Annotated in this window: 100 protein-coding genes and 1 pseudogene; 57 read left to right on the top strand and 44 right to left on the bottom strand. The window is 65.0% G+C overall.

All coding sequences use genetic code 11. From position 1 onward, the window contains the following. Positions 1-67 precede the first annotated feature (67 nt). Positions 68-244 (bottom strand): hypothetical protein, encoded by a 177-nt coding sequence (locus ROP_RS43375; RefSeq protein ID WP_158306543.1) that lies wholly within the window; start codon positions 242-244, stop codon positions 68-70. Between the two features lie 150 nt (positions 245-394). Next, the gene (locus tag ROP_RS43370) at positions 395-544 is read right to left on the bottom strand and encodes a hypothetical protein (protein ID WP_158306542.1); all 150 of its coding nucleotides are present in this window, start codon (positions 542-544) and stop codon (positions 395-397) included. Between the two features lie 284 nt (positions 545-828). Here ROP_RS43370 and ROP_RS40260 point away from each other — a divergent pair, with 284 nt between their 5' ends. From ROP_RS40260 to ROP_RS40205, 13 genes and pseudogenes are all read left to right on the top strand, one after another. Continuing rightward, the gene (locus ROP_RS40260; protein ID WP_043827574.1) at positions 829-2,325 is read left to right on the top strand and encodes a hypothetical protein; all 1,497 of its coding nucleotides are present in this window, start codon (positions 829-831) and stop codon (positions 2,323-2,325) included. A gap of 110 nt (positions 2,326-2,435) precedes the next feature. Continuing rightward, positions 2,436-3,008: an adenylyltransferase/cytidyltransferase family protein gene (locus tag ROP_RS40255; RefSeq protein ID WP_012691917.1), complete on the top strand. Its 573-nt coding sequence runs from the start codon at positions 2,436-2,438 to the stop codon at positions 3,006-3,008. A gap of 229 nt (positions 3,009-3,237) precedes the next feature. Then, positions 3,238-4,818 (top strand): PEP/pyruvate-binding domain-containing protein, encoded by a 1,581-nt coding sequence (locus tag ROP_RS40250; RefSeq protein ID WP_419789320.1) that lies wholly within the window; start codon positions 3,238-3,240, stop codon positions 4,816-4,818. Positions 4,819-4,852: 34 nt separating this feature from the next. Further along, a complete protein-coding gene (locus ROP_RS40245; protein WP_158306541.1) occupies positions 4,853-5,737 on the top strand; it encodes a radical SAM protein in 885 nt (294 codons plus the stop codon). A gap of 114 nt (positions 5,738-5,851) precedes the next feature. Then, the gene (locus tag ROP_RS43365; protein WP_012691914.1) at positions 5,852-6,274 is read left to right on the top strand and encodes a hypothetical protein; all 423 of its coding nucleotides are present in this window, start codon (positions 5,852-5,854) and stop codon (positions 6,272-6,274) included. A gap of 5 nt (positions 6,275-6,279) precedes the next feature. Then, complete coding sequence (locus tag ROP_RS40235; protein WP_012691913.1) at positions 6,280-7,869, top strand: hypothetical protein; 1,590 nt, start codon at positions 6,280-6,282, stop codon at positions 7,867-7,869. 175 nt (positions 7,870-8,044) lie between these two features. Continuing rightward, complete coding sequence (locus ROP_RS40230; RefSeq protein WP_012691912.1) at positions 8,045-10,027, top strand: ABC transporter ATP-binding protein; 1,983 nt, start codon at positions 8,045-8,047, stop codon at positions 10,025-10,027. A 550-nt stretch (positions 10,028-10,577) separates the two neighbouring features. Continuing rightward, a complete protein-coding gene (locus tag ROP_RS40225; protein WP_012691911.1) occupies positions 10,578-11,753 on the top strand; it encodes a site-specific integrase in 1,176 nt (391 codons plus the stop codon). Positions 11,754-11,755: 2 nt separating this feature from the next. Then, on the top strand, positions 11,756-12,772 hold the full coding sequence (locus ROP_RS40220; RefSeq protein WP_012691910.1) for a hypothetical protein: 1,017 nt from the start codon (positions 11,756-11,758) through the stop codon (positions 12,770-12,772). Positions 12,773-13,204: 432 nt separating this feature from the next. After that, on the top strand, positions 13,205-13,480 hold the full coding sequence (locus ROP_RS40215) for a response regulator transcription factor (protein ID WP_012691909.1): 276 nt from the start codon (positions 13,205-13,207) through the stop codon (positions 13,478-13,480). A 488-nt stretch (positions 13,481-13,968) separates the two neighbouring features. Then, a pseudogene (locus ROP_RS43100) lies at positions 13,969-14,126 on the top strand (IS3 family transposase); the annotation flags it as partial. Between the two features lie 217 nt (positions 14,127-14,343). After that, positions 14,344-16,452 carry an acyltransferase family protein gene (locus tag ROP_RS40210; RefSeq protein WP_148222713.1) on the top strand — a complete coding sequence of 703 codons (2,109 nt, stop codon included), beginning with the start codon at positions 14,344-14,346 and terminating at the stop codon, positions 16,450-16,452. Between the two features lie 113 nt (positions 16,453-16,565). Beyond that, the gene (locus ROP_RS40205; protein ID WP_012691906.1) at positions 16,566-17,084 is read left to right on the top strand and encodes a DapH/DapD/GlmU-related protein; all 519 of its coding nucleotides are present in this window, start codon (positions 16,566-16,568) and stop codon (positions 17,082-17,084) included. On the opposite strand, the gene ROP_RS40200 is transcribed toward ROP_RS40205, so the two are convergent. Then, positions 17,079-18,533, bottom strand: a complete 1,455-nt coding sequence (locus ROP_RS40200; RefSeq protein WP_043827563.1) for an O-antigen ligase family protein — start codon at positions 18,531-18,533, stop codon at positions 17,079-17,081. The two genes, ROP_RS40205 and ROP_RS40200, sit on opposite strands and share 6 nt — an antisense overlap. 306 nt (positions 18,534-18,839) lie before the next feature. On the opposite strand from ROP_RS40200, the gene ROP_RS40195 reads away from it, so the two are divergent. From ROP_RS40195 to ROP_RS40170, 6 genes are all read left to right on the top strand, one after another. Then, complete coding sequence (locus ROP_RS40195; RefSeq protein WP_012691904.1) at positions 18,840-20,360, top strand: sugar transferase; 1,521 nt, start codon at positions 18,840-18,842, stop codon at positions 20,358-20,360. A 100-nt stretch (positions 20,361-20,460) separates the two neighbouring features. Next, on the top strand, positions 20,461-21,423 hold the full coding sequence (locus ROP_RS40190; RefSeq protein ID WP_012691903.1) for an NAD-dependent epimerase/dehydratase family protein: 963 nt from the start codon (positions 20,461-20,463) through the stop codon (positions 21,421-21,423). Next, the gene (locus tag ROP_RS40185) at positions 21,420-22,622 is read left to right on the top strand and encodes a glycosyltransferase family 4 protein (RefSeq protein WP_012691902.1); all 1,203 of its coding nucleotides are present in this window, start codon (positions 21,420-21,422) and stop codon (positions 22,620-22,622) included. Before ROP_RS40190 ends, ROP_RS40185 begins: the two co-directional genes overlap by 4 nt. Then, the gene (locus tag ROP_RS42385) at positions 22,579-23,769 is read left to right on the top strand and encodes a glycosyltransferase family 4 protein (protein WP_148222702.1); all 1,191 of its coding nucleotides are present in this window, start codon (positions 22,579-22,581) and stop codon (positions 23,767-23,769) included. The genes ROP_RS40185 and ROP_RS42385 overlap by 44 nt, the downstream gene beginning before the upstream one ends. After that, positions 23,766-24,560 (top strand): glycosyltransferase family 2 protein, encoded by a 795-nt coding sequence (locus tag ROP_RS40680; protein WP_012691900.1) that lies wholly within the window; start codon positions 23,766-23,768, stop codon positions 24,558-24,560. Before ROP_RS42385 ends, ROP_RS40680 begins: the two co-directional genes overlap by 4 nt. A gap of 116 nt (positions 24,561-24,676) precedes the next feature. Further along, positions 24,677-25,933: a hypothetical protein gene (locus tag ROP_RS40170; protein WP_043827558.1), complete on the top strand. Its 1,257-nt coding sequence runs from the start codon at positions 24,677-24,679 to the stop codon at positions 25,931-25,933. Here ROP_RS40170 and ROP_RS40165 read toward each other — a convergent pair. Then, positions 25,930-26,724, bottom strand: coding sequence for a WecB/TagA/CpsF family glycosyltransferase (locus ROP_RS40165; protein WP_012691898.1), 795 nt, complete (start codon positions 26,722-26,724; stop codon positions 25,930-25,932). The two genes, ROP_RS40170 and ROP_RS40165, sit on opposite strands and share 4 nt — an antisense overlap. A 386-nt stretch (positions 26,725-27,110) precedes the next feature. On the opposite strand from ROP_RS40165, the gene gmd reads away from it, so the two are divergent. The 4 genes from gmd (at position 27,111) to ROP_RS42380 (ending at position 31,130) form a co-directional block, all read left to right on the top strand. Next, a complete protein-coding gene (gmd, locus tag ROP_RS40160) occupies positions 27,111-28,139 on the top strand; it encodes a GDP-mannose 4,6-dehydratase (RefSeq protein WP_012691897.1) in 1,029 nt (342 codons plus the stop codon). Then, positions 28,136-29,107 (top strand): GDP-L-fucose synthase family protein, encoded by a 972-nt coding sequence (locus ROP_RS40155; protein WP_012691896.1) that lies wholly within the window; start codon positions 28,136-28,138, stop codon positions 29,105-29,107. The genes gmd and ROP_RS40155 overlap by 4 nt, the downstream gene beginning before the upstream one ends. Positions 29,108-29,157: 50 nt before the next feature. After that, positions 29,158-30,483: a UDP-glucose dehydrogenase family protein gene (locus ROP_RS40150; protein ID WP_012691895.1), complete on the top strand. Its 1,326-nt coding sequence runs from the start codon at positions 29,158-29,160 to the stop codon at positions 30,481-30,483. 95 nt (positions 30,484-30,578) lie between these two features. Further along, positions 30,579-31,130 carry a YdcF family protein gene (locus tag ROP_RS42380; RefSeq protein WP_148222712.1) on the top strand — a complete coding sequence of 184 codons (552 nt, stop codon included), beginning with the start codon at positions 30,579-30,581 and terminating at the stop codon, positions 31,128-31,130. A gap of 286 nt (positions 31,131-31,416) precedes the next feature. Here ROP_RS42380 and ROP_RS40145 read toward each other — a convergent pair whose 3' ends face one another. From ROP_RS40145 to ROP_RS40130, 4 genes are all read right to left on the bottom strand, one after another. Beyond that, positions 31,417-32,199 carry a recombinase family protein gene (locus tag ROP_RS40145; protein WP_193384912.1) on the bottom strand — a complete coding sequence of 261 codons (783 nt, stop codon included), beginning with the start codon at positions 32,197-32,199 and terminating at the stop codon, positions 31,417-31,419. Positions 32,200-32,834: 635 nt separating this feature from the next. Then, positions 32,835-33,911: a S1 family peptidase gene (locus ROP_RS42375; protein ID WP_148222701.1), complete on the bottom strand. Its 1,077-nt coding sequence runs from the start codon at positions 33,909-33,911 to the stop codon at positions 32,835-32,837. Positions 33,912-34,152: 241 nt separating this feature from the next. Further along, positions 34,153-34,959 carry a hypothetical protein gene (locus tag ROP_RS40135; RefSeq protein WP_043827554.1) on the bottom strand — a complete coding sequence of 269 codons (807 nt, stop codon included), beginning with the start codon at positions 34,957-34,959 and terminating at the stop codon, positions 34,153-34,155. A 298-nt stretch (positions 34,960-35,257) separates the two neighbouring features. Beyond that, positions 35,258-36,664: a zinc-ribbon domain-containing protein gene (locus ROP_RS40130; RefSeq protein ID WP_012691890.1), complete on the bottom strand. Its 1,407-nt coding sequence runs from the start codon at positions 36,662-36,664 to the stop codon at positions 35,258-35,260. Positions 36,665-37,282: 618 nt separating this feature from the next. Between ROP_RS40130 and ROP_RS40125 the strand changes: the two genes are divergently transcribed. Next, the gene (locus ROP_RS40125) at positions 37,283-37,630 is read left to right on the top strand and encodes a histone-like nucleoid-structuring protein Lsr2 (protein WP_012691888.1); all 348 of its coding nucleotides are present in this window, start codon (positions 37,283-37,285) and stop codon (positions 37,628-37,630) included. A gap of 744 nt (positions 37,631-38,374) precedes the next feature. Here the strand turns inward: ROP_RS40125 and ROP_RS40120 are convergent. The 6 genes from ROP_RS40120 to ROP_RS40095 form a co-directional block, all read right to left on the bottom strand. After that, positions 38,375-38,890 (bottom strand): hypothetical protein, encoded by a 516-nt coding sequence (locus ROP_RS40120; RefSeq protein ID WP_012691886.1) that lies wholly within the window; start codon positions 38,888-38,890, stop codon positions 38,375-38,377. A 209-nt stretch (positions 38,891-39,099) separates the two neighbouring features. After that, positions 39,100-40,044 (bottom strand): recombinase family protein, encoded by a 945-nt coding sequence (locus ROP_RS40115; RefSeq protein ID WP_012691885.1) that lies wholly within the window; start codon positions 40,042-40,044, stop codon positions 39,100-39,102. A gap of 239 nt (positions 40,045-40,283) precedes the next feature. Next, complete coding sequence (phoU, locus tag ROP_RS40110) at positions 40,284-40,931, bottom strand: phosphate signaling complex protein PhoU (protein WP_012691884.1); 648 nt, start codon at positions 40,929-40,931, stop codon at positions 40,284-40,286. Between the two features lie 354 nt (positions 40,932-41,285). Next, complete coding sequence (locus ROP_RS40670) at positions 41,286-41,534, bottom strand: DnaJ domain-containing protein (protein WP_012691883.1); 249 nt, start codon at positions 41,532-41,534, stop codon at positions 41,286-41,288. A gap of 400 nt (positions 41,535-41,934) precedes the next feature. Then, entirely contained in the window at positions 41,935-42,243 is a 309-nt protein-coding gene (locus ROP_RS40100) for a hypothetical protein (RefSeq protein WP_012691882.1), read from the bottom strand. Between the two features lie 67 nt (positions 42,244-42,310). Continuing rightward, on the bottom strand, positions 42,311-42,736 hold the full coding sequence (locus ROP_RS40095; protein ID WP_012691881.1) for an Hsp20/alpha crystallin family protein: 426 nt from the start codon (positions 42,734-42,736) through the stop codon (positions 42,311-42,313). A 132-nt stretch (positions 42,737-42,868) separates the two neighbouring features. On the opposite strand from ROP_RS40095, the gene ROP_RS40090 reads away from it, so the two are divergent. Next, positions 42,869-43,357 (top strand): MerR family transcriptional regulator, encoded by a 489-nt coding sequence (locus ROP_RS40090; RefSeq protein ID WP_012691880.1) that lies wholly within the window; start codon positions 42,869-42,871, stop codon positions 43,355-43,357. 423 nt (positions 43,358-43,780) lie between these two features. On the opposite strand, the gene ROP_RS40085 is transcribed toward ROP_RS40090, so the two are convergent. Further along, the gene (locus ROP_RS40085; RefSeq protein WP_012691879.1) at positions 43,781-44,194 is read right to left on the bottom strand and encodes a DUF6292 family protein; all 414 of its coding nucleotides are present in this window, start codon (positions 44,192-44,194) and stop codon (positions 43,781-43,783) included. 418 nt (positions 44,195-44,612) lie between these two features. Further along, on the bottom strand, positions 44,613-45,551 hold the full coding sequence (locus tag ROP_RS40080) for a barstar family protein (protein ID WP_012691878.1): 939 nt from the start codon (positions 45,549-45,551) through the stop codon (positions 44,613-44,615). A 73-nt stretch (positions 45,552-45,624) separates the two neighbouring features. Here ROP_RS40080 and ROP_RS40075 point away from each other — a divergent pair, with 73 nt between their 5' ends. The 22 genes from ROP_RS40075 (at position 45,625) to ROP_RS39970 (ending at position 70,915) form a co-directional block, all read left to right on the top strand. After that, positions 45,625-45,816 (top strand): hypothetical protein, encoded by a 192-nt coding sequence (locus tag ROP_RS40075; RefSeq protein WP_012691877.1) that lies wholly within the window; start codon positions 45,625-45,627, stop codon positions 45,814-45,816. A 389-nt stretch (positions 45,817-46,205) separates the two neighbouring features. Continuing rightward, complete coding sequence (locus ROP_RS40070) at positions 46,206-46,682, top strand: hypothetical protein (RefSeq protein ID WP_012691876.1); 477 nt, start codon at positions 46,206-46,208, stop codon at positions 46,680-46,682. A 44-nt stretch (positions 46,683-46,726) separates the two neighbouring features. After that, positions 46,727-47,158 (top strand): hypothetical protein, encoded by a 432-nt coding sequence (locus tag ROP_RS40065; protein ID WP_012691875.1) that lies wholly within the window; start codon positions 46,727-46,729, stop codon positions 47,156-47,158. A 914-nt stretch (positions 47,159-48,072) separates the two neighbouring features. Next, positions 48,073-48,300 (top strand): glutaredoxin-like protein NrdH, encoded by a 228-nt coding sequence (nrdH, locus tag ROP_RS40055; RefSeq protein WP_012691873.1) that lies wholly within the window; start codon positions 48,073-48,075, stop codon positions 48,298-48,300. Positions 48,301-48,324: 24 nt separating this feature from the next. After that, positions 48,325-48,588: a hypothetical protein gene (locus ROP_RS40050; RefSeq protein WP_012691872.1), complete on the top strand. Its 264-nt coding sequence runs from the start codon at positions 48,325-48,327 to the stop codon at positions 48,586-48,588. A gap of 56 nt (positions 48,589-48,644) precedes the next feature. Beyond that, complete coding sequence (locus ROP_RS40045; protein ID WP_012691871.1) at positions 48,645-49,196, top strand: DnaB-like helicase N-terminal domain-containing protein; 552 nt, start codon at positions 48,645-48,647, stop codon at positions 49,194-49,196. Further along, positions 49,193-49,384 (top strand): hypothetical protein, encoded by a 192-nt coding sequence (locus tag ROP_RS40040; RefSeq protein WP_012691870.1) that lies wholly within the window; start codon positions 49,193-49,195, stop codon positions 49,382-49,384. The genes ROP_RS40045 and ROP_RS40040 overlap by 4 nt, the downstream gene beginning before the upstream one ends. A gap of 70 nt (positions 49,385-49,454) precedes the next feature. After that, positions 49,455-49,628, top strand: a complete 174-nt coding sequence (locus ROP_RS43360) for a hypothetical protein (RefSeq protein WP_012691869.1) — start codon at positions 49,455-49,457, stop codon at positions 49,626-49,628. An 87-nt stretch (positions 49,629-49,715) separates the two neighbouring features. Further along, positions 49,716-50,339, top strand: coding sequence for an HNH endonuclease (locus ROP_RS40035; RefSeq protein WP_012691868.1), 624 nt, complete (start codon positions 49,716-49,718; stop codon positions 50,337-50,339). Positions 50,340-50,727: 388 nt separating this feature from the next. Beyond that, positions 50,728-51,090, top strand: coding sequence for a type II toxin-antitoxin system HicB family antitoxin (locus tag ROP_RS40030; protein ID WP_012691867.1), 363 nt, complete (start codon positions 50,728-50,730; stop codon positions 51,088-51,090). A gap of 197 nt (positions 51,091-51,287) precedes the next feature. Beyond that, positions 51,288-51,914 (top strand): hypothetical protein, encoded by a 627-nt coding sequence (locus tag ROP_RS45165; protein WP_012691866.1) that lies wholly within the window; start codon positions 51,288-51,290, stop codon positions 51,912-51,914. A gap of 170 nt (positions 51,915-52,084) precedes the next feature. Continuing rightward, entirely contained in the window at positions 52,085-60,754 is an 8,670-nt protein-coding gene (locus tag ROP_RS40665; protein WP_012691865.1) for a helicase-related protein, read from the top strand. Between the two features lie 134 nt (positions 60,755-60,888). Continuing rightward, positions 60,889-62,160, top strand: coding sequence for a hypothetical protein (locus ROP_RS40015; protein ID WP_012691864.1), 1,272 nt, complete (start codon positions 60,889-60,891; stop codon positions 62,158-62,160). 864 nt (positions 62,161-63,024) lie between these two features. Further along, positions 63,025-63,843 (top strand): CopG family transcriptional regulator, encoded by an 819-nt coding sequence (locus tag ROP_RS40010; RefSeq protein WP_043827551.1) that lies wholly within the window; start codon positions 63,025-63,027, stop codon positions 63,841-63,843. Positions 63,844-64,468: 625 nt separating this feature from the next. Next, the gene (locus tag ROP_RS40005) at positions 64,469-64,684 is read left to right on the top strand and encodes a hypothetical protein (RefSeq protein WP_012691862.1); all 216 of its coding nucleotides are present in this window, start codon (positions 64,469-64,471) and stop codon (positions 64,682-64,684) included. A 28-nt stretch (positions 64,685-64,712) separates the two neighbouring features. Next, entirely contained in the window at positions 64,713-65,117 is a 405-nt protein-coding gene (locus ROP_RS40000; RefSeq protein WP_012691861.1) for a hypothetical protein, read from the top strand. Positions 65,118-65,248: 131 nt separating this feature from the next. Then, positions 65,249-65,596, top strand: a complete 348-nt coding sequence (locus ROP_RS39995) for a hypothetical protein (RefSeq protein WP_012691860.1) — start codon at positions 65,249-65,251, stop codon at positions 65,594-65,596. 16 nt (positions 65,597-65,612) lie between these two features. Then, positions 65,613-65,816, top strand: coding sequence for a hypothetical protein (locus ROP_RS39990; RefSeq protein ID WP_012691859.1), 204 nt, complete (start codon positions 65,613-65,615; stop codon positions 65,814-65,816). Positions 65,817-65,989: 173 nt separating this feature from the next. Beyond that, on the top strand, positions 65,990-66,631 hold the full coding sequence (locus tag ROP_RS39985; protein WP_012691858.1) for a hypothetical protein: 642 nt from the start codon (positions 65,990-65,992) through the stop codon (positions 66,629-66,631). A gap of 68 nt (positions 66,632-66,699) precedes the next feature. After that, positions 66,700-68,181: a DDE-type integrase/transposase/recombinase gene (locus ROP_RS39980; RefSeq protein WP_012691857.1), complete on the top strand. Its 1,482-nt coding sequence runs from the start codon at positions 66,700-66,702 to the stop codon at positions 68,179-68,181. After that, positions 68,178-68,993: an ExeA family protein gene (locus ROP_RS39975; RefSeq protein WP_012691856.1), complete on the top strand. Its 816-nt coding sequence runs from the start codon at positions 68,178-68,180 to the stop codon at positions 68,991-68,993. The genes ROP_RS39980 and ROP_RS39975 overlap by 4 nt, the downstream gene beginning before the upstream one ends. 302 nt (positions 68,994-69,295) lie before the next feature. Further along, the gene (locus ROP_RS39970) at positions 69,296-70,915 is read left to right on the top strand and encodes a ParB/RepB/Spo0J family partition protein (protein ID WP_012691855.1); all 1,620 of its coding nucleotides are present in this window, start codon (positions 69,296-69,298) and stop codon (positions 70,913-70,915) included. A 143-nt stretch (positions 70,916-71,058) separates the two neighbouring features. Here the strand turns inward: ROP_RS39970 and ROP_RS39965 are convergent, their stop codons facing one another. The 3 genes from ROP_RS39965 to ROP_RS39955 form a co-directional block, all read right to left on the bottom strand. Further along, complete coding sequence (locus tag ROP_RS39965; protein ID WP_050785298.1) at positions 71,059-71,646, bottom strand: HNH endonuclease; 588 nt, start codon at positions 71,644-71,646, stop codon at positions 71,059-71,061. Positions 71,647-71,825: 179 nt separating this feature from the next. Further along, entirely contained in the window at positions 71,826-72,317 is a 492-nt protein-coding gene (locus ROP_RS43355) for a CPBP family intramembrane glutamic endopeptidase (RefSeq protein WP_158306539.1), read from the bottom strand. Between the two features lie 362 nt (positions 72,318-72,679). Then, positions 72,680-73,057: a hypothetical protein gene (locus ROP_RS39955; RefSeq protein ID WP_043827591.1), complete on the bottom strand. Its 378-nt coding sequence runs from the start codon at positions 73,055-73,057 to the stop codon at positions 72,680-72,682. A 600-nt stretch (positions 73,058-73,657) separates the two neighbouring features. On the opposite strand from ROP_RS39955, the gene ROP_RS39950 reads away from it, so the two are divergent. Genes ROP_RS39950 through ROP_RS40660 form a run of 3 tightly spaced genes read left to right on the top strand, consistent with a single transcriptional unit; the run spans position 73,658 to position 77,831 of the window. After that, positions 73,658-74,056 carry a plasmid mobilization relaxosome protein MobC gene (locus ROP_RS39950; protein WP_012691851.1) on the top strand — a complete coding sequence of 133 codons (399 nt, stop codon included), beginning with the start codon at positions 73,658-73,660 and terminating at the stop codon, positions 74,054-74,056. Next, positions 74,053-75,771, top strand: coding sequence for a relaxase/mobilization nuclease domain-containing protein (locus ROP_RS39945; RefSeq protein ID WP_012691850.1), 1,719 nt, complete (start codon positions 74,053-74,055; stop codon positions 75,769-75,771). Before ROP_RS39950 ends, ROP_RS39945 begins: the two co-directional genes overlap by 4 nt. Before the next feature lie 44 nt (positions 75,772-75,815). Next, on the top strand, positions 75,816-77,831 hold the full coding sequence (locus tag ROP_RS40660) for a TIR domain-containing protein (RefSeq protein ID WP_012691849.1): 2,016 nt from the start codon (positions 75,816-75,818) through the stop codon (positions 77,829-77,831). Between the two features lie 66 nt (positions 77,832-77,897). Here ROP_RS40660 and ROP_RS39935 read toward each other — a convergent pair whose 3' ends face one another. The 21 genes from ROP_RS39935 to ROP_RS39840 form a co-directional block, all read right to left on the bottom strand. Next, positions 77,898-78,722: a hypothetical protein gene (locus ROP_RS39935; protein WP_012691848.1), complete on the bottom strand. Its 825-nt coding sequence runs from the start codon at positions 78,720-78,722 to the stop codon at positions 77,898-77,900. A 39-nt stretch (positions 78,723-78,761) separates the two neighbouring features. After that, positions 78,762-79,655, bottom strand: a complete 894-nt coding sequence (locus tag ROP_RS39930) for a hypothetical protein (protein WP_012691847.1) — start codon at positions 79,653-79,655, stop codon at positions 78,762-78,764. 21 nt (positions 79,656-79,676) lie between these two features. Continuing rightward, positions 79,677-80,408, bottom strand: a complete 732-nt coding sequence (locus tag ROP_RS43785; RefSeq protein WP_012691846.1) for a DUF4913 domain-containing protein — start codon at positions 80,406-80,408, stop codon at positions 79,677-79,679. Beyond that, positions 80,405-82,192: a type IV secretory system conjugative DNA transfer family protein gene (locus ROP_RS39920; RefSeq protein ID WP_012691845.1), complete on the bottom strand. Its 1,788-nt coding sequence runs from the start codon at positions 82,190-82,192 to the stop codon at positions 80,405-80,407. The genes ROP_RS43785 and ROP_RS39920 overlap by 4 nt, the downstream gene beginning before the upstream one ends. A 103-nt stretch (positions 82,193-82,295) precedes the next feature. Next, positions 82,296-82,892, bottom strand: coding sequence for a hypothetical protein (locus tag ROP_RS39915; RefSeq protein ID WP_012691844.1), 597 nt, complete (start codon positions 82,890-82,892; stop codon positions 82,296-82,298). Between the two features lie 4 nt (positions 82,893-82,896). After that, positions 82,897-83,895: a hypothetical protein gene (locus ROP_RS39910; RefSeq protein ID WP_012691843.1), complete on the bottom strand. Its 999-nt coding sequence runs from the start codon at positions 83,893-83,895 to the stop codon at positions 82,897-82,899. Further along, positions 83,892-85,580 carry a peptidoglycan DD-metalloendopeptidase family protein gene (locus tag ROP_RS39905; RefSeq protein WP_012691842.1) on the bottom strand — a complete coding sequence of 563 codons (1,689 nt, stop codon included), beginning with the start codon at positions 85,578-85,580 and terminating at the stop codon, positions 83,892-83,894. The genes ROP_RS39910 and ROP_RS39905 overlap by 4 nt, the downstream gene beginning before the upstream one ends. An 8-nt stretch (positions 85,581-85,588) precedes the next feature. Continuing rightward, entirely contained in the window at positions 85,589-85,891 is a 303-nt protein-coding gene (locus ROP_RS39900; RefSeq protein WP_012691841.1) for a transposase, read from the bottom strand. Continuing rightward, positions 85,888-87,558, bottom strand: coding sequence for a hypothetical protein (locus tag ROP_RS39895; protein ID WP_012691840.1), 1,671 nt, complete (start codon positions 87,556-87,558; stop codon positions 85,888-85,890). Before ROP_RS39895 ends, ROP_RS39900 begins: the two co-directional genes overlap by 4 nt. Before the next feature lie 18 nt (positions 87,559-87,576). Continuing rightward, entirely contained in the window at positions 87,577-89,073 is a 1,497-nt protein-coding gene (locus tag ROP_RS39890) for an SCO6880 family protein (protein ID WP_012691839.1), read from the bottom strand. Beyond that, positions 89,070-89,240 carry a hypothetical protein gene (locus ROP_RS43350; RefSeq protein WP_012691838.1) on the bottom strand — a complete coding sequence of 57 codons (171 nt, stop codon included), beginning with the start codon at positions 89,238-89,240 and terminating at the stop codon, positions 89,070-89,072. Before ROP_RS43350 ends, ROP_RS39890 begins: the two co-directional genes overlap by 4 nt. Positions 89,241-89,253: 13 nt before the next feature. Next, positions 89,254-90,813: a hypothetical protein gene (locus ROP_RS39885; protein ID WP_012691837.1), complete on the bottom strand. Its 1,560-nt coding sequence runs from the start codon at positions 90,811-90,813 to the stop codon at positions 89,254-89,256. Further along, positions 90,798-91,706, bottom strand: coding sequence for a hypothetical protein (locus ROP_RS39880; RefSeq protein WP_012691836.1), 909 nt, complete (start codon positions 91,704-91,706; stop codon positions 90,798-90,800). Before ROP_RS39880 ends, ROP_RS39885 begins: the two co-directional genes overlap by 16 nt. After that, the gene (locus ROP_RS39875; protein ID WP_012691835.1) at positions 91,703-92,395 is read right to left on the bottom strand and encodes a hypothetical protein; all 693 of its coding nucleotides are present in this window, start codon (positions 92,393-92,395) and stop codon (positions 91,703-91,705) included. Before ROP_RS39875 ends, ROP_RS39880 begins: the two co-directional genes overlap by 4 nt. 17 nt (positions 92,396-92,412) lie before the next feature. Continuing rightward, on the bottom strand, positions 92,413-92,664 hold the full coding sequence (locus ROP_RS39870) for a hypothetical protein (RefSeq protein ID WP_012691834.1): 252 nt from the start codon (positions 92,662-92,664) through the stop codon (positions 92,413-92,415). Further along, positions 92,661-92,945: a hypothetical protein gene (locus ROP_RS39865; protein ID WP_005561382.1), complete on the bottom strand. Its 285-nt coding sequence runs from the start codon at positions 92,943-92,945 to the stop codon at positions 92,661-92,663. Before ROP_RS39865 ends, ROP_RS39870 begins: the two co-directional genes overlap by 4 nt. Positions 92,946-92,984: 39 nt before the next feature. Then, positions 92,985-93,626, bottom strand: a complete 642-nt coding sequence (locus ROP_RS39860; protein ID WP_050785294.1) for a DUF6668 family protein — start codon at positions 93,624-93,626, stop codon at positions 92,985-92,987. After that, positions 93,626-94,564 (bottom strand): MinD/ParA family ATP-binding protein, encoded by a 939-nt coding sequence (locus ROP_RS39855; protein WP_012691831.1) that lies wholly within the window; start codon positions 94,562-94,564, stop codon positions 93,626-93,628. The genes ROP_RS39860 and ROP_RS39855 overlap by 1 nt, the downstream gene beginning before the upstream one ends. After that, positions 94,561-95,313, bottom strand: coding sequence for a hypothetical protein (locus ROP_RS42350; protein ID WP_012691830.1), 753 nt, complete (start codon positions 95,311-95,313; stop codon positions 94,561-94,563). Before ROP_RS42350 ends, ROP_RS39855 begins: the two co-directional genes overlap by 4 nt. Positions 95,314-95,376: 63 nt before the next feature. Continuing rightward, positions 95,377-96,933 (bottom strand): cutinase family protein, encoded by a 1,557-nt coding sequence (locus tag ROP_RS39845; RefSeq protein ID WP_012691829.1) that lies wholly within the window; start codon positions 96,931-96,933, stop codon positions 95,377-95,379. Positions 96,934-96,946: 13 nt separating this feature from the next. Further along, on the bottom strand, positions 96,947-98,251 hold the full coding sequence (locus ROP_RS39840) for a hypothetical protein (protein WP_231869165.1): 1,305 nt from the start codon (positions 98,249-98,251) through the stop codon (positions 96,947-96,949). Positions 98,252-99,463: 1,212 nt separating this feature from the next. On the opposite strand from ROP_RS39840, the gene ROP_RS42345 reads away from it, so the two are divergent. Together ROP_RS42345 and ROP_RS43345 are read left to right on the top strand one after the other, a co-directional pair. Continuing rightward, complete coding sequence (locus tag ROP_RS42345) at positions 99,464-99,958, top strand: helix-turn-helix domain-containing protein (RefSeq protein ID WP_012691827.1); 495 nt, start codon at positions 99,464-99,466, stop codon at positions 99,956-99,958. A gap of 199 nt (positions 99,959-100,157) precedes the next feature. Beyond that, positions 100,158-100,301 (top strand): hypothetical protein, encoded by a 144-nt coding sequence (locus ROP_RS43345; RefSeq protein ID WP_155755974.1) that lies wholly within the window; start codon positions 100,158-100,160, stop codon positions 100,299-100,301. A 409-nt stretch (positions 100,302-100,710) separates the two neighbouring features. On the opposite strand, the gene ROP_RS43340 is transcribed toward ROP_RS43345, so the two are convergent. Further along, complete coding sequence (locus ROP_RS43340; protein WP_158306537.1) at positions 100,711-101,133, bottom strand: hypothetical protein; 423 nt, start codon at positions 101,131-101,133, stop codon at positions 100,711-100,713. 1,367 nt (positions 101,134-102,500) lie between these two features. Here ROP_RS43340 and ROP_RS40655 point away from each other — a divergent pair. Continuing rightward, positions 102,501-103,034 carry a hypothetical protein gene (locus ROP_RS40655; RefSeq protein WP_012691825.1) on the top strand — a complete coding sequence of 178 codons (534 nt, stop codon included), beginning with the start codon at positions 102,501-102,503 and terminating at the stop codon, positions 103,032-103,034. Between the two features lie 81 nt (positions 103,035-103,115). Here the strand turns inward: ROP_RS40655 and ROP_RS39815 are convergent, their stop codons facing one another. The 3 genes from ROP_RS39815 to ROP_RS39805 form a co-directional block, all read right to left on the bottom strand. After that, positions 103,116-104,876 (bottom strand): IS1634 family transposase, encoded by a 1,761-nt coding sequence (locus tag ROP_RS39815; protein ID WP_043827578.1) that lies wholly within the window; start codon positions 104,874-104,876, stop codon positions 103,116-103,118. A gap of 320 nt (positions 104,877-105,196) precedes the next feature. Continuing rightward, a complete protein-coding gene (locus tag ROP_RS39810) occupies positions 105,197-106,201 on the bottom strand; it encodes a GAF domain-containing protein (RefSeq protein ID WP_012691823.1) in 1,005 nt (334 codons plus the stop codon). A 76-nt stretch (positions 106,202-106,277) separates the two neighbouring features. After that, entirely contained in the window at positions 106,278-107,096 is an 819-nt protein-coding gene (locus ROP_RS39805; protein WP_012691822.1) for an SDR family NAD(P)-dependent oxidoreductase, read from the bottom strand. Positions 107,097-107,982: 886 nt separating this feature from the next. On the opposite strand from ROP_RS39805, the gene ROP_RS39800 reads away from it, so the two are divergent. The 4 genes from ROP_RS39800 (at position 107,983) to ROP_RS39785 (ending at position 111,160) form a co-directional block, all read left to right on the top strand. Beyond that, positions 107,983-108,933, top strand: a complete 951-nt coding sequence (locus ROP_RS39800; protein WP_012691821.1) for a ParA family protein — start codon at positions 107,983-107,985, stop codon at positions 108,931-108,933. Further along, positions 108,930-109,322 (top strand): hypothetical protein, encoded by a 393-nt coding sequence (locus ROP_RS39795; RefSeq protein WP_012691820.1) that lies wholly within the window; start codon positions 108,930-108,932, stop codon positions 109,320-109,322. Before ROP_RS39800 ends, ROP_RS39795 begins: the two co-directional genes overlap by 4 nt. A 77-nt stretch (positions 109,323-109,399) precedes the next feature. Further along, positions 109,400-110,572: a DUF2637 domain-containing protein gene (locus ROP_RS39790; RefSeq protein ID WP_012691819.1), complete on the top strand. Its 1,173-nt coding sequence runs from the start codon at positions 109,400-109,402 to the stop codon at positions 110,570-110,572. Between the two features lie 144 nt (positions 110,573-110,716). Then, entirely contained in the window at positions 110,717-111,160 is a 444-nt protein-coding gene (locus ROP_RS39785) for a hypothetical protein (protein ID WP_012691818.1), read from the top strand.

The raw sequence follows: 111,160 nt of genomic DNA, 5'->3' as shown, positions 1-111,160 counted from the left end.
TCGAGTCTCCTCATCTCGGACTGATTGCTTCGGAGGGGCCGAGCTTCACAGTCGGCCCCTCCGAATTTCACTCTGGCAGTTCATCCTCCGCCAACTCGGGCTGCGGTGATGCGCCTGCACGTTTATTGCGTGCGAGCTTGAGGTTTGAGGTCTGATTCGAACTCGGCATCGCCAGAAACCCGATGAACATCTTGCCCATCGGGTCTGCCGGGTGATACTTCGTGCCATCGATGTTCAGAGCCACGTTGCACTCTACGAGTCCGTCGACGATCTCGTGGAGGACGCCACTTGGTCGAGTTGCTCGGGCCGGCCTGGTGATCGGCGTGCCGTCCACGTTCCGCAGGGCGTACGGCTGGCCGGTCCGCATGCAGGCGGCGATCGCTGCGGCGGCTGGTCAAGCAGCGCTCCACCCAGATTGCTTCGCTTCGGCGAGCAGCTTCCGCAGGTCTCGCTTGCCGTAATCGTCGGACCAGCCGTTGTTGCCTGCGAAGTCGGTGGCCTCAAGAAGCTTCTCCTGCTCAGGGGGTCGATCGACAGCGTGCACCTTGCCAGCGTCGAGCAGGTTGATCGCGCCGGCCTCGTCCGTCCATGCGGCACACGAGTTGAGCTGGTCCTCGACGACGACCGGGGCGCCGTTCGCATTGCGGGGCCCAGAGCTCCAGCTCTTTGAGTGCCAGGCGACACGTGCAATGGCCCACCGCGCAGCTCAGCTCAGCTCAGCTCCGCTCAGCGGCGCGGCGCGGCGCGGCGCGGCGCGGAGCTGCGGCGCGGCCATCCTGGTCGAGCGCTAGTCTCTCAGACGTAATCGGAGGTGAATGGAGGAGACGCTTGTTCGTCAGATTGTGTGACACTCGCGTTACCGTGCAATCTGGAGACGCCGATCCCTTACCGCTGACCGGCCAGGCCGCGCTCTTCCTGCGGTTGCTGCTCCTCTGGGATGATGGTCTCGTCACCGCTGACCTGGCCGCACACGTGCTCGATGTGAGGTCGAGCCACATAGGAACCTATGTAGGGAACCTGCGGGATGCGCTTGGTGACCGCGAGGCCAAGGCGCGTTTAGAGACAATCGCCGGCAATAGTCGGTCTATCCCTCGTCAGCCAACTACCTACAAGGTCAGTCTTACAGCTGACTTCCCTGAGTTCCGGACGCTTACCGATCAAGCGCTGGAGATCGCCGGTGAGATGTGGACCGATCACCGCGACTTGACGGACAGCGCCGTGGCCGCCGCGGTGCCGCTGTTAGATAAGGCCCTTGGAATGTGGCGCGGATCCCCCGCTACGGGGCTCGACCACGCGGGAAGCAGAAACTGCAATCCGAAGAAGCTCAAAGTCGCGGACCTCAGGGATCTCGACGGACACCGTGAGCGATTGGTCGACATATTCGACGAATGGAAGAAGAGGCACGCTGATGCGGTACTACTTCGAGCTGACTGCACGCTGTTTTCGGATGACGGCAAAGCAGCCTCTAACGAGGTTCTGGAGCGGGTAAGTCGGCTCGCCAAAATCGCGCCCCCGGATGATCGCATCTGGTATCGCCTACTCTTTGCAGCGGATCGCGCAGGCGACAGGAAACGACACGAAGACTTCTGGGCACGAGCTGAAAAGCACTTCGCAAAAGACGGGGAGGAGATGCCTCCCGAGGTTGAGCAGCTAAAGCCGCACAGAGGACGGCAGAACTTGGATCGAGGCAAGGCGGCGACACAGCCCGGCACCCCCGAGAGTCGAAGCGGAATCGATGCGTTGGTCCCAATCGTCGAGGCGCTGGGCATCGGGGCCCCGTCCGCCCATGCACTTGGTGAAGTCAGTCTCAGCCCGATCGAATGTACGAAGCGCGCCGAGAACGCTCTCGACTTTGCTGGGGTGCTTGCCGGGAAATGGGTTGGCACTCGCGAAGTTCACGACAGCTTCGTGGCGATGCTTCAGAAATTCCAGCGTCGGAATCCGAGGGGACGTGCCCGCTTCTTGGTCATCGACCCGAGTTCGGAGGCATACGACCGCCTGGTTCAGATTCGCGGAGGAGAGGTGTCGCCTAGCTCCGTAGAGGTGCTGCTTCGACTCCGGGAAAAGTACCCGTGTCTTGAAGTCCGCGGGACGAAACATCTGCCGGCCTTCCGTGTCCTCGTAATTGATGACGACATCGTCTCAGTCTCGCCTTACGACCTCGAAAATCAGAGTGCGCAGTCGAGTCGTCTCGGCTGGCAGGCGCCGCACATGCTGCTCGACCCATTGGCGCCGTTTCCGCTAGCGCCCGCCTTCCGGCTCTACTTTGACAGTGAGTGGGACGCGGCAAATCCCCTTCCAACTCGGTCCCGAACCTCCGGGTGACGCGGGACGTCCCGGCAGGCTGGGGTGCGCGGCAGTTTTACTCGACCTTCACCGCTTCCGCGTACGCTCTGAGCAACATTTAAGTCGGGGAGACGTCGAGAGGAGCTTTGGTGAGCGAGCCGAAGAACGGCTTGGTGCTTGGGCGCTTCCAGCCCTTTCATCTCGGTCACCTTGAGTACGTAGAGGCGGCTCGTTCGCACTGTCGCCGGTTGTTTGTCGGGATCACGAACCCGGACCCGGAGTCACGGGTTCCAAGTGGCGCCGACCCGAAGAGGTCCCTGGCGGAGAACAACCCGTTCACGTTCGCCGAGCGACGCACGATGATTGAGGAGAGCTTGTGGGACTTGGGCTGGACCGGCCGAGACTTCGCAATCGTCCCAGCACCCATCCTGCAAGCGGACCGGCTGCTTCACTACCTCCCTAGACCCGCTGAGACGACGGTCTACATGACGATCTACGACGCCTGGGGCGAGCAGAAAGTCGAGTTCATGAGCAAGCTTGGCTATCAGGTCGAGGTCCTGTGGCGCCGCGACGATGACTCTCGCGTCGCCTCGGGTACCCAGATTCGAACACTGTTGACATCGGGTGACGACTGGCGGGTGACATCGGGTGACGACTGGCGGGCCCTCGTTCCCGGTGCAGTGGCTCGGCTTCTCGGAGAGAGCAACTTCCTTGCCTCGTGAACTCACCTCCGCTGTTGAACCCGCCGTCTTCGGGTGGAAGGCGCACTATCTAGGTCGCCTGTCCGGACTTGGCTACAAGACACCGAGGGGTGTGGCATACCGCACCGATGAAACCATCACTCCTCCAGTCCTCCTGAAGGAGGCTGAGTCCTTGGCTGTGCGAAGCTCAGGCTTGTCCGAGGACTCTGTCACCTTATCGAGCGCAGGTTCGTTTCTGACGGAGCTGGGCGTGAAGTTCGACGCGGTCGAAGCCGCCGCCGCGCGGGTCCGCGCAAGTGCACGAGGCAAGCCGATGGGGGTGGTGATACAAGAGCTAGTCCCCGCAGCCGTCTCAGGCGTGGCATTCTCCGTCGATCCGACGAGTTACTCACTCGACTCGTGGGCCGTGTCCTGGGTCGAAGGCTTGGGTGACGGACTTGTCTCTGGGCGAAGCACAGGAAACGACGTCCTGGTCGCCTGGTCGAATGGGATTCCTCGCTACGGAACATGGCCCCTACGCGAGGACCTGCTGGAGCAAATCGGCACTGCACTCAAAGACCTTGCGAGAGAACTCGCCGGGCCCGTCGACGTAGAGTGGTGCGTAGATTCCGCTGGGGAACTGATTGTTCTCCAGGTCCGTCCGATCGTCCTACCCGATCCTGGCGTTCAGAACCTCGATTCCGCTGCGGCCTTCCTCGATCTGCCGTCGGTGGTCTCGGGACACCCCAAGATTTCGCTTCGCCGGAGAGCGGCGGAGCTGGGGGTCGAAATGACTCCGAGTCGGGCTACGGTCGCGACATCTCGGGAGCACCTACCCCAGCCTCCGATGACGCGGAGTCCTGCGATCGCAGGGAGCAGTGTTGTTCTATTGCACCCGTTCACCGTAGGCAGTCGAGTCATCCGTGAGTTCGCGAAGATCGACCGGTCGGATGTTGAATTCTTCACGGCTGAATGTCGGAGATACTCGATACGCGACTACCCGAGTTTCGAGAACATCACGGACACCGAAACGCGCGTGGCAACGATGGGACTTTCGAGCGCAGCGGTCGCTGTCGTACTGGAGCAGGAGATCTGGGACGCCGAAGTCACGGGGATCATCCGCGCCTCGGCGGACGGATACCTGCTGGAGGTCGGCCTGGGCCATTTCGTACCGAAGGGCTACGTCGAGACATCGGCCTACGTCGTCGACAAAGCAGGGTGGGTTCTGTCTCGACGTGAGGTGCGGCAATCTGTCGCCTTTCACTTCGTCAATGGCCATGTGATTCGCGAGGTCGACCCGCCAGAATCCCCGTGGCTCACCGCCGATGACATCGTGAAGGTCGTCGAGACCTTGGGGCCTCTCATCGAGGTTGAGCCTCAACTCGCGTTGGAGTTTGGGATAACGAAACGTGGGGAGGGGGGCATCGTGTACTTGATCGACGCTGCAGAGTCCGACCACCTTTCTGTGGACCTGGGATCCGACGATCTTGAACGAGGCATTGTCTCGCGAGGTCACGCAGGAGGTCCGATCGTTGACCTTCGTGGCAACGCGCAGGTTGAGGACCTGCATGCCCATCTGTATCAGAGCGTCGTCGGTGACGCCCCAGACGAGCCGACGATCTTCATAGCGTCAAGCGCTTCTGTAGACCTACTTCCGCTGCTCGAAGCGTGCCCACCGGGGTGCGGCTTTCTGTTCGAAGAAGCCAGTCTGCTCGCCCACTTCGCTGTCGTCCTGCGTGAGCGAGGCGTTCCGGGCGTAGTGGTCACGCGGGACGAACTAGATCGACTTGGTGGGGATGCATTCCTCGACACAGAATCGACTCCGATTCTGCGATCCGGTCGGGGGCGTTGAGATGCCAGTTTCGTTTGGCAGACTCCGAGTTTTCTTGACTGAGCAGTGCAACCTTGCCTGCTTTTATTGCCACAACGAAGGGCAGCCCAAGGGTTCCGCCTACCTCTCGGATCAACTATTTGACGCTGCTGTCTCCATGTCCCGTCAGCCCGAAGTTGAGAAGGTCATCCTCAGCGGTGGCGAGCCGTTGCTGCATCCGCGTGTCCTTGAGTTGGTCGAGGCCGTGAGTCCCAATGTGGCGCGTTCCTCGCTCATCACCAACGGGCTCCTACTGACTCCGTCGCTCGCTCGAGACCTCGCCTTTGCGGGTCTTAGCAAGATCAGGTTGGGCGTCGACTCCTTCAGGGAGGACAAACCGCGACCGTCCGTCGGGTACCTTGACGATCCATTCTCGATCGATGACACAGTTGCCGCGGTGCGTGAAGCCGGCTTGGCGGTCGAGGTCAACGTGGTGCTTACTCGATTCAATCAGCGCGAGGTTCCGCGTTTCTTGCGGTGGGCGGTTGTCAACGGAGTGAACATCAAGTTCTTCGAGCATCTTGAGGTAGGCGCCCCAGAGCCCGGAAGACTAATCAATTCTATGCGTCCGAAGCCACAAGTGAGTGAGGAGTGGTTTATGCGAACCTTGACGGACACCCTTGGTCATCGGCCAGACTTCACTGAGACTGATCAATTCGCGCCTGCCACCAGCGCAGCGCGGGTGGGCGGCGTTGAAGTTCGTTACTGCCGTTATTTGTGCACGTACCAACGTTGCGCGGCTCCAGGGACCCGGCTCGACGTGGCGGGCTTCGTCTACACGTGTATGTCTAACCGGGGTTTGGACCGAGTAGAGTCCATCTCCGTCGACGCGCTTCGCGACGTCTTCAGTCGCGCTACACAACGGGGTTGCTCCGCTGAAGTTCCGATGAAACTCGCGTGAAGAGTCGCAAACCGAACGGCTGACGCTTAACTGGTTCTTTAGCCTGAGTCCCTCGCCACTTGAATCGCTTTGAGCATCATCACTCCTATCGCCGAACCGATAGGAGTGATGAACATGCCACACCACCTCCCCCACGGCCCGGACCACCACGGCCCGGACCACTACGGGCCGCACCACCACGGGCCGCACCACCACGGGCCGCACCACCACGGGCCACACCACCCCCCCCACGGCCCGGACCACCACGGGCACGGTTGGCTTGAGCACGACAGCAGGGTGATGACCCGGGAGGAGTTCGGCCGGGAGCTCGAGGCGTTGGGAAAGTTGATCGCCGAGAACCCCGAGTTCACCTTCAAGGGTGTGTTGGTCTCGATGCCCGAGCAGGTCACCAACGAGACCGTCTTCGAGCGTAACCACCACGGTGAGTTCGTGTTCCGGGTTCACGCCGCGTGGGAGGAGTACGGGGCGAACCGCATCCCGAGCTCGGACCAGGTTCCCAAGTTCGGGACGCCGCAGCGCGACGCCGGCAAGGCGTGATCACCGTGTTGCACATTGCCAAGTTCCGGCGCGAGATCGTGTCGCTGAGCTTCACCCGTCTGGTCGCGGTCACCGGTAACAATCCGGTGACCGCGGCCGCGGCCGCGGTCCGCGAGGCTGTGGCTGCCAAGGGCATCGACGAAGACACCCTCAACGCGATGCTCCGCACCGTGCCGGCCCGAAAGACGGACGCCGACGCCATCCACTATTGCTTCAACACCGCCGCCCCGGTGCCGACTCGCGCCGCCATGCGCCGGGTCGTCGAGGCTGTAGAGGAGCTGGATCTCGGCACCTTCGAGTCGATCGATTTGATCTCGCCGGTCACCCGCCTGGTGCGGCACGTACGCGATGTCGCCGCCGGCGCCCTGTTCGCGTTCTGCCTGTACCTCGTACTCGGCGCGGTGCTGACCGGCCAGAACGCGATGGCGAACCACACGTCGACCGCGTTCGTCCTGGGCGCGCTCGCCGTCTGCCTCGGTCTCCTCGCACTTCTGGAGGCCGCTCACATCGCCGCTGTGGCGCTCTCTACAGCCGATGTCAGCCAGCTGCGCGAGTCCCACTCACGTGTGTTCAAGTTGCATCCGTTCGTCGCCACGAGCGAGCGGTTGGAGCACTATCTGGCCGGCCGACAAGCCGGCGTCGTCCTGGTAGTTTTCGGTATCGCTGAGGTGACCCGGACCGCAGGCATGACGTCTCTGCCGTTCACCAGCATCGGGATCCCGCACACCGCCGAAATATTGCTCGGCATCGGCGTGCCCGGCGCCCTCATTGTGCTCTGTATCGGCCAGGTGGCCCCGCAACTCGTTGCGGCCCGCAAGCCGGCCGGAATGATGAACACCCTCCCGATGGCCGGTGCGTTCACCGTCACCCGCTGGATCGCGAACCTCGGGCTCGCGACCCCCTCGAAGTGGCTGATGGCTGGTTTCCCAGGCACCGAGCGGATCGCCACTGCACCGCGCCAGCGCTACCTCAGTGACAGCCTCGATGCCGAGGGCTTCGGCGTCGAGTCCATCGCCCACCAGGTCATCGTCGGCGCCCAGGGCTCCATCGCCCGCAGCCTGACCACGACCGTATTCACTCAAGCCGGCCGGACGACTCACGGCACCACCGTCGCGGTGACCACGAGGATGCCGCGCACGACAGCGTCTATCACACAGCTACGTCGGGGCGCCGAGGCGCTGCCGGTTGTCGTGACCGGCGACGACAGCCATCGCACGTCGGACAGCGAGGGCTACATTTTCACCGAGACTCACGCCCCACGCATCGGCACCTTCGAGGCCAATGACGTCCTGCACACCGCCTTCAAGGCGACGTTCGACGACGCGTTGACTACCGACCGCGTCGTGATATCGGCGCCGACGCGCCTCGCCATCATCCGGGTCGTGCTCGAACACCCGTCGGCCCCGCTGCCGCCTGCACGGCTGAGTATCACCCACGTGACCAATGCCGAGATCGCCATGACCTCGCTCGTCTGCCCGACGATGCACGAGACCGACAACTCCGTCGAGTTCGTCGCGATCGTGAAGTACCCCACCGTCGGCAGTGTGATCACTCTCGACTGGTCTCGCGAGGAGTTGGCATGTACGCCCGCGTAATGCGCTCATCGGCCACCACCGAGTCGCCGCTCCATCGAATGACGGCCGGGGGCGTCGACCCCGCTCGGGACGGCATCGGCGATGCGACTCCACGACCGCGAGCACTTAGGCGCCGTGCCCTGCGCCAGACGGGCCGGCGGGTCACGACCACCGCTATGCGAAAGGCGACCAACCGATGACTTCGACTCAGCAGCTCATGCCCCAGGACTGCGACACGATCGTGCCAGCGTCGCCCGGTGGCGACGTTCGTGGCAGGCGACGTCGGCTCAGGGCCGCCGTCGCGCCCGTCAGCGCCGCGGTCACGATGTGGCGGCAGCTCGTCGCGCATCTCCCGGTACCGGATCGTCGCCGGCTCCTGCAGGCAGTACTGGCGACCGCGATCGCCAGCCTCGCCACGGCCAGCATCCCCGTCATCGTCGGTATGTTCGTCGACGCCGTCTATGACGACGGCGAGCTCGTAGGCCTCGGCCAGGCCCTCTGGCCGCTGATTACCTTGTTCATCGCCTACACGCTGATCAGCCTGATGAACGTGGTCCGACACCAGAAGGTCCACGCCGTGACAACGAGCTTCGAGGCCGGAGCACGCACCAAGATCTACGGCCACCTCATCCGCTGGCCCCTGCAGCGCTTCCATACCGGCACCGACGGCGCCATTTACGGCCGCGCAAACCGGTCAGTAGAGGGCGCAGTGCGACTGATCAAGCTCGGGTCCGCGGACCTGCTGCCCGCCGTCCTCATCGCGGTCTTCGCCATCGGCATCGCCACCGCCCGTCACGGCCTCCTCGGTCTACTCATGTCCGTGGTCATCCCGACCGGGTTCGGCCTCGTCGCCTGGCAGATCGCTTCTCAGAACGGCATCCGTGTCTCGCTCAAAAACACCAAGGAGCGCATCGACGGCTGGGTCACCTCATGCCTGACCATGCTCAAGGTCATCCGCACCAGTGGCACCGAGTCGTACTTCGACAACCGTGTCAGCGCCGAAGTCCAGGACCTCCGACGCACAGAGCTGCGTCACCACATCGTCATGAGCCTCTTCGACTGCGGCAAGGCCGCCAACGAAGTCCTCTGGCTCGTCGTCACGGTCGTCGTTGCTATCCAGTTCGACCTCGCCGATACTCCCGGTGACCTTGCCAGTGTCATCCTCCTCTACGCCGCCCTCACCAGGCCCCTCAACGAACTCCACCGCGTGATCGACGAGAGTTCCGAGGCCGCCCTCCAGGCCCGCGACCTCCTCGATGACCTCGCCGGCCCCATCGACCCGTCCTTCAAGCGCGCCGACGTATCACCCGCGCCCGACACCGACGAGGACCATGGGCTACGGCGGCGCACCGGCAGCGGCACCCCGGTCGCCGACCTGTCACACGTGTCGGCGGTGACCCTCGACAACGTCTCCTTCAGCTACCAGCAGATCGACGACCATCATGTGAGGGACGACCCGCGGGATAGTGCTGCATCGGCGCGGCAGATCTTGCGCGGGGTAACCCTGCGGGTGCCCCTCGGCCAGCGAGTCGGGCTAGTCGGCGCCAGCGGCAGCGGCAAGTCCACCATCCTCGACCTCCTTGAGCGGCTCCACCACCACTACACCGGATCAATCACCATCAATGGCCGCGACCTGTGCAGCATCGACCGCACCTACATGACCGAGAATATCGGCTACGTCGGGCAGAGGCCGACCCTGTTCCCCGGCACGATCCGTGACAACCTCGTGATGGGCCGGCCCGGGATCACCGACACGGACCTCGACACAGCCTGCCTTAGGGCCAACATCTACCACGACATCCAGCGGATCGACGGTGGCTACGAGGCCAACGTCGCTCAAAAGGGCGAGAACCTCTCCGGCGGGCAACAGCAACGTTTGTGCATCGCCCGCGCACTCCTCCACACGCCATCGATCATGCTGCTCGACGAGCCCACCTCCGCCCTCGATGGGCCGTCGCAAGCCATCGTTCAGCGCGCTATCGACGGTTTTGACGACGTAACGATGCTCGTCGTGGCACACCGGCTCAGCACTCTGAGCACTATGGACCGCATCGTCGTGCTCCACGACGGCCAAATCGTCGAAGACGGTACCTACATCGATCTCTCAGCGAGCAATGGACCGTTTGCAGCCATGCTTAAGAGTGAACCTTGGACATCTCAGTGCAATGGTTCGTTGTAGTGTGACAACACTTCAAGCGACCATCAACTCTGCGGCTGCTCTACGTCGGTCTCGACACGAACTTGCGTTGGCGGATCACCTGCGCCTCACCCTCACCGGGCTACGTTCGACACCGAGTGACTGACACCGAACTTGAGAACCTACACACATGTAGGTTTCCGCCGAATATGTCAGTCACGTGTAGTCCTGAACTGCGGGTTTCCAGAGTCCTGTCCACGACAGATTCTCATCTTCTTGTCAGAATCTTCGGCGTCCCGGACGGAGTGCGCGCCAAGCGAGTGGCCGTGAGCTGGGGAAACGTTGAAGCAATGGCTGGCCAACTGACATGAAATTGAGAAACTGACACGGCAGTGACACGAAATTTGGAAAGTGACACGAGGCCGCGAGAACCTACACACACCACTTAGGGGCACCCTCGACGTCCTGCGCCCGTTTCACTTCCTGTTTATGCGCGGTTGGCGACGAGAATTCCGCTTCCCGCACCGTCTCCCCGAAAACCGCACCTCAGCGCGTTTTTCGCGGCGAAGCCGTGTCGGAGGGTGCCGATAACATGCTCGGCATGACGATCGACCAGGGCCTACGCCCCCGCGAGCTGCCCGCGGCTGCTGTTACCGGCGACCCGGCGGTGTTTCCGGATTTGTCGGAGGCGGTGGTCGGGCGGATCGGGCGGTCGATGGCCGAGTCCCGGTCCGAGGGCACCCGCCGCACCTACGCCTCGGCGTGGCGGCGGTTCACGCACTGGTGCGCCACGCAGGGGCATGCTCCGTTGCCGGCGCACTCGGCGACGGTGGCCGCCTACCTGGTCGATGCCGCCGACACCATCGGCCCGGACGGCGTCCGGGTGTATGCGCCGGCGACCTTGACCAAGTGGGTGGCCGCGATCGCCCACCACCATTCCCGCGCCGGCCACGAGTCGCCGACCGGGCAGGAGATCGTCCGGGCCACGTTGTCCGGGATCCGCCGCGACTACGCCGCGGTGGGGGACCGGCCCCGCAACCCGCGGGCCGCCCTGCTGACGGCGGACATCGTCACCATCGTCGCCGCCGCCCGGAACGCGGTGGACGGCTGGGCGGATGCGGTCCTCGAACGCCGCGACAGCGCACTGATTCTGATGGGGTTCGCCGGTGCGTTCCGCCGCAGTGAACTCGTCGGCCTGGACGGCGGCGACGTGCGCGTGCACCGGCACGACGGTGTGCACGTGCGTCTGCGCCGGTCGAAGACCGACCAGGAAGGCGACGGGACGGTGCGGGCGCTGCCGATCACCGACCGCCACGACAGCTGCCCGCCGTGCGCGTACGTGCGGTGGGCGCAGGTCGTGGCCGCGTTCGATACTCGCGGCCGCCCCGGGGTGATCCGGCTGCTGACCACCGCGGAACCGTTCGAGACCCACGTGTGCCGCGGCGCTAGTCCGCGCATCGCGGCGCGGGTGCCGCTGTTCAGGTCGATCCGCAAGAACGGCAACCTCTCCGACACCGCGCTGTCCGGGGCGGCGGTGCACAAGGCGATCCGACGCCGCGCCGCACAGGCTGGCTACGACCCGGACCAGGTCACGCAGCTCGGCGGGCACTCGCTGCGGGCCGGTTTCGTCACCCAGGCCTTCCGCAACGGCGCCGACGCCCACGCGATCATGCGTCAGACCGGACATACCACCCCGGAAATGGTGGAAGCGTATGCGCGGGAACGTACTCCGCTGGTCGGGAACGCCGTCACCATCCTCGGGCTGTAGGCGTGTACGCCACCACACCCGGCACCGGCACCGCACCCACGCCGCGTCTGTCCGCCCGGGACCGGCACGTCTGGGCCCTGTTCGCCGACTGGTGTGCCGCGACCGACCAACCTCAGACTCCCGCCACGCCGCAGCAGCTGGCCCGTTTCCTGTGCGAGAACCCCGCCGCCCTGGCCACCCAACGCCGCCGGGTCAGCGTCATCAACACCGTCCACCGAAGGCAGGGACACCCGGCACCCGGCACCGACGAGGCGATCCGCCGCGCCCTCAACACCACCAGAGCCGCTCGCCTGCACCGCGTATCGGCTGTCGTCGCCGAGCGGATCCCGAACATCCCTACCGCCGGGTGGCCGGCCGGCTTCTTCGGCCGTCGCGACCGGTTCATCCTGGCACTGGCCGCCGCGGGCGTGGGGTTCGAGCAGCTCGCCCGGCTCCGCCGCCGCGATCTCACCGCAACCGGCGACCGCGGTGCACCCCTCCAACTGTGCATCGACGGCGACCGGATCGATCTGCCCGAGTCACCGGAGATCCCTCTGGCGGCGATCTACCGGGACTGGATCGAGGTCCTGGGATTTCTCGACCGGAACCACGCCACCACCACAATCGCGAAACACGTCAAAGCCGGCCGCGACCTCACCGGCTTCGACGCCGGCTACCGCGCCGACGACCGACCGCTGCTGACCTCGATCAACCGCTGGGGCCACACCCCGCTCGACCCGGCCCCGCCCACCGCACGTGCCATCACCGCGATCGTCCACGCCCACCTGGCCGGAACCGCACCCGCACACATCCTTCCGCCGCCGAAACCACGTCCGCGGCCGCGGCAGGCCGAGTCGCCCGACCGGTATCCGATCGACGACGGACGTGTCCTCGACCCGCACTACTACGAACGGGGAACCGCGGCCCGCCGCAGCGCCCACCACGACCTGACGAACGTCACCGACCTCCTCGACGACATCGAAGACCGCGCCGACCAACTGTTGGCCGAGCTGGACGGCATCCTCAACGACGTGCCCTGAGCGCCCCGGCCGAGCTCAGCCCGATCGATATCCTGGTCTCGACGGCCCGGAGGAACTGACTCGAACGGACGGCCCCGCATGGCGCTCAACGAGCGGTTCTACGACGACAGCTGCTTTCTACCGATCGGAACGCCGATGCCACCCCCCGGCCACTGGTGTACTGCTGTTTCAGCTGAAACTGAGCAACGCTGACCGCGCGACACAATCCGCGGGTATCGCCGAGTGGTGGCTCCGCGACCACACGCCATCGGCCGGCCTCGTCTGCGACGACACACGTCCAGAAACCGGCTTCAGGTACGGTTTGTTTACCGCGGTAACAACGTGCTTGTTGTCGCCGCCGGATCGTATTGTCCCCAAGTATGGCTCATGCTCCGAACGGAGCAGTGTTTCGTCCGGACGTAGTCGCTATAGCTCGAGAAGGTGAGATCGCAAATGAGTTCCGGTCCAGGACCCGTGCCGGACTCCATCGCGGGACCGCCGCGGCGGCCGGCGCTGTCGCCTCGCGAGCTGGAAATTCTTCGTTTGTGGCTGCGCAGCGAATCGAGGAATGTTGCCGCGTCCGAGCTGGGGATCAGTTTGGGCACGATCCAAACCCACCTGACCCGGATCCGAGCGAAGTATGCCGCCGTCGGACGCCCTGTGGCCGACAAGTCCGGATTGTTAGTGCGGGCGCTGCAGGACGGGTTGGTTTCTCTCGACGAGCTCTGACACCCAGGTGCAGCAGTCTTCAACCGGCATCCGACGATGGCGCGGTGCTCGACGCCTTTCCCGAGGCCTCGCCTGGGGGCCAAGCCGGGTCAAGCCCGTGCTGCCCGGGCATTCTCGTGATCGACGATTGCCTCCTGCCAGTCCCGATCGGTCGCGACATGATCGCAGGTAGAAGGGGGTGGAACCCCGAGTTGGGTAGCGATGTGCGCCCACGATTTGCCAGCCTTGAGGGCCTCGATCACCGCTCGGGTGAGGAGATCCTCGGTCTGGACGCCACCAGGGACCGCACCGGCGCTGTCAGCGTCCACGCGACGGCTTCCCGATCTGGCGTGCTCGATGTACGCGGGTTGGGTTTTGCATCCAAAAGACTCTAACGGTCGAACTTGAATAGTGATATACGGCGCCGGGCGAGTTCGTCGGCACGGGGGTCAGGTCAGCAGCGCGGGTTCGTGAGGTTCAGTGTGCCTACGCCCAACTTCTCGTCGACCGAGCATCGCCGGCAGGCTCGGCATCCCGCGCGGGTATGCCCAGAAGTGGTGGCCGAAGTGCCGCGGCAGGTGTCTATACCTGGGACATCATGAAGCTCCCCGGTCCAACCAAGGGTGTCTACCACGACGCCTACGTGATGTGGCCGTGGTACGGGAGGGTACCGGTCGCAAACGGTGCGGCATGAGCAACTTTGTGCGGAGTCATTTACGTGAATGACTAGGACGGATTCCAGGGGACCGTAACCGGCAGGTTAGCAGGACGCCGACTATATTCTTCCCGTCCCGCAAACTCTCTCGCGGGCCTCAGTCATCTAGGGGTCGATCGTGGTCACTTCACTGCTTCCGGGATCCAGGCGGGGCGCTCGCCGCCGAGGGATGGGGGAGGCCAAACCGAAGCAACGTCTCGACATCCAAGGTCTGCGCATGGTCGCGGTCATGCTCGTCGTGCTCTCGCATCTGTTTCACTGGCCACGAGGCGGCTTCATCGGCGTTGACGTGTTCTTCGTCATCTCCGGATTCCTCATCACCGGATCACTTCTGCACACTTTCGAGAAAACTGGCAAAATCTCCTTCTCCAACTTCTATCGCCGCCGGATTCGCCGCATCGTCCCCATAGCCACCCTGGTGCTGTTCGCGACGATCGTCGCCTCGTACTTCATCTACACCGGAGCAAGATTCAAGTCGACTGTCCTCGATGCAGTCGCCGCGTTCTTCTTCGTGTCCAACTGGCGATTCGGAATCGAAGGCACCGACTACTTCAACTCTGCCGGACCTGTGTCGCCGCTCCAGCACTATTGGTCCCTGTCTGTTGAAGAGCAGTTCTATTTCGTCTGGCCGGCGGTAATCCTCGCGACCGGGATTGTTGTCATGCGAAAGTCCTGGTCGGTGAGAGCGCGGCTCGTCCTCGCCGCCGCGGTGATGGGAACCGCTGTCCTCGTATCCTTTTGGTACTCGGTACTGAACACAGAAGGCAGCCCAACCTGGGCCTACTTCTCTACCCTCGCCCGCGTCTGGGAGCTGGGAGTCGGTGCGCTCCTCGCGATCTCGATCGGTTACTTCGAGCGCATCCCCGACTGGGCACGCCCGTATATCGCCTGGACTGGGTTGATCGCGATCGGTGCGGGTGCGTTCGCAATCACCGAAACAGGCGGAGGGTTCCCTGCACCATGGGCGGCTGTGCCTGTGCTGGGCGCCGCCCTGGTAATCGCGGCCGGCGTGTCAGGTGATCAGAAACATCTGCAGATCCTGACCAACCGGGGAAGTACTTACATTGGTGACATCTCATACTCGCTCTACCTATGGCACTGGCCTATTATTATCCTGTTGGCATCTCTAGCCGATCGAAATAACCACTATTTCGCGGCTGCGTTGTTACTGATGTTCGGTATCTCTATCGCGTCGTACCACTTCTTTGAAAATCCAATTCGGAACTCGAACTGGCTCGCCACCCGCAAAGAGAAGCAGGAACGAAACCTACTCGCCAAATCCCGCTGGCGATTGCCGACTCTGCGGATGAGTGAATCCAATCAGACACGTGGCATCGTGGCACTAGCGCTCATCACAGCCGGGCTTGTCGCGTTCACCCTCGCGCCGGTCTCCCCGGCAACCGCGCCACCGGTCAGGACAGCGGCCCCGGCAATTGCAGCCGTCACTGGAAAGGTGGTCGGTCCGGAGCAATCGAAACTCGCCCAGTCGATCGCTTCAGCGGTCCAGGCAACTTCCTGGCCGGAGCTGAACCCATCCATGGATGCTGTTATCAAGGGCCGCCAGGCACCACCTGACATCGTGCCGTGTGGCCTAGTTGATCGTCCCGAAACCACCGCCTGCATATGGGGTAACCCCTTGGCGCCACGGAGCATCTTCGTCCTCGGAGATTCAGTAGCAATGACGTATGTGGAGCCCCTGCGCAAGTTCGCGGAAAAAAGTAATGGTCAGTGGAGCGTTCGTTCTGAGGCGATGTTCGGATGTCCGTTTGTTGATCTCGAACTCCGCGCAGCTGATGACGAGATCGGCGCGGCGTGCCCCACGCGAAAGGCTTCGGCGATCCGTTCGCTGAATGAAATTCGCCCGGAAGTAGTCGTGATCGCGAACTCCTACAGCGATGGAGCAAACGACAAATGGGCCGCCGGCATTACCCGAATGACAGATCAGTTCGCTGGCAACGTCGGAAAGATCGTATTCCTCTCATCGCCTCCGGACGACGTAAACATCGGCGAGTGCTACAACCGTGTCAACAGTCCGGCCGACTGTATTAGTCGAGTCACTGGCACTTGGTTTGAACGCTTCACAACCGAGCAGTACCTTGCCGATTCTCTTAACGGAACCTTCCTGGATTCGCGGAAATGGTTCTGCACGCCAGAGGACTACTGCCCGAGCTTTGTAGGTACGACGCCTGCCAAAATGGATGCCAAACATATGACACCTGCATATGCAGACCTTATTTCTCCCGCGTTTGCAGAAGCGCTGCTGGACGCGTTGGAATAGGCAGACCCTTCCCGCCGGCGAGCATTGGTCGGCACCCATCTTTTGTGCTTCTCCGGGGTCATTCGGACGATCTACATGTATCGACAGGACGGGGCATCCTGCATAGTTCTCTGATGGGAATCCTCAAGAGCATCGGCCGGGACTTAGGTCCTGCACGTCGAGACATCGTCCTCAACCGACTGGCCGCCGGGTATGGCGTACCCGCCCAACTTCGCCGTCGAATTCTTCGGGCCGCCGGCCACGACATTCACCCGACCGCTTGGATCAATCCCCGAGGCTTCTATGGAAGCAACTCCGGACTGACGATCGGCGCTGGGTCGTTCATCAACTACGGGTGTTTCTTCGACCTTGGCGCTCCCACGACCATCGGCGAGAGGGTGGACATCGGCTATGAGGTCGTGTTCGCCACGTGCACGCACGAAGACGGCGATTCCGCCCGACGCGCCGGCACCGCAAAGGCCGCACCGATTCGTGTCGGCGACGGCGCGTGGATCGGTGCCCGCTCCGTCATCATGCCTGGTGTCAGCATTGGCGAGGGTTGCGTCATCGCTGCAGGCAGTGTCGTCACCCGCGATTGCAAGCCGAACAGCCTGTACGCGGGAGTTCCCGCGGAGTGGAAAAAGGCGCTATAAGTGCACGGTTGGAGCAATTGCCACTTCACCGGGCATTGCGACCGCCGTGGTAAGCCTGCTTGCGGCAGGCGTGGACGTTCGACCCGCATCAGGTGTGCGGGATTGTGACGGGCCGTGTGCTGGCATAAACCGGTATGACCGGTTGGAGCTGGGCGTCGCCGCCGTCGCTTGCCGGCCCTGACCTTGACGTCCCTCGCTAGACAACGCGACGAGTGCGACGAGCACCCACGTCATCGTGTTGATCAGGCCGATCGACAACGGGCGCTCGGTTGAGCTCAGCAAGGCCACGGTGAGCAAGACCGGGAGGACGGTGAACTTTCGACTTTCGTCGCCTCCGAAGACCAGGATGGCCCACCCGAGCGCGAAGACGACCGCTCCGGCCACACCTGCGAGCAGAAGCAACTCGAGCCACTGGTTGTGGGTCGAGTACGCGGCCGCAGCGCCGAACTCGCCCGCCTCGTAGAAGCGGTCCCACGCGGTCAGTCCGGCGCCGAAGAATGGTGTGTGCTCGAACTGCTCGACAGCGATTCGCCACAGGTATCCTCGCCCGGTTGCGAAGGAGTCGGACTGTCCAGTGAACGGCAGGATCATCGCGACTGCGGTCGATGTGACCACGCCGAGCGTGAGAAATGCTCGATGGCGACCGACAATGCTCCCGCCCGTGTGGGTTGGATTAGTCAGGGCGAGCACGACGAGGGTTGCGGCCGCGGCGAACATCGACGTGCGACTTCCGGTAACGACAAGGTTGGCACCTATGTAGACCAGCATCCAGAACCGGATAGGCCCTTTGAATGCCAGCCACACGAATGGGATGCCGATCGCGGTGATGAGGCCGAGAGTGTTGCTGTGGGGGGTCGCGGCCATATAGAGCTCGCCAGCCAAGCTGCATTTGTCCGTGCACGGCATGAACACCTTGTCGGGCGCATACAGCCCGAGGAAGGCTCCAGTTGCGCAGACGCTGATAGTAAAGAGTGCACCGCCTGTGATTGCCCCTTCGCGGGATGGGGTGGCGAAACTGGCTGCGACGAGGACGACCAGGAGAACCATCGGCTGTCCCTTGATGATGCTGTCGTAGGCGGACGTGTCGACCGCCATCGCGACGAACGAGGTGCCCATGACCGCGATCCCGAATAGGGAGATTCGCCATGTATCGGCGTCCCGGACAGAGCGCCACAATAGGAGCAGCGAAGCCCCGATGATCACGTACTGAAGGGCGGACTGTACCCGGGGGTCGACGGGGATAGGGACCTCGACCAGCTCACCCCAGTAGTTCCACGAGTGCATCACGCCGTCGCTCAATTTGTTCAGGACGACAGGGATTAGTGCTGCCCACCCGAGTACCAGGATGAACACCGTTCCGGCATCCCAGATGAGGTGGCGTTGCCGGAGTTGGCGGGCCACGACGAAGAGCGCAATGACGGAGACTGCCGCCAACACAGCGATGAGCACCGGTTAACCATACGTGTGCTGGATGGAGCGGACCGCATTGGAAATGGCCGCTGTCATTCACGCAGTAGATAGACCAGATCATCGGCATGCGGGAAAATGTCGAACGATCTACTTGTGAATCACTTGTGGCGCGGCGGTAGTCGGTGGACTGAATGTCGTTGTGACACCACTCACATCGTTGTAACAAACTGGTTGAAGGTGCGATTATCAACCGCGCGGCAGTAAAACGGGGGACCGGTCTGTAACCATCACCACGAAGTCATCGGACACGCTAGCCGCTCCGAAATACCAGCTGGAGGGTGTGAGGTGACCGCGTTCGACTTCTCTGTCGAGCCAACACTGACGGTCAACGGTGGGGCGGAAGGTTCGGCGCTTCCGAGAAGGACTGGCGGCCGAGAGGATTGGCAATCGAAGTACCGTCGGTGCTTGGCGGCCACCGACGCGCTGGTCATCGTTGCCGCTGTGTGTCTCGCGCAATGGATTCGCTTCGGTGATAATGGGATCCTGCATAGTTCCGAGTTGTTTGATAATTTGAGTTACACATTTATTTCTGCACTTTTGATCTTCGCGTGGCTCATCGCACTGGTGATCTTCCGGACGCGGAGCGTCAGGGTGGTTGGCAGCGGGCCCGACGAGTACCGCAGGATCTTTGAATCCACAGTTCGGCTCTTCGGGTTCATTGCAATCATGGCTTTGCTGTTCCGCCTAGACCTCGCGCGCCTCTACCTGGCCATCGCCTTCCCTGTGGGACTTGCAGGGCTCATCGTCGGCCGGTGGATGTGGCGGCAGGTAGTCGCGAGCAAGCGTGCAAGGGGCGAGTATCAAACATCGGTTCTGGTGGTCGGCAACGAGCGCTCAGTCCGCAACCTTGTGGCGTCTTTTGCGCGTGGTACCGCGGACGGATACCGGGTCGTAGGTGTATGCATCCCTGGATACACGGGAAAGTTGCCGGCAGCAGTCGATGTCGCGGGGCAGGCACTACCGATCTTCGGGGACGAGTGCAACATCGTCAGGGCGTTGGAGGTGTGCCACGCTGATACCGTTGCTGTCACGGCGACCGAACATCTTGGCGACGACGGTCTGCGCGCTCTTGCCTGGTCACTCGAGCCCCATCGCGTCGACCTTGTAGTCGCCCCAGGGATGATGGACGTGTCCGGGCCGCGACTGTCCATGAGGCCTGTCGCTGGCCTTCCTTTGATTCACATAGAGAAGCCACAATACCGAGGCGCTCAACGCTTCTCGAAGACGTCATTTGACCTCCTGTTCGCGACAGTGGCACTCATCGTGGTCTGTCCGGTCATGCTGGCTATCGCCCTTGCGATCAAATTCAGCAGTCCTGGCCCGGTCTTGTATCGGTCAGAGCGAATGGGTCTTGATGGCACTCCATTCAGCATGCTCAAGTTCCGCAGCATGGTCGTTGGTGCCGACAAGCACGTGTCACGTCTCATGTCGTCAAATGATGGCGCTGGCCTGCTCTTCAAACTGCACGAGGATCCCCGGGTGACTCGGGTGGGCCGGTTCCTTCGCAAGTACAGCCTCGACGAATTGCCTCAGTTCCTCAACGTCCTACGGCGTGAGATGAGTGTGGTCGGTCCTCGGCCGCCGCTCCGCAGAGAGGTTGAGTCGTACGACGGTACGGTGCGTCGTCGCCTGTTGGTGAAGCCGGGCATCACAGGTTTGTGGCAGGTGAGCGGAAGATCCGATTTGTCGTGGGAAGACAGTGTGCGTCTTGACCTGTCGTATGTAGAAAACTGGTCCATGGTGGGGGACGGTCTGATCATCGCGAAGACGGTTAAGGCCATCGCGGGGGGGCGAGGAGCGTACTAGCTAAGCCCCCATTCAAGGAGCAGACCTACCGTCTGTGATTGATCGTGCAGTTTGTCAAAGTTCGGCCGCTTCTGCTGGACCGTGCTAGGAGAGGTCAACAATGGTTGCACTAATTACCGGAGTAGCCGGGTTCATCGGCAGTACGCTTGCGCGTCGTCTCATCAGTGAAGGGATTGAGGTCCGTGGCGTCGACTCACTTACGGACTACTACGACCCTGATCTCAAGAAGAGTAATCTGGCGTCGATCCCAAAGAGTCGCTTCGAGTTTGTAGAGGGTGACCTCAACACGCTGGAGTTGTCTGATCTGCTCCGTGGGGTGGAGTTCGTGTTCCATCAGGCTGGGCAGCCGGGTGTGCGGAAGTCGTGGGGCAGTGAGTTCGACCTCTACGCGTTGGACAATGTGCAAGCCACGCAGCGTCTCCTCGAAGCAGTGAAGACTGATGGTTCTCGGATCAAGAAACTTGTCTACGCCTCATCGTCATCGGTGTACGGCAACGCACTGCAATACCCGACGGTGGAATCGGACACTCCTCGACCGTTGAGTCCGTACGGAGTCACAAAGCTCGCCGCTGAGCACCTTTGCTCGCTCTACGGCGAAAACTTCGGTATTCCGACAGTGTCGCTCCGGTACTTCACCGTCTACGGTCCCGGTCAGCGTCCTGACATGGCATTCACTCGGTTCTTCCGAGCAGTTCTGCAAGGCGACAGTATCGAGGTGTACGGAACCGGTGACCAAATTCGCGACTTCACCTACATCGACGACATCGTCGAGGCGAACATCGCAGCGGCATTCAGTGACGTACCGCCGGCTTCGGTGTACAACGTCGCGGGCGGATCGAGCGTTTCGCTGAACGAAACGATCAAGATCATCGGCGACATCACGAAGAGGCCGGTCGAGATCTCGTCGGGCGGTACGGTCGCCGGAGACGTCTTCCGAACAGGCGGCTCGACCGCGAAAATCTCCAGTGAATTGGGTTGGTCGCCGATTGTTCCAATCGACGATGGACTGGAAAAGCAGTACCAGTGGGCGCGAGACGTATTCGGCGAAGGTCCCCTCACATGAGCACATACAACCTGAAGAGCGTCGACGCGCTTGATGCCGCGCGGATCATCATCGACCAGATCGACCCGGAACGACTCGTTCCCGGGGGTACCGACACGTGCATCCACGACCTCGTCAAGTACTCGGAAACGTCCAGCCTTGCGATCGTCGGTGTCACCGAGTCCGACTCGGCGCAGCTCGGTCAGTGGTGCAGTGCGCAAGTAGCGGATGAATCGGTGCCCTTCTTGCCGGTTGCTCGCTTCTCTCGTACGAGAGAAGCGCGATTCCTGCGGATTCCGCATTCCGTCCGCTTGGCGTGGGGGTTGGTGCGCTTCCGGAAACAGATACCTCGTGGGGTACTGCAGACCCACCGTATCGAAACCGGGGTTGTGGTTTCCGCAGTCGTACGCCCGAAGCGCCTTGTTCAGTTCATTCACAACGACTCCACCGGACTCACTGGTGGCAACTCGGACTCGCTGTGGAAGTATCTCGGATTCCTCTATCGAGCCTGTGAAAAGGTCGTGTTCCGGCGCGCCGATCAGGTCGTTCTGTTCAATCAGAGCGACAGCGCACGCATCAAAGAAATGTATCCGCGACTCACAGTGGCAAAGACATGGTTCGATCCTGCCGTCTTCACTCTCAAACGCAAGCAGTGGAAAAGTAGCGACCCGCTCAAGGTCGTCTTCGTTGGTCGTCTTGAATCGCAGAAGGATCCGTCGCTCGCCCTGGCGACGTTCGCCGAGGTGCACAAGCGATACCCGAATGCGCAGATGGTGTTCGTGGGGGAGGGGAGCCTTCGGTCCACGATCGCCAGTCAGGCCAACGACAAGGATATCGCCGCTCACGTGGTCTTCGCCGGAGCTCTGTCGCGAGCCGAGGTGGCACGCATAATGGCCGACTCGACCGTCATGTTGATGACATCGCACTACGAAGGCTCCCCACGGGTCATGGCCGAGGCGGGGGCAGTCGGCTTGCCGGTCGTGGCGACGAACGGTGCCGATCCGGACCACGTCCTTGACTCGGAGTTCGGAAACGGCGTACGCGTCGCCGCCCGCGAGCCACGAGAGCTGGCCAGCGCCGTGCTGCTGGCCGCCAACTTCGACCCCCAACAGTGCGCCAACGCGGTAGCCGACAGATCAGCACCGGTGGCCGTCAGCCGACTACTCGCCGTACCGGATGACGGACCCCTACGAGCGCCTAACAGCACCGACAATGAATAACCAGCGCATAGCGATCGTGGTCCCTGCGATCGAAGGTGGCGGCGCGGAAGTAGTGGCTAGAAAGTGGGCAGAGGCCCTCGGACATCGTGACCACCGGGTAGACGTGATCACCACGCACCGCGTCCCGTCTGCCCCGGTGACGGGATTTAATCTCGTGCCGCTCACGCCACCGAAGTCGGGCGTAATCGCCGCTGTTCGCGCTTTGAAGGCGACCTTCGAGACCGGTCGCTACGACACCGTTGTATCCCTCCTGACCTTCTCGAACCTTCTATGCCTACTCGCCGCGTCCCTCATGCGCCAGTCACGTCCGCGCATCATCATCAGTGAGCACACGCTACACAGCCATCGGCGAGCCGAATACGGGGTGAACATGCGCGGTCAGCAGCGGCTAGCGCGGTTGCTCTATCGGTATGCAGACGGCTGGATTGCTCCGTCTCACGCGGTCGCAGCGGAAATGACGACCGCCTACCACCTCGATAACAAGAAAATGTGGGTGGTACCTAACCCCGTCGCGTTCGACGCGCCGTCGCAAGAGCCGGACTATTACAAGCGGCCACCGAACGCGCCGTTGAGACTGGTCTTCGTAGGCCGAATCCTCGCCCCAAAGCGTCCCGAACTCGTCCTCGATATCGCCGCGCACCTCACCTCATCCTGGGGAGAGCCAGTTGTCGTCGACTTCATCGGTGACGGGGACCTCCGGCCACAGCTGAGCGCAATGGCGGCGAACCACCCATTCCCCGTGAACTTCCACGGATGGGTCGACCAATGGCACAAGCACTGCGAACCGGGATCGGTGCTCGTCGTTCCATCGCCAATCGAAGGTTTCGGCAACGTTCTGATCGAGGCCGCATCGGCAGGAATCCCCGTGGTAGTCAGTTCACGCTGCCTCGGGGCTGCCGATGCATGCATACCCGGAGTTACCGGGCAGCTGATCTCGGACGATTCGGTGCCGTCCTTCTCAGCAGCGATCAGGAAGGCATCGTTCGCACGAACGGCGGAAGTGCAAGCCTGGCTCAACCGCTTCACGATCGAATCGGCCGCTGAGCTGCTGCATCTGGCAGTAAGTGGTTCAGCTGACAAAATCACGCCGTCACCCCAAGCGGGCAATCAGCCGACCAAAACGGTCGCCGGAGGGAAAACAAAGTGAGTGCGACGACATCTCCTGTTCTCAGCGTAATCACCGTCAACTACAACGATCACGACGGCCTGGTCGAGACAACGGAAAGTTTGACCAACCAACGTGACTGCACCTACGAGCATGTCATCGTTGACGGCGGTTCCAGTGACGGTAGCGCAGAGTTCATCGACAACTACCGCCAGCGCGACAGTCGTGTTGTTGCGGTCAGCGAACCCGATGACGGGATCTTTGACGCAATGAACAAGGGCATCCGCATGGCCTCTGGCGACGTCGTCGTCTTCATGAACGCCGGCGACCGGTTCACGGACGAGGAAACCCTGTCGTTTGTTGCAGCCGACTACCAGGCAGTCGGCTGGGACTGGGCATACGGATGCCTCCGTTACATGTCTGAGGAAGGCGACGTCTTCGGGGCGACCGTGCAGGCACCGTTCTTACAGCGACGTTTCGAGATGGGCATCCGTTTCGTTCCGCATCAGGCGACCTACCTCAGCCTCGAGTTCATCCGTGGCCTCGGAGGGTTTGATGTCGATTTCGGCGTGGCGTGCGATCAAGAACTGGCGATGCGTGCTGCCCTCAAATCCAATCCGCGCGTGTGGGTGCGATTCATGAGCGATTTCCGCGTCGGCGGCGTTCACACTGACATCAGTTTCTTCGAACGCGAAGATTTGTGGCACAGGATGCGAGTCAAGAACGGAGTCGCACTCGGTGACTCGGCGAAGTTGGACCGAATGGCATCGCATGCAATCGCGGTTGGGCGAACAGCACGCAGCTACGCAGGCTCTGCCCTGAGACGAGCGTGACCGCGGTTCGATCGGACTCCAAGAACCACACAGACACCAGCGTCTGGAGGAGTCCATCTGCACGATCAGCGGTAGTCTCCGCGGCCGCTCGGGTCGCGATCCTGCCGCTAACTGGCGTGACATCAATCGTTCTTGCCCGCACGATCACTGGAACCTACGGCGTCGAGGCATATGCGGTCTTCTCCCTCGTCGTGTCACTGCCGTTGCTTCTGCCGGTCATCGACCTCGGTCTTGGGGCGGCGGTCACAAATGCAGCAGCAGGATTGCCGTCCGAGGCGGAGAAGTTCGTCGCGATCCTTCGGGCATCGGGCAAGTATCTTCTCGGCGGATGTGCCATCGGCCTTCTTGTCATCAATCTGATTGGTCTACTTCAGCTGTGGCCCCCCATCCTCGGCGTCGATCAGGTTCTCGGCATGAACTGGGGAGTCTGTCTCGCGCTGTCGGTTTTCCTGATGACTATGCCAGCATCGATCGGATACGCAATCCTCATCGGTTTGAAGCGGAACCCGCTGGCGATTCTGCTGCAAGGTGTTGCCCCGATTTTGTCGGGCCTTGTTGTCATCGCGGCGTCGTTGCAGTTGAATCTGCAAAGTATCATTGCGATTTCGACAATCGGCATTCCGATCGCATCGTGGCTTGCGCTTGCCATGGCCATCGCGTCACTGCGCGCACGCGGCATCCGTCCGAACCTTCGACGACCCGTCCAGACCCGACCAGCGCTGTTCGGATCGGCCGGTCCGATGCTCGTTATCGCGCTGGCGATGCCGTTTGCCATCCAAGGCGGCCGGTTGATTCTGAGCTGGCGTGCGTCGCTGGAGGACGTAGCGGTGTACTCAGCAGCAATGATCGCGTTCCTGCCCGTATTCTCGATCGCGCAGGTGGCCGGCCGCTCGTTGTGGGGTGAGTACGCGCATGACCGCGCAAACCACCACAGCAGTACCCGTCGCTTCGCCATCGGCCTCACGACCGGCGCAGTCATCGGTCTAGGCGGTTTCGCGGGTCTCGTTGTAGCGGGACCATTCGTCTCACGACTAGCAGTAGGAAATGCAGTCCATGTGCCGTGGGCGCTGTACTGGCTGCTGGGCGGTGTGGTGCTAGTCCAAGCCTTGCATCTAGCGTCCGGGATGTATCTGACGGACTCCCGCGGACTAAGATTCCAAGCACTGACAACCGTCTTGACCGTGGTTTTTGTAACTTCCTGCACGGTCGTCCTGGTAGGTAGCGCCGGTACGCTCGCCCCAGCGATCAGCCTCCTGATAGGCCTGACTCTCTGTCAGTTTGTTCCGTGCCTGCTCCACGCGGTCAGCCGATTGTCCGTTCGAGAACGGTGGCTGACCTACGCAGGACACAGCAAATCCTCCGCCCGTACCTAGATTTCGATCGCAGGAAGGTTCCGAAGCCCTCGTGCGTAGTACGCAGCACGCAGGAACTGAAAGTTCCCGATTAGGTACCGACGCCAGAGGCGCCGAGGCTCCGTCGCGAGACGAAACAGCCACTCAGTACCCGAATTCTGGATCCACACTGGTGCCTCCCGAACCGTACCGGCGAGAAAATCGAACGCCGCCCCGACCGCAACCGTCGGCAACTGCGCCATCTCTGCGATCGTTGCACCAACCACGTCTTGCTTAGGCGTTCCCAGAGCTACCCACACGATCTGTGCGTCTGTTCGCTGAATCTCACTGACGCACTGCGCGTAGAAATGCTCGGTCACCGGCGCGAACGGAGGGGAGTAGGCACCTGCGATCTGAATCCCAGGAAAACGTGCTGAGGCCTGCTCCACCAGACTCGCCAAAGTGTCTTCGGTTGCGCCGAGGAAGAAATGCCTCACGTTGCTCCGGCGACCGATATCCAGAACCTCGACGAACAGGGAGGGACCACGAACCCGACCTGCGAATACGTCGACGTCTGACCCGTAATTCATCACCCACGGAATAGGGGTTCCGTCCGGGAGGTTCACTCCCGGGCCATTCATCACGGCCCTGTACTCCTCGTCCTGCGCGGCAAGCGCGACGCAGTAGGCATTCGACAACCTGATCGGCATCGCGACACCTTTGACTGCAGCCTCAATGATGGTTTCCGTCGCGTTGCGAAGAGTGGTGACGCTGAAAGGGATATGGCCAACGCCACGTCTTTCGAACCGTGCGCCAATTGAACCGGTAGTCATGAACGATGGTCCTCGTGTGAATGCACTCTGAGTCTCGCCGGAGTGACTGCTTTAGTCGAAGCTTCAGGCGAGACGGGGACGAGTGTGGGTCGGTAGTCAGGGTTTGCCCGCAACGACCGAAACCAGACCTACGTCGTCCCGGCTCGATCTTCAGGGAAGTAGGATCGTCCGAGCGTCAGATCGCTGCTCGCGCAGTTTACCTGGGAAATCGTCAAAAGAGGAACAGTCGATCTACGACCTCGTGGCTAGCGATCAGATAGATGATCCGTGCCACATCATCTGCGCCTCGACTGACGCATACCGCGGTGAGCAGCGACTCTATGCAGCCAGCTATTATTTCACCGGGGTTCCCCAACTGCCTCCACCAAAGCTCGAGACGAGGATTCATGAAGCGCGCGTTGATAACAGGTATCACCGGTCAGGACGGGTCGTACCTTGCTGAGCTGTTGCTGCGGAAGGGCTACGAGGTACACGGCCTGATCCGCAGGGCCTCGAGCTTCAACACGGCGCGGATCGACCACCTGTATGTCGACCCCCACGATCCCGAAGCGCGACTTTTCCTCCACTACGGAGACCTCAGCGATGGTGCGCGACTCGTCACTCTCCTGGCCGGGATCAGGCCTGACGAGGTATACAACCTCGCAGCCCAATCGCATGTGCGCGTGAGTTTCGATGAACCCGAGCACACAGGCAATACAACGGGCATTGGGTCGGTCCGCCTGCTCGAGGCTGTGCGTCTCACGGGTTTGAACTGCAGGTACTACCAGGCATCGAGTTCAGAGATGTTCGGCGCAACACCCCCACCTCAGAACGAGGAGACACCCTTCTACCCCCGCTCGCCGTACGGAGCGGCGAAGGTTTACTCGTACTGGGTGACGAAGAACTACCGGGAGGCGTATGGCCTGTTCGCCGTCAACGGCATCCTCTTCAACCACGAATCACCTCGGCGAGGCGAGACCTTCGTGACCCGGAAGATCACACGTGCGGTGGCACGGATCAAGGCGGGTGTGGAGGAGCACCTGTACATGGGCAACCTGGACGCCATCCGCGACTGGGGTTACGCACCCGAGTACGTCGAGGGCATGTGGAAGATGCTTCAGGCCGACGAGCCCGACGACTTTGTTCTTGCCACGGGCGGGAAGTACTCCGTTCGGGACTTCCTCACCGTCGCATTTGAGCATGCAGGCCTGGATTGGGAGAAGCACGTTCGGTTTGACGAGCGCTACCTCCGCCCCACCGAGGTTGACGCGTTGATTGGTGATGCGAGCAAGGCTGAGGAAAAGCTCGGCTGGAAGGCCGCCGTGCATACACCCGAACTCGCCCGAATCATGGTGGACGCCGACATCAGGGCACTCGAGCACGAGGGCCGTCCGTGGATCGATTCTCCCGCGCACCCTGATTGGGAGATCCTGTGACGGAAGCGAGTTTCGTACCGGGACCACTCGATCGTCACGCGCCTCTCTACGTCGCCGGTCACCGCGGCCTGGTCGGCTCCGCGATCTGGCGTCGGCTCGAAGCAGACGGATTCGACAACCTCATCGGTCGATCGTCGAGCGAGCTTGATCTTCGCGACAGAGAGGCGGTCTTCGAGTTCTTCGAGCAGACCAAGCCACGCACCGTGGTGCTGGCGGCCGCCAAAGTCGGCGGCATCCTGGCGAACAACACCTACCCCGTCGACTTCTTGTCCGAAAACATGCGCATCCAGGTCAATGTCCTCGACGCGGCTCTCGAACATGGAGTCGAGCGGTTGCTCTTCCTCGGGTCGTCCTGCATTTACCCGAAGCTGGCTCCACAGCCCATCAAGGAGGAGTACCTCCTCACCGGGCACCTCGAACCCACGAATGATGCCTACGCGATCGCGAAGATCGCCGGCATCCTGCAGATCCAAGCAGTGCGTCGCCAGTACGGGCTGCCGTGGATCTCAGCGATGCCGACCAACCTCTACGGTCCGGGCGACAACTTCTCCCCTCAGGGATCACACGTACTTCCCGCACTGATTCGGCGGTACGACGAAGCCCGTCATACCGGCCTCGAGTCGGTGACCAATTGGGGCACAGGCTCACCGCGGCGCGAGTTCCTCCACGTTGACGACATGGCGTCGGCGTGCCTGCACTTACTCGAGAACTACGACGGTCCGGACCAGGTCAATGTCGGCACAGGCGAAGACTCGACGATCAAAGAGATCGCACAGATCGTCGCCGAGGAAGTCGGCTACGGCGGCCGCATCGAATGGGATACGTCTAAGCCGGACGGAACTCCGCGGAAGCTCCTCGACATCACCAAGCTGCGGAACTCGGGATGGGAACCAAAGATCGGCCTCCGCGAGGGAATCGCGTCGACCATCTCCTGGTACCGACAGCACGTGGACCTCGTGCGGACCTAGCGCTCACGTTCCACCAAACACCTACCCATGCTCCAGATAGTGAGTTCGCGGTGACTACTCGCATTGCTGTGTTCGGCACCGGCTACCTCGGTGCCACCCATGCGGCCTGCATGGCCGAACTCGGCCACGAAGTCCTCGGCGTTGACGTCGACACAGAGAAGCTCGCAAAGCTCGAGGCCGGAGAGGTCCCGTTCTACGAGCCAGGCCTCGAGGACGTCCTGCGCCGCAACATCGCCGCGGGACGGTTGCGATTCACTTCGTCATACGAAGAAGCCGCGGCATTCGCTGACGTGCACTTCCTCGGGGTCGGCACCCCTCAGAAGAAGGGTGAGTTCGCCGCCGACCTGAAGTTCGTCGACGCCGTAATCGAAACCCTCGCACCCCTGATCACCAGTCCTGCAGTGCTATTCGGGAAATCGACCGTACCGGTAGGCACGGCCGAACGTCTCGGGTCTCTCGCACGAGAACTCTCGCCAGCAGGCGCCGACCTTGAGGTCGCATGGAACCCCGAATTCCTGCGCGAAGGTTTCGCCGTCCAAGACACCCTGCATCCAGACCGGCTAGTGCTCGGCGTCGACCGGAATCGTCCGGGCAGGGCAGAGCAGGTTGCGCGTGAGGTCTATGCGCAGCTCCTCGGGGAGAACATCCCGTTCGTGGTGACCGACCTGGCCACCGCCGAACTGGTGAAGGCGTCCGCGAACGCCTTCCTCGCCACCAAGATCTCGTTTATCAACGCGATCTCCGAGGTGTGCGAGGCAACCGGCGCGGACGTCACGGTACTGGCGGATGCGATCGGGCACGACGCTCGCATTGGCCGCCGCTTCCTGAACGCCGGACTTGGATTCGGCGGCGGCTGCCTTCCCAAAGACATTCGTGCCTTCATGGCCCGGGCGGGAGAGTTGGGCGCAGACCAGGCCCTGACGTTCCTACGGGAAGTAGACAACATCAACATGCGACGTCGCACGCGAATGGTCGAACTTGCCCGCGAGGCGTGCGGATCCCTGCTTGGCGCGCGCGTTGCAATCCTGGGGGCGGCCTTCAAGCCCGACTCCGACGACGTCCGCGATTCACCCGCACTCAACGTCGCCGGGCAGATCCAACTCCAGGGCGCGTCCGTCAACGTGTATGACCCGAAAGCCATGGAAAACTCGCGCGCGCTGTTCCCCACTCTCGGCTACTCCACCACGGCGATGGACGCGTGCGAGGGTGCCGATGTGGTTCTCGTACTCACGGAATGGCCGGAATTCCAGAAGCTCCAGCCGGCCGACCTCGATGCCGTCGTCCGCAGGAAGGTTCTAATCGACGGGCGGAACTGCCTCGACCCGCAACAGTGGCGCGAGGGCGGATGGACCTACCGCGGACTGGGGCGGCCGTAAGAGGTGAACGGTTCAAGATTCCAGACAATATCGACAGGATCAGCCTGACCGATACGAGCAGTTAGACTGCATCAGTGCGGAAAATCGTCGCAGCAATGATAGTTGCGACGATCCTTATCTGCTGCACTGCTGGTGCCGGGTTCATCGTCTACAACAGATCCGCGGTGGACGACATAAGATCAGTTGACGCGATCGTTGTGCTTGGCGGCGAACGGGACGGTCGCGAAGAGTTCGCGTTCGACCTCGCTCGCCAAGGCCTGTCGCGTAACGTCGTGTTATCGGATCCGTACGGCCCTTACGGCACCAAGTTGGCTGCCCGCTGCGAAACCCGTGACCCTCGATTCACAGTCAGGTGCATTCCACCGAATCCAAGCACGACTCTCGGCGAAGCTGTCTTCACCCGCAATCTCGCTACTGCGAACGGCTGGAATAGTCTTATGGTCGTCTCGTGGCGCTACCACCTGCCCAGAGCACGGTACATATTCTCCCGCTGTCTCGACGGCAGAGACGTTCTCATGGTGCCAGTGCCTGGGACATACTCAGTTGCCCGGTGGGCGTACCAATACCTCTATCAATCAGCGGGGTTCGTCAAAGCATTTGTGCAAGATCCAAGTAGCACATGTGATGGTTCACAGCCAGGCACGTAGCGGCATGGCATTCGCCATTCGACCGCTAATGTGGATCCTGTCTCGGATCACGACCATCCCGACGAGTGCATCCACATCATCTGAGTCTGTTTCCGCCCGCCCTAGTTGCTGTCGCAGTTCGGGACGCTCACCGACACCGTCAGTGCGTCGACCAACGGCGGCAACGGCACCCGCTGCGGTCAGCTCGATCAGCTGAAGCTGTGACGGTGAAAGGCGTCCGCTGCCAAGCAGATCCCGCTTAGAAGGTATTTGCTAGATCCGATTGGGCCGGGAGATTCAAGAAGGGTCAGTGTTTCCAATCGATCCGGACAAAGTTCGGGTCGAAGGCCTTTCGCCCGCGTGGGGACGGAAGTATGGTCACCGTCATCAGCAGTGCGATAACCGCGCCGCGTCTGTCCGCGCCTATCTTCTCCCATCGTGCGCGGAGATCGTCGGCCCCTATCTTCTCCCATCGTGCGCGGAGATCGTCGGCCCCGATCGACTTCGCCAGCCGGTCCCATTGCGTCTGGACGGCGAAGGCGCTGTCGATCCGGGTGACGTCGTACAGCGCTTCGAGCAGCCCTTCTTCCCCATTATCGGGCTTGCCGAGGACAGGGCGCATGTCCTCTGCGGTGACGCGGTCGATCACCAGCGTGTCAATGTATGCATCGAGAGTGTCCTGTCGCCTCCACAGGTGGGCTGACTCTTTGCAGACGTAGTAGTGCGTGGCCCGGCTCGCCGTGACGTGTGTCGTGCTCCCGCATTTCCCGCAGAGGTAGACACCCGATCCCTGCCAGCGCCGATCCCGTGCCGCCGTGCGTCGGCCATCGAGTATCCCGACTACTGTCCGGTGCGTGTGTTCGTCGATGATGGCGGGCCAATGGCCGGCACCGACGATCTGCCCCCTATATGTGGACAGCGCGGCATAGGTCGGATTCCGCAGCACGGCAACTACCTTTTTGCTGGTGAAGGGGTTCCCCTCGCGGGTGGTGAGCCCGGCTGTGTTCCACCTCCGCGAGATTTCTCCGGTGGACACACCGGACGACAGCGACCGCGCGCCCTCCCGTATCGCCGCCGCCTCCGACTCCACGACCGCCGCACCGTGTGCGGTATATCCGAACATCGGGATTCGGGTGCGCCACTCCCCGTCCAATGCCGCCTGTTTGCTCGCCCCGGTCATCCGTTCCTGCGTGCCTTCGATCGCATGCCCGCCTTGACCTCGCTGAGTATCCGCCAGTTGTTCCTTCGTGGCGCGCTCCAGCCATTATACGGTGCCAGTTCGAGGGCGTGATCTTCGCCCAAATCCATGTCGATGCCGCACACTCTTTCTACGTGGCTGCATCCAGATAAATGCGGCCCATCTGGCGCGGCTTCCTTGTTCTCGGGGTCCGAAACGGGGCAGTCCTGGTTCGGGTTGAGCCTGATCGCGGCTCTTTTGTGCGGCAATCATGGGCGCGGATAGTACTGTCGAGGATTGTGGCTGATCAACGACGATGATGCGCCGCCGCCGCAGTAGTTGAAGGTGGCTGGGGCGAGGACGGCGCCCTGCGCCCGGTCATCGAGAGGACAGCGCGGGCCCGGCCACGCCCCACAGATCCTCTGCACCAGACAAGCCGGCGGTCGCTCCTGCAAACGCCCTGCCCTTGTTAGGCGTGCGGTGGAGGGACTCAGAGCTCAGCGAGAGACACCAGGCCCGACCTGCCCCCAGTCGCGCTCGCACACCTTTTACGGTGCTTCCCAGGTCTCAAGATTCAAGAGGTCGGGGTAACCCATTTCGTTGAGTGCGCGGGCGATCTCGTGAGTCGGAACGCCTGCGTAGAACGGGACCTCCGCACTGTCCTTGACTCCCAAATCCTCGGCGACAATCCCGATGACACGCCCGTCCTGCGCCACGATCGGCCCGCCGCTGTTGCCGGGCCGAGCTGTTGCCGAGAACAGCATCATGTCGTTCCGCCTCTGGTTCTGTACCTGCGGGTTGACGACCTCGCCACGATGCACCACCACCGCGGGCTCAGCAGCTTGTGGCACCGGTGGATAACCGAAGCTCCATGCCGAATCTGACCATCCCGGGCCCCGAAACGCGATGCCACCACCGTCGGCGTAAGTTTCCCCCAGGCCAGTCACTTCGAGGATGGCGACATCGACAGGATTGGCATGTGAGAATTCGCCTGTCTCATGATATCTACTGTCTTCGACCCGTAGTTCTACCGCATCAATGGTGGACTCCGGAGAATCTACAGGTGGCGACTTCGGTGTCCACAGGATTTCATCGACAGTCATATCTGTCACCACATGTGCGTTGGTGAGAATATGGTGGTTGTCGAGTAGTAAACCAGTGCCGCAACTCGCATCTCCGTTTGATTTCCTACCTGAAATTTGGACTGTCCGAGCGATATAGCTACGGATTATCAGCTCCGGTCCTAGGCTTTCGCTCAGCCAGAGATCTCCCGCAGCCTGTGCCTTCGTTGCCCCACCGTGCATCGCATAGAACGTGTTTCCCAGGGGCGGCGGCAATGATGCTCCCGGCATCTTCTGCAGCAAACCATTGGAAACAAGCTGATCCGCGATCGATGTGATCTGCCACATGACTGGATAGGGATCGCTGATTAAGCCGAGCCGCGGAAGTAGAGCGAAGAATTGCTGCATCGAAAGAGGTCTGATATCGCCGGACGACTCTAGGCCGATTATCTCTGACAATTTTAGATAATTCTTTGGATCGAACGCGACCAGCATGTACTTTGCGATATTCAGGCGAAGATGAAGCGGGAATGGCGCATGGGGTGCAGGACTCTGTTCAGACACCGCTACATCCAAGCACCATTCAGGGATAACTGCGGTTTGGCGTACGCCTTCCAAAGTGAACCGGGTGACACCCGCCGACAGCTTTGGTTTTGGCAATATATCCCTCCGCAGCCCACCGCTGGAACGACCGCCGCCTGGCGACGGGGGCCCGATCGGGTTTCGGGCCACGGCCAGTCACGTACTCGGTGGTGTGCGGCACCGGTGTCGGTCCGGACACCCCACGGCTCCCGGTCTGATCGCCTCAGCGCGGGGGGTGGCTCCGGATCTCGGCGAGTTCGGCGCGCAGTTCCTCGACCCGTTCGCGGCTGGCCTCGGTCTGGGTGCGTGCTGCGGCGAGGTCGGCACGCGCGGCGGCGAGTTCGTCACGAATGCCGTCTGTGCGGGCCCGTTCGGCCTGAACGGCGGCCCGTGCCTCGTCGAGGTCCGCTTCGAGCCGGTTGATGGTGGCCGCGGCGGCTGCGGCCGCCCGGTCCGCGCCGCCGCGGATCTGGACGACTTCGTCGCCGAGTTCGGTGGTCTGTGTGCGCAGGGATTCGACGAGTTGCTCCTGCTCGACCAGCCTTTCGCGGTAGGAGCTTTCCATCGTGCGCATCTGTTCGGCGTGGCTGGCGTTGGCGTCGGCGAGCGCGGTGGCGGACTGCTCCGCCGCTTGCTCGGCGGCCTGGGCGGCGGCATCGGCGTTGATCCGGTCGTCGACCGCGGTGTCGAGCTGATCGCGGAGTTGTTCGATCTCGGCGGCGGCATCCGCCCGGACCTTGTCCGCAGCGACCTGGGCGCGGCGTAGATGCGCATCGACAGCAGCGGGGTCGCCGAGCAGGTTCACCGACTCGGTGATGCGGGTGGCGACGGCGGACAGCCTGTCGGCTTCCTGCCTCAACAGCGGAAGGGACTGAGCCAGGGTTGCCGAGGCCTCGATCGGATCGGTCGGCGCCTCAGCCGTGTCGGCTGTAGTCGAGCCGGACTTTCCCTTCTGCCTGGCCCGCCAGGCGCGGACCCGGTCGGCGTCCGAGGCGTACTCCCGAGGCCTACCCGGCCTGCTCTCGCTCATCTCGACGCCACTCCCCCTCGATAAACGGGTTATCACCCCATCATCGTAACATTACATAACATTTCGTTTCATTTCATTTCATAACAAAATGTAACGGAATGTCGAGAATCGGCTGGGGTGGGGCTGCCTCGACCACTCACAGGACGACCTCGCGCCGCCCGAGGCGCGGGCTCTCGCCACCAGCTCGGGCTCAGGGCCACCGCGGCCCGCGAGCCGACGACCTCCGCCCCGAGCTCGCCGAAGCGCGTCACGCCGGTGCCGCCGTCACGAACGGTCCACTCCCCCACCCCGAAACGCATCAGACGATGCTGTTCGAAGCGTGAGCCCGGACGACCCGTTCCCTCCCGGACCTGACGGCATCGGCACTGGAGACCGTGCGGGGCAGTGGGATCGGTACCGGTCGCGACGATGACGAACGGAAACGGTGCTCCGACTCCCTCCCTCTGCGTTCGGCCTCGCCGTGGATGACGCCGTGCGCCAGAGGATTCGGTGTGTACAGCGGGTCGGGCCTGCCGAGGAGAGGGTGCTCGGGAACGGGTTCACCAAGAATGGCCAGACCGCCGCGGTGCACGGTCAGTCCGGTGATCGAGGCGACCAGCACGACGGTCTTGTCGAACACGACGAGGACGATCGACGAGGCGGCGACGTGATCGGCACGCAGCTTCCAGACGCCGCGGCCGAGCTCCCACAACTCCGCCGTTGTCAGACCTGGGGCGTACCCGACGTGCGTGCGGCCCAGGGGGTCGCCGGGGCCGGCGGGGCAAGATTCGCCGAGGGTGACCCGGACCGCGGTGATACGCGGCGGGGCCTGCTTCGGGCGAAAGCCCCGCAGCTCGGCCAACGCCCCACTCTCCCGGTCCCGGGGAAGGTGGGTGAACAGGGGATAGTGCCGGTTCGCGAGGTGGACCGGGGGCAGCTCACCGGTCGCGGTGAAACGTTGCTGCTCGCAGAACTGCAGGCGCCGCTCGATATCGGTGTCCAGGGATGTATCGCGGATGTCGAAGCCGAGCTTCTTCAGGCCCCACCCGATGTCGCTGTCATGCCAGCCAGGGAGATACGTGTGCCGGAAGTGGCCGGCATCGTCCGGCACAGCATTGTGCATCTCCTCCCGGCAGCTCGGCGGCAGCGCGTCAAGGATCCGCAGCATGCACGCGCCGAGCAGGCCCGAGGTGGGGCAGCTGAGCGTGGGTCGGTGCTCGATGGCCGCGAGGGCGACGTACACGCTGACCATCCGCACGAAGTACGCCTCCACCAGCGGAAAAATCTTGTCCCACCACTCGACGGTGTCGGCCGCCGTGGCACAGAACAGGGCGTAGAGGGGACTGCCGTCGAGGACGCGGACCGCGGCGGCCGCCGACTCGTCGAGCCGGTCGAGGATCAGGCGTGCGTGCTCGGTGACCTCGCACTTGCGGCACGGGTGGGCGAGCACCCGGAAGGTGGATTCGGAGGGCTGAAACCTGCGGTGGCCGCAACTGTAGACAAGACAGCCGGGTGCGACGCAGTGCAGGCAGGCGTGCAGGGCCCCGTTCTTCCACGCGGCGGGTGATCGCCGTTGCAGCGGTGTCTCACGCCACTCGTGCCCGACAGGACAGCGCCACCACAGCATCTCATGGGACGAGTTCGTCACCGAGTCGAGATCGACCCCGGTATTGCGGGTCGGATGTAGCTGACGGAACAGTTCTGGGTTCTTGTCTTTGAAACGCACACGCCCCCCTGAAGACTCACAATTGCGGTATCAACATTTCTCGGGCACCACCCGGCACCCCGTGATGCGTGCCCGGCGGCCGCTTACGCCAGCCAGGCCATGAACCCGAGGACGAACCACTCCCCGATCGCCGAGGAACACGGTGCCTTCGTTGCTCACGGTGTCGTCCGGCCGATCACGCCCGTGGACGAGAGGAACCCGACCACGATCGCGATTGCGATCGCGCCCAGCATCATCAGAAAGCCGGCGCCCGGGCCGAGGAACTTCGAAGACACCGTCGATCGTCGGCAGCGGATCCCTGACTCTGCAGAGGCGGATGCCAGGGCGGCGCCGGGCAGGGCGTGAAAGCTCATCATGACTGCGCACGGTAGATCAGATTCACAGGGCGCACGTGAGGGAGTGGAGCGTCCTGACCAGCAGCGATGCCCGAGCGGGCATCGCTGAGCCTATCAAGACCGCCGAAGGCCGGGCGTGTCGCCGCTGGTCCGCCGGAGTGTCGCCGATGCGGCCGCTGTCCGGGCGCGCTTGTTTCCCTCTGGTGCCTCCGATACCGCAGGCGCAGGTAGCAGATCGGTACTGTCATATGGTCCGGGTCGAAGACCTCGAGGAGTGAAATCTGTGGCACGCAAGGTCGTAGTCGAGCTGGTCGACGACATCGACGGCACCGTCTTCACAGAGGGCGGCGAGAGCATCCACTATGCCGTCGACGGTGTCGAGTACGTCATCGACCTGAAGGACGAGCACGCCACGGAGTTCCGCGAAACCTTCGAGTACTACATCGCGCACTCCAGCCGGGTCGGCGGCCGCAAACACCGCGCCGGCCGCCCGGCCACCCCCACTACCGGGAAGCCGCGGCGGGGGGAGGCCGCGAAGATCCGCGCCTGGGCGATCGAGCAGGGCTACGAGCTCTCCGGGCGCGGCCGCATCCCCACCGAGATCGAGGAGGCCTTCCGCGCCGCCCACTGACCACGGTCGGGGTGGGTTCGCGCAGGCGCGTGCCCTCGCCGGATCGCTTTCGGCGCTCGGAATACTCCCGGCTGGTCCTTGCGTTGAACAGGCTGACGGTGGCGCGCATACCCCGGGTACCACACCAGAACAGTCGCTGCGAGCGACCACTTGCCGAGAGGCGATATGGCGTCACTGTCACCCCCGACCCGGGTAAGACCTACAGTGCGTAGCGTTCTCGGGACGTTTGGGGATGAGGAGCCGCTGACATCGGGGAAGGTGCCGGCGGCTTTCCTTGTGGAAATGGCTACGGAGCAGCGGCGGATTCCGATTGCCGCCTCTGGTGCGTAGTCCAGCGTAGAAGATCGGCCCACTGGTCCAGTGCGCTGAGGTGAACCATCGTCGGCTCCGGCACCCGTTCACCAGGAGCGCCGGACCGCCGTCGTGACCGGACAGCTCGTGCGTCCGAAGTGGTGTCTTCCTACCGGCGGACAGGTGTTCGGCGCTCGAGGCGGGGCGTCGGCGGCACTCATCTCCAACGCAGCGTAATGGCAGTTGTCGCAGCGATTGGTGGTGACGGCGCCATCGGTGGTGACGGCGCCATCGGTGGCCGCGATCGTCACGATCGCCGGACCGGCGGCCCTGCAGTGTGCGCCTTGACGCAGTAGTGCCCGCGACCCGATACTTGAGGTGCCCACGACATAGCGCTCGTGGGAAGTGGACCCGGGAGCTCTCCGGACGGTGAGTCGCCCGGGTTTTGCGTATCTAAGGCAGGGTATGCACTTCAACCAGATCGGCCACCGCCTTTCGGTAATGTCCCCGCTTCCCCCACGCCCAGGCAATTACGTCAGGAACCCACAGCATCGGCTCGCTCGTAGGTAGCGCGTGCCGGAAGGGGAACCCCGGTCCGCTCGAGGCCATCAGTGCCGCCCGGATGACGTGCCGGTCCTGTCGATCCTGATCGCAGGATTCGAGCCAGAGTTGGCGGACACCCATGGTGTCGAGGTCGGTGACCATCGCGGCAAGGGCCTCGTCGCGAGCATGGCGCTCCGGCCGGCCGTGCAGTCGCGCGACATACAGGTGCGCCCGCACGTCGAGCGCAACAACCCCCCGGATGATCTCGTGTGCTCTGCGACTGTCATGCGACATGTGGATCCGTGCAGCCTTCGGGGCGCGGAGCGCCTTGAGTGCCTTCCGGGCCTCGGTCAGATCAGCGGGGGCGATCGTCGCCGCGCAGACAAGGTAGTCACCGCGACGTGACTCGTCCGCGAACGCGTGCATCGCTCACCTGCCTCTCGAAGTTTGGTGACGGCAACCCAATCACGCGGGCGTGCAGCGTTCAAACCGGCCTGTGCATGACCTGGGGATAATCTCAGCCTCAGTTGGGGGTTTCGCTGGGGCTCGCGCTGAGGGGCGTACATCGCAAACCGGGGACAGTTCGCCTTGGGGCGGTCTCTGGATCCGCTCGTCGTGGTCGGGTCCGGGACGTCTCATGCGTGATCCGGGCAGAGCAGATCGGGCGCAATGGTCCATCCGGTGCCTGCGAGCCATTGTCGAACCGGTTCGGCCAGCTCACCGTTCTCGGCCAGCTCAGCGAAATCGCCGGCGAGGATGGGTCCGTCGCCGCAGACCCTGCACGCGACGTCGAATGCTGGTTGCCCGGGTTCGCACTGCCTGCAGTGCTGTCGACTGATCACGGTCCCGCGATGGTCCGGGTCGGGGTGGAGCCACATCACGGCGAGGTCCGCGCGCTGGTGCGCCGCCTCGGCGCGCGTGGTGGGTTCGTGTCCGCAGGTCTGGCACGTCCGCGAGCGCAGCACCGGCGCAGGCGGATCGGCTGTCACGACGACATTCTGCGTGGCCGGGGCAGGGTCCGCACTTCGCTTGTTCAGATGCCCATACACGGTGGTGCGCGGCACTTTCAGCATGTCGGCGATCTGCGCGACGGTGTGCTCCCCCGCGTCGTAGAGCCGTTGCGCGAGTGTGATCTGGTCGGGGCTGAGCTTCGAGGGTCGGCCACCCTTGCGGCCGCGGGCGCGGGCGGCGGCCAGGCCGTCGCGGGTGTTCGCGGCGATGAGCTCGCGTTGGAATTCCGCCAGGACCGACAGCATCCCGAACATGGCGCGGCCCTCGGCGGTCGCGGTGTCGATGCCCGGCTCGAGCACCTGCAGGTCGATGCCGCGCTCGCGCAGGTCGGCGCCGAGGGTGATCAGGTGCAGCATGGACCGGCCCAGCCGGTCCAGCCGGGTGATCACCAGGACGTCGCCCTCGCGGAGCCGCTGCAGCACCAGATCCAGTTGCGGCCGTGAGGCCTTCGCCCCACCCGCGTGGTCGACGTGGATGTCCTCGGCCGCCACCCCGGCGCTGCGCAACGCATCGACCTGATGGTCGGGGTTCTGGCCTGCGCTCGAGACACGTGCGTAGCCGATCAGCATGTGTCGAAAATACCCTGAGGTGAGGTTTTCCGACATGCCGCTAGTCAGTGGGCAGGCCGAGGATAGGGGTCACTATTTTCCGTTGGAACCGCACGTGTGAGCCCCCGTCAGGGGGATCTGAGATGTTCGGCTGGCGGGGGCCACTGCACCGGTGACTTCGCCTGAGGGGGATGCGAAGGATCGGAGCCAGTCCAGGATATTCCCGAGAGGTGGGCCTGCGGCAGAGGTGCCGGGTGGTCCTACTGGGGCAGCTGTTGCCCGGTGGCGAGGAAGATGACCCTGCGGCCGACCTCGACGCAGTGGTCGCCGAAACGTTCGTAGAAGCGGCCCAGCAGGGTGGCGTCGACGGCCTCGGTGGTGCTGCCGTCCCAGGCTGGTTCCTGGATCACGGTGAGAAGGTCGCGATGGAGGTCGTCGAGGCGGTTGTCGGTGACGTCGAGTGCGAGAGCCAGGGCGGGGTCGCGGGTTTGCAGTACCAGGGCGGCGGCGGTGGCGAGTTCGCCGGCGAGGCGTCCCATCTGGACGAGAAGGTGTTGCGTCTGGCCGTGGGCTACAGGGTGGGGGTGTCGTCGGCGCACGCTCTCGGCGATGTGTTCGGCGAGACCGCCCATCCGGCTCAGGTCCGACACCAGGAACACACCGGTGACGACCTGGCGGAGGTCCCGGGCGACGGGTGCCTGCAACGCCAGCAGGGCCATCGCCTGGTCCTCACACGGCCCCCGCAGGGCGCCGATCCGCTCGGTGACGGCGAAAACTTTCTCGGCGTGGGTCAGGTCGGCAGCGTCGAGGGCGTCGGTGGCCGTGGTGACGGCGTCGCCGGCCAGCTGGCACATCGTGGTGAGCTGGTCGAAGAGGGTGTCGAGCTGGTCGTGAAACTTCGTCCGCATCTGCTCATCATCACTCACGATCACGGGCGTGGTACTTCTGCGGGTGGGACGGGGATCATGCGGGTGGGACGGGGATCAGCGACGGCACGCGAGCCGGCAGCGGAACCTGGACCCGCACACCGACTTCGACCCTCGTTCGGGTCCCCGAGCCGACGGTCTCCCTGCCGCCGCGCCGGTGTGCAGGTATCAGTCAGGCCGGGGAGCGAGGACGCGGCGTGGCTCAGCGGTGCCGGCGCACCGGTCCGGCCCACAATCCGGTGGCCGGGGTTTGGGGTGGCGGGGAGGGGACCATCACCACGTGCATGACGGGCGGGGCCGGAGGCGGTCGCCCGTGCCGTCCCCCAGGTTCGGGTTCTACCGCTTCGGGGTCTTGCCGGTGGGCTTTGCCTGGTCGTGGTAGGCCCGGTGGTCGGGGTCGCGGAGCTGGGCGTAGGCGGTCAGGATGTGTTGGAGGTGCTCGTCGGCCGCCGGGTCTGCCCGCTGGGGGGTGCGGGTGTCGGGGTGGTGCCGGCGCAGCAGTCGCCGGTAGGCGCTGGCGATGTCGGCCTGGGATGCCGACGGGGACAGGCCCAGCACCCGGTAGGGATCGCGCTCGGTGGCCATCACCTCGCCTCATTCGTGGTGCACGAGAACAGGTGGTTCCGGGCTCGGGATGCCGGAACCACCAGGGCGGGGCGGGCCCGGCCCGCATCAGGGGACCCGCCCCGCTTGTCGGCTGCATGTGCTTGTTATGGGCATTTGTTCTCTGGGGGTGGGCACTGCCCGCCCGGACGGCCGACGAGACTCTCGGGTGCCAGTCGATGGCGCTGCGGCCCGGTCGAATCCGCCCGAACGCATGCTCGGATTCTCGGTCGGCGCCCTCACTTATCGTCTCGGGGATCGGCGGCGGGCGGGTGTGCCCGGGGGTCGCCGCGCCGCACCGCGAAACAGTGACAGGTGAGGGAGGCGGCGGCGGAACCCCGTCCGTTGGTTCCTCGTCTGGTTTCTCACTCCTTTCGACATCTCAGATGGTGCCCGGCTTTTCCGGTCTCGGTGGTGAGCGCTGGGTGGCGCGGATTCCGGGTAACGGCGGGGGAAGCGCCGTCCACCCCACCGGAGTCAGAGGAGAAAGACGTGGCGGACCGGCCGGTGCGGTGGCCACCCGACGGAGCAGGACCACGGCCTGCGGCGTGAGCGCGTCGGCGAGGATGCGGTCCGAATCAGCCACGAGCAGTGCGTAGTCCAGCTCGTGCCACGGCCACACCGTCTCGCGTTCGGTGCGCTCCCCGGTGTCGGTGGCGGACACCTCGGCGACCATATGTGTCGATGTCATCGTCTGTTCACCCCCTCCCGCACCGTCACCGTCGGTCAGGTGCAGCCGGTCGTGTCATCCAGTCGGGTCAGGCGGTGACGGCCTTCTGTTCGGAATGACCGTTGCTGCTGATTTCGATCTTGCGGGGCTTGGCCCGCTCCGCGATCGGGATCGTCAACCGCAGCACCCCGGACTCGTAGTTCGCCTCGATCTTGTCGACGTCGAGGTTCTCCCCGAGGAACAGCTGCCGGCTGAACACCCCGCGCGGGCGTTCGGCGGCGACCATCTCCCGGTTTTCGTTCAGTGCTGCCCGTTCGGCGTGCACCGTCAGGGTGTTCTTCTCGACGTCCAGATCCAGCGAGTCGGCGTCGACTCCGGGGAGATCGAACTCCACCACGAATCGGTCCTCTTCCCGCCAGGCGTCCATCGGCATCACCGCCGGACGGGCCGCGGTACCGAGGATCTGCTGGGTGAGTCGGTCCAGATCGCGGAACGGATCCGTGCGCATCAACATCATGTCCACCTACCTCCAGAATCCTTTCATCCCATCAGGTAAACTTCCTACAGATGCTGTAGATTCGTTATAGCATCTGCCGTAGACTATGACAAGAGGATGGGCGAGAAAATTCCGAATCGGAGCGACAAGATGCCGGAAGAGTCCGACCGACGGGAGTCCGAATCACCGTCAGTGCGTGGTGTTTACGGCATTTCCGTGGCAGCCGAGTTGTCCGGTTTCGGGGTCGCGGCGCTGCGCCTGTACGAGGAGTACGGACTGATCACCCCGGGCCGCACCGGCGGCGGCACCCGCCGCTACAGCGACTTCGACCTGACCCGGCTGCGGCGCATCGCCGAACTCATCGACGCCGGCGTCAACCTCGTCGGCATCGGCCGGGTTCTCGACCTCGAGCACCGTACCGGCGAACTCGAACGCGACAACCTCCGCCTGGAAGCGGACAACGCGCAACTGCGCGCAGAACAGGACCCCGCCGCCGAACCCGTTCGCGAGCCCGCCGATCCGGCGGTACCGGCACCGGAGACCACCCGGCGCGGGCGGCGTCGGCGCCCGGCAGCCCGCGGCCGAACCGGATCGGGGGATGGCCCCGCCCGGGAACGAACCGGCGGCGACCACCACTAAAAGCGACACCGGCACTTGAAAGACGACAGCGGCGAACTGTCGGCCAGGTCGCAACCGAGCGCACCCACCCGGGCCGTGCAGTGCCGCCATGAGCAGGCAGCCAGGGGTCCCGGGCACGTCGGGGGCTACCTCGGGGGCCCGGTGTTCCTCGAAACCGGACTCGGAGGGGCTGTCGAGGAACAGCGTGAGCGCGTGAGGGTCGACCGGGACGGGAAGTCATGTGCGGTGCAGGCGCTCGACCCTGGCAGAACTGTCGCCCGAGCCGACCACACTGCCCGACGATGCCTTTACGAGGAGCGGGCGACTGACGGGCGGTGTCGCATCGGCGAGCTGTCCTCACCGCCCACACCCATGCGGCCGACGAGCGCGGCTGCCTCGATGCGGCTACGCCGGCCGGTTTGCGTAAGCCGCCTACCCTGCGAGTCAGCGGCAGGGCGGCCGGGGATCGGCAGGGCCAGCGCCGCGCCGGTGGATCACGATCGGGACCGGAAAGCGGTCCGGAGAACGGCATTCGAGGTGTAACAGATCGGCGATCACCTCATCGGTTCGATCCGCAATGCACTCAGGTTGCGGCTGCCGGCCGAGCCCGAGCCCGCAGATGATCAGGACCCGATCGGGGCACTGTCCCTCGATGCCCAACGACCACCCGAAGTACCGGTTCCAGGCGAGAAGGATGCGGCGCCCGCCGTAGTACCGGAACTGCTTCGACACCACGATCACCGCATCGAAGCTGACCTCGTCCCATCGGCGGATCGTCTCGGCGTTCAGTGCTCGCGCGACCGCGAACACATATGCGCTGCAGTCTGGATTGTTTCCGGCGCCGACGCCGCTGCTCATCGCGCACACCTCCGTCGCGGAACACGTACCCCGCGGTGACGTCGAAAGTACCCCTCGGTACTGGTCAACGCCGAATCGATGCGGACCGGGAGGGGAACCTGTTGACCGTGACGACGGCGGCCGTCTTCTGACGGTGTTCCGGGAGGCGGCCGACGGGGGCGTCAAGGTGATGGTCGGGTTTCTGGTCTGCGCTGGAGACTCGTGCGTTAGGAGCCGATCAGCATGTGTCGAAAAATCTCCCTGTGAGGTTTTTCGACACAGTTTCTCGACATGTTTTGTCGACACCACTGACCTGGGCAAATGCGCGGGTCAAAGCCGTGTCGTCTAAGGATCATTGTCGACAGGTCTCTCGGGACGGGGCGCTGATCAGCGAGTTTCAGTCAGGGCCGGCTTTCGGGACGTGCCGGTCAGCGTTCCTCTATCGGTTGTCTGGGTTGCGGAGATCAGGGTAGTTGCTCAGAGCTTGCCCTCGATCCTCGGTTCCGGCCGCGTAGAACCGCGTTATCAATTGATCGAAATGTATCCCGGTGTCGGACAGGACATGGACGAGTTGGTCGCCGAGGAGGTTGTGGTCTCCGGTGCCACGGAGACCAATGAAGATCTCCCACAGCTGGGTTCCCGGTGGGGGCGGTTCCGGTCGATGCTCAGCGTGGAAGAGCGCGGTGCGCTCGGAGGCCAGGACGGGATCGAGGATCTGCCACCGGCCGAGGGGCGTGAGTGTGTCGGTGAGGACTGTGTTCAGTGCTGCGACATACTCGGAAGCACCGGTTTCGTCCGCATAGATTTGTAACACGTTCTCGACAAGGTCCCCCTCATGGAACGGCGCCGGCGGATCCGGCTCGACATCCCAGACGCTGCCAAAGTAGACGGGGCGGCCACCCACCGGGGGATAGTCGGTAACCGTGGATTCGGCCAGGCACAGCATCGGGTGCCCGTAGAGCGCGGCCAAACGCGCTTGAAACGCGAAGATGTCGAGAACTTCGCCAGCGGTGCGCCGATCAATTCCGGCGAGAGTGTCATAGTCAGCGATGGCGAGGACGGTGCCAGAACTGGTGGGATCGCTGCCGTAGTCGAACATGGCGACGTCGCGGAGGACGTCGTTGAACGCGTCGAGGTTTCTGCCGTAGTACGCGGGAAAGGACATCGCGTTCGCGAATGCGGTGTGCATATCCGCGACGGTCGTCCATAGTTCGGCCTCGATGTGATGTACGAGATAGCCGAGATCCGTCAGGCGGGTGCACGCGCTGTCGAGTTGGAACGCGGTGTCATACCGGTACACGTTTCCGTTTTGCAGGAGGCTCCAGTCGAAGCGTTGTCGCTGCTCGTTGAACAGATCTCGGTCGGTCGGATCGAACACACCTCTGTGCGCCATACCCTGAGCCGCGCTGCCGCTCGGGCGTGGGGGCGCAGCGCGCGCCGATTACGTCAGCATGAGGGTAAAGAGCTCAGCGGTCTACCTGTCCGGTCTGCGGCCGGCACTTCAAACGCACTGGTTCAAAATCCACGACGGACAGTGGCTAGCGGCGATCACCGTGTACGTCACCGACGCCGCGGGGATGAACAGCCTCGAACTCGACATGGTCGTTACCGCCGACGCCATCAGCGAACCGCCCTCCGCCTAGCTGCCGAACGCGGGCCCGCCGTCTCGGATGAACCGGTGACGCGACGAAACGCAGTCGTCTAGCAGGCTGGTGATCCGCCTGCCCGGCGGCCTGGCCACCTTCGGTGTCCTCCAAGCGGATGCTCCGCTGCGCTCCGCCCTGGTGAAGAGCGTTCTTGTTGTTCCCTTCTGGCCTTCCGAGTTTCGCCGGCGGTGACCTGCGCGCAACCGCCGACGCAGGGCGGCCTTCGGCTCCGAAAATTCTCTCCTCCGCAAGCTCCCCCGAGATTTTTCGGCTCGACAGTTGCACTCCGGCCCCCTCATACCGGCGCCCCTCTCCCATGCCAGAAGGGCACAAAAAATGATCGGGCCGCCGCAGGTGGTCCGGTTCCGACGAAAGGTTCCCGCTACATGGGCACACCGACAGCACCCGTCGCTCCCGCAGTGGAGACGTCAGAGGTACTCGACTACCGGCACTACGGAACCCTCGAGGAGATCTACCACCGGGAACTGATCCGACTGGCGGCGGTCGGCGTCGCCGATCCCGAGGTGACCTCGACCGGCGGCAACTGCTACGCCCTCACCGGCGACGCCGGTTACGCACCCGACGGCCGATCGATCTACCTCCTCGCCGCCACCAACGGCGATCCCGCTCTGACGACCGGTGGACCCATTACGAGCTGGGCTGTCGGCCTGTACGAGATGCAGGGTGACTCAGTCGCTCTGGCAATGGGCGAGGCCAGCGTCGACGCACTCGGCGACTCTCCCGATGCACTCGGCTGCGCAGCCACCCGCGCCCGCACGGCCCTGCACCAGTACACCGGCGGTGCCCCGGCCGGGAAGGTCGCTCTCATCGGAGACCAGGGCTTGACCTGGATCCCCGCATAACCACCAAGACCGCACACATCCATCACCGAAGGAGAACGAAAACTATGTCGACGAACATCTTTCAGGCTGGCGACCGCGTCATCATCGACCCCGTGGTCGCGAACAAGGACATGAAGGGGCGTGTTTTCGAGGTGGTTCGCCGGTTGAAGGTGAATTACGACGTCAAGCCACTCGACGGTGTCGGCCCCTTGGTGCGGGCGCAACCGGAGGTGCTGTTACCCGCCCCCGCGGAACTGTTGGCCAAGCCGATCGTCGCGGTCGCGCCCTTGTCGACCGGCTCCACGGTCCGGGTGAAGCGCGCCCGCAATATCGATCCGACGACGCTGTTCGTGGTTCTGGCCAACGGCGCCAAGGTGAAGATCGCCGAGTTGGGCGGCGAGGATGGCCGGTACTGGAATGTGCCGCGGAGCGCGCTGGAGAAGGTGACGATCGACCTCGCCGCAGCCACGGCCAGTGCTCAAGTGGTCGAAGTCTGACGCGGGATCAGCCGATAGCGCGGCGCTCGGCAGGCTCATCCTGACCGCCGATCCGCCGAGTTGCGAGCGGACCGGGCAGCAACTATCTGCCCGGTGCGCTCGCCCAGAAGGAAAGAGCGACCACCATGACCGAGCCCGGAAACCAACTTTCTCAGCTCGACCTGTTCATCTCGTGCGCTGTCCCCACCTGCGACTTCCCGGTCGTCGAACCCGGTGACGTGTGCACCGGCTGTCAGGACGAGTTCGGCCACATGCTGCGAGCCCGACCCGCCGCACCGTGCGTATCACCGCAGCTCGATCCCGCACACTCCGCCGGCATCCCGGAGCAGAACAGGACGAGCCGGACCTCCAGCGCCACTGACGAGCTCACGCGGTCTCAGCGGTGCTGGTTGTGCGAGGAACGCCGGACCTGCACGAAGGTGCGTGGCCGTTGGGAGTGCCGAGGGTGCACCCGCGGATAGCTAGCGCGCCCGTCCGGTGCGGGCGATAAGAATCCCGCACCGGACGGAACTAGGAGGATTTCCGAACATCGGGCGTAGTGTCGCCCCGCGACGATCGAGTGCGATCGAATTCTATTCTCGCGCCATTTCCTGAAAAGGTTGGAATTACCTGTTTCCAATTCTTGGGATTCGAGAATTTGAGCCGCTATATTGCATCCACTCTCGACGCGAGATGTATTCCGGGAAGTCCGCTTCTTCCTGGAGTGAAATACGCTACCGCCCGTCGTGCGCTAACCGCGAGTCGATTCGATGAAAGTGCAGCTAAACGCCGTGATCTCGGAGTGTGGTGGCGAACTGGAGGCGGACGAAGAAAGGCTCTAAATTGCTCGAAAAACTGCCCGCTATATGTAGAAATATCTCCAATTTCGACTACAATAAGAATGGTAGAGAAAGCGCAAACGGGGAGGATCTAAAATGTCGGTTCAGGTGTACAGCAAAAGCTCATGCGTGCAATGCACTGCCACTCACCGGGCCCTCGACAAAGAGGGGATCGAGTACTCCGTGATCGATCTGGAGGGCGACCCTCACGCCGTGAACGCTCTGCGGGCGCTCGGCTACAGCCAGGCCCCGGTCGTCATCGCCGGTGACCAGCATTGGGGCGGCTTCCGCCCTGACCGCATCAAAGCCCTCGTAGCTGCCTGAGTCCCTGCAACCGAGAAGGTCGCCATGTCGTACATCTCCGCGCCAACGCTGCGCCGATTGTCCATCGCCGCACTCGGCGGGGTGGCCGGCCTTCTCCTCGTGGTCGGCAGTGCCGAGACCGTGGCACAGCCTGCTCGATACGACCGCAGTTGGGAAACCGCACCTGAGGGCACTTCCTGCCGAATTGGACCCGGAGATCCCGGCCACGTCGTCGTGGCCAGGGTCAAGGGCAAGGTGTGGAACCAATGCCACCAGCTCCTTCCAGGCACCACCCGGCTCTACGAATGACAGCCCGGCTCACCGACCCCGGCCAGCCGAACATGCCACCACGAAAGGACCGCCCAATGACCGCCGCCCTCGCGCTCGTCCCGGATGACACCGCCGTCGACACCGACCAGATTCAGGTCGGCGACATCGACACCAACACCCATACCGATGTCGAGGCCCTCTGCCTGTGCGCTCTCTTGTGGGCACCCAGTGAGGCTGCGGCCCGAGCTGTCGCCGCCCTCGAGGCCGAAGATTTCGAACGACCTATCCACCGCGAACTGTTCACCGTCATCGCCCGACTCGTGCGCGCCGGAAAACCCCACGACACCACGATGGTCGCCGCCGAACTCGAACGCACCGGAAACCTCGCCGGCCACCACGGCTCCGAACGGTCCCGCTACCTGGCAAACATCACCACCCGCGGAGCCGATCACATCGCTGTCGACCACTACACCCGCACCGTTGTCAGCCAGGCGTACCGGCGCAGCTTCCGCGCCGCCGCCCAGTCCCTCGCTCAGGCCGCCGAGCAGCTGCCCGAAGACCAGCTCTTCGAGCACATGATCGCGCTCGGTCGCCAGCAGCGAGCCGCCACCAACCGTCTCAACCACCTCAGAGGAGAAGGCCAGTGACCATCCACGCCAACGGCATACACACAGACGACGAACGTGACGCGTGGAACCTCCACGAAGCTGGGCTCAGCTGGACGCAGGTGGGCCGGGAGATCGGCTGCACCGAATCCGCGGCCCGCGCGTTCGCCTCCGCCTACCAGCAGCGCACCGACGCGGCCGCGAGCGAGAACCAAGGCGCTCTCTTCTGACCGACCCTCAACGCACACTGGCCGTAGCCAGCAGGCCCATGTCCACCGACTACTTCCCAGGACTGCATCGATGACCACCGACATCCACCGAACGCATCAGACCGTCCGTCCCGATGGAGCGCCCGTCGCCCTCAACCATGCGGAAACCGGCATTCTCGAGACTTTCGTTCGCGCGCTTGCACTGCAGACCATCACTGATACCAACGACGGCGGCGAGGAGGACCGGCGGGACACGCGCCGATGAGCGTTGAGTAACCATCGATCCAAGAGACCGGATCTGCGGAAATACGATCGATGTGAGCTGTCGGTACGCCTCGCTACTGTGCCCCGTATGAACTGGTGGGACGTCGAATTCGGCGAGATCAGGATGATGAGCGCCGAGGAAACGGCCGCATTCCTCGCCGAGGTGAAACGCGATAATCGGACGCAACGACGTCAGCAGCGGTTCCCAGATCACCGCCTCCGCCGGGCCAGCTTCATCCAACCGGTCGACGTCGACGGCAACGCCATCACCGAGCGCTTCACCTCCATGGACATCTACGCCCGTGACGGCGGGATATGCCAACTCTGCCTCGAGCCCGTGGACCTCGACGCGCCGCAAGGCCCGGAAGCCCTGTCGATCGACCACATCGACCGGGAAGGCCCCCACACACGGGCGAACTGCCGCCTCACCCACCTGTTCTGCAACAACGATGCGCAGTGGGCCAGCGGTTTCGATCCCGATCTCGCCCGGGCCCGCCTGCACCACAAGGTCATCACCAACGAGAAGGTGGACCCGGCCGACCACTTCCCGCGACGGTCCCCGTTCACCGGCCAGGTCGTCTCCTACGAGGAGCGGCGACAACAAGAATTCGCCGCCGCGGACATGGCGCGGCGCATCGACACTCCCCCACCACCGCGCACCGCGACCGAGCGGCTCATCGCCGCCATCCGATCGCTCTTCCGGCGCGGGTAACAGCGGCGGCACCGCTCGATGATTCGTCTGACCAGCAGATTTTCCGTTCGATGGCCGACGTCGAAGGGACGCGACCTCTCTCTCGCAGCCCTCAACGCCTATCTCGATAGTATCGCCGGTGATACCATTCTGGTATGTCGAAGCAGGCAAAGCTGATCGCGAGGATGAGGGCGAGTCCACAGAGCGTGACGTATACCGAGCTGCTCAACTTCTGCTGCGACATATTCGGGGAACCGCGGCAGCGCGGCACCTCGCACGCGGTGTTCAAGATGCCGTGGGCGGGCGACCCACGAGTGAACATCGAAGAAAGGCAGCGGCGGCAAGGCGAAGCCCTACCAGGTCGGCCAAGTCGTCATCGCATACGACAAGCTCACGAAGGAGGCTGACAATGGCTGACGCATCGCACTACACCTATCGGGTGACCTGGTCGGAAGACGACGGCGAGTTCGTCGGGGCCGTCGCCGAATTCCCGTCGTTGTCCTGGCTGGCGGAAACGCAGGCCGAGGCACTCGACGGTGTCATCGGCGTCGTCCGTGAAGTGCTCGAGGACATGACGCTGACCGGCGAGCAACCACCGGTCCCGATCGCGGACCGTCCCTACAGCGGCAAGTTCATGGTGCGCACTTCCCCGCAGGTGCACCGGACCTTGGCGATCGAAGCCGAGGAACAGGGTGTCTCGCTCAACATGCTGGTCAACCAAAAGATCACGGCTCCGGCGGCGCCTCGGTCGGCGGCCGCCGGAGCCGCCTGAGGGAAGGCCGCAGGCGAAGTTGTAGAACTTTAACAACTTTGCGCTGCAAGCACTTTCGCGAAATCCGTCATAGGCTTCATGTGCTTTGTGTCCAACGAATGGGCGCACGGGAAGGTCACGCTTCGCGTGGCAGCGCATGAGAGGGGCCAGACGGTTGAGCGAACGCAGCGAACACATCATCCAGGGAGGAAACGACGATGGCGGAGTTCGATCCGACGATTCGCGCGGAAGTGGAGCGGATCTGGCGGGAGCATCTGGGCGTGGACCCGGGCGCGACGGAGACACAGTTGACGGCGCAGTTCGACGAGGAGGCAGCGAGGCTCTCGGAGCTGGTGTTGCAGCGAGTCGGGGGCGGCCAGGGGTATCTGGTGCGGAATTGGAAGGCAGAGCATCCGGGGCAGGATCCGGACGTGATGACGACCCATCAGCTTATCGCCCAGGCCGAGCACGACAGCCGGGAGGCAGTGCTGACCGAGGAGCTGTACTCGCAGGTGCCGGAGATCAGCGAGGAGCAGATCGCCCGGGAGCTGAAGATCGAGCAGCGGATCGAGGCGGAGATCGCGGCGAAGCGCCAGGCCCGCGACCCGGATCGGTGGCGGACGTCGATGGTAGAGATCCCGCCGTTGGCGTGGCAGGTGGTCGACCGGGTGTGGCCGAGCGAACCGGACGCGTTCCAGGGGTACGCGGCGGCGCTGATCGCGCAGAAGATGGAGGACAACGAGACGACACCGCTGACGGCAGCGGACCCGCTGGCCGACGAGCTGGCGCAGATGATCGACGAGCAGATCAAGGCATCGAAGGCCGCGGGGAACCGAGTGGTGTAGCCCCGGAGCTCATCGCCTACGCCCGCGCCCAGCGGGACGCCGACGCGCTGCGGCAGAAGGTCCGGACCCTGCGCGAGGCCACCAAACAGGTCCAGGCCCAGGTCGCCGAGGCGACGCTGCTGGGCACCGATCCGGAGCTGATCGAGGACCTGACCACGACCGCGGACCGGATGGCGGCCCGGGTCGAACGGGTTTCGGCCGATGCCCACGAGGCCCGCGACGCGGCCGAGCGTGCCCGGCAGGTGTGCACCGATGCCGGCTACGACGTCGACGGGGTGGATGTCGCCGCGGTCAGCCGGGCGCGGCCGCCGCGCCGGACCTGGCGGGATCGGCCCGCGACCGACCGCCAGCAGTCGTATCTGCGCACCTTGCGGCGTAGGCGTGGGTTGCCGGTGCGGCTGCCCGACGACCTGACGATCGGTCGCGCCGACGAGCAGATCAAGATGCTGCGCGCCCGGTCAGGGAAGGTCGCCGACGCCTCCGATCCGGAGATCGCCCGCATCCTGGCCGAAGCGGAAACGCAACGGGCGCAGGACGAGCACGCCGAGCACACCGGACCGCCGCTGTCGCCGGGGCAGGCACGTGAGCGCTCTGCACTGATCCGCGACCAGCTCGCGGCCCAGAAGGCGGACCGGGAACACCGACCACCGCAAACACCCACTCCGACACCGGAGACGGAGAACCTCGCAGGTCGGCGGCCGCTGCGGGAGCTCGTTGCCGAATTCACCGCCCAGCGCGAACCCACCGCCCCCGCCGAGGACGTCACCGCGTTGCTCGACGAGATCACCGGGCAGGTGATGGCCGACGAGGACCTCAACCTGGCCGCCGGAGCGCAGTCGAACACCTTTGAGCAGTTCACTTCCTGGGCCATGCGCCGCGCCCACGACGAGGTGCAAGCCGGTCTGGTCGAGCAGGTGGTGAGCGAGGACCCGCAGATCGCGGCCGTCGCCCGCGCCGCTCTCGACGACCCGGCGCATTGGCAGGCTGCCGCCGCCCAGTTGCCCGCTCGCATCTGGGCGCAGCACAATCGCGACCGCACGGCCGCCGACGCCGCGGTCACCGCCCTCGAGGCCGACCCGGCCGTTGCCGAGGCCGCGACCGGCCGTGCCGAGCAGTTCACCGCCGCACTGCCGGTGCAGCAGGCGATCGACACCGTCACCGCCGCCGGCCCTGAAACCGAAACTGAGCGGCAGCAACTGGCCGAGGACACCCTGACCCGGGTGCACGCCAACAGCCACCGCACCGACCCAGTGGACTGGCGGCAGATCGGCCGCGACGCCTGGACCGAACACGGTCCCGGTGGCGGAGCCTCCATTCCGGCGGCGGACCCGCGAGTCCGCGCCGCGCTCGACGGCGTTCCGGTCGGTGACCCACGTACTGAGCAGATCTTCTCCGACTGGAACCGCGGCTGGAACGGCGCCCGGACCGAGTGGGCGCGCGAACGCGAGGACGAGGTCCTCGCCGATCTCCAGGCCGAGATGGTCACCCACCCCCGCCTGCAGGTGTTGCGGCGACGACCCGAGGACTACCTCAGCGTCGGCCGCCATCGGCTGCTCAACCACACCGTCAGCGACTGGCTGCTGTCTGTCGACTCCGCCGACCCGCAGTACCAGGCGGCGGCGCACTGGCTGCACGACAACATCGCCACCACCCTCGACACGGTCCACGCGGCAGTCAAGACCTCCCCCGAGCTGGCCGCACCTGCACCGGAGACCGCATCGACCGTCGAGGCTGACGTGGCAGCCGAGATCCCGGCCACCGCGGTGGACGCGCCTAAGGCTGCTGTGGAGGCCGGCGACGAGATCCCGGACCGGGAGAAGATCCACGCCTGGCTCGATGCCCAGCGCGTGCACACCGCACTGATGCTCGACGGCGCCGAGGACGCCGTCGTGGCCGAGGCCGAGCAGGCGGCTGCCGGCGCCCGGGTTCTGATCCCGGACGCCAGCCTGCGCGCTTGGCAGGCGGCCGGGAGCATCGACGACCGCGCCGCCGACGTCGAGAAATGGCGGGACTGGGCCCAGGGCGAGCTACGTCAGGACCCGCTGGTGGTGGCCCTGGCGGCGAGCACCCTGGTGAGCAAACGGACCAGCGTCGTCCTCGAGGCCGCCGCAGCAGATCTCGCCGACCGCCTCACCGGCCGCCCGGACCTCGCAGCGGTGATCGACGACCACGGCGGTCACCAGTGGCTCACCGCCGAGGTCCGGGGCCCGCTCCTGGGCGCACTCGGGGACACCTACCGCGACAAGGCCACCGACTGGCTCGCCCGCGACATCAACACCTTCGTGGCGACGGGCCGTCCCCGCACCCAGGTGCACCGGTTCACCCTGCACACTGGCACCCCCGTGTGGGAGGTCACCACCGACGGCGGTAACAGCCGAGAGTTGTGGGGCGGGCATCACCTGCCGGCGGTGCGCCGCGCCACGGTGGGCGGCCGCGGCACCAGCGCGGGCCCGATCCGGGAAGGCCTTACTGCCGAACAGGCCCGGGGCCGGTTCGCCGAGATCACCGGGCGGGCACTGAGCGAGGACGAGGTGTTCGCCGCGGCCGCGACGTCGCTGCACCCGAGCCTGAACCGGACCGGGTTCTTGACCTCGCAGGGTTGCCGGGAGCTGCGCGGACGCGTCCTCACCGAGTTCGAGCGCGACCACCGCGACCTGGCGGCGGCCTGCCGCGCCCACGGACTCGACACCTCGGAGCTGTTGCGCCTGGACATCGCCCATCAGGCGTTCGACACCCTGCACACCAGCGCCCGTGAGCCCGACGACCTGTTCACCGCGGCGACCGGACCGGCCGATCTCGAGGCGTTGCGGGACTCGGAATACCTTGTCGGCGAACCTGGCCAGGACCGGGCGCAGGTCAACTATCGGTGGCGCACCAAGGACTGGCAGGTCAGCCGCGGTGACGCCGAACCGGTCATCACGGCAACCCTGGCCGAGGCGATCGCCACCGCCCGCACCGGACGGAGCGCCGAGTCGGTTGCGGCGACCGAGGTCACCGCGAGCATCACCGGTGAGCGCGACACCCGAAACCACGTCGTCCGGGACCCCGAGAACGAACCCGCAGCCGAAACTGCGCCGCTCGCCGTCCAGCCGGTCCCGGATCAGCCGGACGCGGCGGCCGCGAACTTCGTCCTCGGCGCCGAGGTATTGGCTCCGTCCGGGGCAAAGGCCCGCGCCCGGGCGAACATCGACGCGATCCGCCTGGTGCACCAGCTCGGCGACGAACACCGGGCAGCGACCCCGGCCGAACAGCGGATCCTCGCCGCCTGGTCCGGGTGGGGTGCGGTCCCGGACATCTTCGACAAGCGCAAACCGGAGTGGGACGAGCTCCGCAGCGACCTCTCCGCCGTGCTGACCCCGCCGGAGATCGACGCCGCCCGCGCCTCCACTCTCAACGCCCATTACACCGATCCGGCGATCGCGGCCGAGATGTGGTCTGCGCTGGGCAGAGCCGGGTTCACGGGCGGGCGGGTCCTCGAACCGGGCTGTGGGGCCGGCAACTTCATCGGTCACGCCCCGAAGGGCACCCGGATGGTGGGGGTGGAGCTGGACCCGATGACCGCCCGGATCGCGCACCACCTGTATCCGGGGCACCAGGTCCGGGGTCACGGATTCGAGAAGTTCTCCCCCGACGAGGGCGCCTTCACTGCGGTGATCGGCAATGTCCCGTTCGGCAACTTCGCGGTCGGCGACCCGCTGCATAACCCGTCCGGGCTGACCATTCACAACTATTTCCTCCGTAAGTCCCTGGCGCTGACCGAAACCGGTGGTTACGTCGCGGTCATCACCAGCGCTTTCACCTCCGACGCCCAGCGGACCAAGGCCCGCGAGGAGATCGCCGAGCTCGGCGACCTGGTTGGCGCACTGCGGTTGCCGACCAAGGCATTCGACCGGCAGGCCGGTACCGATGTGGTCACCGACCTGCTGATCTTCCGGCGCCGCGAGGCCGGCCGCGCACAGGCAGCGGCGACCGAGCAGTGGATCACCACCTCGAAGGCTGAGCTGGCCGACGGTGAGATCCAGGTCAACGACTACTTCCTGGCCCACCCGGAGAACGTGCTCGGTGAACTCGGGGTCGGGTCGGGGATGTACTCGGCGGCCACCTTGAAGGTGACCGCCGACCCGTCCCGCCCGTTGGCCACCCAGGTCCGTGACCGGCTGACCGCGATCGTCGACACCGCGAAGAGGGCGGGATTGGGGCAGGATGCCGAGGAGCCGGCGGCCGACCCGATGCTCGATCGGGCCGGGCTGGTCACTGCGGAAGAAGCCGCGATCACCGAGGTTCCGGGATCGGTGCGGTTCAACGACGAGATCGAGATGTTCGAGCAGCTTTCCCTCGGCGGCCGGTGGATGCCGGTGCCGTCGAAGATCGACAAGGCCCGCACCGCCCAGTGGAAGTCCATGCTCGCCATGGCCGGCACGGTCACCGACCTGGTCGACGCCCAGCGCACCGGCGGCGACGAGGACATCAAGAACCGGCTGCGGGCGCAGCTGAACCGCCAGTACGACGGGTATGCGCGCAAGTACGGGCCGCTGGGCCGGTTCACCTGGGTCACTCCTGGCCCTCCGACGCAGAAGGTCATCGACAAACGCTTCGCCGACCTGGAGAAGAAGTGGCGGGCCAACAACGGCGACGAGACTGGCCCGGTCACCGGGGCACTCCCTGAGGACGTCGCCGCCCGGTTGCTGGCGGAGGCATCCGAGCCGAACCCGCCGTGGAAGAAGATGCGGCACCTCGAGGGTGCCATCCGCTACGACCCGGCGATCCAGCTGGTCCGCAGCATCGAGATTTTCGACGAGGACACCCAGCAGGCGCGGAAGTCGAAGATCTTCACCGAGGACGTCATCACCCCGCCGCAGCGAGCCCAGTCCGCCCAGGACGTCGCCGAAGCGCTGGCAGTCAGCTTGGACGAGACCGGGCAGGTCGACCTGGACCGGATCTCCGGGCTGGTGGGCATCGACATCGACGCCGCCCGGGACCAACTCGCGGGGCTGGTCTTCCCCGACCCGGAAGACCCGACCGAGCTGATCCCGGCCCCGAGGTTCCTGTCCGGAAACGTGCGGGAGAAGTTGGCGGCCACCGAAGCCGCCGCCAGGCAGGACCCGCAGCTCTACGCCGGCGCGGTCGATGCACTGCGGCAGGTGATCCCGGCGGATCTGGATCCGACCAACATCACTGTCCGCCCCGGTGCGAACTGGGTGCCGACCCCGATGTACGCGCAGTTCATCCGGGAAGCGTTCTCGGTGCACCCGGACACCCGCATCGCGGTCGAGTACTCCCCCATCACCGCGTCCTGGGACTTCACGATCGCCGGCGACCAGTACACCGACCCCTACGGGCTGCCGTACGAAACCGCCGGGGACCGGCGCGGCGTCGACGGGTTGTCGTTGCTGGAGAAGATCGCCAACAACCAGCCCATCCGGGTGCTGAAGACCGAGGCCGAACTCGAACACTCCCCCAAGCCGCGGTTCCACGAAGAGCTCACCGAGGAACTCCAACAGCGGGCCGAGATGCTCGAAACGGCGTTCGGGGACTGGCTGTTCAACGACCCGGCCCGCACCGCCGAGCTGACCCGAGTGTTCAACGACCGGTTCAACTCCTTCGTCGACCCCGCCTACAACGGGCAGGGCCGCACCTTCCCCGGACTGCGGATCGCACCCCATCCGCACCAGGCGGCCGTCGCGGTGCGGCAGATCAACGAACCGTCGGTGCTCCTCGACCACACCGTCGGAACCGGCAAGACCTGGTCGATCACGATGTGCGCGATGGAGATGCGCCGCCTCGGGCAGATCAAACAGCCCTGGGTGGTGGTCCCGAACCACCTCATCGACCAGTGGGGCCGCGAGGTCGCCGACGCCTACCCCGGTGCCCGGGTGCTGGTCGGGGACGACTTCAAATCCCGCGCCGACCGGCAACTGTTCATGGCGCAATCGGCGTCCCAGGACTGGGATCTGGTGATCGTCCCCGAGCCGGCCTTCACCAAGATGCAGTGCTCGGTCGACACCCAGGCGGCCTACATCGCCGACGAGATCACCAAGCTCGAGGAGGCCCGGGAATCCGCTACCGGGCAGAACACGATCAAGGAGATCGAGAAGGCCAAGAAGCGGTGGCAGGACAAGCTCGAGAAGAAGGTCAACGCCGACTCCAAGGACGTCGGGTTCTCCTTCGAGCAAACCGGCTGTGACTACCTGTTTCTCGACGAAGCGCACATGTGGAAGAACCTCTCCCGCCAGTCCAACAACGCCGACCTGGCGCTGCGGGAAGGATCGAGCCGGGCCACCGACCTGGACATGAAACTGTCCTACCTGCGGCGTAAGTACCGCCAGCGCGCCGCCGTCGAGGGCCGCAAACCCGTTCCGGAGAAGGTCGTCACCTTCGCCACCGGCACCCCGGTCGCCAACAGCATGTCTGAGCTGTGGGTGATGACGAAGTACCTGCGCCCGGACCTGCTCGAGGCCGGCGGCATGGAGAACATCGACGCCTGGGCGGCGAACTTCGCCGCGATGCGCCAATCGGTGGAAATGAACGTCACCGGCTCCGAACTGCGGTCGGTGTCGAGGATCGGCAAGTTCGTCAACCTGCCCGCCCTGATGGCGATGAACGCCCAGTTCACCGACGTCGTCATCCGCGAGCAGGTCCCCGCGACCCTTCCCGAGATCGCAGGAGGCGGCCGCCAGAACCTGACCTTCGAAATGCCGCAACAGGTCCGAGACTTCATGATCGACCTGGACGAGCGGATGCAGATGTACACCGGCAAGACCGCGCACATCGACAACCCACTCAAGATCGGCAGCGACGGCGCCAACGTCACCCTCGACCCCCGCCTCGGCGGGCTCGACGCACCACCAGCGGGCGAAGGCCGGGTCGACCTGCTGGTGAACAAGCTCTGGGAGGTCGAGCAACGCACCGCCGATACCGTCTACTACGACGAGGCCGGCAACCCGGAACCACGCACCGGCGGTCTGCAGATCGTGTTCCTCGACCGCGGCACCCCCAAGACCGGCCGCGACGACACCGTCTACGACATCATCCGCGCCGACCTGGTCGCCCGCGGCATGTCCCCCGGCGCGGTCCAGTTCATCCAGGACTACCCCAAGCCGAAGGACAAGCGGGAGTTGTTCGCCGCCTGCCGACGCGGCGAGGTGAAAGTGCTCATCGGCTCGTCGGAGACGATGGGCACCGGCATGAACGTGCAGAAACGCGCGACCGCGCTCTACCACGTCGACTGCCCCTGGCGGCCCGCGGACCTCGAACAACGCGAGGGCCGGATCATCCGGCAGGGCAACCAGAACAAGACCGTCGAGATCATCAACATCGTCGGGGAACGCTCCTACGACACCACCAAGTGGCAGACCGTGGAGAAGAAGTCCGCCTACATCGAGCAGCTCCGCCGCGGGGCGATCGACTTCTCCGAGGCCGAAGACATCGGCAGCGACGACATGACCTCGTCGATGGCCGCGACCAAGGCCGCCGCGACCGGCGATCCCCGCTACATCGAGGTCGTCGAACTCGAAACCCGACTCCGCAAACTCAACGCCGAAGCCCGCGCCCACCGCTCCGACCAGGAGCGAATCAAGTGGCAACTGCACGACAACCGCACCCGATTGCCGATCCTGACCAAGGAGATCGCCGAAGGCCGCGAGGTCGCCGACGCCCTCACCGCCTGGGGTGAACTGCCCCGCAAACAGCGGACCCTCACCGTGGGCGGGCGTGCGGTCTCGTTCGCCGAACCGGCGGAGGTACGCAAGGCGGTGCAAACCCGGCTGGCGCACATCGTCCGCGACCTCGAACGTCAACCCGATGGCCAGCATCTGGTGGCCGAGATCGCCGGAGCCGAAATCTCGATGGGCCGGCTCCCGGTCGGCGGGTACGCATTCCGCCTCACCGGTGGCATCGTCCGCACCGTCGACGCCGAGGTCGTCGACCTGGCACTCGGCAGCGCCGACGGCGGATCCGGCATGGTGACCCGGCTGACCAACATGGCCGCCGACCTGCCCGCCGCGATGGACCTGCACGTCAAGGACCGCGACTACATGGTCACCCAGACCGAGCAGCTCGCCGACAAGCTCGGGGTCCCGTTCGCCAAGACCGACGAGATCACCCGCCTCACACACACCTACAACGAAATGCGGGCCGACCTCGCCGCCCGGGAGAACTCCCCCGAGGCGCTCGCCGAGAAGGAGGCGACCAAGGAACGATTGGCGGCCGCCGGCATGTACCGCGGGTGGACCCGCGACCTCAACCCCACCCGCGGGCACGCCGAAGACCAGGGCATGACCGAGGATGAACTGCGGGAAGCCACCCCTGCCCGGATGGTGGCGGCGGCCCGCGAGCATGCCGAACGCAAGGCCGAGCGGGCGGCGAACCCGCAACCACCGCGGTGGCAGCGCACCGACGAGATCGGCTCCGAGCTCACCGCCGGATTCGATCGTGACACCGGCGATCCCGGCGCCGTGGTGAAGTGGACCGGCCGCGACTGGTACTGGTCCGCCCACAACGACAGGGAAACCCTCGACAGCGGCACCTTCCCCAACCGGGACGCCGCGATCTCCGCCGCAGAGAAGGCCATCGGGACGGCCCTCGCGGAAGCCGCAGTTCCACCGGTGGTGGTGTGGGAACGAGACCAAGCTGCGCTGACCGAGGTGCGCGCCAACGGCACCCAGCCTGCGGCCGCCGCCGAAACAGTAGCCGACAAAGAGCTGGCCGAGGTCATTCGCCTGGTCCACTCCGACTACCCCGCCCACGCAACCACGGCCGCCGCAACGAACACCGCCACGATCGAGCGGATCCCACCCGGCCTGCGAGCCGACCGCAGCCGCGATACAGGTCGGGAAAGGTAGACCCGCTTGCGGGCACGACCAGTAGAGGACCTGTTAGTCGTGCCCGCCGGACTCCCTCGATATAGCAGCCGGACGGAAGAACTATGTGACGGAGCTCTCGGAACGGAATCAGGGAGGACCGTCGTGATGTAGGTATGACGATGACAAACGAGCAGACGAACCGGGCAGTGGCACAGATGACGGGGGACCCGATGAGTGAGGAGGAGCGCGAGCCCACTGCGGCAGAGATCTTGGAGTGGCGCCGCGATGCGGTGTTTCTCCCCGAGGAGGACGCGACCCCGGACGAGTTCCCGTCCTTGTACAACCTCTCGGCCGGGTTCATGTTCGGCGGCATGGTCCGCCCATTGGAACCGTCGCCGCCGGAGTATGTGGCGTTGTCGATGCCCCACAACGCGGGTCCGGAGTTCGAGCTGGCGGTCGGGAAGTGGAACATGCTTTGGGAGTCGGCCCAGTTCCGGCGCCGGTTCTTCGACGTGGACGATCTTCCGGACCAGTTGGCTAAGCTGGCGGAGCTCGGGGACGTCAACGTCACTCTCGTGCCTCGCACACGGTCGCGATACTTCGAGTACGCACCGTTAATGCACCTGCTGCCGAAGCGCGTCCTGGATATGTTCGGGTTGCCGACGCTGCGTCGCGGACAGTGGCCATTCATGGCTGACAATGCGGGTGTCGATGACTTCCTGCCAGCCGACTTCGCTGCCCGGCTCACCCGGGCGTGGGCATGGACAGTGTGGCCCCACCTGGAGTCGGGATCGAAGATGAAGGCGTTCTCGGACGACGACCCGGTACGGCTGCTGACCCACAATCTCGATTTCTGGGTGCCGGCGGTCACGGCGGTCATTCAGGACCGACTGCGTGACTTCGATGAGGTCGACAAGGGCAAGACCGCCGGGCCGGTCACTCTCGAGGATGGCAGCGTGCTCGAGGCGGCGGTGGCCGGCAACCCCCGGAAGGGCGGGCCCGTCTGGTTCGGTGAGGACGACGCCCGTGAAGCCCTGGTCGAGACGGTGGAGGCCGCGGACCGAATCGGTCAGCTACGCGGCATCCTCGACGCTGTCCGCTCTCACCGGATCGAGGACGACTTCTCCAGCCACTGGTCGTACGCGAGAGAAGACTTCGAACGAAAGCTGCACGGCAAGCGGCGAAAGATCAAGGTGACGTTCGTCGAGTTGACCGACACCATCCCGGTCCAAGGACCGGAGAGCGAGATCGTGGGCAACGTCGTCACCAACGACTTCCTCGCGCTGCTCGATGCCCGTAACAGGCAGATCGTAGTGCTCCTCAACAGCGGCGTGACGAGCAAGAGCGAGATCGCCGAGATGCTGGGGTACGCCAGCCACAGCGCAGTCTCGAAGCGGCTCGCACAGATTCGTCGGGAAGCGGAGACGTTCTTCGACAGGAACTGACCACGGGCCTTGGGACTCGCAGGGCCGCCAGGGAACCCGGAGACGGACCGGGGAAACCCGGTCTCCGGCGGCGGGATTGGTACATCGGGGTGAACAAAAGCCCAGGTCAAGCGATCTGATAGGATGTACCCGGACACGCCTCTATCCGACACCATCTCGTCTGGTGTCGGATATCTGTGTGACCGGTTCCACCAACAACTACAAAGAGAGGAGGTGGGAGGCATGACGCCTGATCAGCCGCGCTCTAAGCGCGTCTCTAGCGTTATCGGAAAGCTTCTGGCTGGAGCACTCGTCCGATGGCTGCTTGAACAGATGTTTGCAAACCTGGTCGATATTTAATTATCGGCGAGTTGGGTTTCCCCAGGCTTCTACAGCTGGGGTACCTAACTCCTCAATTAAAGTATCACACTTTCCTACTTTTGTAACCTCAGGAAGAGATCGTACTTGCACTTGAGATCGATTCGCCAGGGTTATCGTCGCAGGTCGGAGGCTTGCGACAAGAGTAGGGCGGCTCGGCTGCCGCCGCGTTCGTAGGCGCCAGCCGAGCCGCAACACCGGCAAAGGAGGCATGGAGGTACGCCGAGTACTGCTGCGCGCCGTGATCGCGGGCGCCCAGCAGTACTCGACCGGGACACGTTGCCGGGCGAAGTTGGGCGTGGCATGCGACCTGGCGACACCACGCAATGAGCGCCACCGGCACGCGTGTGGTGGTGTTGCGTATGCCACGCGGCACGCCATGCACATGAGAAGCCGCCTGCACCGAGCGTGTCAGCGGCTTCGCATCTTTCCCGAATGATCGTCACCGCCGAGCCATCAGCGAACCCACACGAAGAGGGTTGCGGGTGCGGACGAGAAGATCGAGGAATGACTGAGTTGAAGCCTGGGCGGATCCCTGTGGGCGATCCCATCGCGCTTCGCTTCGACCCGGAGACCAAACGCAGACTCGAGGAGATGGCCGAGGGAATCGGCCCCCGTCGATTTGGGGCGCTGGTCCGTGTTGCGTGCCGGCGACTTGTTAATCAGCCCAAGGCTGTCGGTCGTGGTCTCTCGGAACAGCGGAGGATCTCGGAAGCGCTGCGGGCGATCCCGCTGGTCATGCTGAAAATCAAAGTGGAGCCTGCCACTGCGCTGGAGTTCGCGGAGTTGGCCGTCGAGCACGACACCACGGTCAGTGCCCTCATGCGGATTGCGCTGCATCGTTTCCTGGAAGCGCCTGGTCGCTACAAGCATCCACTGCTCCGTGAGGCCGAGCGGGCAGGGCTGTCCGACTGGGTCGACGTGATGGTTCTCCCGTCCAGCAAGCAGCAAGTCTGGAGGCTCGCCGGACGATACGGGGACAAGCTCAACACTGCGCTGCTGCGGGTCGTCCTTCGGCGCCTGTTGGACGAGCCCGGTGACCTCACTAGAGACCTGGAGGCCATTGCGCCGTTGCGGGATCTCAGACCCGAGATCTATCCGGCCAGGGCGAATGTGCACTTCGACGATGCCCTCCGTGACAAGCTCGACGCGCTGGCCGCACGGGTCGGATCTGATCGCGCCGAGTTGATGCGCCTCGCCGCGAAGCGCGTGCTCGACGAGCCCGGAATGATCGACCAAGCCGTGACTCGCGAGATCTTCCGCAGCGAGAAGAACAAGAAGCACCTTCTGGCCCGGCATGCTCGCCGCCACACGCAGCCCGACTGACTTCACCGGCTGCCATTATCCGCCGCTGCGAGTCTGGGCAATTAGGCGAACGCCGCCGTCAACATGAGGCCCCAGAATGCGTAGTGCGCCGCATCACGATTCTTGCAACCTGCCGCAAGGGCCGTAAGGAAAACTCCCCCAGCGACAACGAAGCTGGCGATGGCTCGGACTCCTGGACTCGTATTCATGGCGGGGAGTGAACAACAAAACGCGTCCCGACCACAACTAGGTCTGTGGATAACCGGCGGCTCTGTGGATGACCACCGAAGCCAGCCGGAGTGTGCAGGAAGCCGTCGGTCTGGCGGCCGCGGTCCTTCGTCCCGGGCGAGGCCACCTGCGGTGTCCCCCTGATTCGAGCTCCGCTGCGCTCCGCCCAGTGAAGGGCGCCGTTGTTGTTCCCTTCTGGCCTTCCGAGTCTCGCCGGCGGTGACCTGCGCGCAACCGCCGACGCCTGACGGCGGCCCAAGGGCTCCGAAAATTCTTTCCTCCGCTTCGCTCCCCCAAGATTTTTCGGCTCGACAGTTGCACTCCGGCCACCTCATACCGGCGGACCTCTCCTTTGCCAGAAGGGCACAAAAAATGATCGGGCCGCGCAGGTGGCCCGGCTGAGCATCGGAGGTTCTGTGTGAGCACCACCATCGTCCTCGACACGGTCATCGACCCCATCAACGTCGCGCGCGCGATCTACGCCGACCTGCGGGTCGAGGAAGACCCCGACTTCGACGACCTGGACACGGACATGCGCGCCGAGCTGGTGGGCATGGTCTTCGGCCTTGTCCCCGACGACCCGTACATCCAAGCGGCCGAGATCCGGCTGGTCCCGGCCGACTTCGGCCTCTGACCACATCCAACCTTCAGAAGGAGACACCATGCGCACCACCTTTTCCGCCGTCGTGATCGAGATCGACGGCACCATGACCGCCCAGGACCTCCCGGTCGACCCGTTGTGGGCGAGCCTGCGGATCCCGGCCGGTATCGGCGCGGCCCTCGACGCCGTCGGTGACGTCGGCACGACCGGGTTCGTCCTCGGACGCGGCCCCCACCAGGGCACGGCGAGCCTGCTCGTCGGGGCGAACCACCAGCATGTCCCCGCCGTCCCGATCAACCAGCTAGCCACCGCGATCGTTCACCGGTACGGCCCGGTCACCGACCACCCGATTCGCGGCCGCGCCGTTCTGGTCGCCGGATGGGACGAAAACCCGGAACCGATCCTCGGTCCGGTCGCGGAGGCACTGATCGCCAGCCGCAGCGCTCGCCCCGCCCAGGCGGCGTAAGCACTCCGATCCGAAACGTCGGTGGGAACCGGGCAGCAACTATCTGCCCGGTTCCCACCGCCACGACGGACACCACACACACGACCGGGACCGGAAAGTTCCGGTCCCATCACCACCGAAGGGAACCCCAGATGAACGTGACACCGGGAGCGCCGAGTGTGCCGATGCGAGTGCTGCACAACGAAGCACGGGACGCAATGCTCATCGGCTACACCGACGGCGACCCACTGCGCGAGGTGATTCGGTTCGAGATGGATCCGCGCCGCGACCTGGAGGTGAACCTCGAGGAGGTCTTCGAGGTGTTCAACGAACCCGGCCCCCAGCTTGTCGGACTCGAAGTGGTCCGCCGGTACCGGGCCGAGCGTCACCGATCGCTGAGCAAGGGCGACGTCCTGTTCTACGGCGAAGTCGCATACGCCGTCGCCGCCGCCGGATTCGTACGGGTCTACCCGACGCGCGAATCCATCACCTTCCGCTGACAACCAGGAGATCGAGATGACCGAGGACGCGGTCCGCATCATCCGCGAGCAGGGATTCACCGCCGGTGTGCTCGCGTCGTGCGGTGAGAGCGACGACGAACCGCTGCACGTGCTCGCCGAACGTGCAGGCATCGAGTTCGGCTACATGGCCGCCGAACTCGACACCTTCAACGACGGCTTCGCCACCGGGTGGCAGATTGTTGACCGTCTCTGTGGGTGACGACCACGGCATGCCCGTTCTCCACTGAGGGTGCCGATGGAGAATCGCGGTGATCGCAGGGGTTGATCTGCTTCGTGTGCATCGTCAGTGTGACGAGGAACTGACGGGTGCGCGGCACCCCGCGAAGTCTTGGCGGGCCAGCGGGGTGCCGCACTGTAGTGCTGGAGGCACTGATGGTGACGGTAGAGGCTGATCCTGTCCACGTCGAGTCCCGACTCGCGGCCGGGACGATCGGGTGCCCCTCGTGCGGGGACGGTGTGCTCGGCGGTTGGGGGTATGCCCGCGCTCGCCGGATCGTCGGGCTCGGTGATCGGCTGCGGCCGCGGCGAGCGCGGTGCCGGGCGTGTTCGGTGACCCATGTGTTGTTGCCGGTAGCTGTGCTGCTGCGCAGGGCGTATGCGGCGGAACTGATCTGGGCGGCGTTGACCGTGCGCGCGGAGGGCGGCGGGCATCGTCGGGTCGCCGCGGTCGTGGGTGTGCCGGCGACGACGGTGCGGGGTTGGCTGCGCCGGATGGCGGAGCGGTTGGAGGAGGTGCGGTCGTGGTTTCTCGGTGTCGCGGTGGTCGCCGGGGTGGACGTGACGATTCCCGATACCACCGGCTGCCGGTGGCGGGATGTGCTGAGTGCGGTGGAGACCGCGGCCGCGGCGGTGCGATCTCGGTTCGGTCCGGCCGGGTTCGTCGGCGCGGTGACGCCGGTGCGGGTGGCGGTCGCGGCCAGCGGTGGTCGCCTCCTCGCCCCGGGGTGGCCCTCGGCGGCGCCGAGGCCGGACGCAACACCAGTCGCCCCTGACGCGGGCGGCGATGATCGGTGATCCTCACGAAGGCACCCGCCGGCAACACCTGTGCCGGCGGGTCTTCATCGAGAGGGGAAACCGAGAAGATGTCGTTGGATGAGCACAAGCGCCGTGAGCGGGCGCAGGCGATCGGGTTGTTCCGGTATCGGCTGATCTGCCCGGCCCTGGACGAGGGGTTGTCGACCAAGCAACGCGGCAAGCTGGTGCGCGAGATCGCCGCCGAACCGCATGCCGACCCGTTCGGCAATCAGGTGCGGATCTCGCGGGAAACGCTGGACCGCTGGATCCGCCGCTACCGCCGCGGCGGCTTCGAGGCGCTGGTGCCCGAACCACGTCGGCTGGCCGCGCGCACCGACACGCAGGTGCTGGAGTTGGCGGCCTCGCTCAAGCGGGAGAACCCCACCCGCACCGTCGCGCAGGTGGCACGGATTCTGCGCACCGCGACCGGGTGGGCGCCGTCGGAATCGACGCTGCTGCGGCATTTCCACCGGGTGGACCTGATGGGTCCCGGCGCGGGCGAGGCGCCGGCGGTGTTCGGGCGGTTCGAGGCCGCCGACCCGAACGAGTTGTGGTGCGGTGACGCCCTGCACGGCCCGCGGATCGGAGACCGCAAGACCTACCTGTTCGCGTTCGTCGACGATCACTCCCGGTTGCTGCCGGGCTATCGGTTCGGGTTCGCCGAAGACACGGTCCGGCTCGCCGCGGCACTGAAACCTGCCCTGGCCGCGCGCGGTGTTCCCCGGGCGATTTACGTGGACAACGGTTCCGCGTTCGTCGACGCGTGGCTGCTGCGTGCCTGCGCGAAACTCGGTGTGCGGCTGGTGCACTCGACCCCCGGTCGGCCTCAGGGCCGAGGCAAGATTGAGCGGTTTTTCCGGACCGTGCGCGAGCAGTTCCTCGTCGAGGTCACCGACACCAGCAGCGAGGACCTCGCCGCCGCCGGCGTCGACCACGCGGCCGCGCTGCTGGAGATGAACCGCCTGTTCACCGCCTGGGTGGAGACCGAGTACCACCGCCGCGTGCACTCGGAGACCGGGCAGAGTCCGCTGGCACGGTGGCAGGACGGCTGGGACCGGCTCGGCCGCACCCCGGCGATGCCGACAGCCGCCGATCTCACCGAGGCGTTCTTGTGGTCGGAGCACCGCACCGTCACCAAGACCGCGACCGTGTCACTGCACGCCAACGTCTACGAGGTCGATCCCGCCCTGGTCGGGCGGAAGGTGGAGTTGGTGTTCTCCCCGTTCGACCTGGAAACCCTCGAGGTTCGCTACCGCGGCAAGAGCTTCGGGACAGCCACACCGCACACCATCTCCCGGCACGCGCACCCCAAGGCGAAACCGGAAACGACCGCGCCGCAGTCGCCGGCGCAGACCGGGATCGACTACCTCGCCTTGACCGCGGTCGCTCACCACGAGCAGCTGCGCCGCGACGAGCGCATCGGCTACCACGCCCTCTACAGCACCACCCACGGCCACGCCGCCGACGAGAACCCCGCCCTCTCCCTCGACGACGACACCGTCGTCGTCCTCGACCACACACCCGCCACCGACGGCGAGGTGTCGGCATGAGTATCCAACGGCTGCAATCACATTGGGCTTTCACCCGAATGCCATTCGGGCGCGACCTCGCACCGGGAATGCTGCACCGCCACCCCGGCCACGGCGAGGCAGTCGCCCGCATCACCTGGTGCGTCGACCAACGCGCGATCGGCGTGATCACCGGCGAGGTCGGCGCCGGCAAGACCGTCGCCGTCCGCGCCGCCGCCGCGGCCCTCGACCCCTCCCGGCACGTGATCATCTACCTGGCCAACCCCACCATCGGAGTGCGCGGCATGCTGGGGCACGTCGTCGCCGCGCTCGGGCACACCCCCGCCTTCCATACCGCCAGCCTCGCCCCGCAGGCATCGGAAGCACTCGCTACCGAACACGCTGAGAGGGGACGTAATCCGGTGCTCGTGATCGACGAATCTCACCTGCTCGACAACCACCAGCTCGAAGCGATTCGCCTGCTCACGAACCACGAGATGGACTCCGGATCCCCTTTCGCGGTCGTGCTGGTCGGCCAACCTACCCTGCGGCACCGGCTCCGACTCGGCGTGCTCGCCGCCCTGGACCAGCGCATCGCCGTGCGCTACACGATCGCCGGGATGAGCGCAGCCGACACCGCCGACTACATCCGCCACCACTGTCGCATCGCCGGCCGCGACGACACCCTGTTCTCCGACGACGCGACCGAGCTCATCCACAACGCCTCACGCGGGCATCCCCGCGCCGTGAACAACCTCGCACTGCACGCGCTCACCGCTGCCTTCGCCGCCGACCACGCCATCGTCGACGAGAAGGCCGCCCGCATCGCCATCAGCGAGATCGCCGCGGACTGAACCCGATCCCCATCAGCCCGACCACCACCGCGTCAACCCGACGAACACTCCGTCACCACGCCCACCACGGCCCCGCTCACCACCCCCGAGCGGGGCCGTTTTCGCACCGCATCGTCGTCAACCCCGATGACGCCGTCGTCGTCACCTTCAACGACGCGCAACAGGCAGATGGCACGGCAGGCGGACCGCACCACCGATACCCCGGCCCCCCACTGACGACGAACCACCCGGAAACAAGAGAACACCGGGCAGCAACTATCTGCCCGGTGTTCTCGCCCGAGACAGTACAGGAGAGAGACATCATGACCGCAACACTGCAACCGGTGGGCGTCGAGCTGATCGAGGTCGACCCGCACACCCTCGACGTCGGCAAGAACGTGCGCGACCAGGTCGACCTCGAGGCGACACCAGGATTCGTGGCGTCGGTCCGCGAGCACGGTGTGCTGCACCCGATCACCGCGAACCGCCGCGAGGACGGCGTCCTGGTGGTCATCGACGGACAACGACGAACGCTCGCCGCAATCGCCACAGGCCGCGACACCATCCCCGTGCTGGTGCGCTCACAGGACACGACCGACGAGATCGAGCGTGCCATCGCCCGGATCAGCGAGCAGATGAACTCGAACAACCACCGCACCGGCCTGACGACCGCGCAGAACGCCGCCGGGATCGCCGAAATGCTCGACCTCGGGGTGCCGGTGGAACGAGTCTCGAAGGAGCTGAGCGTAAAGCGCAAGGCGGTCAAGCTGCTCGGCGCAGTCGGACGCCGCGAAGCCGCGCGCGCGAGCCTCGAGGAACAGGGCCTGACGATCGAACAGGCGGCCGTGATCGCCACGTTCGAGGCGGATGGCGACACCGAGGCCGTGGAGACATTGGCGCAGTGCCAGCGCCACTCCTTCGACTACCAGGCCCGCATACTCCTGGCGGACCGGAAGGAGAAAGCGACCCGCGCCGAACGCACCGCGACATACGCCGAAGCCGGGTTCACCGTGCTCGACAGCGATCCCGGCTTTGGCGACGACACGAAGATCCACTGGCGATACATCGCCACCGCCGAGGACGCCGAGGCGGACCCGCGCGCGCACATCACCGAGGAGCAGGTGCGGCAGCGGCCGGAGCTATGGGGCGTGTGGGTGCGCACCGACACGATGTACGTCGAAGTCGAGTCCGGAGAACCGGTCGAAGAGGGCGACATCGACTGGGACACCTTCGACGACCCGGACGTCGAGCCCGAGGAAGGGCTGCGGCACGCGAACTCGGTCGAGGAACGCGACGTGTACGTGCCGCAGTTCTACTTCCTCGACGTGCTGCGTGCCGAGGACGCCGGTCTGGTTCCTGTCAACGGTGGCCGCTACCAGTTCAACCGGGCGATCCAACTTGCCGGGTTCAACCCGACCAACCCGTTGCCGGAGGACGAGGAAGCCCGTGAGGCCGCACTCCTTGCGGCGGAGGAGGCCAAGCGGGTGCAGCGTCGCCGGGTACGGGAGCTGAACAAGTTGGCCGAGTCCGCTACCGACGTGAGGCGTGAGTTCATCCGCGAGATGCTGTCGGCGAACAAGCCTCCGAAGAACGCGGCCACGTGGACGGCGATGATGGTCGCGCTCGCACCGCACCAGTTGTCGGAGTTCCACTCGTCCGATCTGCTGCCGGAGTTGATGGGTGACAAGACCTGGACGACGTACGACGCGAAGAAGAAGATCGCGGCCGCAGCGACGGCGGCCAGCGAGTCCCGCGCCTGGATGCTTACCTTCGCGCTCACTGTCGCGGCGATGGAGTCGCGAATGGCGAAGGATGCATGGCGGTCGCGGCCGCAGTACGTCAGCGAGTACCTCGCGATGCTCACCGAGAACGGGCACACCCTCTCGAATGTGGAGAAGGTGATCAGCGGCGAACTGCGCCCCGAAGACATCGACATCACCTAGTCATGAAACGGCGCGCCCCCGGAAGTGCGGAGTTCCGGGGGCCCGTCAGGGAGGGGATGGAGGGTGTTCGGGGCATCGAGCCCCGAACACCCTCTGCGCATCAGCCGTGTGCGTGCACCTGGGTCTGTGCGACGCACCGAGAATCACCAAAGAGTGAGTGGCAGGCCGGCGGCTTCGGCGCGGCGGATCCGTAACTCGATGCCGTCGGATTCGTCGCCGTTCGCGAGGCCGGCGCGGACAGCGGCGGCGACGGCGCGGGTGCGCCCGGCGGGACCGCGGATGTCGGCGAGTGGACTGGCCAGGTTCCGTCGCCGCAGGTAGTACTCGGTGCGATTGACGGCGTTGGTGCCCAAGCGCATGTGGTGTGGATTGACGCAACCGGCGAAGTCGCATTGATGGCACAGCACCGCGTCATCGGCACCGGACCACCCCAGCCTCGGGATCACTCCGTACTCGAGTTGGTAGGCGAACAGATGCGCGGGCACGGTGCCACGTCGAGACGTGCCGGGCAGACTCGCCGCCCGAAAGGATCCGTGACCCGTCGAGCTGACACTTCCGGTCCAGACAGTGCACAACTCGTCGGCACGCCGATAAATTTTCGCTTCGAACCGAGCGACGATCGTGGGCTCGGTGAGCCACGATCGCCACAGTCGTGCAGGAACGCGCACCGGCTGCGGCTGTCCGATCAGAGCGAGCTGCTCGTCCTCCGCATGTGGCGAGGGAACGGGCATACCCGGGAGCGGGGAAATGCCGCTGGTGACGCTCAGGGTGTCCTCCACTCAACCGGTTCCAGGTGCTGTTACCGGCGAGGATAGAGGCGGGGACCGACAGGTCGGACACAAGTGGTGATGCAGCGAGCGCCCCGACCCGTGACCGGATCGGGGCGCTCGCTGCATGTTGTGGTTGTTGGCTACATCGCCACCCAGCCCACCATGATGACGGTGTTGTAGATGAAGTGCGTCATGATGGCGGGCCAGAGCGATCGGGTGTACAGCGCGAGCCCGACGTAGACCGCTCCTCCGACGAATCCCGAGACGACGTTGGCGGTGCCGTAGTTCAAATGCGACACCGCGAACAGAGCGGTGGACGCGGTCGCGATGATCGCGATGAGGAGCGTTGCGTGCGGCCGCCACCGCTGCACGAGAAGGACAACGTTTCGGAAGGCGATCTCCTCGACGAGGGCTGAGCCGAAGAAGGCATACGTCAACGCGCTGTAGAGGCCGTACTTCGTCCCGAGTATTTCCCTTGCGTCGTTGGCGGCATCTTCGGCGGGATCGATCACGGGGAATGCCGTGACGAGCTGTGTGGCAAGGAGAAGGTGCAACAGCGCGAGCGTGCCGGGAATGGCGACGAGCCACAGCAGCTGAGTGCGTCGCGATACCGGCTGGTTCCGGATCCTCACCGGTGCGAGGCCGAGCCAACGGAAACCGCGCGCGAGCTCCGCACCAACACTCCACACCGGACCACATGGAGGAACTAGCTTCACCACGACGACCGCCGCGACGAGACCATGCAGCCCGAGTAGGGCGGCGAAACCGGGCTCGTTAGGTGCGAGGCGCGCAAAGGTGGCAAACTCCGAGAACCGGTCCCAGAAATGTGATGAGGACCCGCTTTGAACGCTGGCCTTGGACGCCACGTCCGTTTCCAGCGGCGGACTCTTCTGATCTATCGAGCGTGATCTCGCTCATCGAACTCCCCCCGGAGTACTGAACATGAGTGTGCCACTGACACAGAGCGGTCAGTGGCACTATGGCGGGTGCTTGGTCAGGCCGACGCGGCGAGGGATTCGTTCGCCGGCTGGGGCGAAGAGTCCGTCGAAGCGGTCGCGGTCGGGGTCCCCGGCTGGTCCTTCTGTGCGGCCTTGCGGGGACGGCGCTGCTGTCCGCGACGGCTGGGCTTGTTGTCGTCGGCCTGCCACCGCTTCAGGTCGGCGTCGGTGAATCCGGCGCTGCGCGCGGCGGCGATCGCGTCGGTCAACGCCTTCTTGTTCGCGGCGTCGGCGCGCGCGAACTCCTCGCGGGTGTCGGCGAGAGTTTTGTGTGCTGTGGCGACGACGCGGATCGCTTGCATCTTCTTCTCGGCTTCTCGTCGGATCTGTTCATCGAGAGCGGCGAATTCGGTTTCCAGCGACTGGTTCTCCATGCGGTCGATCGTATAGACGTTGCCCGCGAATCTCGAGCCGTACACGCGGCGTGTGCGCGAGTCGAGTCGCGCTCGGATTCCGTTGTCCCCGGGTGGGTGTCCGGGTAGGCGTTGTGTGCACACGACACAGCGGAGCGGAGAAATGTCGTGGGTGCCCAATGCCGTTAAGCCCGGTACCCACTTGGGGACAACTCCCCCGCGGCGAAGTCGCGTTGGACGCGCGTAGCGCGGCCCCTCTGTCGGCCCGTTCGGGCGCCGGCCGACCACAAGTGTGGAGTGCCCTGGTCCTCGTGTGGATGCCCGAGATTCCCTGTCCCGCTCCGCTCGATCTCAGGCACCCACAATCGGGTCCACACCACAGGTGGGGACGGCCGGAAGACCGCGCAAAGGAACTCGCTGCGCTCGTCCTGTGCTTCTTTCAAGAACGGGCACACGACGCAGGCGCTGCGTGCCAACTGATCGAGCCCCGGCGGAGCAAGATGGAAACTTAGGTGCCCTAAGTTGGGGTCAGGTCTGGACGCTGCGCTCTGGACCTGAGACACTGCCGTGTAGCCCCACGTGGTGGGGGCGCTGCGCTGGGCCAACTGAAAGGCAGGGACGATGAGCGAAGACGCGGTTGATCGTCCCCGGCGATTCCGGCGTGAGCGACGTGCGAACGTCGACGGTGGCCGGCAGGCCCGGCACGTGGTGAAGGTGACTCCGGAGGAGGAGTCGGCGCTGCTGGCGAAGGCGCAGCATGCGCGGGTAACCGTGCCTCGGTTACTCGTTGAGTCAGCGCTGGCAGACCATTCCGAGACTGCTTCCGAGCGGCGTGAATTCGCGGAGCAGTTGTTCAGCGGGTTCCGGCTGCTGTCTGCGATTTCGATCAACGTCAATCAGATGGCCAAGGCCACCAACGCTACCGGGGATCTGCCCGACAATCTCCGTGTCACACTCGACGAGGTCCGGCGGGTGGCGAGGCGGATCGACGGGATTCTGCAGGAGTTCGACGCGCGATGATCGTGAAGATCGGCACTGGTGGGAAGATGACCGGTCTGCTGTCGTACCTACAGGGTCCGGGCCGATCCAACGAACACACCGACCCGCACCTGGTTGCCGGTGATCCTGCGATCATGGCGTGGCACCACGACAACGAGTTGTCCCACCAGGACGCAATCGAGATCGGCCGTCAGATCGACGAACCGCGACGGGTATTCGGCACCGTAGTCCGGGAGCCGAACTACCTCCGGGACTCCAACGGCGAAGACGTACGGGACTCGCACGGCAAGAAGGTCCGCGACCCGATCGACCCCTGGCGGGACGCGAACGTGTGGCACTGCTCGCTGTCGCTGCACGCCGACGAGGGGCAGCTCACCGACGAGAAGTGGGGCGAGATCGCCCAGCAGTTCATGGACGAGATGGGATTCACCAGTCAGTCCGGCCGCTCCCCCGCCCGCTGGGTGGCTGCCCGTCACGGTCTTTCCAGCAAGGGCAACGATCACATCCACATCGCCGCCTCTGCCGTGCGTGAGGACGGCACGAAGGTCGACTTGTGGCGGTCGAAGAGACGGGCAAGTGAGATCGTCGCCAAACTCGAACGACAGCACGGCCTCGCCGTGATCGCCTCCCGGGAAACCAACTCCGGTGAGCGCGGCTACCACCGTGCCGAGAAGCAGCGTGCCGAGCGTGAAGGTGCGAGTGAGTTGGACCGTGAGCTCCTCGCTCGCCGCGTCCGCGCGTGCGCGACCGCGTCGAAATCCGAAGCGGAGTTCGTGCGCCGCCTGCGTGGACAGGGGTTGATTGTGCGGCCCCGCTTCGCCTCCGGACGCGGCGACGTGGTTGTCGGTTTCAAGGTCGCGGTTCGACCCGCCAACGGACACTCTCCGGTCTTCTACGGCGGAGGGCACCTTGCCAAGGACCTGACGCTGCCGCGTTTGCGCAGCGAGTGGGAGGACAGCCCGCAGGCGTCGGCGGCGGCCGTCGACGAGTGGAACGCTGCTCGCCGTGAACGTCCGACCGTGCGGGCCGGCCGTGAGAGTCAGGAACTCGACCCGAAACTGCTCGACCGAGCCACCGAGGACATCGGTAAGTGGAACGCCTACCTGCGATCCATCCCACTCGAAGACCGGGCACAGTGGGCACGCGCAGCAGGCCGCACCGCCGGTGTGTTCGCGGCATGGTCCGCGAAGATCGAACCAACACCCGGACCCCTGGCCGCGGCCGCGCGTCAGCTCGCCCGTTCCGCGCAACTTCCGGCGCACCGGGCGTACCGGGCACCGAAGGGCGCCATGTCTGCGGGTGGTGCCGCACTGATCGTGATGCAGACCGGAGGGCATCTCCCGAACAGCGTGTCCGCGATGTTGTTGCTGCGGCAGTTGATGAAGGCGATGGAGGCGATCGCGGATGCGCATCGCGCGTCAGGCGAGTTGTACCGTGCCCTCGACATTGAGTACGCCGCGCGGACCGAGCTCGCGGCCATCTACGCCCCTCAACAGCCGCGGCTGTCGGTGCCGGATTCCGCGCGCGTCGAAGACCGGATGACGAGGCAGGACGGCACGTCGACATCGACACTCACACCGGAACAGGAAGAGTTGCGGCGACTTGTCGCACTCGACAACGCATCACCACCATCTGAGGCAGTGAGGCGTCCCGGATCGCCGATTCCCGCGCCGCTCGATCCGTCCCCACGCACTCACGCCGGTCGCGACCGTGCCCAGGAAGGCAACGAAAGGTAGGACTCCGGCGTATCGGTTGGAACTGATGCGGCATTCTTGGGTCCATGACTAAATCCGACCCGAAGACGTCTCGCCGATCAGGGCGAACCTTCGGCGAGACGATCGCCGGTCCAATGGCGCGGTTTTGGGCGGGCTCCCACGGGCCATCGAGGGTCGACACAGTCAGAGTTTTGAAGAGCGTGGGCCTCGAATGCGTGGGCACTAACAGGCAGGAACTGGTACTGCACGCTCTCGAATCGGCGAGCGACGAGGACGCGAAGGAAGCCCTTCCTCGACTGTTGAGGTTACTCCGAGGACTTCTCAGCCGAGCTCAGCGTTCAACTCTAGGAAGGGAAGATGAGCTCGTCGATGCGGTAGCCGATCTGATCGAGACATTGAAGCGCGTCGATGTGGTCCTCGATCCGTCCGGGACTCTCCACTGGAGTGGCGATACGCAGGAGGGGTCCGCTGCCACATCTCCACTCGCAACCCCCGCTCACACTATCTCCCCTTCATCAGACCTACGACAATCACAAAGGGAGACTCCCGTGTCTCAGCCCGTTACTTCTCCCGCGCGCGATAGACGAGTCTTTCTTGTCCACGGTCGCGATCACCGAATCAAGAAGTCCATGGTCCAGCTACTTCGTACCTTCGATCTCCGGGTCATCGAGTGGGAGGAGGCAGCCTCATACACTGGCTCCGGAAGCCCTACCACGATGGACATCGTTACTGCAGGAATGGAAGCCGCCGGCGCCGTCGTAGTGCTGTTCACGCCGGATGACCTCGGGCGATGCAGGGATGAGTTTCTCTCCGATCATGATCCGCAGTTCGAGAGGGATCTGACCCCTCAGCCGCGTATGAACGTCATCTTCGAAGCTGGAATGGCTATGCAGAAGGATCGGGAAAAAGTTGTCCTCGTCCGGTTTGGTGGCGTGCGGGAGATGTCGGACATCGCTGGAGTGAACTATGTGCAGATTAAGGACACTTCCGACAGTCGTAGGGATCTGGGACGACGTCTGAGAAACACAGGCCTTGCCGTCGATATGGAGAACGACGATTGGCGGACTGCCGGCGACTTCACAATTCCCCCGTCCGCTGGGCGCGGCGCTGCAACCCCTTCTGCTGGCGGGCCCACAGTTCAGCCTGAACCTCCTCCGGAGCGGGATCTAGTAGGTCAGGTCAAGCGATACGTCGTTGACGGTTCGAAGAGCATCGACCTCATCGACCTGGTGAAGAACACGACAAAACAACTACGGCGAGACATCAACGAGCTTCCGATCGTCACGTCGAGCAGCGGGCCGCTTGAGCCACTCGAAGCCAGATATCGGTTGCTTTACGAGCTCACTGAACCCACGTTGCAGATCCTGCATGCCGGCGTTGAGTACGACCCGGCCAGCGGGGATAATCGTGCATGGCCGCTTGCGTTGCAGGAACTTGTCGACGCCCGCGGACGCTTCAAGAAAGACGGGAATTCCCTTATCCAACGGATGCCGGAATCTGCCTACGACAAGTCGCGCCACTTCCCCGCTTTACTGGCCTTCCGCGTCATCGGTTTGTCAACACTGTGCTTCGACTCGGACGCGGATCTGTGGATCAAACTGGCAGAGAACGTTAAATGGCGCGATACGGACAGAGGACCGACTGCCCCGAGACTGCCTGCTCTTCGAGTGCTGGATGAGCACGAAGTGCTGGATGAGCGCTCAGTGATGAACTTTGCAGGCATGCAGGACGTTGCGGGACTTGGATTTGCTCTCAGTCGGTACCTACGGAAAATGCTGCGGCCGCTCTTTGCGGAGGCATGTCCTGACGATGAGGATTGGAGTCAACTCAACGACCAGTACGAATACCGGCGAGGGCTGTTCTATCTCCGGCATGACGTCGAGCCAGGCCCTACACTGGCTGCAGGTGAACGGCGGTGGGGAAGGGACGTGTGGGAGCCAGAAGCGATCTTCGTTGAGGAAGCACAGGCGGCAGGATCCGACTGGTCATGGTGGCCAATCATCGGTGACAAGTCGGAATTAGCTGACGCCATTGCTCTCGCCCGAGACCGGGTCGGACGACGATTCTTGAGGCGCCTGTAAAGGCAGGAGTGGGCCGTGTACCTGGTTGGTTTCGAGGGAACCGACCAGGTACACGGATTGGATCTACTACCGGCCAGTCATCGTCCGCTCGGCAGACTTACCGCGTCTGGCCCGACCCTTGCGGGCCTTGGGATGGCTGCCCGCGCCGGCCACCGCTTCGACCGGGTGCCTGGCCTGGTCGAGGTCGGCGCGCATGCGGGTGGCGACTTCCTCTTCGTCGATGCCGGCGGCCCTCATCTGGTCGGTGTCCTCCCCGCGTCGTTCGGCGGAGTCGTAGTCGTGGTCGGCCACCGAGCGCAGCGAATCACCGCCAAGTGTCCGCGGTTCGACGTCTTCGCTGTTCGTCTCGTTGCGTTCGTTCTCATCGGCGCGTTCGGCATCCGCCCGCTCGGCCTCGTCGAGAATCTCACTGGCCGTCATGGTGTCGGCTTGGGATCGGCCGTGTTCGGCGCCGGCGCGGGCTTTTCGGTTCTCCGCATCGCGCAGCAGGGCGTCGACGACCTTCTCGTCCGCGCCCGGAGCGTCCACGTCGATGCCATACCGCTTGGCGGTTTCGGCGCGGATCCGTTCGACGGCTTCCGATGCGACCTGGGAGTGTTCCTTCCATGCCTGTGCGTGCTGCCACTGGTCGGCGATCTCGCCGGGCTGTGCCCGGTTCCACCATTGGTCATCGAACGAGGCACGCAGGTATGCCTCGGCGGCCGCGCGACTGGTCTCTAGTCGTTGTGCGAGTTCGCGGGCATGTTCGGCTGATTCGCGGCGCGCCTGCTCGAGGTCACGCTCACGGTTGCGAGCCATCTTCTCTGCCATGCGGGAGGCCAGTTGCAGTGCGACGCGCATCATGGCGTTGACTTCGTGGTTTGCCGAGTCGACTTCGGGACCTTCGGACATGTGGTTCTCCCTACCGGTTGTTGTGGTGACGGGCTTGGCCTAGAGGTTGAGGCTGGAGGTGCGGGTGGGCGCGGCCGTGGATTTGTGGGTCGGTTCAGGCTGGTTCGGTGAGACGAGGACGGACCGGGCTGGGGAAGGGAAGTCGCTGGCAGCGAGTCGGGCGGCTGCTGTGATGTCCTGCTGGATGGTGGTGCTGCTGTCGAGTGAGGGGACAGCCGGGGGGACACCGCTCGGGGCCGCGAGTTCGGCGACGGTGTCCTCGGCCCTGTCGGCCGCGGCATGGAGGGCACTGGCCTGGTCCGGGGGGAGGTTGTAGTTGGTGGCGAAAGAGCGGACGTCGCGGATCATGTTTGCGGACCGCTGACGGAGGCTGTGCATGTCCATATCCGGGTCGGCGCGGGTCGCGCGGTCGATCTGGTCCTCGGTGTGTCCGGCGTCGCGGGCGAGGTTCTTGGCGCGGTCGAGTTCTTCACCGGTGTGGCTTTGGTAGGCGTCGCGGGTGCGGTGCCGGGGGCCGTATTGGTTCCTGGCGGCCCATGCCACATCACGCAACTCGGGGGTCGGATGGTGTACGAGCGCGTTCGGGTCACGCAGTTCTGCGATGAGGTCGTTCGCGTGGGCTTTGAGGATGTCCCATGCGCTGGAGTATGCCGATCTGGCCTCGTTGATCGCGGGGCGAAGGCGATCGACTGTGGCGGGCCCGCCGGTGGCGAAGACGACTTCGCGTTGTGGGGTGTCGTCGCGGGTGATGGTGATGTCGTACCGGGGACCGACCTCGTAAGCAGTGCTGAGGAACTCGTGGAGGGCGTCGAATGCGGCAGCTTGTGAGGTGTGCTGGGTGGTAGTGACGCCGATTGGTCCTTCGGAACTTGGTCGGTGCTCGTAGTGGCGGCAGGTGGCGGTGTAGATGCCGTCGTCGCGGTGCATATCCATGAGGATTGGTCCTTCCGTGCGTCAGAGCTCGCGGGTGTCGGGGAACATCCCGGCGGGTGCCGGATCGGTCGGCAGCGGTGCGATGGCGTTGTCCGGCGTGTGGTGGCCGTGTTGGACGCTGCATTTGCTGAACGGGCCCTCCGAGGACATCAGCACCGACATGTGGTGGTCGGCGTGGTCGCGCCACCACACGCTCATTCCGGTGGTGGCGTCGAGGCGGAAGTGTTCCCAGGTGCGCCACAGCGCTTCGAGGCGGGAGATCGCTTCTTCGTGCCGCCACCATTGAGGGCACCAGCGGATTTCCCGGTTGTCGATGACGTCGCGGCGGTAGCCCGGGGCCAGGCGCACCCGAACGAACTCTTCGGTCGACCCGAACACGGTGGTCGGCGGATTCTCCGCCGCGTCCGCTGCGTGGGCGGCCGCGACCAGCTGCGTCTCCAGCTCGGCGGCGAGTCGACGCCGGGAGAGCTCTTCGATCCGCTGATAGATCTCCGGGGTGAGTAGCTCGGCGAGCTGGGTTTCGGCGATCGCCTTGATCTGCGTGCTCAGCAGCGTCCCGGTGACCTTTCCAATCCGGGCGCTCAGCTCGTCGGACAGCGCGAGGGCGTCGCCTGCACCGTTCCCGTCGGCCGGGGTAGCCGCCGGTGCGGGTGCGGGCACGAGACCCTCGAGCGGCGGCGCCCAGGAATCCTCGGGTGGGGCGGGGTCCTCGTCGGGCGGTTCGGGCAGGTCGAACTCGTCAAGGCTGGTCATACCGGCTGTACCTCTTTCGGTTCGGCGTCGTCGGTGAGGGTCACCGCTTCGGCGAGGGTCTTGTCCGCTTCGGGATCGTGGCGTTCGATCGATGCCCGCACCTGGTCGGCGTAGGGGCCTTCCCACCAGGGCACGGTCTTGACGAGGGTGGCCCGGTTTCCGGACGAGCGGACGATCGCGCGGCCGCGGGGCAGTTCTTCGAGTTCGGACTCGGTGAAGGTGGTGATCTTCGTGCGCTGGCGTGAGGTGGAGCGGCCTCCGCGACCGGAGGAGACCGATCCGCTGTATTCCCAGTGCTCCCCGATCGCGGTGGACAGCGATCGGAGGTAGTTGTCGTCGACGGCAACTTCGCAGCCGCCGCCGTAGACCTTCACGTTGGCGGCCGAGTGCAGCATTCCCATGCCCTTGTTGCCCCACACTTCGGTGCCCTGGGCGTAGCTCTGCAGGATGGCCATGATCACGATTCCACGAGATCCGTAGTGGCTGAACAGCTTTGGGAGCTGGGTCCAGCGGACCACGTTGGCGGCTTCGTCCAAGGCGGCGAGCAGCGGCACCGGTAGACGCCCACCTTTCGACCGGGTCGCCAGTTCCTCGGCGGCCTCACAGATCGCGACGGTCAGCGCCGTCACCAGCGGTCCGGCGGACCCGTTGCCCTCACGAGAGAGCAGGTAGATGGTGTCGTTCGAGCGGACGAACTCCCGCGGATCGAAATGCGGTACCCAGCTTCGCTGGCCGTCGGTCGACACCCACGGCCGGATGGACTGCATCTTCAAGCAGCGGATCATCTTCCGGGCCGTGCCGAAGACACCGCCGCGCTGTTTCGCCGGAGCGTTGTACTGGCCACTGAGACCGGATGCGTGCAGGTCGTAGCCGTGTTTGCGGAGAATGTTGACCGGTTCGACGTTGGTCTCGTCGGTGACCCACGTGTACACCTGGGTGATCGGCTTCTGCTCGGCCGCGGCCGCCAGGAACAGGGCGGTGAGCAGGTCCTGGCCCTCCGGGTCGAAGAAGGAATCCTTCTTCGCGTCCAGGCCGTCGTCGCCGGCAGCGAAATGCGCGGCCAGGTCCGCGGCCCGGACCTCGTCGGTCACCCACGACAGCGGATCCCACCACCAGGTGTTCTCCCCGTCAGCGACTTTCTGCGGGTCGAAGATCCACACCTTCCCGCCCTTGGCTTCACGCGGGTCGCGGGTGGCATCGACCACGTCCCGCTTGTTCGAGGTGGTCAGCACCGCGCCGGGCGCTTCGAGGATCGCCGGAATCACCCGGGAGCTGCTCTTTCCCGAACGCGGACCCCAGATGTCGACGTGCATGTCCTCGTACTTCGCGTACAGGTTCTGCCCCGACAACAGGTGCTTTCCGATCGGGACCCCCGGCGCCGCACCCTCTTCGAGGACGACGCCCAACCGGTCCGACTCCTTACGGCACAGCTTCTCGGTCAGCGATCCCACGTCCCGCAACCGGCCCATGTGCTTGGCCTTGTTGTCGACGCGGGTGCGCTTGCCGCGGCTGCGAGCCACCAGCACCAAAATCACGAACGCTGCCGCCAGCACCAGCACTGCGTACACCGTGATGAGCACGGTTGCGGTGGTCGACCATTGAAGATGGCCCTTCACCAGGTCGATCAGGACCACGGCCGGGTTCGCCGGCACCTCCTGATCGGTGCCCAGGCGCAGCGCCAGCATCACCCCGCCGCCCACCACCCCGACGACGGCCACCACTGCCGCGATCAGATACATCTCGCGTGCCGAATTGACTGGATCCTTGACTCCACGGTCACTCATCGCAGCTCCCCTCGCCCGAGGGTCGTGGCCACGACCGTCTTGGTCGAACTCGTCATCATCACTCCTGAATGTCGTTGCAGCTGTCGGTCACGCCTGTCCGGTGTCAGCGGACGGTCAGAGCGCTCACCCGCCACACCCCGAGACGGGTTGCGCTCATGTAGACCGCCACCGTGGATTCATCGAGCACCGCTCCGGCTGGGGTGGTCGCGGTCTGGGTGACGGCGACCACCCGCGAGATCCGGGCCGGCGCATCCGGTGGATGGTTGTCACCGGTCACCGCCGCACGGGCTGTCACGGTCGCGTTCGCACTCGCCCACCGGTCCCACTGGGCACCGGTGATCGGTGCCAGCACGGAGAACGCCGCCTTGTTCTCGGCGTAGAACCGCTCGTCGAGCAGCGCTGCGGCCCGGTCGGCGCCAGCGGCCTGCGTCGGGTCCGTCGCGGGGGTGTAGCTGAACAGGGCCTGCGCGGCGGCGACCATCACCGCTTCCGGATCGTTCTGATCGACTCCGCTGAACTGTTCCGGCAGCTGCGGCGGTGGTGGGGTCGTCAACGCTGCCGTCGGGCCACCGGAATCCATTGGTTCGGCGGCATGGTCATGCCCGTCGTCGGAGCTGCCGCACCCGGCCGCCAACAGGGCCACCGTCACCATCGCGGCGGCGACGCCGCCGCGGATCGTCCTGCTGTGATGCCGATTCATCTCGTCACCGGCCCAGGCCGGCGAACATGATCGCGATGAAGGTCGTCGTGACCACAGTGGCCATGCACACCACGGCTGCGACGATGGCCAGGGCCAATGCGCCACTGGTGTATCGCGGTCGGACGCGGCGCACGAGGGTGACCCCCGCGGTGACCAAGGCGGGTACCAGCAGGATCCCGGCGGCGACGGCACCGCTCTGCCCGAGCCAGAACAACCAGTTCGCTGCCGTCTGTTGCCGTTCGGTCCCCAACCAGAGTGTGTCGTCGATCCGGAGGAACTCACTGGCGATGTCCCGCGCCACCTTCCAGGTGAGGCCGACCGTAATCGCTGCCGCCGCCACAAGCAGTCCCAGCGACACCCTCTCCCAGGGCTTGACCGGGGCCGGCTCACCGGCGACCTTCCGCAGTTCGGTGGCCGTGATCTGGTGAATCGTGCTGGCGTAGAGCGGGGAGGGCTGACCCCGACCCCGCAGCGGCCGCCGGAGAACCTCGGCATCAAGCGCTTCCAGCGCCGACAGATACGCGAGGTCGCGTTGACGTTCGGTAACCTGCCATCCGTTCGCCTCGAGGATTTCGGTCTGGTCGCCCAGCACCTTGGCAGCCCAGTTGTGCGGGGCGACTTCTTCCTGGCCCCAACTTTTGATAGCCGCGCTCTTCGGTGCGGGGTTCTCGATCACGTTTTCCGTCATGTGCCCTGTCCCTTCGTGTTCTGAGTCGGTCTGTGTCCGGTCGTGTGAGCGGTGGCCTAGAGGAATGGGTAAGTGCTGGTAGATCCGGTCAACATGAGCGTGAATCCGAAGAACAACCAGATCCCGGGTGATCTCTCGCCCGTCCGCTCGGTCCACCGCCGCCACCCCCCACACGGCGCCCGCCACTGTCACGATGACCGCGCCGGCGACGAGCACAATCCAGGAGATCCACTCCAAGTGCTGTCCGAGCGGTGCGCCAATGACATGCGCGCTGGCCGTCATCGGACTGTCGTCCGTACTGATCGTGTTCGTCACTGGGGTTGCCTTTCTGTGGGTTGGTCGCCGAATCGGCGGACGTACATTTCTTCGCCAGCCCAGTTGGACAGCGGTTGGATGGAGACGACATCACCTGATTGCGGGGCGTTGAGGAGCATGTCCTGGCCGTCTGTGACGCCGTGGTAGATGCCGACGTGGTGGGTGCTGCCGCCGGACCCGAAATAGATCAGGTCACCGGGCTGCTTCTGGTCGAACGGAATGTCCTGCCCGCGAGCGTCGTAGAGCTGGCCGGGGTTGGAGTGGTCTCCGGTGAAGTGCGGCAGACTGATCGCACCCCCGGATGCCTGGTAGACGGCGTACAGGGTCAGGCCGGAGCAGTCGAAGCCGATCTTGTTGGTGTCCCCGTGGGCGTCGGCCGCACCGCCGCCGTCGCTGATCCCGCGGGTGGGGCCATTCACGTCACCGCCGCCCCAGGCGTATTCGGTGCCGAGCCAGCGGGACGCGGCCTCGATGACCTTCTGCCCGAACGGGCCCGGTGCGAGCGGGCCGTGCTCGCCGCCTGCGGGTGGGCACGCATCGGGCAAGATGCCTCCCGCTGCGACGGCCGTAGCCCTACCGGCGGAGGAGATCTGCGACAGTTCGTCGGTGGTGAGTTCCTTGCTCGCACCCTTGAACTCGCTGTACATGGCATGCGCGGCGTCTTCCCACGGGGCGTACGCCTCCGGGTGCGCCGAGGCCTGCACGGTCTGAGCGGCGAGGGTGACCGGCATCGACTCCCACCCGGAGACCTGCAGAAGGGCCTGGTAGAACTTCACGTTCGCGGTGACCGGGTTCATCAACTCGTCGACCGTTCCCCAGATCCCGACCTGCTGCTGGTACTGGTTGACGGACTTGTTGTCGCTGCCGACGCCGTCGTGCGGGTAGTTCAGGGATTCGGGCACCACGGAGCTGGCGAGCATCCGGAACGTCGACTCGCGGCCGATCGTGGCGAGGGCGACGGTGATGCCGCGCTCGGAGACACCCATCGCTTCCCCGATCGCGACCGCCTGCTTGGCGATCGCGAGTTGGCGGGCGTTGTAGACCGCGAGCCCCGGTGCCGTAGAGGTGCCGGGCGAGGTCGGCGCCCCACCGTCTCCCTCACCTGTCTCGGGAGCCGGTGCCTGGCCGGGCTCGATGGCCTGGTCCACCCAGGGAGCCGGGTCGACGGCGGTGCCGACACCGTCCGGGAGGCGGCCCCCGTCCCAGACCTCGAAGTGCAGGTGCGCGCCGGTGGTGTCGCCCGCGTTGCCGATACGGCCGATCTCTTGTCCGGCGGACACCCGGTCACCGGCCTTGACCAGCACACCGTCGTCGAACATGTGCCCGTAGACGGTCGAAACCACCTTCCCGTCGATCTGATGGTCGACGATGATCCAGTTCCCGAATCCGGAGGCGGGACCGGCAGCGATGACCCGGCCGTCGGTGAACGCGTAGATGGGAGTGCCGACCTCGCCGGCGAAGTCGATGCCCCGGTGCTCGGTCCCCCACCTCGGGCCGAATCCCGAGGTCAGTGTGGTGGTGCCGGACTCGGTCGGTTTGACCAGTGATCCGGCAGGAGCTGTGCTGCCGCCGGGCGTCGCCGGGGCCGGGCACTCGTTGCCGCTGTCGGAGGCGACGACGACCACCAGCAGCACGAGTCCCAACACGGCGGCCACGGCGGCGGCGACCAGCTTCTTGATGTCCACGGCCGGGTTCAGTCCCGCCCGGCGTGGTCGCGGATCCGCGACGACAGGTCGGCGATCATCTCCGACGCCGCGGCCAGTGCCGCATCCCGTTCGCGCAGTTCGCGTTCGAGGTCGCGGCGCGGGGATCGGGGTCCGTCGGGGTGCGCTTCGACCCAGTTGCGCAGCGTGTTCGGGTGCACGCCGGTGGCTTCGGCGACGAGCTGGATCGCCCGCCAGCGGGAGGAGACCTCGTTCTGGAGGAGGGCGACACTCTTGACGGCGGCGGTCCTCAGTTCCGGGGAGACGTCCCGGTAGCGGCGTTGCGGGATCACGCGGCGTCCTCCTCACGGGCGGCGGTGTCGGTGTAGCGGGCGTTGGTGTTGTGGACTCCGGATTCGATCTCGGAGCGGGTGAAGATCACGTGCACCGGGATTCCGGGGGCGCGCGGGTCGTCACCGGTCTTGATCAGCACGTTTCCGGTTCCCGGCGGGGGCGGGGCGGGCTGGTCTTCCCGAGGCTGCTCACCGGTCATCGGCGGCGGGGACGACCACTTGGTGACCATGTCGGCTTCGGTGTCGGTGAAGGTGACCACGCCGTCGAGGCGGTCGATTTCCTTCTCCGGGATCGGGCCGATGATCTTCACCCGGGCGCGCTCGAGGAATCCGACCGCGCGGGAGGTGGTGGCGCCGTCGGCGGCGGTCTCGAGGTCCGCCATCGAGTGGGTGATCATCCACAGCCCGGTGGCGATCTGCCGGTTCAGGCGGGTGAGGGCATCGATCCGGTCAACCATGAAGGGGCCCAGTCCGAGCACATCCCAGATTTCATCCATCACCGCTTCGAAGAACCGTTGCGGAGCCAGGCCCGCGTCGGTCAGGGCGTTCGCTGCGTCGATCAGGGCGAATCCGTCCGACCAGCACACCAGCATCACCGCAGCTCGCAGCTTCTTGTCCCCGTTGGGGATGTGCGAGACATCGAAGCCGATCGCAGGGTGATCGAGACTGAGTGGATGGGTGGTCTGTCCGTTGAAGATCCGCCCGAACCGGCTCTTGGGGTTGACGAAGGCGCGCAGGGATCGGCGCAGCGGCCGCACCGCCTCGCGGTAGTCCTCGATGGTGTCGACTCCGGCGTCCTCGAGGAGCTGGGGGTGTCCCTCGATGATCAGGCCGAGCATGTCCTCGAGCAGCGGGGGCTCGTCGGGGGTGAAGCCCTTCTCGTCGAACAGGATCGCGATGGCCGAGCCGACGATCGACTCTTCCCAGTCCTCAATCGCTTGTCCGCGCCGCAACTCGATCAGGGCGCTCACGGTCTCGGTCTGGCGGCCCCGTAGTTCCTCGAGCCAACGCAGCTGCAGATCGGGGAACGCGGCCAGTCGCGGGATGATCGACCCGAGCACACCACCGGCGAGTGGGTTGATGTGGCCGAAGGCGTAGCCGACATCGACGACCGCGTCTGTACCGGCGACTTCCTCGACGATCTTGCGGTAGTCGGGTTTCTTGTCGGCGAGGAATAGCGCGGTCACCCCTTGTGCCATCGCGCCGAGAATCACTTTGCGGACGAACGAGGACTTGCCGTAGCCGTTGAGGCCCAGGACGAACGCGACCGGGGCGGTGATGAAGCCGCGGCGGAACCAGTTGAGCAGCCCGAACGAGACGGGGGCGTGGGTGACCAGGTGGCTGCCGATCACCGGGCCGACCGCGGGGGCACCTGCGCCGACGGACCACGGCCAGAACGCGCCGGCAGCGTGCACGCTCGTCGAGCGCAGTTCGGGTTGCTTGCCGACCGATGCGGCGCGGCCGCCGCCGGCACCGCGGTGGCCCCGATCGCTCAGCTTCGGGCCACCCGCGGTGGTGCTCTGCTCGGTGCGCTCGCGGGCGCTCGCGTTGCGGCGACGGTTGTCGTCGGTGCGGATCTTGAACTTCGCCCAGCCGCCGCCGATTCCACCGGCGTAGACACGGGTCTGATACTTGGCCCGCTGTTCGGGCGTCATGATCTCGAACATCAGTGTGCCGTCCTTCTTCTAGGCGGTCAGCGCCGACGGCATCGACGCGTGGTCGGGCAGCAGCACACCGATGCCGAGGGAGGCGGCGAATGCCGCGTCCTGGAACCGGTAGCAGCGGCGAATGTTGAGCTGGCACTGCACAGCCAGGTCGCCCACCAGGGCATCGATTCGGGGCATGTCGGCCTCGATCGGTTCGGTGACGGTGATGAGCAGCCCGATGCGGGTGGCGCCGTGTCCGCGGGCGAGTTCGTCGCGGGACCGTTCGGCGAGTTCGACGTCGATCTGGGCGGCGGCCGAGCTGATGCCCCGGTTGCGGTTCTGAGCGGCGACGATCGCGTTGCGGTAGTCGTCGTCGATGATCTTGACCGCGTCCGCGGCCCGGTGTGGGCGGTAGACGATTGCGACGCGCTTGCGGGGAAGGTCCGGGTGCGGGGCGATCAGACGTCGCAGCGTCGATTCGTCGACGGCGCTCTTCGGGCCCGCGCTCATCAGCCAGGTCACGGACCGGCCGCCGTCGTGCCAGTACTCTTCCCACTTGTTCTCGTGCGAGATGGGACCGGCGTTGTCCCAGGTGATCCCGTGGTCGTCGCCGGTGGCTTCGGCCCGTTCGATCGTCAGCTGCGATGCCGGGTCGAACGAGCGGCGCACCACCCCGGTGATCTCGGCGGCGGTCATCGGGCGTACCGCGACACCGGAGGCCTCGATGGCGGCGCGGATGCCGGGCAGACGGCGCCCGATCTCGACGGCCTGCGCACCGGGGTCCTTCTTGCGTTCGTCGGTGGTCGCGGCGAAGGTGATCGCCACGCGGGCCGCGAGTTGCACTTCGTCGCGGTGGAACTCGGTCGCGCCTTCGAACACCACGGCCTTCGCCAGTGCGGGGGCGTCGACGCGGGTGATGGCCCGGGCCTGAGTGAGCAGGGCGTTGCCGGTCTCGGGGACGGTGTCGAGGACCGGGACGATTCCCTCGATGTCACTGGTCAGACCCGCCGAGGCCAGGACGATCCCCCACTCCCCGACCCACTGGTTGACCAGCCCCCGGTCGACGGCCTCGTCACCCTGCGGCCAGGCGCGCATCACGATCGTGTACTGGTTCGTCTTCGGCATGTGGATCATGCCGAACCGGTAGCCGGCGCTGTCTTCGCCCTCGTACATCTTCGTCGGAGCCAGGACACCGGGGAGCTGCGATTTCCCGCCGGGCATCTCGGAGAACAAGCCGCCGCGGTAGATGTTCTCCTTACGTCGGAGTGCGCCGAAGAATTGCATTGCCAGAAGGGACCTTTCGTATCCGGTGAGGCCGTGACGTTTGAGGACCATGGGGACTACGGCCAGCAGGAGGACCCCGCCGGTGATCGCGCCGACTTTGAGGCCCCAGCGCATGAGCACGAGCAGCGAGATGATCAGCGTGCCGAGGATGAACCAGGTCACCGGCCCGGACAGGCCCATGACGCCTTCATTTCTAGGTGCCCGGCCGCCGAGATAGACCTGCGGTTCGCTGTTCGTTCGGGTCGCGCTCACCGATGATCACCACCGGTGGGCGGCAGCAAGGTCGGTGCGTGGTCAACGTCGCACGAGCCGGGATCGGCGGCGCGGAAAGCCTCTACCGGCGGCAACACGCCAGCTCGGTCGAGCTCGCACACGTCGGCGATCTTTCCGAGCTGGATTCGCGCAATCTCACTGGTCATCGGTATCTCCTGGTCATCGGGGGATGTTGTGGCGGCTGGTGGGGTGGGCGTAGTTGTCACCGGCGAGGTCACCGGCGGCGCTGTCGACGGACCGGCTGCCGCGGCCTCCTCCGGCTCCGACCCATTTGCTTGCCTTCGCGCCGCTGCCCTTCTTCGGGCCGCTGCCGGTATTCGCCCCGTTGCCGCGGGGCCCGCCTTGGCGGGGTCCGTGGGTGGACGGGGTGCCTCGGCTTCCGCTGTGGTTCCCGCGGCTGCCGCTGCCGTTCCCCGGGTTTCCGCCGCCGCCGACGAGACCGGGTGTGCCGCTTCCGCCGCCACCACCGGAGAATCCGCCTCCGGGCGGGACTGCCTTGCCGCCGGCGAGCTTGCCGCCGAGAGCTTTGCCGCCGGTCAGCAGGGCCGCACCGGCGAGAAGCGCCCCGGCGGTGGCCTTTGCCCCGGAGCCGCCGCTGCCGACCGCCGAGATCGCGGGGGTGATGATCCGCATCAGTGCCGGAAGGACGAGCGCCGTGGAGGCGAGCAGCGCGATTCCGATCAGCGAGTACTGGAACTGCCCAAGAGTCGGGGTCTGACCTTCGGGAACGTCGAGCGCGGAGGATTGGGTGGTCAAGAACGCCATCGCATACGCCAACGATGCGACCGGTTTGAACAGGCAGAACCCGATCACCCAGGCAAGGAGTTTGTCGTAGGACTGCGATCCGGTCTTGGTTCCGCTCGCCGCGGCCGCGACGGGCAGAGCGGCGACGGCCACGATGAGGAACCCTTGCCGGATCGGCATCAAGAACGCCTGTGCGAGAGCGCCGAACGCGCCGAAGAACCCGATGATCAGCATCAGTCCCGGCGCCATCCCGGAGTACGCGTTGAGGATCATCATCGACTGCACGGTCCCGGCGGGGTCGTTGTTCGAGGTCGCGTTGACCACCTCGACCGCGAACGCGTCACCGGCGCGGGTCGCGAGCGCGACAATCACTGACATCGTCGCCGCGGTGACCACCACACGGAACAGGGTCCGGAAGGTCTCTTCGGCCTGCTCGACCATCAGTTGCCGCCGGGCCGCGGCCAGCCGCAGTGACATGAATCCGATCGAGATGATCAGAAGGAACGACTGGATCCAGATCGTGTATTCGTTGATCTGAGCGAGAGGTCCGAACGATTCGAGGTCGGCGTTGGGAATTTTGATCCACCAGGTGATCGCCATGATCATCGCCTGCGACATGCCGTCGATGATCGAGGTGACGATCTTGCCGAACTGCGAATCCCACTGCTCCTGAAGCTGTTCGCTCGCGAAGTCCTTGACCGCGCCGATGGGGTTGCCGTTGTTGTCGCAGAGGCTGCCGGACAAGTTGCCGACGACGTCGCCGGTGCTGGGCAGGCCCGGGATGTTGACTCCGCCGAAGCCGGGGATCAGCTGGCCGAGTCCCTGGCCGGCGACTTCCACGCCCTGGCACACCACCGACCGGTCCTCGCCGGGTTTGGGTTCGGTGTCCTGCGCAGCCGCGGTGGTCGCGGCTCCGAGCACGATCGCGAGGACAACCGCCAGGGCGGTGAAGATGCGGGTCAGTTGGCGGCCCATTGGGTCCACCCCCCGAGGTTGCTGACCTCTTTCTGCCCGCCGTAGAGATCCGCGGTGAGCTTGATCTGCCAGTCCCCGTCGCGCCACAGCAGTTCCGCGGACTTCGAGACCCAGCCGGTGCGGCTCTCCTTGAGCATCGCGTACTCGACCACCGCGTAGTCCGGCCGCTGCGTGTCCCACTGAGTGACTCGGTAGGCATCGACACGGAAGTAGGGCAACAGGGCCCGCTCGTCGCCTCGACCGGATGCGATCGCATCGGTGGCCCGGCGCAGAAAATCCTGGCGCAGCTGCTCGAGCGGGTCGCTGTCGGGGACGACCCGGTCGGCGTAGAACTCGGCGGCACCGGCCATGGTGGCGCCGCCGCGGGTGTAGAGCTGAATACCGGCCAGTGCCGCACCGCGGGGGGTCTGGGCGAATCCGGTGGCCATGCGGCCGTCGATGCCGGTGGGTCCGTCGCTGGTGGAGAACGGCAGCGGGAAGCTGCGGATCTGCTGCCACTGCAGACCACCCGGGGCGCCGGTGATGTCGCTGGCAGGCTTGCGGGAGTCGGTGTCCTGATCGAGGGCGACACCATCGGGATTCGGCGGGACCTCGACGCGGCGGCCGAGCTCGTCGGTGAACGGAAGCCCCCAGTCGGCGCGTTCGCTCTGCGGAGCAAGGGTGACCGGCACCTGGCCCTCGGCGGTGTCGTTGTCGTCGCGGGAAGCGAAGTACGCGACGCCACCGCCGGCGACGACGACGAACACGAACACGGCCGCGAGCCAGAACGTGAAGCCCAGGCCGTGCTTCGAGGTGGCGGCCGTGCGCCCCCGCCGCCCCGACCGCGGCCGCTGGTCAGCGGCCGGGGAGCTGTCGGGCTTGTGGTCAGTGCTTTCGGTGTCTTCAGTGGTCACGGGGTGCCCTCCTGGTCGCTGCACGCGGCGGCGGGCGCGGCGAGAGCCACCTCACGGCCGGTGTCGTAGGTGGCGGTCTGCGGGTCGTAGACGTGGACGCGGGATGCGGATTCGTCGGCGGCCGGGAGCTGGAGCTGCCAGTCCGTGCCGGTCCACACGACCGTGGTGTCGGTGATCGCGGCCGACTGGTCGCAGAACGAGGTGCGGATCGAGATGTCGGCACGCTCATCGGTGTAGTCGGCGACGACATACCCACCCAGCGTCGGGGCTTCGGCAGGGTCGGCGGCAGCGGTGACACTGATCTGAGCGCGGCTGACGGCGAACGCGTCACGTTCGGGTCCCGGTGCGAGGCCCTCGTGAACGACGGCGGCCCACTGGTCGTCGCGGGCGACCGACATGCGCACGGTCTGATGAATCGCTGCCAGGGCGGCACCCTGCGGGGTGTGCGAGAACCCGGACACCGCCCCGTTGCCCGTGTTGCGAGTGGGGCCCTCGTCGGCGAACGGAAGCCAGATCGACTGGAAGCGGTCCCATTCGATCTGTGCGGGCGGGGTGGTCGGGTCAGGCGGCGCCGGGGTGGTGACCGAGTCGGTTGCGGTGGTCTCCTCAGTGGAACCGCAACCAGCGATCATCGGCGCCGCCGCGGCGGCAGCGGCCAGGGACGCTGCCGCCAGGCGGGTTGTGATCATCAGATGGTCCTTCCTTGTCAGAACGTCAGGAGAGCTGCGGCGATACCGCTGCCCGCCGAACACAGCACCGCGGCGCCGAGCGTCATCCCGATTCGAGCGGCGGGTTCGGATTCGTACGGGTTCTGCTGCTTGTTCCAGGCGAACAGTCCGCCGTACCAGACGAGGCGAATGGTCAAGATCGCGAAGATGATCCACATCACGTAGCGGCCGAGCTGGAGCAGCGGCTCGGTCACCGCCTCCGAGGGGATCCACATCGCGACGACCGTCATGACACGACCGAGGCCATGATTCCGCCGGCGCTGGCCGCGATCACGCCGCCGACCAGGGCTCCGGCGATGATCTTCGGCGACTCGAGCGAGCCACCGTTGAACTTCTCCCACCCGAACTTCCCGCCGCCGTAAACCAAGGCGAGAACGCCGGCGAACATCACCACCCACGACGCCCATCGGCCGAGTTCGAGCAGCTTCTCCGACTTCGGCGGCGGTTCCGGCGGGAGTTCGATCCCCTGTGCCAGCACGCTGATCGTGTCGAGTGTGCTCTGTAGCAGCATCATTCGAGTTGTCCTTTCCCTTGTTGTTCCAGGCCCGAGTCAGGTGCCCGGGTGGAGTCGACTGATGATCGAATTGCGGAGCGCCCCAGCGATCTCTGCGATTTCGCTGGGAACGGCCGTCGGGTCGTCTGCTGCGCGTTTCTTGTTCTCCGGTACCGGGTCGCGGTGCGACCAGACCGGAAGTTCTCGCGGATCGCGAACGAGCGTGAAGTGCTCGATCCACTCGATCCGCCACGTGGTCGGGGCCAGGCCTCCGACGATCTTTCGGGTCTGGTCGATCTCCCTCGGGATCTTGCGGCCGGGCCGGTCCGCGATGGTGATCAGACCGATGAGCGTGCTGTTACCGGCCATGCCGGAAACGTGCTGGCGGATCAGGTCACCGGCCTTGTCCAGGGAATCGACGCGCTCGCGGGCGACGATCGCCACGAAGGGTGATTCCCCCTCGAACGGTGCCGGCCACTTCTGACCGCACTCGCTCGCGAAGTCGAGGACATGACCGAGCGTGCTGATTCCCGCGCCGCCGTGGGCTCCGAGCAGCCACACCAGCGGTGCCGGGCTGCCCAGCCCGCGCGGTACCGGCCGATCCCAGATCTCCGCGACCCTGTTCGGGGTGCGGACGGGGATGCCCGAACCGCTTGTCTGCGGCTGTGACCAGCGGGAGAAGCTGCGTGCCGACATCATCACTGCCGACCCTCGGCGGATGCTGTCGCCCGCCGAATCCGGTCGTAGGCACCGACGGTGGCGGCGCGAAGCTCCCAGCTAGCGATCTCCAACCCGGTGGCCAAATGCGGGTCGTAGGGCACCTCGAGGGTCGCGCGCACCCGGCCCGACAGATATCCGACCAGCTCGGCCGGGTCGACATCCGGTTCGGCGGAATTCTGGTGCGAGATGACTACGACGGTGTGCTCGAACACCGACTCCCCGACGGCGTTAGCGAGCAGGTCCAGGTAGCCGCGCAGCCGGTTGAACGCATCCGCCCGGGCCTGCACCACCAGTACGAACACCGCATCCGCGTCTTCGCGCAGCCGGACGCACTCGCGGCTGCCAAGCGCATCCGCCCCCAGGTCGTAGACCGCGGTGTCGACGTGAGACCGCAGAAGGTCAGGCACCCGATGTACGACCGGGTCGTCGAACCGACTGTCGCCGCGGTCGACGACCCGGGCCCCCGCCGCCGACAAGGGCAGGTCGCTCACCAGCGCCTCGGGTTCCACGGATTCGATGAGCGTGTCGATCGTGGTGACGAGGTCCTCGATGCTCGCGCGTGATCGCAGGTCACCTCCGGTGACGGTGAGATCGACCACCGCCACCGAGGAGCTGGCGTCGTGGGTTGCCCATGCCCCGGCGATGCCGATAGCGGTCGTTGTGGCTCCCGCTCCCCCGCCTACGCCGGTGACCAGTACCAGCGGCGGAGCTGTTATCGGCGGCTGCGGCCACACCGGTGTGTCCGCAGCCTCGCGCTGCGGGTCCTGGTCTCGGGGTGCGGGTGCCGGGTGCTCGGCTGGTGCCGAACTGGCCGGGCTGTCGGCCCCTCGCAGCGGCACCACCGCTGCCGGGGGCAGGTCCGTTTCGGGCTCCGGCTCCTGGTTGAGCCATTGCATCCATTCGGGTTCGGTGCTCATGATGCCTCTCCGATCGACGTGATCACGTGACGTCCATCGACCACTCGTGTGGTGATGGCTTGCTGGGTGTAGGCGACTTCTTCCCCGCTCGGCTGGCGTTCGCGCAGCGTGACGAGGAATCGCTGCGGCTCGGCCGCGCGGATGGTCACGCAGTGCTCCGCGCCGGCGGGAATGTAGGTGTCGATGGCGCTCTGGAGCAGGTTGGCGGGCTCGACACCGACGGCGTCGGGGGCGACGACGGCGCGTGCCGCTTCTCCGGATCGCTGCACGTAGTAGGCGAAGTCGAACGCGAGGATCGCGGCGGGGCCGGAGTCGGTTCCACCGGGGCCGTTGCCGATGATCACGCCGTCCACGGCTGCGGCCGGATCGCACCAGGGGCGCGGGGCCGCTGAGGTCAGTGGAGCCGTGGTCGGCTGCGCGGTCACGGCAGCAGCGGTAGGCGAGCTGTCTTGCCCACCACCGAGCGCCCACACGCCCAGGCCCGCCGCGACCGCAGCCGTCGCGGCAGCGGACCCGAGTCCGGCGACTGCGCGCGGGGAAATCCGGTGCCGCGTGGCCGCGGCCACGGAAGGTGTCGGTGCGGGCGCTGCCACCGGCGGGGCCTGGTCCACGGGTAGGTCCGGGGTGTGTTCGGCGGGGTGCTCGACGGGCGAGGTGTCCGCAAGGGCCGCGGCGGGGGTGAAGGACGGATACCAGCGGGTCAGCTCACCAGCTGTGGGATCAGGCCTGCGGAAGTTGGTATCTGTCATCATCGAATCCCTTTCTGTGCGAATCCGGTTCCCCGGACGAGGCCGTCCGGGGAACCGGGTCGGTCATCCGGCAGCGACCGGGCTGGTCGACGTCGGACGCGCACTCGTCGCCCCCGACGACGCGGGGGTAGTGGACGAACTGGTTCGCGGAGCCGTGGTGGTTTGCGAGGTCACCCGCGGTGTGGACGTCACCGACGACGAGTCGGTTCCGGCCGCGACATCCTTGGCGAGAGCAGCGAACCACTCGGCCACGAACTGCGCCGCGGACTGCCCGGTGGCGGTCACCGGCGTCGACCCGTAGGAACCGTGCGCACGCACCGTGTTCCAGTACTTCGTCAGCGCTGTTGTCGACACCAGGTCGGCGTTGTCGCTGATGTTGTCCTTGACCACGTCGAACGCCTGCCGAGTGAGCCGCGACGTCGTCGCAGGGGGCATGAGCTTCGGAATCGCCCCCACCAACTTCGTGGCGAACAACGCGACGCCGGCAGCCGGATTCGCGAGACCGACCGTGGCCAGCTGGGCGATGTTCGCCGGAGTGAGGACTTCCTTCGCGACCGTCTTGACGGCGTTAAACCCGATCGTGCCGACCTTCAACACCGCGCTGATCGCTTCCTGCGCGGTCGGCATTTCCGTGCGCGGGTCGGAGGCGATCGCCACCCGCTCCGACAACGACTTCTTCGGGTCGATCGACAAGTTCGCCAGCGTGGTGCCCTGGATGTCCTCATTGATCACCGGCACTGCCGTCTTGATCGTCGTCAGCGCCAACGCCTCACTGATCGAGGTCAACGACTGAATCGGATCCCCCGACGAGAGCTCGCTCTGACCGGCGATATTGGTCACCGCCCGCATGATCGGCGCGTTCGCCGGTGCATCACACGAGAGATCGCCCGGCTCGCAGATCGACGCCACACGCCCGGTGAGGGACCCGTAGGCAACTGCGGTGTCCGCGGTCGGTCCGATACCGCCGCCCTCGGGAGTCGCCTGCGCCGGGGCCGAGATCTTCCCGACCTGGGCGCCGGTCGTGCCCGGGGCGGGCTTCGGCGACGTCTGGCCTGCGGCGCCGGGGAACAACGGCGAACCCGGTGCTCGCGTCGGATCACCGAACAGTGCCACCCCGACGAGTTTGTTCGCCGGAATCGGCCCCTCACCGGCGCCGACACGCTTAGCGAACATGCTCATCACGTGCGCGCCCTGGGAGTATCCCGCCCCGGTGAACACCGTGTTCGGGCACGCCTGCGCGACCTCTGCGGCGGTGTCGATGAGGTTCTGCAGGCCCTCCTCCACCGACTGCGAATACGGCACATTCGCACCGGGCACCGCGCCACCGAACCCGGCCGGATACGGCACATAGGCGCGGCCTGCGAGGGTGTCCCCCGCAGAATCGGTGGTCTTGACCATCATTGGCATGAAGACCTGCGAGAGCATGCCGGTGTCGAGTGTCGCCGGAGTGTCCGGGGACGACTCCCCCGTTCCCTGGATCCCGAGAGCGAACAACGCCGGGCACGAGTCCCCGACCAGCTCGCTCGCCGGGCCGGCGGGCGCGGCATACGCCGTTCCCGCCGACCCGATCCCAATCACAGCCACTGCCGCTGCCGCGGCCACCCGGGGAAGTAGTTTCATGTGGTCACCCCGCTCAGGCGTTCAGGCCGTTGACGACGGCGCCAGCGAACGCGGCCGCCTGCTCGATCACCGGTGCGGCCGCGGCCGCCGCGTTCGTCCCGGCCGATTCCACCGAGGCGACGACCTGGTCTCCGCCCGGCTGCGTCAGCGCCGCGTCACGGACCAGGGCAGCTGACGCATCAACTCGCGGAGTCGCCTGCTCGACGTACGCCGGTGCCAAGGCCGCGAAATCCCGAGCCTGCTCGACAACTTCGCTGCCACCGGGAACGGCCTGAACCTGCTCGACAACAGCGGAGGTCTGAGCCGACACCGCCGCGGTATCGACCACCGGGGGTGTCCACAGGGGCTCCGGAGTGGCTTCGGGTGCCGGTTCAGGGGCGGGCTCCTGAACAGTCACGTCCTGGCCGCCGAAAACGGTGGCACCAGCCACCGCGCCGCCGACACCACCCAACCCGGCGCCCAGCACGAAAGCGGGTGCACCGAGGACGACCGCCCCGGTACCGGCGCCGATCGCCGCACCCGGGCCGACGCCCCATCCGCCGGTCGGAGCGGTCACAGCCGCACCGATACCTGCACCGATACCTGCGCCGATACCGGCACCGAGCGCGGCGGCAGGCACAGCCAGGCCGGTACCGACGATTCCCGCGCCGAGCAGGCCGCCACCGATCGCACCGCCGGTGATCCGGTCCGCCTGTGGTGCGTTCACGCCGGCGTCGGTCAGCGCATTTCCGGCGTCGGCCTGCACTGCCGCGATCGTGTTCGTGATCCGGTCCCGGTCCTCATCCGGCATCCAATCCGGCTGCTCGAGCAATCCGGCACCGGTGAAGATGTACCCCTCCGGTGCCTCGACCGGCGCGATCCCCTTTCGCTCGACCATCGGCGGAGCCGGGACGGGCTCAGGTTCGACGACCGACGGAGCCGACTGGGTCGGTTCTTCGACGTACGCCTGCTGATACGAGGGCGCCGCGTCGTAGTCGGTGGTCTGCGGAGACGACCACTGCGCGTACTGCGGTGCCTCGTACTGGGGCTGCTGATACCCGGTCTCCCAATCCGAGTACTGCCGCCACTCCGAGTTCTGCACATTCGGCGACGGCGTGTACCCAGGCAGGTAATCCCGTGACTGCTCCGGAGCCGGGGCAGACGTTCCGGGCTGGCTCCCACCACCGGTCCCCGGCTGACTGCCACCACCGGTGCCCGGCTGCGACGGAGCAGCCTGCGCCACACCCGCACACGCCACGCACAACGCCACAGGAACCGCGCACCACACCGCGGCCCGCTCCGCCCGCCGACGATGCCGGCCCCCACCTGATCTACTCATCACTACTCGCTTTCTCTCGAAGGAAACGCCGTTGCGGTGCACCTCTGTGCAACCGCAGGTGCCGAAGGCGAATCGGAAATATGTGAATGACAACAACTTTGGAGACCTGGGCAGGAGGCTGACTGACCCTCCACCGGCCGTGGGGCGAACGGTCAGGCAGGCCAGCCAGGGAAGGCCCCGCCGAGACCGAAGAGCAAGGTGATCAGAAAGACGAGAAACATCGCGAAAATCCTTAATGGAGAATCGAATTGAAGTCTGTCAGTGATCTAGACGACGGGCTGAACGCCGACCCAGGGTGACGAATACGGCACTAATGAGTGGCCCGCGGGACAGGTCGAAAACCCAGGAAGGCCGATGCTGTAGCACCTGTGACCAGGTGCCCGACCAGCGCAATGTGCGACGACGCCAAGTGGCCGCCCGGACTCATTCATCGAGATCGGAACGTGAGGAACGGACTCGCTGGAATCCGCCTGTAACGAAAACGGGGCAGCGGTACGATTAGTGGTCGGGTGGATCTGGGCACCCAAAGACATCGGAGCCTCCAACTGGGTACAGAAATGGCCCGCGGGGATCCGAGATCCTGCGGCGTGGACGTTTACGCGTTGAAACGCTGTGGGGAGTAGAACCCCAGGTGCGGGCGAGGACGCCAATCATCACCGCACCTGGGGTTTTCTGCGCAGCACAAGTTGGCCCGCGTGCGAGCCACGAGCTGCGAAGTGAGACCACTGAGCGGTGACTTGGGCAGAAGTTCAACCGCACAGTGGAAGTCTTGGGGATTCGGAGGTTGGCCCGGAGCGAATGAGCCTGAGCCAATTCGACTTCAGAAACTCGTCGAGTCGAACCGCTGGTCGCCGCGGTGGTGACCTGGAAAGTGTGGTCAGAAGCACGCGATGGTGCGGCTCTACGCGAGCCACACCATGTGTTAGTTGCTTCCGACACGATCGCCCCTGAGAGTCCAAAGGGCACACCAAATAGACGGTGTGCAGCACCTTTTGCGCTACAAGCGGACCCGACGTGTACAAGGCCGCAGGACTCCCCGGTGGGGCGCGCGAAAGGATCGTAAACCGCGGCAGCTTCTGTGCGCAACCTATTCACGCTTTTCATTCACGCCCCTTCCTGAGCGAGTCCGCTAGAAGCAGCTAAGATTAGCGCAACAATAACACGCAACTATAAAACGCGCTAGCGCATGATGGCACTCCGGGAAGGGCAACAATGGTCGGATACAGCAGTGGTCGGACCCCGGGAGTTGATGAAGTGCCTCGCAGCGGAGTCAGAGGATTCCGGGGTGACAAGCTCCGCGAACAGCGAGTGAAGGCGCGGCTCACGCCGGACGATCTCGCGGCCCGAATCGGTACAACTCGTCAGGCAGTCTCGACCTGGGAAACTGGACGGTCAAGGCCGGCACCGGAAATGCTTGGCCTTCTTGCCGAAGCCCTAGATACATCAATCGCTGTGCTCGTGCCGATCCCGGCGGGCAAGCTCAGAATGAGCGACCTTCGAGTGCGGGCAGCGCTGAATCAACGAAACGCAGCCGCCCGGCTCGGAATCGGGGCCACTACGTTGGCCGAGGTCGAGAACGGGGTAAAGCCTGTCCGCGATGACCTTGTGCCCAAGATTGCCGAGCTCTACGGGGTCGATAAGCGGATCGTTGCAGAGGCATGGAAGCGCGGTCATGAACATCGAGAGACACGCGCGAAGAACCTATAAATAATCACGCAACTAAAGCACGGATTCTTCATCTCTGAGAGCGTTCGACGGCGTGTCTTCATCGTTATCGGTCCAACTTGTGACAGGTTTGGTGCTGCAGATTGGAGTCCGATGTGGACGGTCGGGGTCAGGGAAGGAGAAGGGTATGGGAAACCCATACAAGGGAGACCGAACTCGCGTAACCAGCAGAGTCCCTGACGTGGTGTTCGAGGAACTCGAACGTAGGCGGATGGCAGCGGGCGTGAACATGAGCCAATTCCTGGCAGATCTTCTCGCAGCCGCTACCGGCCATACCCAGCTCGTTCAGGAGACCAACCAGGAGGTGCTGAAACTTTCCGCGTGAACGCGATGGCGGCCTTGAGGCTGCACAAACGAACACACATTACGTAGTGCATCACACCAACTAACCAAAAAACCCCCGACCGGGCAGGGCCGAGGGCATTGGGTCTTTGAAGTTGGTTGAGAAAAGAGTTAGCCGCTCGATTCTCTGTACTGCTTATCCCCGGAGGGACTGTCTCGTGGACAGAGCCCAGGGTATCTCACGCCCTGATGCAGGTCTAATAACTCATGCGCGTGTCACCCCGCCAAGTGGTGACCCAGATAGCACACAACTGCTCTACAACACGTGCACTCGCGTGTGGTCGCCGCGGCGGCGCGTTCGCGTCGACCCGGACCGAAAACACAAGTACGACGCCTCTATCTCCATGCCCCTGCAGCAGCCGGAATTTCCCTGGGCGGTCTATCTCGCCAGCTCAGATCACCGCTTTCGGCTTCTCGTGTTCGACTTCGACACCTCCCGTTTTGGCGCCGATCAGGCTCGTGCCGATTCGGACCGCCTCGCCGCACACCTCGACGACTTGGGTGTCCAGTTCCTGCGTGCGCACTCCGGGCCGACGGGCGGCCAACACATCTGGATCCGACTTGGCGAGGACGGTGCCGACCCGGCCGCGGTCGGCGAACTCAACCGCGTGCTCGTTCAGCACTACCCAACCTTCGACAAATCCCCCCTGAGAAACCCCGATAAGGGGGTTGTGCGGCCTCCAGGGGCACCACACCGCAACGGTGGACGGTCCGTTCCCCACCTGGCCGGCGCCGAGCTGCAGCAGGCTCTCGAGCGCGTCAGCCGCGGGACGACGCCGGAAGTCGTCAATTGGCTCCTCGCGCGGCACCCCCATGTCGAGCCCGCTACACCGCCCGAAGAACATCGACGGCCGCGGATCATTGAGGATGCGGCGGGTCCGAGACTCGACCGACCCCGGCGGCCGCTACCCCACCGAACTGCGGCTTTGCTCGCGACGGTGCCGTCGAAGGGGGCGGACCGAAGTGCCCTCGCGTACACCATCCTTCTTTCCATGGCCCGCGCCGGACACACACTCGACGACGCCCGCGCCGCCGTTGCCACCGCCCCAGGTCTGATTCGGCTTCGTGAGGACGCGGCCCGCGGCCGCGACGACACAGAACGCCAATGGTCCCGCGCCCTCGCCCGAGCCGCGACCTTCACCGCTGACCCCGGCCAGGCACCCCGTGAACCGATCGACGACGACCTCGACACCATCGAACATGCCCTCGCAGCGACAACAGCGCACTGGGGCCGGCGAGGAGGAGCAAGTGACGAGCGGATCCTGCACGCACTGACCGCGCTAGCGCGCACCGCCCGGACTCGGGTCCTCGACATCGATTGCCGCCGCCTGGGACAGACCTGCGCTCTCGACGCGTCCACGGTCTCGCGCAGGCTTCGTTTGCTGGCACGGGAAGGCTGGGTCACGCTTGCCACTCCAAGCGCGGGGACGCGAGCTGCACGGTGGACCCTCAACCTGCCGCCTGATGTGGGCGTAGAGATTACTTCTCATGCAACACAAGGGGAACCCGCCCCCGCTTCTGGGCCCGGGCTTACGCTCCTCACCCATCACGCCCACGATCTATGGAGTCCCCCCCGGTCCGGCGGCCTCGGCGCTGCAACCGCACGCGTCCACTGGTTCTACCGATCTGGGGTCGATAGCCTGACCGGCTTGTCGGAGAAGACTGGTTACGGCACCGAGTACATCGAACGAGCACTGACGCGCTTGCACTCGGCAGGACTGCTCACCTCAGAGGCCACGGGCGAGCAGTTGCTCCGGACGCTCGAGACCGTCGCACAGACCCGGGGAGTTGCCGGAATCAACGCCCGCCGCGCCGCACGACACCTAGTAGACCGAGAGCTGTTTACCTGGTGGAACGAAGAGCACCTGTGGCGCGCCGCGCGGGGTAAAAAGAGCGGGGCACGTCGGACTACCTCGACCGGAATGCTGGCGCTACCGATTTCGGCCCCTGCCCGAGTCCGCTACGGCAGGTTCCCCACCCGATCGAACGGAAGGGCTGACTACCCCACCGCCCGAGCCGTGGTGTCTCAGATCAATTCAGCCGTGCGGGCGGCCGCATGACAACCAAACCCAGTGGATCGACGAACAACGCTGCGGCTGGGCATACACAGGCCCAGGCAGGACTCGGCGCCGCCAGCGCGGCACTCACTCCCCGGCCGCGGATCCCGGCTAGGTTATCGAGCATGAGGCGCCCAACCACCTCGACACGTAACCCACAGTGCCGCACGCCCCGGACTCCGTGCCGCACCGCTGCCGACGTCGTAGCCCGGTTCGCTCAGGGCGCGAAGACCGTCATCGTCGACTCCCCGCCCGATCAGATCCTCGAACTCCACGACCTCATTGGCACCGGCACCCTGCGGATCACCGGCACCTCACGCGTCCGCATCACCACCAGCACACCGCAACAACAGACACGGTCGCCGGCCATCGTCGTCACCGACGCGGCCCAGGTGCAGCTCGAAGGACACTCTCGCTGCTACGCGTACACCACCGCCATCATCGAAGCGTTCGACGACACCAAGGTCGAAGCCCGCAACAAGACCACCGTCTACGCAGTCGACCGAGCCAAGGTTCGCGCCACCGACGAACCCACGATCTACGCCTACGACCAGGCCACCATCCACGCCGACGGACACACCACCGTCCACGCCACCGACAACAGCCGAATCCTCCTCCACGACAATCCTGAGTTCCGCAGCTCGGGTGTGGGCAGGTGACGCGGATTGTGGTGGTGACCTGCGGGAAGGCGCGTTTGGCCGGTGACACGGTGTGTCACTAGGGGTGTCGGGGTGCGGGGTTCAGCCGGCGGTGAGTTCGAGGATCCGCGGCGGGGGTGTGACGTCGAGGCGGGTGAGGATGCTCCGCTGCGCCGGGGTGAGCGCGGTGGTCTGGCGGTAGGTGCCGGCGGGGCCGGTGAAGTGGCCGACGTGCAGGCGCTGCAGCTCGCGGCGGGTGGTGGTCCAGGTCTGGTCGGTGGTGGTCTCGACGATGCGGATCAGCAGCAGCGCCAGCCAGCACAGCAGGACGTGGGCGCGGATGCGGTCCTCGAGCCGGTGGTGGACCGGGCGCAGGTCGAGGATCTGTTTCATGTCCCGCCAGCCGCGTTCGACCTCGAGTAGTTGCTTGTAGCCCAGGGCGATGTCCTCGGCGGACAGGTGGGGTTCGTTGGTGCGCAGCAGGTACTTGCCGTCGAGCTTGGCCTCCGCGGCGATCGCCTTCGCGTCGACCCGGAGCAGCCCACCCGGGGTGACGCGCAGGTAGCGGTTCAGGCCCGGCTTGGTGGAGAGCACGCCGCGCAGTTCGGCCCGCTTGGTGACGGTGAGCTTGTCGGTGTCGGCGATCGTCTCGCGCAGCCGGTCGAGCATGTCGGCGCGGACGGCGGCGTCGCGGACCGCCGTATCGGGGTTGTGGGCGATCACGAACCGCTCGTGGTCGCCGAGGCGGACCTCCTTCACGCGCAGGCCGTCGGTGACGTCGCGGTAGCGGCCCTGTCGGGACAGCGCGGCGGTGGCCTCGGCGGAGCCGGAGCGCAGTCGCTCGCCGAGGATGTAGCCGCCGCCGGCGCGCTGGAGGTACCGGCGGTTCTCGGCGGAGGCGAACCCGCGGTCGGCGACCCAGACGATCCGCGAGAGGTTCCAGTCCCGCATGTCGGCCTTGACCTGCCGGATCAGCGCCGAATCGGTGGTGTTGCCCGGCCAGGACCAGACCCGCACCGGGATGCCGGTGCGGGTCACGGCCATCCCGATCACCACCTGCGGCAGGTCGTCGCGGTGGTCCTTCGATTTGCCGTATGCCCGGAACCCGGCCTGCCGCACCGCTCCCGCCGGCGGCTCGAGACTGCCGGACTCCTCATCCGTGCCGGCGCCGGGATCGCGGGCGGGATCGTCGGTGACGTCGACGAGGTGGCCGCGGGTGTCGCGCCAGATCGGCGCGTCGGCCTCGTCGGTCTCGAAGTAGGTGGAGGTGGTGTCGAAGAACAGCAGGTCGACCTCGAGGTTCAACAGATCCGCCACCGATGCGTACACGGTGCGGGCCAGCTGCTCCTCGGCCCCGACCAGCCAGTCCATCGCTCGGTAGCAGGCGTCGTCGCTGGTGGCCGCCAGCCCCGGAATGTGCACGTCCTCGCCGATCCAGGACGCCGCAGCCAGCTTCGACGACGGCGCCAACGCTCGGTTGGCGACGAGTGCGAACAGCACCCGCTCGGTGGTCTCGGCGTCCCGGCGGGTACCGCCCAACAGCCGGCGAATCGCAGTGCCGATCCCGAGCCGGGACCACAGGCCGTCGAGCGCCCATGCCCCGCCCAGCGGGCGGGACTCGCAGAACGTCAGCCCCTCACCCGGCTCCGACGCCCCGGACAACGCCGGGGTGTCCAGCAGCCGGGCCAGTGACGCGATCAGCCGCTCGATTCCGGCCCGGTCCACCTCCTCGGCGCGGCCGAAGTTGTAGAGCACCTTCATCTTCGACGACTTGCTTGCCGGATCCCATTGATTGTGTGCCAGCTGCAGGTACCGCACCGTGGCGCCGTCCTTGTTCCGCCGTGACGATGTCCTCACGAACATGTCACCGGACATTACCAGAGAACATGCTCGTCATATCGGTGAAAATGACAAAATCGTGTCACTAGGACTTTCGGGCTGTGTCACCATCGCGCAGGCCGCTGACCTGCACGCTTATCTTTCGGCATGTCCCGGTAACCCGATTAGCTGCGGAACTCGGGACAATGCCAACGTCACAGCGCAACGAGGTGTCACCATCCAAGGCCCAGCGCGCACCAACACTCGGATCCGTCAATGATGGTTGCGAAGGCCAAATCGAGAACTGGCGCCGGGCCGGCACCCTGTGATCGCGAGCTAGCGACGGAGAGTCATCGGTGTCCCGGCTACGGCGCCGCTGACACGGTGACAAGTGCACCCATCGTGTGCTGGTCGAAGGCCATCAACGAGACCTCAAGGTGCAATGGCTTCCACTCACCATCCAGCCCGCGGAAACGAATAACACCGGAGGTGCTACCACGCGCAAGGTCGGCAGAGAGACGCCTTGCAACCTCGACGTCATCAGGGTGCATCGCCGGCGTCGGCTCCCCTACCCCACCTTCCCAAGCAATCCCGGGCATCGGGTTGCCTCGCCATTTGAGCAGGCTCAGCTTCTTGTGATCCACGTAGGCCAGGTACTCACCAGGCTTCAACTTGGCGTCCAAGACGCGATGTTCCAGAATGACCGGCGGCGGCGCAGTCGGCACATCGTCTGCCGGGCCGATGTCATGCGTAACACCCCTCAGAATCACGACCTTCCGATCGCTGTTCGGATCGGGCCGTTCCTCGACAGCGCGGCACGAGAAATGCGCAGCACGGCGGGCGCCATCGTCGCGTTTGACCGTCCATACCGCTTGGTGTTCCATCCCCGGGGTCGACTTAACGATCTTGGCTAGTGCGTGCCCCTCGTCGACGCCGGTATCCAACCTGTCGAACGCCCCGGCCATTGCAGCCTCAGATCTACGATTCTCGGGCGCTACCCCATAAAGGTCGAAAAGATCATCGCTACCACTGACTTTGAAGTCGGTTAGATTGAAGTACCAGGCTCCAGCAGGATCACGTTGTGCAACCTTCTCCTCAGCTGATCCGACCCACAGATAGATGGCGTGAAGTCTGCCCTCAAATGTGCAGAGGGGGTCCGCGATAACCCGGCGCAGGCCGTCACTGGAAAGCCTGTCAATCTTGGTCGGGTGCGCCATGACCTCGGTGATCGCCGAAGTCGCATCTGCAAATGACCGCCTGCTCTTGATCACTTGCTCCAACGGCACGAAGGGCTTGGGTGTACGGCCCTGCCCCACAATCGACGGCACCGCGCCCCCGAACGTACTTACCAGCAACCACTTTGTCGCCATCCAAAACCTCCCCGACCGAATGAACGAGGAGATCCTAGCCTGTCCGGATTGAACGCTGTTCAGGTCGAACGTCCAGCTACGCACCAAGCTTCTTCAGGGCGGGCAGGATGGACAGATAACGCGCTCCGAGCGTTCGCGTAACCATGTCGACCGCTCTGGCGTCTGCGCCGATCAAGACGCGCGCAGACCCGCGCTGAACGCCACGGAGGATCGTCCGAGCGGCGACATTCGGATCTGTTCTCGCGATACGCCGCTCGAATGAATCAGCGAGTTCGGTCCCGTCTACTCCTGCCGCGTGCCTAGCAGTGCGCGCGATGGTGGTCCGAATGCCACCTGGGTGAACGCAGGTCACCTTTACCCGATGTCCCCCGAGAACCATTTCCTGGCGGAGCGACTCAGTGAAGCCCCGTACGGCGAACTTGGCCGCGTTGTAGGCGGAATACGACGGAGCGGCCATCAACCCAAAGGCCGAGGAGATGTTGACGATGTGCCCTCGATCTGAGCGCATCACGTGTGGAAGGAAGGCCTTCGTTCCGTTGACGACTCCCCAGAAGTCAACGTCGACCACTCGCTCGTAGTCCTCGAAGGTCGTGTCCAGGACGTCGCCGGCAAAAAGTACGCCGGCATTGTTGATCAGAGCGTCAACTCGGCCGAATCGAGAAGCGACATCTGTTGAATGGGCGAGTACGGCAGCTCGGTCCGTCACATCGACAACCGACGTATAGATGTCTCCGGGGCCGTCTGCGCACAGGTCAGCGGTAGCAAGCAGTTGAGACTCCGACGAGTCTGACAGCGCCAGATGTGCGCCAGATTGAACGAGCTGTAGAGCTAGCTCGCGTCCAATTCCCGCCCCGGCTCCTGTTATTGCGACGACACGACCCTCGAAGTAGCCCATCTGTTCCCCTCGTTTTCGGGCGGCGTCCCTGCTTTTACCCTATCCAACGTCTATGGGTCCATAGTTCTATCGAAACTGTCGTCGCCGCACTGTGATGACTCTCATGCACTTTGGATGCTTCACGTCGGGACGATCAGCTTCGCCCTACCTGCGTCCACACTGGTGCCCTTACCTACGACGGTGGGGCACCAGCTGTATGTGGTGGCACTGCGATGGGAGTTCGAAGACCTGGCCCTTCGGCTCAACACCGGCGACTACGCCCCAGTCGGCGAGCTCCGGGCACCGAGAGCCTCCTCCAGCCGGAGCCTGCATCCTGTGCAACGTGGACTACTCGCCTGGCAGCGTGAGGCGGTGGGTTGCGTGCAATGGCACGCAATAGGCCGGGCCCCGTATTGGCGTAAACGGGGAGCAATGCCGTTGCACGCAACGACGGCCACGCAACGACGGGCGTTGCGCAAGCATTGCGGGCAATAGCTGAATTCGTTGCTTTACCGGTAATGCCAGCAAAGCTGGCTGATGCGAGGGTTGGACAGCATGCACGGCCGGCTGTATCCCACCGATTCGCTTATAGCAAGCATTACAAGCAAACCAAGCATTGCTGGCTTCCGGAGAGAAGCAGTCCATGACGGCAATGAAAGCAATACCGGCATACCGCATCTGAACTGCATAAAAGCATTGCAAGCATTGCTGGGCACGACGACACGCCGGGAATAACAGTAATGCTTGCAATGACCGCGTTGCCGGTAACATGTGCAATACCAGCAACGCTGGTAACGCCTGCAACACCTGCAACGCAGGTAATCCTGGCGTTGCAGCAATAGCCATCGTTGATGGCAATGCCAGCATTAACAGTGAAACCCGCTCCGGGATAACGAGGGAGACATCGATGCCACCACCTCGCACGCACGTAGTCCCGCAACGCGATGCGGTCGCGTTGCATCGAGTCACCGCAGTAATCAACGGGAAGGGGGGAGTGTTCAAGACGACCCTGGCCGCGAACATCTCTGGTTTGCTGGCCGAGTCTGGTTACAAGGTCCTTCTCGTCGATCTCGACCCGCAGGGCAATATTGCGGAGGATCTCGGCTACACGTACGGCGAGATCGACGACGAGGGCAAAAATCTCGCGCAGGCTCTATCGTTCGGTGATCCAATCACCCCGGTCCGCGATATTCGCCCCAACCTCGACATCATCCCGGGCGGAACGCATCTGTCGATGGCTACCGCCGCGCTGGCCTCGAAAGCGACGAAAGACCCGCTAGGTGCAAAGTTGGCCCTCGCGACGGCTCTGGCGCCGCTGGCAGGCGAGTACGACATGGTGCTCATCGACTGCCCTCCCGGCGACGAGACACTGCAAACTGCTGCCGCTGCGGCCGCAAAGTGGCTGCTCGTCCCGACGAAGACAGACGGGTCGAGCCGCAAAGGCATGGCAGCCGTCGCGGCCCGCCTCACCTCGGTCATGGACGTCAACGAGGAGCTGGACCTCCTCGGCGTTGTCCTCGTCGGTGTGGGCGCGAACTCCACGTCCGTACAGAGAACGGCTCGTGAAGGAATCGCCACGGCGTTCGGTGGGGACGCCGACGACGTCGTGTTCGAGAAGATGGTGAGGCATTCAGAAGCCACAGCGCTCGCGATCCGGGAGCGGGGAGTGCTGGTCCATGAGCTCGACGACGTCGTCCAGAGCGGACCGAAGTGGTACGAAGTCGTTCGCGGTAGTGCCAAGGCCCAGGAGCACGCACCAAAAAGCGCGAAAGAGGTCGCCGCGGACTTGCTGGCCGTATGCCAAGAGATGGTGCAACGCATCACTGAGGCTGAGGCCTCGGAGGTGGCGGCATCGTGAGCGCAACGGATCGAGCTATCACGGGGCTGCCGCCGCGTTCCGGGGCGTCCGCGCGAGCTGCGACCCCTGATGTGTCAGCGCTGAGGAGGCAACGCAACAAGGCTGCAACGGATCTGACATCGACGGCTGCGGCCGCGCAACAGCCGGCCGAACCGGAGAAGAAGCCGAGCAACAAACCGACAACCGTCTACATCGCCCCAGACGTCCTGAAAGAAGCGCGCCTGGCATTCAAAGCAACGCAGTCCGCCGAGGCCGACCGCAACTGGTCGCACTTCGTGGAGAAGGCGCTCGCCGCCGCAACACAGCGCCGCGCCGCGCAACACAACGACGGCAACGCGTTCGAGGGGGAGGACAAGCCCCTCCCACCCGGCCGTCCGCTCGCTGACTAGCAAATAGATGAGGCCCCTGCCGTTTGGGTCGGCAGGGGCCTCGTTCCGACCGGTACCCCGTGGAAGGAAGACCAGTCATGAATGACCTTAGTATTCGAGCAGCACGAATCCAGGTCCGCGCGCTGATTGCGGCTCTGATCGTTGCGATTTCCATTGCAATTGGCATCACCACAGGGGCCTTTGTGTTGTCCTTTGCCGTGCAACGCGACCTCGCGTTGCAAGCCGGGATCCCGCACTACCTCACCTGGATCTTCCCGGCCATCGTCGACGGCGCAATCCTCGGCGCAACGATCGCGGTTGTTGCGCTGAGCAAGATCAGTGGCCGCGCGACAGGAAAGCGGTTCTTCCTCTGGCTCGCCGTCGTCGTGGTCTTCATCAGTGTCTTCGGCAACGCCTACCATGCCCGCCGAGCCGGGGAAGAAGCTGCCCGCAACGTCGCGGCCGGCATGGACCTGGGCTTCACACCGCTGACGCCGACAGGCGCATCGCTCATTGCGATCATCCCGCCGTTGCTGGTGTTGGCGTTCACCCACGGTGTCGGCATCCTCATCAAGGCAATCGGTACAGCACACACCGAGTACAACGCCCTATGCAACGACATCGCCAGCAGGTCGGTTGAGGAGCGAGAGAGCTCAGGCGCAGTCAGCACCCGGCTAAACCCGCAGGTCCCAGACCCCAAGGCCCAGGACAGTTTCAGAAGCATTAACAGCATTACTGGCAATGCCAGCAATGCTGGCGTCGATATCGATATCGATGTCGATGCCGCAGAAACCCAGGTTGCGGGAGTGCGAACGTCACGCGATGCAACGAGCGACGACATTGCGGAGGCGTGGCCTACCGGCGTTGACCGTTGCGATGGCGAAGATGACGTCGTTGCAGAGGTCGTTGCGGACGACCTGGACGTTGCGTGCAACGAGCTCGCAACGGCCGAGACCGAGACCCCGGTGTTGCCCGATGAGCTGCAAACCACGGAATACCTGCTCGCCTTCATCGAGTCGAGCAAGCTCGATCCGATGGTCAAGGAGACCGCCAGACTGAAGATCGAGCATCCAGACGCAACGTTCGCAGCACTTGCGGAGGCGACCGGGGAGAAGTGGGCGAGCACTGCATTGCGCCGTTACAACAAGGCCAAGGACCTCGCAGTTGAAGCCGGATTCCGTACCCCGCCACTCCCGCTTACCGACGAGGCAACAGACAACGGCAGCGACGAATCCGAATCGACACCGTACGAGCTGGTAGGTGTCCGCTAGAAACTCTCGGCAAGGGGGCAGAGCTGCGGATGCCTCGCCCCGACAGATCCGAGGTGCGTGTCCGATAGGGTTGACCCATAGTTCACGACCGGGTCGAGGCATTGTCGGTTCGGAACACGCTCGGGTGGGGTAGGGGAGAGACCAATGACATTTCGGCAGAACGCTGTCCGCACGGTTGCAGTCAGCGCCGCCACGGCCGCGATCGCACTCGTTACCAACGCGGTTGCAGCGGCGGACGTTCCGCCGCACACGCCGGGAATCATGGGTGACGACATCGTGCAGCTCGATAACAGCGGGCCGTGCAATGGTCCGATCCACGTGGATTTCGAGACCACCGCGGCCCGGCCAGGAAATCTCTCCGTTCTGCTCACTCCGCGAGGCAGTTTCGGGGCCCGCCCGGCATGTGCGACGAATATTCAGGTCGATTGGATCAACGGGATCGCCCCGTTCACACACACCCTGCGCGTTCCAGTGGACAACGGGACCACCAGGATCGACGTTCCCACGGGTGCCGGCGTGAGCCTCGTCAACGTCTCGAACTTTCCGCTCCGGGCACTGGCGATCAGCAGCTACGTCCTGGTCCCATAG

It is taken from the genome of Rhodococcus opacus B4, assembly GCF_000010805.1.
In the GTDB taxonomy this organism is placed as follows: Bacteria; Actinomycetota; Actinomycetes; order Mycobacteriales; family Mycobacteriaceae; genus Rhodococcus_F; species Rhodococcus_F opacus_C.
The sequence above is the reverse complement of the archived record's forward strand: the minus strand, read 5'-3'. Positions and strand labels throughout refer to the sequence as shown.

Coding starts and splice junctions, on each gene's coding strand:
- ROP_RS40100 (WP_012691882.1), bottom strand. CDS start 42,243: ATGACATCGACACATATGGTCGCCGAGGTGTCCGCCACCGACACCGGG.
- ROP_RS40000 (WP_012691861.1), top strand. CDS start 64,713: ATGCGCACCACCTTTTCCGCCGTCGTGATCGAGATCGACGGCACCATG.
- ROP_RS39815 (WP_043827578.1), bottom strand. CDS start 104,876: ATGTTCGTGAGGACATCGTCACGGCGGAACAAGGACGGCGCCACGGTG.
- ROP_RS40010 (WP_043827551.1), top strand. CDS start 63,025: ATGACTGAGTTGAAGCCTGGGCGGATCCCTGTGGGCGATCCCATCGCG.
- ROP_RS39895 (WP_012691840.1), bottom strand. CDS start 87,558: ATGTTCGAGATCATGACGCCCGAACAGCGGGCCAAGTATCAGACCCGT.
- ROP_RS40070 (WP_012691876.1), top strand. CDS start 46,206: ATGGGCACACCGACAGCACCCGTCGCTCCCGCAGTGGAGACGTCAGAG.
- ROP_RS40085 (WP_012691879.1), bottom strand. CDS start 44,194: ATGAGCAGCGGCGTCGGCGCCGGAAACAATCCAGACTGCAGCGCATAT.
- ROP_RS39810 (WP_012691823.1), bottom strand. CDS start 106,201: ATGGCGACAAAGTGGTTGCTGGTAAGTACGTTCGGGGGCGCGGTGCCG.
- ROP_RS45165 (WP_012691866.1), top strand. CDS start 51,288: ATGGCGGAGTTCGATCCGACGATTCGCGCGGAAGTGGAGCGGATCTGG.
- nrdH (WP_012691873.1), top strand. CDS start 48,073: ATGTCGGTTCAGGTGTACAGCAAAAGCTCATGCGTGCAATGCACTGCC.
- ROP_RS40065 (WP_012691875.1), top strand. CDS start 46,727: ATGTCGACGAACATCTTTCAGGCTGGCGACCGCGTCATCATCGACCCC.
- ROP_RS40035 (WP_012691868.1), top strand. CDS start 49,716: ATGAACTGGTGGGACGTCGAATTCGGCGAGATCAGGATGATGAGCGCC.
- ROP_RS39865 (WP_005561382.1), bottom strand. CDS start 92,945: ATGCTGCTACAGAGCACACTCGACACGATCAGCGTGCTGGCACAGGGG.
- ROP_RS40660 (WP_012691849.1), top strand. CDS start 75,816: ATGACTAAATCCGACCCGAAGACGTCTCGCCGATCAGGGCGAACCTTC.
- ROP_RS40165 (WP_012691898.1), bottom strand. CDS start 26,724: ATGACTACCGGTTCAATTGGCGCACGGTTCGAAAGACGTGGCGTTGGC.
- ROP_RS40225 (WP_012691911.1), top strand. CDS start 10,578: ATGCTCGGCATGACGATCGACCAGGGCCTACGCCCCCGCGAGCTGCCC.
- ROP_RS39800 (WP_012691821.1), top strand. CDS start 107,983: ATGCCACCACCTCGCACGCACGTAGTCCCGCAACGCGATGCGGTCGCG.
- ROP_RS40030 (WP_012691867.1), top strand. CDS start 50,728: ATGGCTGACGCATCGCACTACACCTATCGGGTGACCTGGTCGGAAGAC.
- ROP_RS39955 (WP_043827591.1), bottom strand. CDS start 73,057: ATGGAGAACCAGTCGCTGGAAACCGAATTCGCCGCTCTCGATGAACAG.
- ROP_RS40205 (WP_012691906.1), top strand. CDS start 16,566: ATGGGAATCCTCAAGAGCATCGGCCGGGACTTAGGTCCTGCACGTCGA.
- ROP_RS39860 (WP_050785294.1), bottom strand. CDS start 93,626: ATGATGTCGGCACGCAGCTTCTCCCGCTGGTCACAGCCGCAGACAAGC.
- ROP_RS42350 (WP_012691830.1), bottom strand. CDS start 95,313: ATGACAGATACCAACTTCCGCAGGCCTGATCCCACAGCTGGTGAGCTG.
- ROP_RS40090 (WP_012691880.1), top strand. CDS start 42,869: ATGCCGGAAGAGTCCGACCGACGGGAGTCCGAATCACCGTCAGTGCGT.
- ROP_RS43360 (WP_012691869.1), top strand. CDS start 49,455: ATGACCACCGACATCCACCGAACGCATCAGACCGTCCGTCCCGATGGA.
- ROP_RS39980 (WP_012691857.1), top strand. CDS start 66,700: ATGTCGTTGGATGAGCACAAGCGCCGTGAGCGGGCGCAGGCGATCGGG.
- ROP_RS39945 (WP_012691850.1), top strand. CDS start 74,053: ATGATCGTGAAGATCGGCACTGGTGGGAAGATGACCGGTCTGCTGTCG.
- ROP_RS39975 (WP_012691856.1), top strand. CDS start 68,178: ATGAGTATCCAACGGCTGCAATCACATTGGGCTTTCACCCGAATGCCA.
- ROP_RS39785 (WP_012691818.1), top strand. CDS start 110,717: ATGACATTTCGGCAGAACGCTGTCCGCACGGTTGCAGTCAGCGCCGCC.
- ROP_RS40075 (WP_012691877.1), top strand. CDS start 45,625: ATGAGGGTAAAGAGCTCAGCGGTCTACCTGTCCGGTCTGCGGCCGGCA.
- ROP_RS39965 (WP_050785298.1), bottom strand. CDS start 71,646: ATGCCCGTTCCCTCGCCACATGCGGAGGACGAGCAGCTCGCTCTGATC.
- ROP_RS39950 (WP_012691851.1), top strand. CDS start 73,658: ATGAGCGAAGACGCGGTTGATCGTCCCCGGCGATTCCGGCGTGAGCGA.
- ROP_RS40050 (WP_012691872.1), top strand. CDS start 48,325: ATGTCGTACATCTCCGCGCCAACGCTGCGCCGATTGTCCATCGCCGCA.
- ROP_RS40215 (WP_012691909.1), top strand. CDS start 13,205: ATGAGTTCCGGTCCAGGACCCGTGCCGGACTCCATCGCGGGACCGCCG.
- ROP_RS39995 (WP_012691860.1), top strand. CDS start 65,249: ATGAACGTGACACCGGGAGCGCCGAGTGTGCCGATGCGAGTGCTGCAC.
- ROP_RS39885 (WP_012691837.1), bottom strand. CDS start 90,813: ATGGGCCGCCAACTGACCCGCATCTTCACCGCCCTGGCGGTTGTCCTC.
- ROP_RS40210 (WP_148222713.1), top strand. CDS start 14,344: ATGGGGGAGGCCAAACCGAAGCAACGTCTCGACATCCAAGGTCTGCGC.
- ROP_RS39930 (WP_012691847.1), bottom strand. CDS start 79,655: ATGGATATGCACCGCGACGACGGCATCTACACCGCCACCTGCCGCCAC.
- ROP_RS39870 (WP_012691834.1), bottom strand. CDS start 92,664: ATGACGGTCGTCGCGATGTGGATCCCCTCGGAGGCGGTGACCGAGCCG.
- ROP_RS43365 (WP_012691914.1), top strand. CDS start 5,852: ATGCCACACCACCTCCCCCACGGCCCGGACCACCACGGCCCGGACCAC.
- ROP_RS40095 (WP_012691881.1), bottom strand. CDS start 42,736: ATGTTGATGCGCACGGATCCGTTCCGCGATCTGGACCGACTCACCCAG.
- ROP_RS40115 (WP_012691885.1), bottom strand. CDS start 40,044: ATGCTGATCGGCTACGCACGTGTCTCGAGCGCAGGCCAGAACCCCGAC.
- ROP_RS42345 (WP_012691827.1), top strand. CDS start 99,464: ATGGTCGGATACAGCAGTGGTCGGACCCCGGGAGTTGATGAAGTGCCT.
- ROP_RS42380 (WP_148222712.1), top strand. CDS start 30,579: ATGATAGTTGCGACGATCCTTATCTGCTGCACTGCTGGTGCCGGGTTC.
- ROP_RS39845 (WP_012691829.1), bottom strand. CDS start 96,933: ATGAAACTACTTCCCCGGGTGGCCGCGGCAGCGGCAGTGGCTGTGATT.
- ROP_RS40015 (WP_012691864.1), top strand. CDS start 60,889: ATGACGATGACAAACGAGCAGACGAACCGGGCAGTGGCACAGATGACG.
- ROP_RS39855 (WP_012691831.1), bottom strand. CDS start 94,564: ATGAGCACCGAACCCGAATGGATGCAATGGCTCAACCAGGAGCCGGAG.
- ROP_RS43350 (WP_012691838.1), bottom strand. CDS start 89,240: ATGACCAGTGAGATTGCGCGAATCCAGCTCGGAAAGATCGCCGACGTG.
- ROP_RS40190 (WP_012691903.1), top strand. CDS start 20,461: ATGGTTGCACTAATTACCGGAGTAGCCGGGTTCATCGGCAGTACGCTT.
- ROP_RS43785 (WP_012691846.1), bottom strand. CDS start 80,408: ATGACCAGCCTTGACGAGTTCGACCTGCCCGAACCGCCCGACGAGGAC.
- ROP_RS39935 (WP_012691848.1), bottom strand. CDS start 78,722: ATGTCCGAAGGTCCCGAAGTCGACTCGGCAAACCACGAAGTCAACGCC.
- ROP_RS40230 (WP_012691912.1), top strand. CDS start 8,045: ATGACTTCGACTCAGCAGCTCATGCCCCAGGACTGCGACACGATCGTG.
- ROP_RS39985 (WP_012691858.1), top strand. CDS start 65,990: ATGGTGACGGTAGAGGCTGATCCTGTCCACGTCGAGTCCCGACTCGCG.
- ROP_RS40135 (WP_043827554.1), bottom strand. CDS start 34,959: ATGAGCGAGAGCAGGCCGGGTAGGCCTCGGGAGTACGCCTCGGACGCC.
- ROP_RS40045 (WP_012691871.1), top strand. CDS start 48,645: ATGACCGCCGCCCTCGCGCTCGTCCCGGATGACACCGCCGTCGACACC.
- ROP_RS40120 (WP_012691886.1), bottom strand. CDS start 38,890: ATGCACGCGTTCGCGGACGAGTCACGTCGCGGTGACTACCTTGTCTGC.
- ROP_RS39790 (WP_012691819.1), top strand. CDS start 109,400: ATGAATGACCTTAGTATTCGAGCAGCACGAATCCAGGTCCGCGCGCTG.
- phoU (WP_012691884.1), bottom strand. CDS start 40,931: ATGCGGACGAAGTTTCACGACCAGCTCGACACCCTCTTCGACCAGCTC.
- ROP_RS39805 (WP_012691822.1), bottom strand. CDS start 107,096: ATGGGCTACTTCGAGGGTCGTGTCGTCGCAATAACAGGAGCCGGGGCG.
- ROP_RS40185 (WP_012691902.1), top strand. CDS start 21,420: ATGAGCACATACAACCTGAAGAGCGTCGACGCGCTTGATGCCGCGCGG.
- ROP_RS39840 (WP_231869165.1), bottom strand. CDS start 98,251: ATGAGTAGATCAGGTGGGGGCCGGCATCGTCGGCGGGCGGAGCGGGCC.
- ROP_RS39875 (WP_012691835.1), bottom strand. CDS start 92,395: ATGATCACAACCCGCCTGGCGGCAGCGTCCCTGGCCGCTGCCGCCGCG.
- ROP_RS39970 (WP_012691855.1), top strand. CDS start 69,296: ATGACCGCAACACTGCAACCGGTGGGCGTCGAGCTGATCGAGGTCGAC.
- ROP_RS40655 (WP_012691825.1), top strand. CDS start 102,501: ATGAGGCGCCCAACCACCTCGACACGTAACCCACAGTGCCGCACGCCC.
- ROP_RS39990 (WP_012691859.1), top strand. CDS start 65,613: ATGACCGAGGACGCGGTCCGCATCATCCGCGAGCAGGGATTCACCGCC.
- ROP_RS43340 (WP_158306537.1), bottom strand. CDS start 101,133: ATGGGGGTGCCGCGCGAGGAGCCAATTGACGACTTCCGGCGTCGTCCC.
- ROP_RS40670 (WP_012691883.1), bottom strand. CDS start 41,534: ATGGCCACCGAGCGCGATCCCTACCGGGTGCTGGGCCTGTCCCCGTCG.
- gmd (WP_012691897.1), top strand. CDS start 27,111: ATGAAGCGCGCGTTGATAACAGGTATCACCGGTCAGGACGGGTCGTAC.
- ROP_RS39915 (WP_012691844.1), bottom strand. CDS start 82,892: ATGAATCGGCATCACAGCAGGACGATCCGCGGCGGCGTCGCCGCCGCG.
- ROP_RS42385 (WP_148222702.1), top strand. CDS start 22,579: ATGACGGACCCCTACGAGCGCCTAACAGCACCGACAATGAATAACCAG.
- ROP_RS40665 (WP_012691865.1), top strand. CDS start 52,085: ATGGCGGCCCGGGTCGAACGGGTTTCGGCCGATGCCCACGAGGCCCGC.
- ROP_RS39920 (WP_012691845.1), bottom strand. CDS start 82,192: ATGAGTGACCGTGGAGTCAAGGATCCAGTCAATTCGGCACGCGAGATG.